Source organism: Alloalcanivorax venustensis, from assembly GCF_047495515.1.
GTDB classification, from domain to species: Bacteria; Pseudomonadota; Gammaproteobacteria; order Pseudomonadales; family Alcanivoracaceae; genus Alloalcanivorax; species Alloalcanivorax venustensis.
Map to the genome: position 1 here is coordinate 1399698 of NZ_CP179934.1, position 109465 is coordinate 1509162.

114 protein-coding genes, 1 tRNA gene, 1 pseudogene and 1 riboswitch (2 of these 117 only partly in view) are annotated in these 109465 nt (G+C 63.8%); of the genes and pseudogenes, 72 read left to right on the top strand and 44 right to left on the bottom strand.

Annotation, left to right across the window (positions count from 1 at the left end):
- Positions 1-926 carry the 5' portion of a cytochrome c oxidase subunit II gene (gene coxB, locus ACMG4O_RS06690; RefSeq protein WP_414434698.1) on the bottom strand. 283 nt of this gene lie to the left of the window's left edge, so only the first 926 of its 1209 coding nucleotides appear in the window; it begins with the start codon at positions 924-926; the stop codon falls past the left edge of the window.
- 419 nt (positions 927-1345) lie between these two features.
- Between coxB and ACMG4O_RS06695 the strand changes: the two genes are divergently transcribed.
- Positions 1346-1672 carry a DUF1820 family protein gene (locus ACMG4O_RS06695; RefSeq protein WP_142950036.1) on the top strand — a complete coding sequence of 109 codons (327 nt, stop codon included), beginning with the start codon at positions 1346-1348 and terminating at the stop codon, positions 1670-1672.
- 481 nt (positions 1673-2153) lie between these two features.
- On the opposite strand, the gene ACMG4O_RS06700 is transcribed toward ACMG4O_RS06695, so the two are convergent.
- Complete coding sequence (locus tag ACMG4O_RS06700; RefSeq protein ID WP_414434699.1) at positions 2154-2348, bottom strand: hypothetical protein; 195 nt, start codon at positions 2346-2348, stop codon at positions 2154-2156.
- Positions 2349-2445: 97 nt separating this feature from the next.
- Positions 2446-2886, bottom strand: a complete 441-nt coding sequence (locus ACMG4O_RS06705; protein ID WP_194856245.1) for a hypothetical protein — start codon at positions 2884-2886, stop codon at positions 2446-2448.
- A gap of 166 nt (positions 2887-3052) precedes the next feature.
- Here ACMG4O_RS06705 and ACMG4O_RS06710 point away from each other — a divergent pair, with 166 nt between their 5' ends.
- Positions 3053-3775: a dienelactone hydrolase family protein gene (locus ACMG4O_RS06710; protein ID WP_142950033.1), complete on the top strand. Its 723-nt coding sequence runs from the start codon at positions 3053-3055 to the stop codon at positions 3773-3775.
- A gap of 11 nt (positions 3776-3786) precedes the next feature.
- Here ACMG4O_RS06710 and ACMG4O_RS06715 read toward each other — a convergent pair whose 3' ends face one another.
- From ACMG4O_RS06715 to ACMG4O_RS06730, 4 genes are all read right to left on the bottom strand, one after another.
- Positions 3787-4839 (bottom strand): NAD(P)-dependent alcohol dehydrogenase, encoded by a 1053-nt coding sequence (locus tag ACMG4O_RS06715; RefSeq protein WP_414434700.1) that lies wholly within the window; start codon positions 4837-4839, stop codon positions 3787-3789.
- A 210-nt stretch (positions 4840-5049) separates the two neighbouring features.
- Positions 5050-5709 (bottom strand): alpha/beta hydrolase, encoded by a 660-nt coding sequence (locus ACMG4O_RS06720; RefSeq protein ID WP_370184698.1) that lies wholly within the window; start codon positions 5707-5709, stop codon positions 5050-5052.
- Between the two features lies 1 nt (position 5710).
- Positions 5711-8587, bottom strand: a complete 2877-nt coding sequence (rapA, locus tag ACMG4O_RS06725; protein ID WP_414434701.1) for an RNA polymerase-associated protein RapA — start codon at positions 8585-8587, stop codon at positions 5711-5713.
- Between the two features lie 34 nt (positions 8588-8621).
- Positions 8622-9431: a helix-turn-helix domain-containing protein gene (locus ACMG4O_RS06730; RefSeq protein WP_414434702.1), complete on the bottom strand. Its 810-nt coding sequence runs from the start codon at positions 9429-9431 to the stop codon at positions 8622-8624.
- 87 nt (positions 9432-9518) lie between these two features.
- Here ACMG4O_RS06730 and ACMG4O_RS06735 point away from each other — a divergent pair, with 87 nt between their 5' ends.
- The 6 genes from ACMG4O_RS06735 (at position 9519) to ACMG4O_RS06760 (ending at position 12903) form a co-directional block, all read left to right on the top strand.
- Complete coding sequence (locus tag ACMG4O_RS06735; RefSeq protein ID WP_414434703.1) at positions 9519-9929, top strand: hypothetical protein; 411 nt, start codon at positions 9519-9521, stop codon at positions 9927-9929.
- 333 nt (positions 9930-10262) lie between these two features.
- Positions 10263-10442, top strand: a complete 180-nt coding sequence (locus ACMG4O_RS06740) for a hypothetical protein (protein WP_142950111.1) — start codon at positions 10263-10265, stop codon at positions 10440-10442.
- Between the two features lie 13 nt (positions 10443-10455).
- Positions 10456-10644, top strand: a complete 189-nt coding sequence (locus ACMG4O_RS06745) for a DUF1272 domain-containing protein (RefSeq protein WP_142950112.1) — start codon at positions 10456-10458, stop codon at positions 10642-10644.
- Positions 10641-11513, top strand: coding sequence for an alpha/beta fold hydrolase (locus ACMG4O_RS06750; RefSeq protein WP_414434704.1), 873 nt, complete (start codon positions 10641-10643; stop codon positions 11511-11513). Before ACMG4O_RS06745 ends, ACMG4O_RS06750 begins: the two co-directional genes overlap by 4 nt.
- Before the next feature lie 95 nt (positions 11514-11608).
- Positions 11609-12409: a glutamate racemase gene (murI, locus tag ACMG4O_RS06755; RefSeq protein WP_414434705.1), complete on the top strand. Its 801-nt coding sequence runs from the start codon at positions 11609-11611 to the stop codon at positions 12407-12409.
- 95 nt (positions 12410-12504) lie between these two features.
- On the top strand, positions 12505-12903 hold the full coding sequence (locus ACMG4O_RS06760; protein WP_370183933.1) for a VOC family protein: 399 nt from the start codon (positions 12505-12507) through the stop codon (positions 12901-12903).
- 15 nt (positions 12904-12918) lie between these two features.
- Here the strand turns inward: ACMG4O_RS06760 and ACMG4O_RS06765 are convergent, their stop codons facing one another.
- The 10 genes from ACMG4O_RS06765 to ACMG4O_RS06810 all read right to left on the bottom strand — a co-directional run bounded on the left by ACMG4O_RS06765 (position 12919) and on the right by ACMG4O_RS06810 (position 22957).
- Positions 12919-13896 (bottom strand): alpha/beta hydrolase, encoded by a 978-nt coding sequence (locus ACMG4O_RS06765; RefSeq protein WP_414434706.1) that lies wholly within the window; start codon positions 13894-13896, stop codon positions 12919-12921.
- 73 nt (positions 13897-13969) lie between these two features.
- A complete protein-coding gene (gene uca / locus ACMG4O_RS06770; RefSeq protein WP_335629673.1) occupies positions 13970-17560 on the bottom strand; it encodes an urea carboxylase in 3591 nt (1196 codons plus the stop codon).
- Positions 17561-17649: 89 nt separating this feature from the next.
- Positions 17650-18285, bottom strand: a complete 636-nt coding sequence (locus ACMG4O_RS06775; RefSeq protein ID WP_414434707.1) for an urea amidolyase associated protein UAAP2 — start codon at positions 18283-18285, stop codon at positions 17650-17652.
- 17 nt (positions 18286-18302) lie between these two features.
- A complete protein-coding gene (locus ACMG4O_RS06780; RefSeq protein WP_414434708.1) occupies positions 18303-19022 on the bottom strand; it encodes an urea amidolyase associated protein UAAP1 in 720 nt (239 codons plus the stop codon).
- A gap of 36 nt (positions 19023-19058) precedes the next feature.
- A complete protein-coding gene (locus ACMG4O_RS06785; RefSeq protein WP_142950119.1) occupies positions 19059-19844 on the bottom strand; it encodes an ABC transporter ATP-binding protein in 786 nt (261 codons plus the stop codon).
- Between the two features lie 10 nt (positions 19845-19854).
- On the bottom strand, positions 19855-20670 hold the full coding sequence (locus tag ACMG4O_RS06790; RefSeq protein ID WP_142950120.1) for an ABC transporter permease: 816 nt from the start codon (positions 20668-20670) through the stop codon (positions 19855-19857).
- A 54-nt stretch (positions 20671-20724) separates the two neighbouring features.
- Positions 20725-20835: riboswitch (guanidine-I (ykkC/yxkD leader) on the bottom strand.
- 198 nt (positions 20836-21033) lie between these two features.
- Entirely contained in the window at positions 21034-21807 is a 774-nt protein-coding gene (locus tag ACMG4O_RS06795) for a dienelactone hydrolase family protein (protein WP_142950121.1), read from the bottom strand.
- Between the two features lie 29 nt (positions 21808-21836).
- Positions 21837-22172: a hypothetical protein gene (locus tag ACMG4O_RS06800; protein WP_228548068.1), complete on the bottom strand. Its 336-nt coding sequence runs from the start codon at positions 22170-22172 to the stop codon at positions 21837-21839.
- Between the two features lie 59 nt (positions 22173-22231).
- Positions 22232-22444 carry a hypothetical protein gene (locus ACMG4O_RS06805; RefSeq protein ID WP_142950122.1) on the bottom strand — a complete coding sequence of 71 codons (213 nt, stop codon included), beginning with the start codon at positions 22442-22444 and terminating at the stop codon, positions 22232-22234.
- Between the two features lie 111 nt (positions 22445-22555).
- The gene (locus ACMG4O_RS06810; protein WP_067607508.1) at positions 22556-22957 is read right to left on the bottom strand and encodes a hypothetical protein; all 402 of its coding nucleotides are present in this window, start codon (positions 22955-22957) and stop codon (positions 22556-22558) included.
- Between the two features lie 87 nt (positions 22958-23044).
- Here ACMG4O_RS06810 and ACMG4O_RS06815 point away from each other — a divergent pair, with 87 nt between their 5' ends.
- From ACMG4O_RS06815 to ACMG4O_RS06830, 4 genes are read left to right on the top strand one after another with little or no spacing between them, the layout of a single operon-like run.
- Positions 23045-23392: a GIY-YIG nuclease family protein gene (locus ACMG4O_RS06815; RefSeq protein WP_255442690.1), complete on the top strand. Its 348-nt coding sequence runs from the start codon at positions 23045-23047 to the stop codon at positions 23390-23392.
- On the top strand, positions 23389-23979 hold the full coding sequence (locus tag ACMG4O_RS06820; RefSeq protein WP_414434709.1) for a LemA family protein: 591 nt from the start codon (positions 23389-23391) through the stop codon (positions 23977-23979). Before ACMG4O_RS06815 ends, ACMG4O_RS06820 begins: the two co-directional genes overlap by 4 nt.
- Positions 23976-24758, top strand: a complete 783-nt coding sequence (locus ACMG4O_RS06825) for a TPM domain-containing protein (RefSeq protein WP_185956973.1) — start codon at positions 23976-23978, stop codon at positions 24756-24758. Before ACMG4O_RS06820 ends, ACMG4O_RS06825 begins: the two co-directional genes overlap by 4 nt.
- The gene (locus ACMG4O_RS06830; protein ID WP_370183959.1) at positions 24758-25369 is read left to right on the top strand and encodes a TPM domain-containing protein; all 612 of its coding nucleotides are present in this window, start codon (positions 24758-24760) and stop codon (positions 25367-25369) included. Before ACMG4O_RS06825 ends, ACMG4O_RS06830 begins: the two co-directional genes overlap by 1 nt.
- A 524-nt stretch (positions 25370-25893) precedes the next feature.
- Here ACMG4O_RS06830 and ACMG4O_RS06835 read toward each other — a convergent pair.
- Positions 25894-25970 (bottom strand) — tRNA-Met (locus tag ACMG4O_RS06835).
- A gap of 253 nt (positions 25971-26223) precedes the next feature.
- Between ACMG4O_RS06835 and iscR the strand changes: the two genes are divergently transcribed.
- From iscR to ACMG4O_RS06850, 3 genes are all read left to right on the top strand, one after another.
- Positions 26224-26700, top strand: coding sequence for a Fe-S cluster assembly transcriptional regulator IscR (gene iscR, locus ACMG4O_RS06840; RefSeq protein ID WP_142948484.1), 477 nt, complete (start codon positions 26224-26226; stop codon positions 26698-26700).
- Between the two features lie 28 nt (positions 26701-26728).
- Positions 26729-27889 carry an IscS subfamily cysteine desulfurase gene (locus ACMG4O_RS06845; protein ID WP_142948485.1) on the top strand — a complete coding sequence of 387 codons (1161 nt, stop codon included), beginning with the start codon at positions 26729-26731 and terminating at the stop codon, positions 27887-27889.
- A 131-nt stretch (positions 27890-28020) separates the two neighbouring features.
- Positions 28021-28587, top strand: coding sequence for a heme NO-binding domain-containing protein (locus ACMG4O_RS06850; protein WP_414434710.1), 567 nt, complete (start codon positions 28021-28023; stop codon positions 28585-28587).
- On the opposite strand, the gene ACMG4O_RS06855 is transcribed toward ACMG4O_RS06850, so the two are convergent.
- From ACMG4O_RS06855 to sufB, 7 genes are all read right to left on the bottom strand, one after another.
- Positions 28588-29040, bottom strand: a complete 453-nt coding sequence (locus tag ACMG4O_RS06855; RefSeq protein ID WP_414434711.1) for a SufE family protein — start codon at positions 29038-29040, stop codon at positions 28588-28590. It abuts the gene before it with no gap.
- Positions 29040-29594, bottom strand: coding sequence for a putative Fe-S cluster assembly protein SufT (sufT, locus tag ACMG4O_RS06860; protein WP_142948487.1), 555 nt, complete (start codon positions 29592-29594; stop codon positions 29040-29042). Before sufT ends, ACMG4O_RS06855 begins: the two co-directional genes overlap by 1 nt.
- Position 29595: 1 nt before the next feature.
- Positions 29596-29964, bottom strand: a complete 369-nt coding sequence (locus ACMG4O_RS06865; protein WP_142948488.1) for a HesB/IscA family protein — start codon at positions 29962-29964, stop codon at positions 29596-29598.
- Between the two features lie 34 nt (positions 29965-29998).
- Positions 29999-31213: an aminotransferase class V-fold PLP-dependent enzyme gene (locus ACMG4O_RS06870; RefSeq protein ID WP_323745373.1), complete on the bottom strand. Its 1215-nt coding sequence runs from the start codon at positions 31211-31213 to the stop codon at positions 29999-30001.
- Positions 31210-32475: a Fe-S cluster assembly protein SufD gene (gene sufD / locus ACMG4O_RS06875; protein ID WP_414434712.1), complete on the bottom strand. Its 1266-nt coding sequence runs from the start codon at positions 32473-32475 to the stop codon at positions 31210-31212. The genes ACMG4O_RS06870 and sufD overlap by 4 nt, the downstream gene beginning before the upstream one ends.
- A complete protein-coding gene (gene sufC, locus ACMG4O_RS06880) occupies positions 32472-33242 on the bottom strand; it encodes a Fe-S cluster assembly ATPase SufC (RefSeq protein ID WP_370183970.1) in 771 nt (256 codons plus the stop codon). Before sufC ends, sufD begins: the two co-directional genes overlap by 4 nt.
- Positions 33243-33410: 168 nt before the next feature.
- On the bottom strand, positions 33411-34853 hold the full coding sequence (gene sufB, locus ACMG4O_RS06885; protein ID WP_335629685.1) for a Fe-S cluster assembly protein SufB: 1443 nt from the start codon (positions 34851-34853) through the stop codon (positions 33411-33413).
- 179 nt (positions 34854-35032) lie between these two features.
- Here sufB and ndk point away from each other — a divergent pair, with 179 nt between their 5' ends.
- The 12 genes from ndk to ACMG4O_RS06945 all read left to right on the top strand — a co-directional run bounded on the left by ndk (position 35033) and on the right by ACMG4O_RS06945 (position 49301).
- On the top strand, positions 35033-35464 hold the full coding sequence (gene ndk / locus ACMG4O_RS06890; RefSeq protein WP_142948493.1) for a nucleoside-diphosphate kinase: 432 nt from the start codon (positions 35033-35035) through the stop codon (positions 35462-35464).
- Between the two features lie 20 nt (positions 35465-35484).
- Entirely contained in the window at positions 35485-36630 is a 1146-nt protein-coding gene (rlmN, locus tag ACMG4O_RS06895) for a 23S rRNA (adenine(2503)-C(2))-methyltransferase RlmN (protein ID WP_142948494.1), read from the top strand.
- A gap of 5 nt (positions 36631-36635) precedes the next feature.
- On the top strand, positions 36636-37412 hold the full coding sequence (pilW, locus tag ACMG4O_RS06900) for a type IV pilus biogenesis/stability protein PilW (protein ID WP_142948495.1): 777 nt from the start codon (positions 36636-36638) through the stop codon (positions 37410-37412).
- Entirely contained in the window at positions 37409-38350 is a 942-nt protein-coding gene (locus ACMG4O_RS06905; protein WP_335629686.1) for a RodZ domain-containing protein, read from the top strand. The genes pilW and ACMG4O_RS06905 overlap by 4 nt, the downstream gene beginning before the upstream one ends.
- A 17-nt stretch (positions 38351-38367) precedes the next feature.
- Positions 38368-39486, top strand: coding sequence for a flavodoxin-dependent (E)-4-hydroxy-3-methylbut-2-enyl-diphosphate synthase (ispG, locus tag ACMG4O_RS06910; protein ID WP_142948497.1), 1119 nt, complete (start codon positions 38368-38370; stop codon positions 39484-39486).
- A gap of 31 nt (positions 39487-39517) precedes the next feature.
- Complete coding sequence (hisS, locus tag ACMG4O_RS06915) at positions 39518-40798, top strand: histidine--tRNA ligase (protein WP_414434713.1); 1281 nt, start codon at positions 39518-39520, stop codon at positions 40796-40798.
- Positions 40799-40810: 12 nt separating this feature from the next.
- The gene (locus tag ACMG4O_RS06920) at positions 40811-41446 is read left to right on the top strand and encodes a YfgM family protein (protein WP_370183982.1); all 636 of its coding nucleotides are present in this window, start codon (positions 40811-40813) and stop codon (positions 41444-41446) included.
- Between the two features lie 8 nt (positions 41447-41454).
- Positions 41455-42603 (top strand): outer membrane protein assembly factor BamB, encoded by a 1149-nt coding sequence (gene bamB / locus ACMG4O_RS06925; protein ID WP_414434714.1) that lies wholly within the window; start codon positions 41455-41457, stop codon positions 42601-42603.
- Between the two features lie 123 nt (positions 42604-42726).
- Positions 42727-44136 (top strand): ribosome biogenesis GTPase Der, encoded by a 1410-nt coding sequence (gene der, locus ACMG4O_RS06930; protein ID WP_370203890.1) that lies wholly within the window; start codon positions 42727-42729, stop codon positions 44134-44136.
- A 189-nt stretch (positions 44137-44325) separates the two neighbouring features.
- Positions 44326-46458, top strand: a complete 2133-nt coding sequence (locus ACMG4O_RS06935; protein WP_414434715.1) for a TonB-dependent receptor plug domain-containing protein — start codon at positions 44326-44328, stop codon at positions 46456-46458.
- 78 nt (positions 46459-46536) lie between these two features.
- On the top strand, positions 46537-47427 hold the full coding sequence (locus ACMG4O_RS06940; protein WP_414434716.1) for a hypothetical protein: 891 nt from the start codon (positions 46537-46539) through the stop codon (positions 47425-47427).
- Entirely contained in the window at positions 47424-49301 is a 1878-nt protein-coding gene (locus tag ACMG4O_RS06945) for an ATP-binding protein (RefSeq protein ID WP_414434717.1), read from the top strand. Before ACMG4O_RS06940 ends, ACMG4O_RS06945 begins: the two co-directional genes overlap by 4 nt.
- 209 nt (positions 49302-49510) lie before the next feature.
- Here the strand turns inward: ACMG4O_RS06945 and xseA are convergent, their stop codons facing one another.
- A complete protein-coding gene (gene xseA, locus ACMG4O_RS06950) occupies positions 49511-50854 on the bottom strand; it encodes an exodeoxyribonuclease VII large subunit (protein ID WP_414434718.1) in 1344 nt (447 codons plus the stop codon).
- Positions 50855-51145: 291 nt separating this feature from the next.
- On the opposite strand from xseA, the gene guaB reads away from it, so the two are divergent.
- From guaB to ACMG4O_RS06965, 3 genes are all read left to right on the top strand, one after another.
- Complete coding sequence (guaB, locus tag ACMG4O_RS06955; RefSeq protein ID WP_414434719.1) at positions 51146-52615, top strand: IMP dehydrogenase; 1470 nt, start codon at positions 51146-51148, stop codon at positions 52613-52615.
- Between the two features lie 237 nt (positions 52616-52852).
- Positions 52853-54424 carry a glutamine-hydrolyzing GMP synthase gene (gene guaA, locus ACMG4O_RS06960; protein WP_414434720.1) on the top strand — a complete coding sequence of 524 codons (1572 nt, stop codon included), beginning with the start codon at positions 52853-52855 and terminating at the stop codon, positions 54422-54424.
- Positions 54425-54475: 51 nt separating this feature from the next.
- On the top strand, positions 54476-55702 hold the full coding sequence (locus ACMG4O_RS06965) for a DNA cytosine methyltransferase (protein WP_414434721.1): 1227 nt from the start codon (positions 54476-54478) through the stop codon (positions 55700-55702).
- 19 nt (positions 55703-55721) lie between these two features.
- On the opposite strand, the gene ACMG4O_RS06970 is transcribed toward ACMG4O_RS06965, so the two are convergent.
- Together ACMG4O_RS06970 and ACMG4O_RS06975 are read right to left on the bottom strand one after the other, a co-directional pair.
- Positions 55722-56501 carry a hypothetical protein gene (locus ACMG4O_RS06970; protein ID WP_414434722.1) on the bottom strand — a complete coding sequence of 260 codons (780 nt, stop codon included), beginning with the start codon at positions 56499-56501 and terminating at the stop codon, positions 55722-55724.
- Complete coding sequence (locus tag ACMG4O_RS06975) at positions 56498-56734, bottom strand: helix-turn-helix domain-containing protein (protein ID WP_414434723.1); 237 nt, start codon at positions 56732-56734, stop codon at positions 56498-56500. Before ACMG4O_RS06975 ends, ACMG4O_RS06970 begins: the two co-directional genes overlap by 4 nt.
- 83 nt (positions 56735-56817) lie before the next feature.
- On the opposite strand from ACMG4O_RS06975, the gene ACMG4O_RS06980 reads away from it, so the two are divergent.
- From ACMG4O_RS06980 to ACMG4O_RS07010, 7 genes are all read left to right on the top strand, one after another.
- Entirely contained in the window at positions 56818-57222 is a 405-nt protein-coding gene (locus tag ACMG4O_RS06980) for a very short patch repair endonuclease (RefSeq protein ID WP_414434724.1), read from the top strand.
- A 344-nt stretch (positions 57223-57566) separates the two neighbouring features.
- Positions 57567-57905 (top strand): hypothetical protein, encoded by a 339-nt coding sequence (locus ACMG4O_RS06985; RefSeq protein WP_414434725.1) that lies wholly within the window; start codon positions 57567-57569, stop codon positions 57903-57905.
- 187 nt (positions 57906-58092) lie between these two features.
- Positions 58093-58935: a TIR domain-containing protein gene (locus tag ACMG4O_RS06990; protein ID WP_414434726.1), complete on the top strand. Its 843-nt coding sequence runs from the start codon at positions 58093-58095 to the stop codon at positions 58933-58935.
- Between the two features lie 99 nt (positions 58936-59034).
- Complete coding sequence (locus tag ACMG4O_RS06995) at positions 59035-59955, top strand: phage exclusion protein Lit family protein (protein ID WP_414434727.1); 921 nt, start codon at positions 59035-59037, stop codon at positions 59953-59955.
- Positions 59956-60213: 258 nt separating this feature from the next.
- Positions 60214-60615, top strand: a complete 402-nt coding sequence (locus ACMG4O_RS07000) for a hypothetical protein (RefSeq protein ID WP_414434728.1) — start codon at positions 60214-60216, stop codon at positions 60613-60615.
- Positions 60616-60752: 137 nt separating this feature from the next.
- Complete coding sequence (locus tag ACMG4O_RS07005; RefSeq protein ID WP_414434858.1) at positions 60753-61487, top strand: TauD/TfdA family dioxygenase; 735 nt, start codon at positions 60753-60755, stop codon at positions 61485-61487.
- Positions 61488-61509: 22 nt separating this feature from the next.
- On the top strand, positions 61510-62424 hold the full coding sequence (locus tag ACMG4O_RS07010) for a hypothetical protein (protein WP_414434729.1): 915 nt from the start codon (positions 61510-61512) through the stop codon (positions 62422-62424).
- Positions 62425-62578: 154 nt separating this feature from the next.
- Here the strand turns inward: ACMG4O_RS07010 and ACMG4O_RS07015 are convergent, their stop codons facing one another.
- A complete protein-coding gene (locus ACMG4O_RS07015; protein WP_414434730.1) occupies positions 62579-62722 on the bottom strand; it encodes a hypothetical protein in 144 nt (47 codons plus the stop codon).
- A gap of 110 nt (positions 62723-62832) precedes the next feature.
- On the opposite strand from ACMG4O_RS07015, the gene ACMG4O_RS07020 reads away from it, so the two are divergent.
- From ACMG4O_RS07020 to ACMG4O_RS07075, 12 genes and pseudogenes are all read left to right on the top strand, one after another.
- A complete protein-coding gene (locus tag ACMG4O_RS07020) occupies positions 62833-63063 on the top strand; it encodes a helix-turn-helix domain-containing protein (protein WP_414434731.1) in 231 nt (76 codons plus the stop codon).
- Between the two features lie 64 nt (positions 63064-63127).
- Positions 63128-64264, top strand: a complete 1137-nt coding sequence (lldD, locus tag ACMG4O_RS07025) for an FMN-dependent L-lactate dehydrogenase LldD (RefSeq protein ID WP_414434732.1) — start codon at positions 63128-63130, stop codon at positions 64262-64264.
- A 66-nt stretch (positions 64265-64330) separates the two neighbouring features.
- The gene (locus tag ACMG4O_RS07030) at positions 64331-64624 is read left to right on the top strand and encodes a BrnT family toxin (protein WP_067608366.1); all 294 of its coding nucleotides are present in this window, start codon (positions 64331-64333) and stop codon (positions 64622-64624) included.
- Positions 64617-64826 (top strand): BrnA antitoxin family protein, encoded by a 210-nt coding sequence (locus ACMG4O_RS07035; protein WP_067608363.1) that lies wholly within the window; start codon positions 64617-64619, stop codon positions 64824-64826. The genes ACMG4O_RS07030 and ACMG4O_RS07035 overlap by 8 nt, the downstream gene beginning before the upstream one ends.
- Positions 64827-64856: 30 nt before the next feature.
- Complete coding sequence (locus ACMG4O_RS07040) at positions 64857-65525, top strand: hypothetical protein (RefSeq protein WP_414434733.1); 669 nt, start codon at positions 64857-64859, stop codon at positions 65523-65525.
- Between the two features lie 40 nt (positions 65526-65565).
- Positions 65566-66453, top strand: coding sequence for a hypothetical protein (locus ACMG4O_RS07045; protein ID WP_414434734.1), 888 nt, complete (start codon positions 65566-65568; stop codon positions 66451-66453).
- Positions 66428-66907: pseudogene (locus ACMG4O_RS07050) on the top strand (alpha-hydroxy-acid oxidizing protein); the annotation flags it as partial. The gene ACMG4O_RS07045 and the pseudogene ACMG4O_RS07050, both read left to right, overlap by 26 nt.
- 38 nt (positions 66908-66945) lie before the next feature.
- Complete coding sequence (locus ACMG4O_RS07055; protein WP_414434735.1) at positions 66946-67260, top strand: HigA family addiction module antitoxin; 315 nt, start codon at positions 66946-66948, stop codon at positions 67258-67260.
- A gap of 51 nt (positions 67261-67311) precedes the next feature.
- Entirely contained in the window at positions 67312-67683 is a 372-nt protein-coding gene (locus tag ACMG4O_RS07060; RefSeq protein WP_414434736.1) for a nucleotide pyrophosphohydrolase, read from the top strand.
- Positions 67680-70067: a DNA/RNA helicase domain-containing protein gene (locus tag ACMG4O_RS07065; RefSeq protein ID WP_414434737.1), complete on the top strand. Its 2388-nt coding sequence runs from the start codon at positions 67680-67682 to the stop codon at positions 70065-70067. The genes ACMG4O_RS07060 and ACMG4O_RS07065 overlap by 4 nt, the downstream gene beginning before the upstream one ends.
- Positions 70068-70108: 41 nt before the next feature.
- Positions 70109-70516, top strand: a complete 408-nt coding sequence (locus ACMG4O_RS07070; protein ID WP_414434738.1) for a hypothetical protein — start codon at positions 70109-70111, stop codon at positions 70514-70516.
- A 276-nt stretch (positions 70517-70792) separates the two neighbouring features.
- Positions 70793-71143: a hypothetical protein gene (locus ACMG4O_RS07075; protein ID WP_414434739.1), complete on the top strand. Its 351-nt coding sequence runs from the start codon at positions 70793-70795 to the stop codon at positions 71141-71143.
- Between the two features lie 245 nt (positions 71144-71388).
- On the opposite strand, the gene ACMG4O_RS07080 is transcribed toward ACMG4O_RS07075, so the two are convergent.
- Positions 71389-72195 carry an SDR family NAD(P)-dependent oxidoreductase gene (locus ACMG4O_RS07080; RefSeq protein ID WP_414434740.1) on the bottom strand — a complete coding sequence of 269 codons (807 nt, stop codon included), beginning with the start codon at positions 72193-72195 and terminating at the stop codon, positions 71389-71391.
- 131 nt (positions 72196-72326) lie between these two features.
- The gene (locus ACMG4O_RS07085; RefSeq protein WP_414434741.1) at positions 72327-73124 is read right to left on the bottom strand and encodes a VOC family protein; all 798 of its coding nucleotides are present in this window, start codon (positions 73122-73124) and stop codon (positions 72327-72329) included.
- Positions 73125-73262: 138 nt separating this feature from the next.
- On the opposite strand from ACMG4O_RS07085, the gene ACMG4O_RS07090 reads away from it, so the two are divergent.
- The gene (locus ACMG4O_RS07090; protein ID WP_142948527.1) at positions 73263-73601 is read left to right on the top strand and encodes a helix-turn-helix domain-containing protein; all 339 of its coding nucleotides are present in this window, start codon (positions 73263-73265) and stop codon (positions 73599-73601) included.
- Positions 73591-74841, top strand: coding sequence for a type II toxin-antitoxin system HipA family toxin (locus tag ACMG4O_RS07095; RefSeq protein ID WP_414434742.1), 1251 nt, complete (start codon positions 73591-73593; stop codon positions 74839-74841). Before ACMG4O_RS07090 ends, ACMG4O_RS07095 begins: the two co-directional genes overlap by 11 nt.
- On the opposite strand, the gene ACMG4O_RS07100 is transcribed toward ACMG4O_RS07095, so the two are convergent.
- Positions 74810-76018: an MFS transporter gene (locus ACMG4O_RS07100; protein ID WP_414434743.1), complete on the bottom strand. Its 1209-nt coding sequence runs from the start codon at positions 76016-76018 to the stop codon at positions 74810-74812. The genes ACMG4O_RS07095 and ACMG4O_RS07100 overlap by 32 nt on opposite strands.
- Before the next feature lie 98 nt (positions 76019-76116).
- Between ACMG4O_RS07100 and ACMG4O_RS07105 the strand changes: the two genes are divergently transcribed.
- The 5 genes from ACMG4O_RS07105 to ACMG4O_RS07125 all read left to right on the top strand — a co-directional run bounded on the left by ACMG4O_RS07105 (position 76117) and on the right by ACMG4O_RS07125 (position 79256).
- On the top strand, positions 76117-77025 hold the full coding sequence (locus ACMG4O_RS07105; RefSeq protein ID WP_414434744.1) for a LysR family transcriptional regulator: 909 nt from the start codon (positions 76117-76119) through the stop codon (positions 77023-77025).
- A 49-nt stretch (positions 77026-77074) separates the two neighbouring features.
- Complete coding sequence (locus tag ACMG4O_RS07110; RefSeq protein WP_194855783.1) at positions 77075-77467, top strand: VOC family protein; 393 nt, start codon at positions 77075-77077, stop codon at positions 77465-77467.
- Between the two features lie 78 nt (positions 77468-77545).
- On the top strand, positions 77546-78202 hold the full coding sequence (locus ACMG4O_RS07115) for a hypothetical protein (RefSeq protein ID WP_414434745.1): 657 nt from the start codon (positions 77546-77548) through the stop codon (positions 78200-78202).
- 5 nt (positions 78203-78207) lie between these two features.
- Positions 78208-78720: a DUF421 domain-containing protein gene (locus ACMG4O_RS07120; protein ID WP_414434746.1), complete on the top strand. Its 513-nt coding sequence runs from the start codon at positions 78208-78210 to the stop codon at positions 78718-78720.
- Between the two features lie 122 nt (positions 78721-78842).
- Positions 78843-79256: a virulence RhuM family protein gene (locus tag ACMG4O_RS07125; protein ID WP_414434747.1), complete on the top strand. Its 414-nt coding sequence runs from the start codon at positions 78843-78845 to the stop codon at positions 79254-79256.
- An 18-nt stretch (positions 79257-79274) separates the two neighbouring features.
- Here the strand turns inward: ACMG4O_RS07125 and ACMG4O_RS07130 are convergent, their stop codons facing one another.
- Complete coding sequence (locus tag ACMG4O_RS07130; protein ID WP_414434748.1) at positions 79275-80516, bottom strand: NAD(P)/FAD-dependent oxidoreductase; 1242 nt, start codon at positions 80514-80516, stop codon at positions 79275-79277.
- 136 nt (positions 80517-80652) lie between these two features.
- Between ACMG4O_RS07130 and ACMG4O_RS07135 the strand changes: the two genes are divergently transcribed.
- The 4 genes from ACMG4O_RS07135 to ACMG4O_RS07150 all read left to right on the top strand — a co-directional run bounded on the left by ACMG4O_RS07135 (position 80653) and on the right by ACMG4O_RS07150 (position 82730).
- Complete coding sequence (locus tag ACMG4O_RS07135) at positions 80653-80880, top strand: DUF1413 domain-containing protein (protein ID WP_335629711.1); 228 nt, start codon at positions 80653-80655, stop codon at positions 80878-80880.
- A 90-nt stretch (positions 80881-80970) separates the two neighbouring features.
- Positions 80971-81525, top strand: coding sequence for a YdeI/OmpD-associated family protein (locus ACMG4O_RS07140; RefSeq protein ID WP_414434749.1), 555 nt, complete (start codon positions 80971-80973; stop codon positions 81523-81525).
- Between the two features lie 77 nt (positions 81526-81602).
- A complete protein-coding gene (locus ACMG4O_RS07145; RefSeq protein WP_414434750.1) occupies positions 81603-82178 on the top strand; it encodes an NnrU family protein in 576 nt (191 codons plus the stop codon).
- An 81-nt stretch (positions 82179-82259) separates the two neighbouring features.
- Positions 82260-82730, top strand: a complete 471-nt coding sequence (locus ACMG4O_RS07150) for a hypothetical protein (protein ID WP_414434751.1) — start codon at positions 82260-82262, stop codon at positions 82728-82730.
- A gap of 17 nt (positions 82731-82747) precedes the next feature.
- Here the strand turns inward: ACMG4O_RS07150 and ACMG4O_RS07155 are convergent, their stop codons facing one another.
- Together ACMG4O_RS07155 and ACMG4O_RS07160 are read right to left on the bottom strand one after the other, a co-directional pair.
- On the bottom strand, positions 82748-83380 hold the full coding sequence (locus tag ACMG4O_RS07155; protein ID WP_142948537.1) for a PQQ-binding-like beta-propeller repeat protein: 633 nt from the start codon (positions 83378-83380) through the stop codon (positions 82748-82750).
- Between the two features lie 31 nt (positions 83381-83411).
- Positions 83412-84629, bottom strand: a complete 1218-nt coding sequence (locus ACMG4O_RS07160) for a helix-turn-helix domain-containing protein (RefSeq protein ID WP_414434752.1) — start codon at positions 84627-84629, stop codon at positions 83412-83414.
- 84 nt (positions 84630-84713) lie between these two features.
- Between ACMG4O_RS07160 and ACMG4O_RS07165 the strand changes: the two genes are divergently transcribed.
- The 3 genes from ACMG4O_RS07165 (at position 84714) to ACMG4O_RS07175 (ending at position 87768) form a co-directional block, all read left to right on the top strand.
- Positions 84714-85064, top strand: coding sequence for a VOC family protein (locus ACMG4O_RS07165; RefSeq protein ID WP_194855770.1), 351 nt, complete (start codon positions 84714-84716; stop codon positions 85062-85064).
- Between the two features lie 111 nt (positions 85065-85175).
- Positions 85176-86234, top strand: coding sequence for an NAD-dependent epimerase/dehydratase family protein (locus tag ACMG4O_RS07170; protein WP_335629718.1), 1059 nt, complete (start codon positions 85176-85178; stop codon positions 86232-86234).
- A gap of 106 nt (positions 86235-86340) precedes the next feature.
- Positions 86341-87768 (top strand): diguanylate cyclase, encoded by a 1428-nt coding sequence (locus ACMG4O_RS07175; protein WP_335629719.1) that lies wholly within the window; start codon positions 86341-86343, stop codon positions 87766-87768.
- A gap of 63 nt (positions 87769-87831) precedes the next feature.
- Here ACMG4O_RS07175 and ACMG4O_RS07180 read toward each other — a convergent pair whose 3' ends face one another.
- A complete protein-coding gene (locus tag ACMG4O_RS07180; protein ID WP_414434753.1) occupies positions 87832-89871 on the bottom strand; it encodes a carboxylesterase family protein in 2040 nt (679 codons plus the stop codon).
- 40 nt (positions 89872-89911) lie between these two features.
- The gene (locus ACMG4O_RS07185; RefSeq protein WP_414434754.1) at positions 89912-91912 is read right to left on the bottom strand and encodes a carboxylesterase/lipase family protein; all 2001 of its coding nucleotides are present in this window, start codon (positions 91910-91912) and stop codon (positions 89912-89914) included.
- A 211-nt stretch (positions 91913-92123) separates the two neighbouring features.
- Between ACMG4O_RS07185 and ACMG4O_RS07190 the strand changes: the two genes are divergently transcribed.
- The gene (locus tag ACMG4O_RS07190; protein ID WP_414434755.1) at positions 92124-92942 is read left to right on the top strand and encodes a helix-turn-helix domain-containing protein; all 819 of its coding nucleotides are present in this window, start codon (positions 92124-92126) and stop codon (positions 92940-92942) included.
- 37 nt (positions 92943-92979) lie between these two features.
- Here the strand turns inward: ACMG4O_RS07190 and ACMG4O_RS07195 are convergent, their stop codons facing one another.
- A complete protein-coding gene (locus ACMG4O_RS07195) occupies positions 92980-94395 on the bottom strand; it encodes a carotenoid oxygenase family protein (RefSeq protein WP_414434756.1) in 1416 nt (471 codons plus the stop codon).
- Between the two features lie 166 nt (positions 94396-94561).
- Here ACMG4O_RS07195 and bla point away from each other — a divergent pair, with 166 nt between their 5' ends.
- Together bla and ACMG4O_RS07205 are read left to right on the top strand one after the other, a co-directional pair.
- Positions 94562-95320, top strand: a complete 759-nt coding sequence (bla, locus tag ACMG4O_RS07200) for a subclass B1 metallo-beta-lactamase (protein ID WP_414434757.1) — start codon at positions 94562-94564, stop codon at positions 95318-95320.
- A 14-nt stretch (positions 95321-95334) separates the two neighbouring features.
- Positions 95335-96126, top strand: coding sequence for a DNA polymerase beta superfamily protein (locus tag ACMG4O_RS07205; RefSeq protein ID WP_414434758.1), 792 nt, complete (start codon positions 95335-95337; stop codon positions 96124-96126).
- A gap of 23 nt (positions 96127-96149) precedes the next feature.
- Here ACMG4O_RS07205 and ACMG4O_RS07210 read toward each other — a convergent pair whose 3' ends face one another.
- Both ACMG4O_RS07210 and ACMG4O_RS07215 read right to left on the bottom strand, forming a co-directional pair.
- Positions 96150-97865, bottom strand: a complete 1716-nt coding sequence (locus ACMG4O_RS07210) for an alpha/beta fold hydrolase (RefSeq protein ID WP_370202249.1) — start codon at positions 97863-97865, stop codon at positions 96150-96152.
- Positions 97866-98021: 156 nt separating this feature from the next.
- A complete protein-coding gene (locus ACMG4O_RS07215) occupies positions 98022-100022 on the bottom strand; it encodes a hypothetical protein (RefSeq protein WP_142948547.1) in 2001 nt (666 codons plus the stop codon).
- Positions 100023-100189: 167 nt separating this feature from the next.
- Between ACMG4O_RS07215 and ACMG4O_RS07220 the strand changes: the two genes are divergently transcribed.
- A complete protein-coding gene (locus tag ACMG4O_RS07220) occupies positions 100190-101365 on the top strand; it encodes a zinc-binding dehydrogenase (RefSeq protein ID WP_142948548.1) in 1176 nt (391 codons plus the stop codon).
- Positions 101365-102405 carry a proline racemase family protein gene (locus tag ACMG4O_RS07225; protein ID WP_142948549.1) on the top strand — a complete coding sequence of 347 codons (1041 nt, stop codon included), beginning with the start codon at positions 101365-101367 and terminating at the stop codon, positions 102403-102405. Before ACMG4O_RS07220 ends, ACMG4O_RS07225 begins: the two co-directional genes overlap by 1 nt.
- An 11-nt stretch (positions 102406-102416) precedes the next feature.
- Here the strand turns inward: ACMG4O_RS07225 and ACMG4O_RS07230 are convergent, their stop codons facing one another.
- Both ACMG4O_RS07230 and ACMG4O_RS07235 read right to left on the bottom strand, forming a co-directional pair.
- Complete coding sequence (locus ACMG4O_RS07230; RefSeq protein WP_142948550.1) at positions 102417-103265, bottom strand: PA4780 family RIO1-like protein kinase; 849 nt, start codon at positions 103263-103265, stop codon at positions 102417-102419.
- A 55-nt stretch (positions 103266-103320) separates the two neighbouring features.
- Positions 103321-104475, bottom strand: a complete 1155-nt coding sequence (locus ACMG4O_RS07235) for an aromatic ring-hydroxylating oxygenase subunit alpha (protein ID WP_414434759.1) — start codon at positions 104473-104475, stop codon at positions 103321-103323.
- Positions 104476-104639: 164 nt separating this feature from the next.
- Here ACMG4O_RS07235 and ACMG4O_RS07240 point away from each other — a divergent pair, with 164 nt between their 5' ends.
- From ACMG4O_RS07240 to ACMG4O_RS07250, 3 genes are all read left to right on the top strand, one after another.
- Positions 104640-105254, top strand: coding sequence for a DUF2238 domain-containing protein (locus ACMG4O_RS07240; RefSeq protein WP_414434760.1), 615 nt, complete (start codon positions 104640-104642; stop codon positions 105252-105254).
- Between the two features lie 97 nt (positions 105255-105351).
- Positions 105352-105729 carry a thioredoxin family protein gene (locus tag ACMG4O_RS07245; protein ID WP_142948552.1) on the top strand — a complete coding sequence of 126 codons (378 nt, stop codon included), beginning with the start codon at positions 105352-105354 and terminating at the stop codon, positions 105727-105729.
- Between the two features lie 110 nt (positions 105730-105839).
- Positions 105840-106799: a DegV family protein gene (locus ACMG4O_RS07250; RefSeq protein ID WP_194855755.1), complete on the top strand. Its 960-nt coding sequence runs from the start codon at positions 105840-105842 to the stop codon at positions 106797-106799.
- Between the two features lie 10 nt (positions 106800-106809).
- Here the strand turns inward: ACMG4O_RS07250 and ACMG4O_RS07255 are convergent, their stop codons facing one another.
- Both ACMG4O_RS07255 and ACMG4O_RS07260 read right to left on the bottom strand, forming a co-directional pair.
- Positions 106810-108387: an MFS transporter gene (locus ACMG4O_RS07255; protein ID WP_414434761.1), complete on the bottom strand. Its 1578-nt coding sequence runs from the start codon at positions 108385-108387 to the stop codon at positions 106810-106812.
- Positions 108388-108399: 12 nt separating this feature from the next.
- Complete coding sequence (locus ACMG4O_RS07260) at positions 108400-108768, bottom strand: YciI family protein (RefSeq protein WP_414434762.1); 369 nt, start codon at positions 108766-108768, stop codon at positions 108400-108402.
- A 41-nt stretch (positions 108769-108809) separates the two neighbouring features.
- Here ACMG4O_RS07260 and ACMG4O_RS07265 point away from each other — a divergent pair, with 41 nt between their 5' ends.
- Positions 108810-109465: the 5' portion of an aldo/keto reductase gene (locus ACMG4O_RS07265; protein ID WP_414434763.1), read on the top strand. Its footprint extends 307 nt past the window's final position; 656 of the gene's 963 nt are visible here — the first part of the coding sequence; it begins with the start codon at positions 108810-108812; its stop codon lies off the right edge, out of view.

Consider the following 109465-nt stretch of genomic DNA (forward strand, 5'->3'; position numbering starts at 1 on the left):
ATGGCCTCGTCGAGGTCGGCGAACGGGGTCAGGTCCGGTGCCGCGGCGGCTTCTTCCTTCTTCTCAGCCAGCCAGGTCTTGAACTCTTCCTGGCTTACCACCTCGGCCTCGATGGGCATGAAGGCGTGGTTCTTGCCGCACAGCTCGGCGCACTGACCATAGTAAGTGCCTTCCTTGCCCTCGGGTACCATGGTCCAGGTCTCGTTGACGAAGCCCGGGATGGCGTCTTTCTTGCCGCCGAAGTCGGGGACCCAGAACGAGTGGATCACGTCCGCGGCGGTGATCAGGAAGCGCACCTTCTGGCCTGACGGGAGCACCAGCGGCTTGTCCGCTTCCAGGTTGTAGTTCTTGTCTTTCTCCGGGAACTCGCTGCCCACGGCGTCCTGCGCGGTGCCGTAGGGGAACAGACCGCCGGCCAGGACCGGGTTGTTGATCTGTTCGGCGGGCGTGGCCAGGTTGGACATATAGGACACGCCGATGTTGTTGTCGTCCTCGTAGGTGAGGTACTCGTATTCCCACTTCCAGCGGTGGCCGGTGACCTTCACCGTGAGCTCCGCTTTCGAGGAGTCATCCAGCTCGATCAGCACCCGGGTGGCGGGCACCGCCATCGCGATCAGGATCACGAAGGGCACCACCGTCCACAGCACTTCCAGGAGCACGTTCTCGTGGAAGGTGGAAGGGGTGGGGTTCTTGGACCGGCGGTGGCGGATCATGGAAACCAGGATGAGCCCGAATACCAGCAGACCAATAATGGTCACAATCCACAAAATAGTGGTATGAAGGTCGTAGACTTCCTGGCTGACGCCGGTGACACCGGGTCGCAGGTTTTCGTTGGAACGTTCAGTCCAATCGCTGGCCACGGCCATTCCGCTGATCATCAGCGAAGTGAGGCCGACCGCCGCGCGGTGGAACAGAGTTGACTGCATGCGTTAGCTCCCTGTTTTCCCCAGCGTGAACCCCCCGGAAGAAGGGGCCGCGCCTATTCTTGCCGTCACCGGCACCTGGAAAGCGAGTTTCAGGAATAGGGCTAGGTAACCCTGGTGATGCCGTGGTGCCCCGCCGGGTCCCTCCCGAGACGAGCGGGCGGCCAAGGGGGTGGCCTTGAGCCCGCCTAGCTTTTCAGGGAAATACGCGCCAAAACAATCACTTACAGTAAGTAAGGGAAAGGAAGGCGTGTCTCCGGACTGCGGCAAAATGCCCCACGACATTGTGGGCGGTAACTCTAGTCATTCAAGGGGGCAAAGTCCAGCCGGAAAGCCGCCTGGAACGGGCCTTTCGGGAGATACCGCCGAGCCGAATTGTGCTAGACTGCGCGCCCTTTCAGCTCTTGGTTATATCCTCGGTCATGTCGAAAAGCCGTCAAATCTACAGGGTTATTTTCCTCAATCAGGGCCAGATCTACGAAATCTACGTGGGTGAGATCTTCCAAAGCGATCTGTATGGCTTCCTGGAGGTGGAGGAATTTTTGTTCGGCGAGCGGGCCCAGGTGGTGGTGGATCCTTCCGAGGAGAAGCTCAAGAACCAGTTCGCCGGCGTGCACCGCTCGTTCATCCCGGTCAATGCCATCATCCGGATTGATGAGGTGGAGAAAGAGGGTGTAGGTAAAATTACTGAGGCGGGCAGCAATGTGACCGCGTTTCCGCTGCCTTTCGGCCCCGGTGGCAAGAAATAGCCAAGACTCTTCCGGCGACGTCCGGCCAGGTCTCTGGAATCCCGCCGGCCAGCTTTGCCGGCCTTTCGCGGGCAGGCCCGCTCGCACGGGCAAAAAGAAGGGCGTCCGCTTGCCGCTGAACGCCCTGAGGGTTGCCTGATTGTACTGGGAGACTTCAGAGGTTTAGTGTTCCGCCGCGCGGGAAAGTTCCCCGCGCTGTTCCAAATTCGAGGGGCGATCAGCGTCCTTGCGCTATTGAGCCGTCATCCTTAGGCATTCTCGCCCGGGCGAAGCGCATCCTGCTTCCCTGGCCGCTCCTGGTCGGCCCTTCGCCCTTGACGAAGTGCATCCTTGCTCCCTGGCCCTCCTGTTGGGCCCTTCGTCCGCTACCGACGAGTGCATCGCCGATAACGTGAAGTATGAGTGGTGACGGCCGCCGGCGTTCACCCCTCTGGAGTACGGCTGTGAACCAGCGCACGCGGGTTTTTCGTATTTAACACAATCAGCGCGAATCCCCGGGTTCCGGGCGGGTGGGGAGCAGCACGCTGCTGTTTTCCGCGACGCTGTCGCCTCTGTCGTCGTGGCGGTTTTCCTTCTGGCTTTCGGGCAACCAGGGCGCGGTGTTGCCGGCCCCGTGGGCGGGCAGCCACAGGGCGGTGGTGATGGCGAGCAGGCCTTTAATAGCAAGCTTGGTCATGGTGTCGGCTCCCTGAATCCGGCGTGACGGGGCGGTGCTTCCCCATTTTGAGAACCGAATGCTGGCAGGGTTCCGCGAAACATCCATGAAAGCCGGCTCAGTTATTGAGCTGGAACACGTCCATGATGGTCTGGGTGGCGTCCAGGATGCGCACCACCTCGTTGTCGATCACCACATCGGAATAGCCGCCCGGCGTGCGCAGCACCGAATCCGGCAGCGGGTAGCCCTGGTAGTAAAGGTCGTCCGGCAGGCGCCGCCCCTCGTTGAGCTTTTTCTGCCAGCCCGGCGGCAGGGACTGTCCGCGCGCCACTTTCTTCTGCAGCCCCGGTGGCAGGTCGCCGGCGCGGTAGCGGTTGCCGAATTCCCGCAGTGCCCGCCGTTCTTCGTCGTTGAACTGCCGGTATTGCCGGTGCTGTTCGCCGCCGGCGGCGTTCTGGGAGGCTTTCGCGCCGCCGGCCCAGGGCGGCGGCGCCGCGATGGTGGACAGCGGGGTGAGTGCCAGGGCACCGATCATCAGCGCTAACGGGCGATAGTTCATAAAAGTCCCTCTTTACTGGTGTGATCCTCAGTAGACCACGGTTGGCGGCGCGGATTCCGTGATGTTATCGCGTTCGTCGCTTGCCATCTGTAACCGGACCTATACGGTAAAGGGCGCTGTTTTGATGCGTTTTCGGGACCGTAACGGAGAGTATGGGAGAGCAACCATGAGCGAAGTGATCAATACAACGGTGGACTACCAGGTGGACGGCAAGGCCTTTCAGGGCCATCTGCTGTACCGGCGCGGCGCCACGCCCGGCCGGGGTCTGCTGATGGCGCCCAATTTCTTCGGCGTCACCGAGCGGGCGCTGGACCAGGCCGAGCAGTTGCTCGACGACGACAGCGTGATTTTTGTATTCGACCCGTTCGGCGTGGAAGGCCGGCCCCAGACACCGGAGCAGGCCATGGCCGCCATGGGCGCTCTCCGGGAAGACAACGATGCCCTGCGCGCCCGGCTCGCCGAAGCGCTGGCGGTGCTGACCCGGGAAGCCGGTGCCCTGGGCGTGCCCGCCGACCGTCTCGCCGCCTTCGGCTTCTGCTTCGGCGGTGCCTGCGTGCTGGAGCTGGCCCGCGCCGGCGCGGACCTGCGCGCCTTCGTCAGCTTCCACGGCCTGCTCGACACCCCGAGACCCGCCGCCGGCCCGATCAAGGGCGCGGTGCTGGTGCTCAACGGCGCCGACGACCCCATGGTCAGCGACGAATCCCTGGTGGCGTTCAAGAAGGAAATGGATGCGGTGAACGCGGATTGGCAGCTCACCCACTTCGGCGGGGCGGTGCACTCCTTTACCGCGCCCAACGCGGACATGCCCGGGCGGGCGATGTACGACGCCAAGGTTGCCCGCCGCGCGTTCGCGGCCATGGACGACCTGTTCGACGAGGTGTTCGGCTAGCCCTCGGGTTTCTAGGTGCTGAGGGTCGCCATGTCGATCACGAAGCGGTACTTCACGTCGCCGTCTTTCATGCGCTGGTAGGCCTCGTTGATGTTGTGGATGTCGAGCATCTCCACATCGCAGCTGATGTCGTGCTCGGCGCAGAAATCCAGCACTTCCTGGGTTTCCGGCATACCGCCGATCAGCGAGCCGGCCAGGATGCGCCGCTTGCCGATCAGGGCACCGGCGTGCACCGGCGGCTCCACCGTGTCCAGCAGCCCCACCAGGATGTGCTTGCCGTCGTAGGCGAGCGCGTTCAGGTAGGGGTTGAGGTCGTGGCGCACCGGCACGGTGTCGAGGATGAAATCCAGCTTGCCGGTCATTGCCGCCATCTGCTCCGCGTCGGTGGACACCACCACGTGGTCGGCGCCCTGTTTCTTCGCCTCGCCCACCTTGCTTTCCGAGCGGGTGAACAGGGTCACCTCGGCGCCCAGGGCCTTGGCGAATTTAACGCCCATGTGGCCGAGGCCGCCCATGCCCACCACGCCCACTTTATCGCCGGCTTTGACGCCGTAGTGGCGCAGCGGTGAGTAGGTGGTGATGCCGGCGCACAGAATCGGCGCGGCGGCGGCCGGGTCCAGTTTTTCCGGCACCCGCACCACGAAACGCTCGCTCACCACCACCGATTCGGAGTAGCCGCCGAAAGTGACGCTCTTGTCGTGGCGGTCGCGGCCGTTATAGGTGCCGGTCATGCCTTCCACGCAGTACTGTTCCAGACCGTCTTCGCAGGCCTCGCAATGGCGGCAGGAGTCCACCATGCAGCCGACACCCACCACGTCGCCGACCTTGAAGCCGCTGACGTCGTCGCCCACGGCGGTGACGCGGCCGATGATTTCATGGCCGGGCACCACCGGGTAAAGGGTGCGGCCCCAGTCGTTTTCGGCGAAATGAATGTCGGTGTGGCAGACGCCGCAGTAATCGATCTTGATCGCCACGTCATCCGGGCGCGGTGCGCGCCGCTGGATGGACATGGGGTGGACGCCGGAATCGGCGCTTTGCGCGCCGTAGGCTTTAATCTCGCTCATGGTTCTGTCCCTCATTACTTTCTATGAAGCCCGGTTTGTGGGAGCGGGCCTCGCCCGCGAAAGGGAGCGACGCTCCTGGCAGGATACCAGAAACCTTTCTAATACCAGCCCCGAAAAGCTCTCTGGAATCCTGCCGGCCGGCTTTGCCGGCCTTTCGCTTGCAGGGCAAGCTCCCACAAAGCGGGCTTCGTAGAAGGAGACTCGGGTGTTTCAGGCCAGCGTTTGCTTCAGAAAAGCGGCGATGTCCTGAATTTCCTCCAGGCACACCGCGTGCTCCATGGGGTAGGTCTTGTAGGCCGGCTGATAGCCCTTGCCTTCCAGGGCCTGGGCCGCCTGGCTGCCGCCGGCTTCGGGCACCATCGGGTCGAACTGGCCGTGGGCGATGAACACCGGCAGCCCCTGGTTGGCCTCGCTCAGGGCGACGCTGTCCTGGGTGGCGAAATAGGTGGACAGCGCCATCAGGCCGGCCAGCTTTTTCGGGTGGCGCAGGGCCACTTCGTAGGCCACCGCGCCGCCCTGGGAAAAGCCGGCGATGACGATGCGCTCGCTGGGTACACCGCGCTCAATTTCCCGTTCGATCAGGGCGTCGATCTGGTCGGCGGAGCGGCGGATGCCGTCCACGTCGGTGGGGCCTTCACCGCCCAGGCCGACGATGTCGTACCAGGCCGGCATCACCATGCCGCCGTTGATGGTCACCGGAATCTGCGGCGCGTGCGGAAACACGAAGCGCGTCGGCAGGTCCGCCGGCAGGCCCAGCTCCGGCACCACCGGCTCGAAGTCGTGGCCGCTGGCGCCCAGGCCGTGCAGCCAGATCACGCTGGCGACGGCGGGCTGTTGCGGTTCGATTTCCACACAGGGCAAATAACTCATTCTAGTCTCCGGCTACGATCACCCGCACCGCCTCCAGGCGGTAGCGGGCGTCCTGCAAGTGGGTTTCCAGGGCGGCGGTCTGCCGCTCCAGGAAGTCGATCTCTTCGTCGCGCACCAGCGGGTTCTTTTCCCGCAGCGCTTTCAGGCGGCGCAGTTCCAGGTCCTGCTGTTCGCGCATGGCGGCCAGGGCGGTCTGGATGATCTCGTCCGCTTCGCCGCGCGCCTTGTTCTCGTCGTCCTTGAGCAGCTGTTCCAGCAGGGCTTTCTGGCTGGCGACGATCTTGCGCGCCAGCGGCTTTTCCAGCTTGTGGCACTGCTTGCACAGCGCCTCGTGGCTGATCGCCGCGGACAGATCCCGGCCGCGGCCGTCCACCAGCCGGCGGATGGTAGTCACCGGCAGAAAGCGGTCCGCCTGCAGGTGTTTGGGCGCCACGGTTTCCACCGTGTAGGCCAGCTCCAGCAGCAGGGTGCCGGCTTTCACCTTGGGGTTCTTGAGCAGGCTCACCGACGCCTTGCCCCGGTGGGAGCCGAGAATCATATCCAGGGCGCCGGTCACCAGCGGGTGTTCCCAGGTGAGGAACTGCATGTCGTCGCGGGCCAGGGCGGTGGCGCGGTCGTCGGTGACGGTGACGCCGTCATCGGGCAGTTCCGGGAACGGCTCGCGCATGTGATTGCCCGGCTTGAGAATCCACGCCTGCTCGGAGTGCTCTTCCTGATCCACGCCGTAGTGGTCGAACAGGCGACCCAGGAACGGCCAGGGGCTGTGGGCGTCCGCCTCGCGCAGTTTGTCCTTGAGGGTTTCCGCCCGTTCGGCCTCGAACGACGCCAGCTCCAGCAGGCGGTCGCGGCCGCTCTCCAGCAGCTCGCGCAGGCGCGCCGCCTCGGTACGGGTGGCCTCGATCAGGCGCTGCCGGGTGTCGGCGTCGCCGGGCAGGGCCAGCGCCGCCTCCAGGGTGTCCTGGGTGCGCAGGCGGATTTCGTGGCCCGCCGGGTTGGTCTGCTCGAAGGCGTTCATGCCCTGGTGGTACCAGTGGAACAGCACCTCCTGGCCATGGTTCTCGAAGTAGGGCACGTGGATGCGGATTTCTTCGCTCTGGCCGATGCGATCCAGGCGGCCGATGCGCTGCTCGAGCAGATCCGGGTTCAGCGGCAGGTCCAGCAGCACCAGGTGGTGGGCGAACTGGAAGTTACGGCCCTCGGAGCCGATCTCGGAGCAGATCAGCGCCTGGGCGCCGTCCTCGCTGTCGGCGAAGTAGGCCGCCGCCCGGTCCCGCTCGATCAGATCCATGCCTTCGTGGAACACCGCCACGCTCATGCCCAGCTTGTAGCCGCAGTAGGCGTGCAGGTCGATGGCGGTGTCGCGGCGCGCGCAGATCACCAGCACTTTCTCGCCGCGCTGCGCCTTGAGGAATTTTTCCAGCCAGTTGACGCGCGGGTCCTCGGCGCACCAGCGGTCGTCCGGGAAGCCCGCCTCCGGGTACAGGCGCAGCTCCGCTTCGTCGTCGTCCACTTCGTAGTTGCCGGGCAAGGGCAGGGGATAGCCCTCGACCTTGCGCGCCGGGAAGCCGGCGATGTTGTGGCGGGTATTGCGGAACAGAACCCGGCCCGGGCCGAAGCGGTCCAGCAGCTCCGCCAGCACGGTGTCGCGGTGGTCTTCGTCCACGGTCTCGCCGGGCAGCAGGGCGGCGGCCCGGTCTTTCAGCGCCGCCGGCCAGGTGTCCCGGTCATGCAGTTCGCCGGCCAGTTCCGCCACTTCCCGGTACTGGCCCTGTTCCTCGACGAAGGCGTCCAGGCTCGGGTAACGGTCCGGGTCCAGCAGCCGCAGGCGCGCGAAGTGGCTCTCCACGCCCAGCTGTTCCGGCGTGGCGGTGAGCAGCAACAGGCCGGGGCTGGTGCGCGCCAGCCGCTCGACGCGCTGATAGGCCTCTGACGGCGCGTCCTCGGACCACTCCAGGTGGTGGGCTTCATCCACCACCACCAGGTCCCACTCGGCGGCGGCCAGGGTGTCGATGTCGCAGCCTTCCAGGAAGGCGGTGCTGCAAAGAATCAACTGCTCGGACAGGAAGGGGTTGTCCACCACTTCCGGCGCGTCCGCCTCGCCCAGCTCCTCGGCGATCAGGTCGGCGAGCATGTCCTTGACGCTCTCCGCGCTGGGTTTGCCCAGGGCTTCCAGGCGCTCCTCGTCGAAGATCGAGAAACGCAGGTTGAAGCGCCGCGCCATCTCCACGAACCACTGGTGCACCAGGGCGTCCGGCACCACGATCAGCACCCGGCCGGCGCGGCCGGTCTGCAGCTGTTGATGGAGAATCAGACCCGCTTCGATGGTCTTGCCCAGGCCCACTTCGTCGGCCAGCAACACCCTTGGCGCGTAGCGCCGCGCCACCTGGTCGGCGATGTACAGCTGGTGGCCGATCAGGTCGATGCGCGGGCCGCGCAGGCCCTCGATCTCGGAGCCTTCGCGCTGGGCGCGGGCGCGCAGCGCCGACAGCCGCAGCTCGAACCAGCGGTTCGACGACAATTGATTGGTGAGCAAACGGTCCATGGCGCCGCTGAGGCGCAACTGATGGCCCAGCAGGGATTCCGGCACCGGCTGCACATTGTCCGGCTCGCCGGCGGGGTGGGCGTGGTACACCATCAGCCCGTTGTGATCCTCGGCGCTTTGCACCACCAGCTCCAGGCCGTCGCCGGTGGTCAGGGTGTCGCCCTCGTCGAAGGTGATGCGTGACAGGGGCGCGTTGTTCTTGGCGTAGGTCCGCTCTTCTTCCACGGCCGGATAGAGCACCGTGACCAGACGGTAATCCACCTCCTTGATCAGGCCGAGGCCCAGTTCGGTCTCGGATTCACTGAGCCAGCGCTGGCCGGGGGTAAAGTCGGTCATAGATATCCTGTGGCCGGTGGATTCGGGAGCGGAATTATACGGATTCGGGGCCTTCAGTGCGATCAAAGCCGCCCGCTTCCTCGAAGAACGCCCGGGTGGCGTCGTCGGCGGGGAAGTAATGTTCGATGCGCAGCTCCTCCACCACCACGTCCACCGCGGTGCCGAAACAGGCCAGGGTGGAAAAGGTGCGCAGGCGCCGCCCGGCGATATCCAGCTCCAGGGTGAGCATCGGCTCCACGCTGGCCGGCGTGTGTTCCAGCAGGGCGTCCACGTCCGCCAGCTCGCTCAGCCGTTGATAGAGCGCGCGCAACACCGTATCCGGGCGGGTATCCAGATCCCGCCGCAGACGCCGCAACAGGAAGCCGGCCACCGTCTCCCAGTTGGCGATGAACGGGCGGAACCCCTCCGGATGGAACACCAGCTCGACCATGTTACCGGTCTGCGGCAGCGGGCCGCCCTCGGCCACCACCGCCTGGATCAGCGCCTGCTGCGCCGGGTTGGCGAGTAGCAGATTCCAGTGCGCGTCCAGCACCGCCGCCGGATAGGGCGAATGGTTTTCCAGCATCACCTCCAGGGCCCGGCGCACCGGCGCCATGGCCGGATCGTCCAGCCGCGTTTCCGAGAAGCGCGGCGGATGGCCGGCGGCCACCAGCAAGTGATTGGTGTCGCGGCAACTGAGATCGAGCGCCTCCGCCAGCCGCTGCAACAAACCGGCGCTGGGCTGCGCCCGGCCGGTCTCCACGAAACTCAGATGGCGGCTCGACACCTCCGCCCGCACCGCCAGATCCAGCTGGCTCAAACGCCGGTTGCGGCGCCACTCCGATAACAAATGTCCCGCCTGCACTGTCGCCTCCCATTACCTCACGGGTAATTGTTTCGCTTCCCCGCAACGGGGATTCTGACTCTATCAGAAACCTGAAGGAGAAAGACCATGCCCTGGAAATCACTCAAACACGCTCTGCTCTTCAACGCCGTCGGCACCGCCCTGCTGGGCCTGCTGATGATCGTCGACGCCGGTATCATCGCCGGCCTGCTCGGCGCCCACGCCGGCGCCATCCCGCCGCTGATCTGCACCGTGGCCGGCGTCGTCTGCCTGCTGTTCGCCGCCGACCTGGCCTTCGTCGGCACCCGCAAGCCGATCCCCCAAGGACTGGCCAAGCTGCTCACCCTGGCCGACGCCGCCTTCGTGGTCGCCATCCCCGTGGCGATGATCGCGGCTGCGCCGCTGCTCTCCACCCTCGGCCAGTTCCTGCTCGCCGACCTGGCCCTGCTCACCGCCTTCCTGGTCTGGTGCCAGTGGCGCGGCCTGCGCCAGCCCCAACCCGCCCCGGCCAGCTTCTGACCTTGGCGCCGGTTTGTGGGAGCGGGCCCACCCGATCCCGGCGCTCCTTGGGAGATTCGCCGCCAGGGTTTCGTAGAAAGGTCCGGGCGGCGTTTCTGACCCGTGGCGGTTCCGTTTCCAAGTGAGCGGGGGAATGGTGGTGCCTGGAGGGAGCTGTTTGGCCAGGGATGGCCAAACTAACAGCGGCCAGGGATGGCTTGAGCGGTCCCGGAAGGCACCACCATTGCACCGCGTCTCCGATACGGAGCACCACAGCCCGCACAACCGAATTGACACCACCCGGAAAAAATTCGAGTAACCTGTACCGGTCCACAGAAACACAAGGGTATTACCATGGGCGACGTGGTCCCCTTCCAGAAACCGGCCAAAAAGAAACCCAAAAAGGGCCTGTGCCAGCACGGCTTCCACAAATGGAAAGTGGTCAAGAACACCCGGTTCGACAGCCAGCAGGGCAAACTGGTCACCCGTTACCAGTGCGAGCGCTGTGGCAAACAGAAAGTCGAAGCGCGCTAGGAGATACACCGACATGTTGGAAATGAAAACCGAGTGCGAACACTGCCACGACGCGCTGATCGAGCAGGGCGAAGTCTATATCTGTTCCTACGAATGCACCTTCTGCGTGGACTGCTGCACCGCCCTGGGCGGGCTGTGTCCGAACTGCGGCGGTGAGCTGGTGCGCCGGCCGCGCCGTCCGCAAGGGGCGGAAACCGCGTGAGCGCGGCCGCCGCCGGCGCCGGCCATCAGGTCGATACCGCCAGCGGTTACCGGGTGCCGGTGACCTGGTACGCGGGCGCGCCGGACACACCGACGGTGGTGCTGCTGCCGGCGCTGGGCGTGGCGGCGCGCTTTTACGACAAGCTCGCCGCCACCCTGGCCGGGAGCGGGCTCAATGTGGCGGTGATGGAGCAGCGCGGCCAGGGCGACAGCGCGTTGCGGCCCGGCCGTGGTCAGAACTGGGGCTTCGCCGAGGTGCTCGACAACGACCTGCCGGCGCTGCTGGATTGGGCCGAAGCGCGGCGGCCCGGCGCGCCGCTCCACCTGATGGGCCACAGCCTGGGCGGCCATTTCGCCGCCATCACCGCCGGGCGCTTTGCCGAACGCATCCACGGTTTAATTCTGGTGGCCACCGGCAGCCCCTGGTGGAAAGCGTTCGAAGGCGCGCGCACCCGGCCCGACGCCAAAAGCGTGCGCCGGCTGATCCGGCTGATTCCCGCCGCCGGCCTGCTGCTCGGTTACTTCCCCGGCGAGCGCATCGGCTTCGGCGGCAACGAGGCGCGCGGCGTCATGAACGACTGGCGCACCCTGGCGCAGCACAACCGCTACCAGGCCCGGGGTCTGGACGAAGACCTGGACGCCGCCGTCGCCGCCTATACCGGGCCGGTGCTGGCGGTGCGGCTGGCGGACGACGCCCTGGCCCCGGAAGCGTCAGTGAAAGCGGTGACGGACAAATTCCGCAACGCCCCGCTCCGCCAGCAGGTGATTACCGCCGACCAGCTCGGCGACCGCGCCGATCATTTCCGCTGGGCCCGTCAGGCCCGGCTGGTGGCCGATCTGGTCACGCCCTTTGTTGCCGGCCCGCGATAGCGGTAATCTTGCCCCTTCGCCCGGCAACCACCCGACCGTAACCGTATGGCCCGCCATTCCGCCGTCACCACAACCGTCCCGCCCGGAGCCCGCCCGTGAGCGGCCCCATTCTGATCTTCGATTCCGGGGTCGGCGGCCTGTCCGTGGTCAAGGCGCTGCGCGAGCAAATGCCCGGCGCGCCACTCGCCTACGTGTGCGACAACGCGGCGCTGCCCTACGGCACCAAGGCGGACGCGTGGCTGGTGCGGCGCATCGTCCAGGTGTGCCGGGCGGCGGTGGCCGCCAGCGGCGCCCGGGTGCTGGTGGTGGCCTGCAACACCGCCAGCACCTTGGCGCTGGACGCGCTGCGCGACGCCCTGGCCATCCCGGTGGTGGGCACGGTGCCCGCCATCAAGCCCGCCGCCGCGCTCAGCCGCAGCGGCGTGATCGGCCTGCTGGCCACCTCCGCCACCGTCACTCGCCCCTACACCGACAAGCTGATCCACGACTTCGCCGGCCACTGCACCGTGGTGCGGGTGGCCGCCGACGGTTTGGTGGAGCAGGCCGAGCGGTTGCTTGCCGCTGAGCCGGTGGACGACGCCGTCATCGACGCCGGGCTGGCGCCGCTGTGGCGCGCGCCGACCCTGGACACCGTGGTGCTCGGCTGCACCCACTTCCCGCTGCTGCGCGACCGGCTCGACGCCCGCGCCCCGCGCCCGCTGCAATGGGTGGACTCCGGCAGCGCCATCGCCCGCCGCGTGGCGCAGGTGGCCGGCGCGCCGCTGGAAAGCCAGCCTGAACATCTCGCACCGGCCTGGGCCACCGACCCGCGCCCCGAGGGGCTGACCCACGGTTTCCGCGCCTTCGGTTTTGCCCCGCCGGTCGCTCTGTCGGTACCGCTGCCCCAGCCGGTCTGATCGCTTCCCGGTTGCTCCATCTTGTGCGCAAGGGTGCTTTTAAATACTGTCCAAAAGAACAGTTTTCAGAGTGGAGAGGTATCGTGAAACCAAGAATGAGTTTATTGACGCTCGGTGTGCGGGATCTGGCGCGTTCGGTGCGGTTCTACGAGCAGGGTTTGGGGTTGCCGCGCATGCCGTCGCCGCCGGAAGTGGCGTTCTTTACGCTGAACGGCACCTGGCTGGGCCTCTACGGCCGTCAGGCGATGGCCGAGGAAGCCGGCGTGGCCGATGACGGCGGCGGCTTCGCCGGCTTCACCATCGCCCACAACGTGCATTCGGAGCAGGAGGTGGATCAGGTGCTGGCGCAGGCCGAGGCGGCCGGCGCCACCCTGGTGAAACCCGGGCACAGAGCCCATTGGGGCGGCTACCTGGGCTACTTTTCCGATCCGGACGGCTTCCTCTGGGAGGTGGCCCATAACCCGGAGTTCTGGGTCGGTCCGGAAGACAACTAATCCGCTACCTCAATATCAGTCACGCCGCACGGGGCCGGTCAGCCATTGCTGGATCGCGCCGCGCGTGTCGGCGCTTGTGATGAGGCCCAGGTGGCCGACCCCTTCCAGCACCTTTACTTCGGCGTGGTCGGTGTGCTCGCGGAACAGGGGCGCGTAGGCGTCGCTGTTGAAGCTGCTGTCGGCGCTGCCGGCCAGCACCAGGGTGGGCGCGTTCAGCGCGGCGATGTCGGTGCCGTAGTCGTCGCGCGGGTGCATCGACGTCTGCATACGGTAGCTGTAGGCCAGGGTCTCGGTGCCGTCGCGCACGGCTTCCGGCATGTTGAATTCGATCACGGTGAGGTCGTTCAGGCCGGTGATGCCGACGCCGTTGAGCAGGCCCAGCAGGATCAGCCGGAGTAATTTCGGGTCGGCCCAGTCCGAATTGCTTTCCGCGCTGGTGGGGGCACTGTGATGGATGTAGGGCGCCAGCAGGATGTAGCCGTCCACCGGCACCTGCGGGTCGCCGCCGGCGTGGCGTATCGCCAGGCCGCCGCCGCTGGAATGGCCGGCCAGCAACAACGCCGCCTCGGGGTGCGCCCGGCGCACCAAGCCCAGGAAGTCGTCCAGGTCGTCCTCAAGCTGGCCGATGTAGTCCACGTCGCCGCGCCGCACCGGGTCCGGGCCGTGGCCGCGCAGGTCCGGTGTGTAAACGCGCACGTCGTCGCTTTCCGCCAGGCCGGAGGCCAGCGGTTGCAGGTAGCCGCTGTGGTAGCCGGAGCCGTGCAGCAGCACGATCACCCGCGCCGCGTCGCCGGTGCCGGCATATTCCCGGTAGTGCAAGGGCGTGCCGTCGCGGGCCTGGTACTTGTGCAGCGCCGGCGGCGGTGCGCCGCCGGTGACCTGATCGAAATCCATGCCGCCGTCCTGCTGACTCCAGAGCGGCGTGGCGAGCAAGAGGAGCAGGGCGCCGACCAGTGCCGGCGCCCATGGAGGGGTGCGGCCGGTGCGCCACATAAGAGCCTCGTCGTCGTGCGCCTGATGCCCGCACTGTGCGTTGTCATCGCGGTGGTCGCAAGGCCCGGGCCGTTCAACCCAGGATCATCACCGCCTGGCCGGCATTGATCTGCTGGCCCTCCTGGCGGGCGATGTGCACCACCTTGCCGGCTTCCGGCGCGGCCACTTCGATTTCCATCTTCATGGACTCCAGCACCGCCACCACCTGGCCTTCTTCCACGCGGTCGCCTTCGGCCACGGTGAGCTTCCAGATGTTGCCGGCAGTGGGGGATTCCACCGGAGTGCCTTCCGGCAGGCTGTCCGCTTCCTCGGCGTTCAGGTCCTGCTGGGATTCGAAGTTGATCTGGCCGCTTTCCACCCAGCGTTGCAGTTCTTCGTCGAAGGCTTGGTTGCGGGCGTCGGTGAAGGCGCGGATGTCGGCGTCGTTGTCTTCCAGGAAGCGCTGGTACTCGCCCAGGTTGAAGGTGGTCTCCTCGACCTGGAACGGATAACGGCCCTTGGGGAAGTCGCGGCGGATCCGTTGCAGCTCCTCGGCACTCACTTCATAGAAGCGGATCTGGTCGAAGAAGCGCAGCAGCCAGGGCTGGGTGAACGCCTCGGTGCGGTGGAAGCGGTTCCACATCTGCATGGTGCGGCCCACGAACTGGTAGCCGCCGGGGCCTTCCATGCCGTAGACGCACAGATAGGAGCCGCCGATGCCCACCGAGTTTTCCGCGGTCCAGGTGCGGGCCGGGTTGTACTTGGTGGTCACCAGCCGGTGGCGCGGGTCGTAGGGGGTGGCCACCGGCGCGCCCAGGTAGACGTCGCCCAGGCCCATCACCACATAGCTGGCCTCGAACAGGATCTTCTTCACCTCGTCGATGCTGTCCAGGCCGTTGATGCGACGGATGAACTCGATGTTGCTGGGGCACCAGGGGGCGTCCTTGCGCACCGACTGCATGTATTTCTCGATCGCCAGGCGGCAGGCTTCGTCGTCCCAGCTCAGCGGCAGGTGGACGATGCGCGAGGGCACTTCCAGGTCGTCCTGCTTGTCCAGGGTCAGCTCGGCCCGTTTGAGCATTTCGAGCAGATCCCGGCGCGGCAGCACGGACGGCTCGAAGTGCACCTGCAGGGAGCGGATGCCCGGAGTCAGCTCGAGAATGCCGTCGGGTTTTTCCTCTTCCAGCCACAGCATCAGCGCGTGGGCGCGGAACCGCAGCCGCAGGTCCAGCTCCAGCGGGCCGTATTCCACCAGCAGGTAGCGGTCGCCGGCGGCGCGGTAGACCACCTCCGGGCCGTCTTCCTTTTCTTCCAGCCGGTCCAGGATCGGCGTGGTGACCGGCGCCGCCGCCGGGGAAAGCGTCGGCGCGCTCAGGCCGGCCAGGCAGGCGTCCTGTTCCGCCGCCAGGCGGTCGGCGTCCTCCAGGCTCAGCGGCACGAAGCGCAGGCGGTCGCCGGCCTTGAGCTGGCCCAGTTTCCAGCGGTCCGCCGAGATCACCGTGGCGGGGCACACGAAGCCGCCCAGCGACGGCCCGTCCGGCCCCAGGATCACCGGCATGTCGCCGGTGAAGTCCACCGTGCCCACGGCGTAGGCGTTGTCGTGAATGTTGGACGGGTGCATGCCCGCTTCGCCGCCGTCGCTGCGCGCCCACTCCGGCTTCGGGCCCACCAGGCGGATGCCGGTGCGGCTGGAGTTGTAGTGCACCTGCCAGTCGGCGCTGAAGAAGGTGGCCATGTCGTCGTCGGTGAAAAAGTCCGGCGCGCCGTGGGGGCCGTAAATCACGCGCAGCTCCCAGGTGTCGCCCAGCGCCGGTTTCAGGCTGTCCGGCACCGCCACCGGGGCCGTGTCCGCCGCCGGGGGGCCGAAGTGCAGCACGTCGCCGGTGCGGATGGCGCGCCCGCCGTGGCCGCCGAACTGCCCCAGGGTGAAGGTGCTGCGCGAGCCCAGGTAGGGCTGGCACTGCAGGCCGCCGGCGAGGGTCAGGTAGGCGCGGGCGCCGTCGCCGCGCACCTTGCCCAGCTTGAGGGTCTGGCCGGCGGCGACGGAAACCGCCTGGTAGTTGGGCACCGGCTCGCCGTCCAGGGTGGCGCCCATGTCGGCGCCGGTAAGGGCGATGCGGGTGCCGTGGTTAAAGCGCAGGGTGGGCCCGTTGAGGGTGAACTCCAGGCCGGCGGCGTCCTCGTCGTTGCCCAGCAGGCGGTTGCCGAGGCGGAAGCTGAGCGCGTCGAAGGGGCCGGACGGCGGCACGCCGATCGGCCAGTAGCCGCGCCGGCCCGGGTAGTCCTGCACCGTGGTCAGGGTGCCGCCGGCGAGCACGTCCAGGGTGGTGGGGTGGTAGTCGAAATCGTTCAGGTAGCGGGTGGTCATCTCGCCGTTCTGGAACGCCCGGTCGGCGAGGATCGCCAGCACATAGTCGCGGTTGGTTTCGATGCCCTCCACGCAGGTGTGTTCCAGGGTGCGTTGCAGGGCGGCCAGCGCCGCGTCGCGGTCGTCTTCAAAAACGATCAGCTTGGCCAGCATTGGGTCGTACAGCGGCGAGACCGTGAGGCCCGGTTCGATCCAGTGGTCGATGCGCAGCTTCTCGCCGTCGGCCTCGGGGAACTCGGCGGTGGTGAGCAGGCCGGCGCTGGGCTGGAAGTCCTTGTTGGGGTCTTCCGCGTACAGGCGCGCCTGCAGTGCGTGGCCGCGCGGCGTGAGACCTTCGCCCAGGCCCGCCAGCGGCGGCAGCTCGCCGGCGGCCAGCTGCACCATCCAGCGCACCAGGTCGATGCCGAACACCTGCTCGGTGACGCCGTGCTCCACCTGCAGGCGGGTGTTCACCTCCAGAAAGTAGAAGCGGTTGCTGTCCTGGTCGAGGATGAATTCCACCGTGCCGGCGTTGCGGTAATCCACCGCCGCCACCAGGCGGCGGGCGGTGTCGTGCAAGGTGGCGCGCACCTCGTCGGGCAGGTTGGGCGCCGGGGTTTCTTCCAGCACTTTCTGGTGGCGGCGCTGGGCGGAGCAGTCCCGCTCGCCCAGGGCCAGTGCGCCGCCGGCGCCATCGCCGAACACCTGCACTTCGATGTGGCGGGCGCGCTCAATGTATTTTTCCAGGAACACGCCGTCGTTGGAGAAGTTGTTGGCGCTCAGCCGGCGCACGCTGTCCCAGGCTTTTTCCAGGCCGGCGTCGTCGTGGCAGATCTGCATGCCGATGCCGCCGCCGCCGGCGGTGCTTTTGAGCATCACCGGGTAGCCGATCTCCGCGGCGGCTTTCAGCGCCGCCGCCGGGTCATCCAGCAGGCCGGTGCCGGGCAGCAGCGGCACGTCGTTGTCCTCGGCCAGGGCGCGGGCGGTGTGTTTCAGGCCGAAGTCGCGCATCTGTTGCGCGGTGGGCCCGATGAAAGCGATGCCGTTGTTTTCGCACCGCTCGACGAATTCGGGGTTTTCACTGAGAAAGCCGTAGCCGGGGTGCACCGCGTCGATGCCGTGCTCGGCCATCAGCGCGAACAGCTTGTCCTGGTTCAGGTAGGTCTGCGCGGCGTTGCCGTCGCCCAGGTAAAGCGCCTGGTCCGCCAGGGCCACGTGTCGGGATTCGGTGTCCGCGTCGGCGTAGATCGCCACGCTGGTGACGTCCAGATCCTTGAGGGTACGGATGATGCGGGTGGCGATGGCGCCGCGGTTGGCGATCAAAACCTTGTTGAACATGACGTCGGCTCTCTTGCGAGGGCGGGCCGTCCCGCCGTTGTGTTTCCTTGCGCCGGGGTCGTCCCCGGGGGCGTCTTCGGTGAACGCCGTTACCAGATCAGCACTTCAATGGGCGTCGGGTTGTAGCCGTTGCACGGGTTGTTGAGCTGCGGGCAGTTGGAAATCAGCACGGTGGTGTTCATCAGTGCTTTCAGTTCCACGTACTTGCCCGGCGCGGAGATGCCGTCCTCGAAGGTGAGCCCGCCGTCGGCGGTCACCGGCACATTCATAAAGAAATTGATGTTGTGGGTGATGTCCCGTTTGCCGAGGCCGAACTCTTCGTGCTCGTTGACCGCCAACATCCAGCTGTCGCGGCAGGCGTGCATGCAGCGCTTTTCCAGGTCGTAGCGCACGGTGTTGCTCTCGGTGGCGCAGGCGCCGCCCAGGGTGTCGTGCCGGCCGCAGGTGTCGGCGGTGATTTCCAGCATCGGGTTGTTGCGGTTGGAGCGCAGCATCGTGCCGGCGGTGAGGTAGACGTTGCCCTGTTCGCGGATGGTGTCCATGGCGCTGTAACGCTCGGCGCTGTCGTCGGCGTTGAAGAACAGGGTGTCGGCGGCCTGGTTGCCTTCCAGATCCAGGATTCGGACCGTCTCGCCTTTTTTCACCACTTTCAGAAAGTAGTCGCCGGCGGGGACGGTCTCCCGGAAGGTGGCGTCTTCGGGTTTCAGAATGCTTTCTTTGATCATCTTGTCCTCCTTACGGCTCAGGCTTCGTCCAGGTAGTACAGCCGGTTGTTTTCGAAGGCGCGGCCGTTCTCCGGGCGGAAGTTCAGGCAGTAGTCGTCCGCCGTCACCGGGTCGGCCTTGAGCATTTCCACGTGCACCGGCTTCTTCGGGTATTCCGTGGCCGGGTTGAGCGGGTGCGGGCAGGTATGCATCACCACCAGGGTTTCCATCTCGAAACGCAGCGTGACCCGGGCGCCGGGCTTCGCCGCGGACGGGTCGAAGAACATCTTGCCGTCGTCGTCGGTGGCCACCTTGCTGAACAGATTGAGGTTGGCGGCCAGGTCCCGTTCGGTGAGGCCGTACTTGGCCAGCTCGGTGAGGAAGCTGGTGTGGCCGCTCAGGTACCAGTCGTTGTGGTGGTCCTGGTAGCGGTGCTCGCCGTACTTCTCCTTCATCTGTTCCGGATGCAGGTTGCCGCACACGGTGTCGTGCCAGCCGAAGCTGTCCTCGACGATGGAGGCGAACACCCGGCCCATGTCCGAGTACAGGCAGTTGCCGCGGGTGAGCTTGAAGGTGTGCTGGCCCTTGAGGCTGTCCGGGGCGTTGTAGCGCTCCAGCTTTTCCTCCGGGTTGTAGAACAGCATGCCCACGTTGGCGCCGCCTTCCACGTCGGTGAGACGCAGGGCGGTGCCGCGCCGCATCCGGAAGGACCAGTGCGCGCCGCCGGGCAGGGTGTATTGGTAGAGCGGGGTTTGCATGGGGTTGCTCCTCGTTCTCTGGTTACGGGGTCGGTATCAGGCGCCCAGCACCCGGGCGGTGGAATCCACGCTCTGGGTGATCGACTGCAGGGTGCCTTTGTCGCTGTTGCCCACCGGCAGGTCGTAGGTGATACGCGCGCCGTAGCTGCCGGGGGTCTGCGGGTCCAGCCGTTCCTTGTCGAACACCCACATGCGGGTGCCGAGGAAAAAGCCCTCCGCCAGGTCGTGGGTGATCATGAACACGGTCAGGTCCTGTTTGCGCCACAGGTCCAGCACCAGCTCGTGCATGTCCCGGCGGATGCCCGGGTCCAGGGCGCCGAAGGGTTCGTCCAGCAGCAGAATGCGCGGCTTCTTGATCAGCGCCTGGGCCAGCGCCAGGCGTTGCTGCATGCCGCCGGACAGCTCGTGGGGGTATTTGCCCAGGGCGTGGTCCAGCCCCACGGAGGCGAGCATTTCCTCGGCCTGCTCGCGCAGGGCGCGGCGTTTGCCGCCGAACACGCGGCCCAGCCAGCGGCTGCTTTCCAGTTCGCCGGCCAACATCACGTTTTCCACCGCTGTCAGGTGGGGCAGCACGGAATAGCGCTGGAACACGATGCCCCGGGTCTCGTCCGGCTCGTCGGGGATCGGTTTGCCGTCCAGCAGCAGTTGGCCCCGGGTCGGGCTTTCGGTGCCCAGCATCATTTTCAGGAAGGTGGTCTTGCCGCAGCCGGAGGCGCCCACCACGGTGACGAACTCGCCTTCTTCCACCTTGGCGTTCAGGCGCTCCAGGACCACGTCCTGGCCGTACTCCTTCCAAAGATTCTTGATCTCGATGGCAGCCATATCGGTCTCCTTATTGCGCGCCGTGGAACCAGGGGTAGCGCCACTGGGAGTAACGCTTGAGGGCGAAGTCGAGGGCGAACGCCAGGAAAGTGATCCAGGCCACGTAGGGCAGAATCACGTCCATGGCCAGGTAGCGGCGCACCAGAAAGATGCGGTAGCCCAGGCCTTCGGTGGCGGCGATGGCTTCCGCGGCGATCAGGAACAGCCAGGCGGAGCCCAGTGACAGACGCACGGAACTGAGCAGGCGCGGCATGATCTGCGGCCACACCAGCCGGGTGATGATCTGCCAGGTGTTGGCGCCCAGGGTCTGCATCTTGATGATCTGTTCGGTGGGGATTTCCTCCGCCCGCTGCTGCAGATCGCGGATCAGAAAGGGGGTGATGCCGATGATGATCAACATCACCTTGGCCAGCTCGCCGAGCCCGAAAATGATGAACAGGATCGGCAGAATCGCCAGCGGCGGCACCAGCGACATACCGGTGACCAGCGGCGAGATGCCGGCCCGGAACAGCGGCAGCGAGCCGGTGGCGATGCCCACCACCAGGCCGATCAGAGCACTGATCGCCACGCCGATGCCGAGCCGCTGCAGGCTGGCCAGGGTGTCCACCAGCAGGGTGTACTCGCCGCTGCGTTTGCTGGGCTCGAAGGCCATGCGCTCGATGGCGTCGGAGAAGCTGCTCAGGGAAGGCAGCAGTTTGTCGTTGGGGTTCGCGTCCAGTCGTGCGTCGGAGGCGACCAGGTACAACACCGCCAGGATCACGAAGGGCAGCAGCCCGAGGGCCCAGCGGCCCACCGGTCCGGCCTGGCGGTTGATCAGTTTCTTCATGGCGACCTCCTTGGTTACAGGCGATGAGGAATCCAATGACAGGGCGTCACCATGTCCTCCCGGGCTTTTGTCCCGCCGTGTAACCTCCCCGGCGCGCCGGGCGAAGGTCGACCGCTCTCGGACCAGGCATCGGCGTTGCCGACCGGAACCCTAGCGATCCATTGATAGCAAATTGTCGAGTCGTGATGGCAAAACCGGCCATTCGATTCCTGACATCGATACAGCAAAACCGATGCCAGGGTGGCCAAGGTGTTGTTTTGTAAGGGCTGGCGCCCGCAGGCGGGGCGTGACGGGGTCGTTTTGGGGCAGTGGTGTGCGCTTTATTGGTGCCCGGCGCCCCAGGGTGGGGCGCCGGGGTGGGAATCAGGGCTGCTCGATGAAGTCCATCAGGGCTTCCCAGCTCACCAGATCGGCCTCTTTGTCGTAGGCCAGCGGCAGCTCGAACCGTTTGCCGGTTTCGTCCGCCTTGGGGTTGGTGAAACCGTGCTGCACGCCCGGGAAGCTGAGCAGCTGGAACTGGGCGCCGGCCTGGGTGAGCTCTTCCACCAGGGCGCTCACCTGGTCCGCCGGCACCATCGGGTCGGCCTGGCCGGTGGCCACCAGCACGCGGGCGTCGATGTCGCCTTCGCCGGCGCGCTGGTTGGTGCCCAGGGTGCCGTGGAAGCTGGCCACGCCGGCCAGGTCGTTGCCCTTGCGCGCCTGCTCCAGCACCACGCCGCCGCCGAAGCAGTAACCCACCGCGAAGATGCGCTCGTCGTCCACGTACTGCTGATCACGCAGTATGGTTTTGGCGGCGTTGAAGCGCGCGGTCAGTTTTTCCGGTTCCGACAACGCCTGCTCCATGAACGCCTTGGCGTCCTTGGGGTGGCTGGCCACTTGGCCGTCGCCGTACATGTCCACCGCCAGGGCCACATAGCCCTCCTCGGCGAGCAGGCGGGCGCGGTTGCGGGCGTAGTCGTTAAGGCCCCACCATTCGTGCACCACGATCACGCCGGCGGTGGTGCGGTCCAGGTCCTCGTCCATGAACAGCACGCCCTTGCCCAGACCACCGGGCAGTTTCACGGTCTTTTCCGCCACGTCCGCGATGGCGATACCGCTCAGCATCAGCAGGCCCAGCACAATACTCAGTCGTTTCATGGTCGCATCCTTCTTGGTTGGTGGTGATCTCACTCGTCCCACACCCAGCGCAACGGTTCGCCGAAATCGTCATAGATCAGTTTGCGCCGTGGCCGGCGCTTGTGCGTGGGGCGGGTGGTTTTGCGTTTGCGCGCGTCAATCGCCGCCGCCACCGCTGAAATGTCCGTGCGGGTGGCGCGTGGCGCCTGGGAAAACGGAAAAGCACGCTTTCCCTGGGGCTGCGCCGGGTCATTGCCGGAAACGCCGTGCGGCACTTCCTTAATGCGTCCGCCGTGGGAGAGGAAACGCTCCATATCCCGTTGCAGGCGCCGGCGCTGCTGTTCCTTACTATTGCGGACTTTCATCGGGTCGGGGGGATCGGGCAAGTAGCCTTCCACCATAGCAGTGCAAGGCAGGGGCGAGAAGACGCCGGGCCCCGATGGGCCTAAAAGGTATAGACAGTGGCGCCGGCGACATCGGGAAGGGGCAGGCCCTGGTTGGCGCGGATGCCGGTGGGAACATTCCGGCCGGAGGGCCAACTGTCCTGGGACTCGGTTTCTTCATCGGCGGCGTCCAGGGAGGGCAGCCGCGGCGGCTCGCCGGCGCTTGCCATGCCCGCCACCAGCATAAGCAGCCCCAGCACTGAATATCGGATCATAACCACCTCCCCCTTGATGTGTGCGGGAATAGTGGTCGGCGCCGGGTCAAGGCGGCGCGAAGGCGGCCGCCGCCGGCGTTTTCAGCGGGGTCGCCTCGCGCCCGGGGAGGCTTACAGGCCCTTGCCGAGGGTCTCCGAAGGTGCGGGCGTGTCGCCGGCGCGCAGCGGGTTGCAGTTCTTGATCACCACCTTGCCTTCCAGCACGTTACCCCGTGAATATTCCTGGAAGATGCAGCGGTTGGTCTCCGGGTCGTAGTTTTCGATCCACAGGTTGTCGCCTTTCCAGGTGGCCGCCACGTGCTGGTGCCCTTCTTCCACGGTCACGTTCATGGTGCCGCCAAGGCGCTTGACGAAAATCTGTTCCAGCCAAAAATAGTAGAGCAGGGTGCTGAGCAGCCAGATCACCACGGCGGTGATGAGCGCCGGTTTCCACTTGCCCATGCGGACGCCGATGCCGAACAGGGCCAGGAAGATAGCGGCCGCCACCAGCAGCCAATAAAGGTAGGTGATCATGCGAAGCTCCTTGTTTCAGGCTATTGTTGTTTCAATGCGAAGATATCCATTGATGATAGCAACTCCCGGGAAAACAGGTGTAAAACCGTGAAACAGAGCACGGCGCCGGCGGCCGGCGACTGGTGGGTGTACATGCTGCGCTGCGCCGACGGCTCCCTGTACACCGGCGTCACCACCGACGTGCTGCGCCGCTGGCAGGAACACAACGACGGCCCGCGCGGCGCCCGCTACACCCGCGCCCGGCGGCCGGTGGCCCTGGTGATGTGCGTGGCGGTGCCCGGGCGGGCCGCCGCCGGCCGCCTGGAGGTGCGCCTCAAGGCCCTGTCCCGCCCGCGCAAGGAAAAACTGATTCAGGCGGTCACCGGGGTTTCGGTTGCTAATCCACCGGGGAATTGCTTGACTGCGTCCACTTCTGAATTGGAGAACCCGGAATGAACTTTTGGCGTGCTTTCATGCTGATGTGGCTGGCGGTATCGCTGGCCGGCTGCGGCATCAACAATATTCCCACCTACGACGAGCAGGTGAAGGCCGCCTGGTCCCAGGTGCAGAACCAGTACCAGCGCCGCGCCGACCTGGTGCCCAATCTGGTCAACACCGTGCAGGGCTTCGCCGACCAGGAGCGCGAAGTGCTGGTGGAGGTCACCGAGGCCCGCTCCAAGGTGGGCTCGATTAAAATGGACGAGAGCATTCTCGACGACCCGCAGAAATTCCAGCAGTTCGAGCAGGCGCAGAGCCAGCTCGGCTCCGCGCTGCAGCGGTTGATGGTGGTGGTGGAGCGTTACCCGGACCTGAAATCCAACCAGAACTTCCTGACCCTGCAGGCTCAGCTGGAAGGCACCGAGAACCGCATCGCGGTGGCGCGCCGGGATTACATCCAGGCGGTGCAGCAGTACAACACCGAGATCCGCACCTTCCCGGGCCGCCTCTGGCACAGCGTGCTGTACAGCGAACTGGAACAGCGCGAAAACTTCGAAGCCACCACGGAGAACGCCGACCAGGCGCCCTCCGTTAACTTCGAATGAGTACCGCGCTGACCCCCAACCGTCTCGGCGCCGCGCTGCGGCTCGGCGCCCTGCTGATGCTGGCGGCGCTGGCGCTGCCGGTGTCCGCCGCCCCGGACTTCCCGGAACTCACCGGCCGCGTGGTCGACAACGCCGAGCTGCTGTCGCCGGCCCAGGAACAGGCGCTCACCGAGCGGCTGGCCGCCGAAGAGCAACAAAGCTCCAACCAGATCGTGGTGGTCACCCTGGCGGACCTGCAGGGCTATGACATCGCCGATTACGGCGTGCGGCTGGGCCGCGAGTGGGGCATCGGCCAGGAGGGCACCGACAACGGCGCCCTGCTGATCGTCGCGCCCAACGAGCGCAAGGTGCGTATCGAAGTGGGCTACGGCCTGGAAGGGGCGCTCACCGACGCCACCTCTTCCAGCATCATCCGCAACGACATCCAGCCCGCCTTCCGGCAAGGGGATTTCGCCGGCGGCATCAACGCGGCCCTCACCTCGATCTTCGCCGCCATCCAGGGCGAGTATCAGGCCCCGGCCGGTGGCGGCGACGCCGACCGGAAAGAAGCCTCCAGCCTGCAGGCGCTGCTCTACCTGATCGGCCTGGTGGTGTTCACCTTCTTTCTGTCGTTCGGTGGCCTGGGCCGTAAAGGCGGCCGCCGCGGCGGCGCCGGCCTGATGTTCCTGCCCATGGGCATGGGCGGCTTCGGCGGCGGAGGCGGCGGTGGTTTCGGTGGCGGCGGCTTCGGCGGCGGCGGTGGCGGTTTCGGAGGCGGTGGCGCCTCGGGAGGTTGGTAATGTTATTGAATGAAGAGAACCAGAAACGGGTCGCCCGGGCGATTGCCGCCATTGAAAGAGACACCGACGCCGAGGTGGTCACCGTGCTGGCCCGCCAGGCTGACGACTACCGCTACATCCCTATGATGTGGGCGGCGCTGCTGTCGCTGCTGGTGCCCCTGGCGCTGGCGTTCATGCCGGTGGGCCTGGACGCCCTGGAAACCCTGCTCGCCCAGTGGACCGTGCTGGTGGTGCTGGCGGTGCTGTTCCGCTGGCCACCGCTGATGATGAAGCTGGTGCCCAAGCGCGTGAAGCACTGGCGCGCCGCCAACCTGGCCCGGCGCACCTTCCTCGACCAGGGCCTGCACCACACCCGTGGCGGCCACGGCGTGCTGATCTTCGTCAGCGAAGCGGAGCACTACGTGGAGATTCTCGTCGACCGAGGCGTGGCCCAGCATGTGCCGGACGAAACCTGGAAGAAGATCGTCGACACCTTCACCGCCCACGTCCAGCAGGGCGAGGTGCTCAACGGCTTCCTGGAGTGCATCGCCTCCTGCGGCGACCAGCTGATCATCAAGGTGCCGGCCACCGAAAAGAAAAACGAGCTGCCCAATCACCTGGTTATCCTTTAACCGGCTGCCCCTAACCGGGCATCCTGGTGCGGGTGGGCCTTGTGGGAGCGGGCCCCGCCCGCGAAAGGGAGCGAAGCTCCCGGCAGGATCCCAGAGATGTCTGACAGCAGCACCATCAGCCTCTGGGATCCAGCCGGCCGGCAAGCCGGCATTTCGCTTGCAAGGCAAGCTCCTACAATCCGAGCTTCGTAGAAAGGTCCGGGCGCTCTCTCTGAAAGGGTGGAGCTGACCCGTGGCGGTTCCGCTGCCAAGTGAGCGGGGCAATGGTGGTGCCTGGAGGGAGCTGTTTGGCCAGGGAGGGCCAAACTAACAGCGGCCATGGATGGCTTGAGCGGTCCCGGAAGGCACCACCATTGCACCGCGTCTCCGATACGGAGCGCCGGACACTGGAAAAAGAGGCCTCTGGTATCCTGCCGGGTGGCTCAAAGCCACCCTTTCGCGGGCTGGGCCCGCTCCCACAAGATCTGATCCCAGAAGAGGGGCGCACAAAAAAGGCCGCCCGTTTGGGCGGCCTTCTTCGTAGATGGTAGCAAGGGGCGGACTTGAACCGCCGACCCCAGCATTATGAGTGCTGTGCTCTAACCAGCTGAGCTACCTTGCCATCAAACTCTGGAACCCAGGGTTCCTTCAAGGCCGCGAATTGTCCGCGAGCGCCCCGGCGCTGTCAAGAATGCAGAGCCCGTTTCCCCGGCGCGGCCGGTCCGGCCGACGAATTATTGTGCAGCCGGGACTTCGTGCGCCGGGCCGGGCGGCATTTACATGAGAATAATTATCAATTATTGTGAGATAATACTTGACCGATTTAGTCGGTTTTTACTACGCTAACCGAATATTCACGTACCAAAGGTGTGGGTATGCGTCTGACCACCAAAGGCCGCTACGCGGTCACCGCCATGCTGGACCTGGCTCTGCACGCGGATGCCGGCCCGGTATCCCTGGCGGACATTTCCGAGCGCCAGGGCATTTCCATTTCGTATCTGGAGCAGCTGTTCGCCAAGCTGCGCCGGCGCCAGCTGGTAACCAGCGTGCGCGGTCCCGGCGGCGGCTACCGTCTCAGCCGGCCGGGCGGCCAGATTGACGTGGCGGCGGTGATCGAGGCGGTGGACGAATCCGTGGACGCCACCCGCTGCGGCGGCCAGGGCGATTGCCAGGAAGGGCACACTTGCCTGACCCACCATCTGTGGTGCGATCTGTCCGATCAGATCCAGGACTTCCTGTCCGGCATCAGCCTGGGCGAGCTGGTCGCCCGCCATGAGGTGAAAGCGGTGGCCCAGCGTCAGGACGCGCACCAGAGCGCGTACCAGAACCGGGTACCGATCAGCACGCTTTAACCTACCTTTCGAGAAGCAGTCACCGACCATGTCGCAAGCGGTTTATCTGGATTACGCCGCCACCACCCCGGTGGACCCCCGGGTGGTGGAGGTGATGATGCGCCACCTGGGCCCGGAGGGCACCTTCGCCAATCCGGCATCACGCAGCCATCTGTACGGCTGGCTGGCGGAAGAGGCGGTGGAAAACGCCCGCCGCCAGGTGGCCGACGCGCTCAACGCGGACCCCCGTGAAATCGTCTGGACCAGCGGCGCCACCGAGGCCGACAACCTGGCCATCAAGGGCGTGGTGGAGCAGCGCGGCGGCGGCCATGTGATCACCGCCGCCAGCGAACACAAGGCGGTGCTCGATCCCTGCGGCTGGCTGGAGCGTTCCGGCGTGCCGGTGACCTACCTGGCGCCGGGGGCGGACGGTCGCATCGACCCCCGGGCGGTGGCGGACGCCCTGCGCGAGGACACCGTGCTGGTGTCGATCATGCACGCCAACAACGAAACCGGGGTGATCAACGATATCGACGCCATCGGCGCGATTTGCCGCGAGGCCGGCGTGCTGTTCCACAGCGACGCCGCCCAGACCGCCGGCAAGCTGCCCCTGGATGTGCGCGCCACGCCGGTGGATATGCTGTCGCTGAGCGCGCACAAGTTCTACGGCCCCAAGGGCATGGGCGCGCTGTACGTGCGCCGGCATCCGGACGTGCGCCTGAGCGCGCAGATCCACGGCGGCGGCCACGAGCGCAACATGCGCTCCGGCACCCTGGCCACCCATCAGATCGTCGGCATGGGCGAAGCCCTGGCGCTGGCCGTGGCCGAGCGCGACGCCGAGCAGGCGCGCCTGGCGGGGCTGCGTGACCGGCTCTGGGACCGGATCGCGACGCTGCCCGGCGTGCATCTCAACGGGCGCGACGCGCCGCGCCTGGCCGGCCATCTGAACGTGGCGTTCGAGGGCGTGGACGGCGAGATGCTGCTCACCGCGCTCACCGAGGTGGCCGTCTCCACCGGTTCCGCCTGCACCTCCGCCTCCCTGGAGCCGTCCTATGTGCTCAAGGCCATGGGGCTGGCCGACGACCTGGCCCATGGCGCGATCCGGCTGTCCCTGGGCCGGTTCACCGGCGAGGACGAGGTGGACCGGGCCGGGCAGAATGTGACGGAGGCCGTCACCCGGCTCCGTGACGCGGCCCGCAGCCGCGCCTGACAACGCCCGCCTGTCGGGGCGCCGGGGCGCTCCGTCCCACCCGGGGGCTGGCCCGCCCCTTGCTTTGTCTACGTGAAGACTCTCTGTAAAGACTCTCTGTAAAAAAAGCGAAAAAGGTACAGGAGCAACGCATGCATGGGGTGATTCTTTATCACCTGCGGCAATTCGCCGTGGAACGGTTCGGTCCGGATTGCTGGGACAACGCCCAGGCCGCCGCCGGACTGGAAGACCAGGTCTACGTGCCGGTGCGGCTCTATCCGGACGGTGACATGGACGCCCTGGTGGCGGCCCTGGAGGACGAGACCGCGCTGCACCGCAACGACCTGCTCGAAGCGTTCGGCAAATGGGTGATCCCGCCGCTGATCAATATGTACCGGGCGCTGATCCCGCGCCACTGGAACGCCCGGGATTTCCTGCTCAACGTGGAAGAACAGGTGCATCAGAAGGTGGTGCGCCTGAAAGACCCGGAAGCCCGGCCGCCGCGCATCGAGGTGCGGGAGCTGGCCCCCGGCGTGCTGGAAATCGGCTACCGGTCACACCGGGACATGAGCGCGCTGGCGCTCGGCGCGGTGCACGGCGTGGCCGGTTATTTCGGGGAAACCGCGGAGCTGATGGAAGACGCCTCCGGGGAAGGGCAGCGCCGTTTCGTGGTGCGTCTGGTGCCGGCGCAGCGCAAGGCGTCGCTGTCGGCGGTCTAGTCAGGCCGCCAGGGAGGCGGCCTCCTGCTTGATGCGTCCGACCATGGCCAGCAGGCCGTTGCCGCGGGTGGGGCTCAGGTGGCGCAGCAGGTCGAGTTGCTGGAAGAAGTCGTCCATGTCGTAGGCGGCCACTTCCGACGGGGTCTTGCGGTTGAGCGCCGCCAGGATGATCGCCGCCAGGCCGCGCACGATCACCGCGTCGGATTCCACCGCCAGGTACAGCCTGTCCTGGTCTTCGTCGTAGTCGGTGAGCAGCCACACCTGGCTCTGGCAGCCGCGCACGAAGCGCTCCTCGGTGCGCAGGTCCTCGGGCATCGCCGGCAACTGCTTGCCCAGGTCGATGATATAGCGGTAGCGCTCTTCCCAATCGTCCAGAAATTCCAGGTCCTCGTGGATCGCCTCGGCGGTCACGTCTTCACCCAGTTTGATCTGGCGGATATCGAATTCACTCATTAAAACAATCCCAATTCGAGTTGGGCTTCCTCGGTCATCATGTCGCGGCTCCAGGGCGGGTCGAACAGCAGCGCCACTTCCACCTCATCCACGTTGGGCACCTTGGCGAGCCGGTCTTCCACGTCGCCGACCAGCACCGGGCCCATGCCGCAGTTGGGCGCGGTCAGGGTCATGCGCACCTGCACCACGTTTTTGTCCTCGCGGCGGATCACGTCGCAGCCGTATACCAGACCGAGGTCGAGAATATTCACCGGGATTTCCGGGTCGAAAATGGTGCCCAGCGCGGTGTTCAGGTCCGCCTCGCGCACGCTGCCGTCCGCCTCCGGCGGATCGAAGTCCAGCTCCAGCGGCGCCTGGCCGATGGCGTCCGCGTCGGTGCCGTCGATGCGCGCCATATTGCCGTTCAGGGTCACCGTGTAGGTGCCGCCGAGCGCCTGGCGCAGGTTCACGAAGCTGTTCTTGTGGATGGTGATGCGCGTGCCGTCCGGCACCAGGCGCGCCGGCACGTCGCGGCTCACCACCACGGTGCGCTGTTCAGTGGATGCGTTGGCCAAATCAGACCTCGTCCATGTCTTCGACGGTGAAGCTCTCGCCGCAGCCGCATTCGCCGGTGGCGTTCGGGTTGCGGAACTTGAACAGGCTGTTGACGCCTTCCTTCACGTAGTCGATTTCCAGGCCGTTGAGCATTGCCAGCCATTTCTCCGGCACGTACAGCGGCACGCCTTCCACGTCGAAGTGCTTGTCGCCGGCCACCGGCTGGTCGACGAATTCCAGCTCATACATGTAGCCGGAGCAGCCGGATTCATCCAGGTCGAGACGAATGCCGCCGGCCGCCGCGCGCTCGAGTTCGCGCTGCGCCTGCTTGCGGGCGGCCTCGGTCATCTTGATCTCGACCTGGCCGGGTACGAATGTCTGTACCGTCATAGTGATCGCCTCCGGAGAGTTCTGAATAACGCCCCTATAAAAAGGAGCGGACCTTGTGCAGTGCCTGGAACAGCTGGTCCACCTCTTCCAGGGTATTATAAATCGAGAACGACGCCCGCGTGGTGCCAGGGATGCCGAGCCGGTCCATCAGCGGCATGCAGCAGTGATGGCCGGTACGCACCGCCACGCCCTGCTGGTCCAGCAGGGTGCCGACGTCCGCCGGGTGGGCGCCGTCCAGCAAGAAGGAAAGTACACCCACCTTGGTGGCGGCGTCGCCGATGATTTTCAAGCCGTCGAAGGCCCGCGCCTGCTCGCTGGCGGAGGCCAGCAGCGCGTCCTCGTGGGTGGCCAGGGCGGTACGGTCCTGCTGCTGCAGCCAGCGGGTGGCGGCGCCCAGGCCGATCACGCCGGCGATATTGGGCGTGCCCGGCTCGAATTTGTAGGGCAGCTGGTTCCAGGTGCTCTTTTCGAAGCTCACCGTCTCGATCATCTCGCCGCCGGTCTGATAGGGCGGCATCGCGTCGAGCAGCTCGCGGCGGCCGAACAGCACGCCCACGCCGGTGGGGCCGAACATCTTGTGGCCGGAAAACGCGTAGAAATCGCAGCCGATCTGCTGCACGTCCACCGGGTAATGGCCCACCGCCTGGGCGCCGTCCACCAGGGTCCAGGCGCCGGCTTCGCGGGCCGCCTTGACCAGTTCCGCCACCGGGGTCACCGAGCCCAGGCTGTTGGACACCTGGGACAGCGCCACGATGCGGGTGCGCTCGCTGAGCAGCTGGTGGAAGGCGTCGGTGTCGACGCTGCCGTCCTCGCGCAGCGGCGTCACCTGAAGCGTGGCGCCGGTGCGCTCGCACACCTGCTGCCAGGGCACGATATTGGCGTGGTGCTCCAGCGCCGTGATCAGAATCTCGTCGCCGGCCTGCAGCCGTTCGCGGCCCAGGCACTGCGCCACCAGGTTGATGCCTTCGGTGGTGCCCTTGGTGAGGATCACTTCCTCGCGGGCGGCGTTGATGAACGCCGCCAGGTCCGCGCGGGCCGCCTCGAAGCCGGCGGTGGCGTGGTCGCTGAGATAGTGCGCCGCCCGGTGCACGTTGCTGTTCACGGTGCGGTAGTACTCACTCACCGCGTCGATCACCACCTGCGGTTTCTGGGTGGTGGCGGCGTTATCCAGATAAACCAGCGGCTTGCCGTTGACCTCCTGGTGGAGCACCGGGAACTGCGCGCGCAGGGCGTTCACGTCCAGGCTCATGCGGCCTCCTCGTCGGCGCCCCGGCTCTGGCCCAGCTCGCCGGCCAGCCAGGGCTGGGCCCAGTCGGCCACGGTCTGGTCGGGCAGGCCCATCACCAGCTCGTTGACGAAGCCCAGGCTGAGCATGCGCTTGGCTTCCGCCAGCGGCACGCCGCGCGCCTGCAGGTAGAACTGCTGGCCGGCGTCCAGCTGGCCGACGGTGGCGCCGTGGGCGCACTTCACGTCGTCGTTGTAGATTTCCAGCTCCGGCTTGGTGTAGATCTCGGCGCCCGGGTTGAGCAACAGGTTCTTGTTGCTCAGCTCCGCCAGGGTGCCGCTGGCACCGGGGTGGATATGGATGCGGCCGTTGAGGATCGCCTTGCCTTTCTCGCCGGCCAGACCCCGGTACACCTGGTTGGAGGTGCAGTCCGGCACCCGGTGCTCGACACACAGCTGGTTGTCGATGTGGGTGCGGTCGCGGGCCACGAAAATGCCGTTCATGTTCAGTTCGGCGCCGCTCTTGTCGATAAAGGCGCGCACGTCGTTGCGGCGCAGCCGGTTGCCGGCCATCAGCTGGTAGCTGTCGATGCGGCTGACGCCGCTCTGGCGCAGCAGCAGGGTGCCGATGTGCAGGCTGTCGCGGGCTTCGCTCTGCAGCCGGTAATGGCTGAGATGGGCGTTGTCGCGGGTTTCGATGGCGGTCACCGCGTTGGTGAGCACCGGGCCCCGGCCCAGGTACTGCTCGATCAGCGTCATGCGGCTGCCGGTGCCGAGCACCACTTCCAGGCGCGTGTTGCAGTGCGCCGGCTGGTCGCCGTCGGCGTAATGGATCACCTGCACGGTGCCGGCCACGTCGGTGTTGGCGGCCACTTCCAGGGTCACGGCGTCGTCCAGCGCGGCGCCGTTGTAGAGCGCGAACGGCGTGGTCAGGCCCTCCAGCCGGGACGCTTCCCGCTTCAGGGTGACGCCGTCGGGCAGGGCGCTGGTGCTTTCGTCCAGGCGGCCGTTGACCAGCACCAGGCGGTAGTCACCCAGCTTGGGCAAATCCGCCGGGGTGGCGGCGGCCGCGGCGCGCCGGTTCAGGTGGCCGTCGGCGAGCGGCTGCAGCGAGGTGTATTTCCACTGCTCGGTCTTGCGGCCGGGGAACACCGCCGCCTTCAGCGCCGCCAGGCTGCTGTCGCGCAATGCCGTCAACGCCGGGTTCTCCGCGTTGCTCTCCGTGGCGTCCTGGACATTCGCCAGCGCCTGGCGTTTGAGGTCCTCCGGGGAAAGCAATGCACTCATGCGCTTTGGTCCTTACCGTCGTTCCGGTCGCCGGTGAGCCAGCCGTAGCCGTGTTCTTCCAGCTCGTGGGCCAGCTCCTTGCCGCCGGACTTGATGATCCGGCCGTTGGAGAGCACGTGCACGAAGTCCGGCACGATGTAGTCCAGCAGGCGCTGGTAGTGGGTCACCAGCACGATGCCGCGCTCCGGGCTGCGCAGGGAGTTGACCCCCCGGGCCACGGTTTGCAGGGCGTCGATATCCAGGCCGGAGTCGGTCTCGTCGAGCAGCGCCAGCTTCGGCTCCATCAGCAGCATCTGCATGATTTCGTTGCGCTTTTTCTCGCCGCCGGAAAAGCCTTCGTTGACGCCGCGCTTAAGGAATTGCGGGTCCAGGTCCACCTGCTTGCAGGTTTCGCGGGCCTTGCGCAGCAGGGTCACCGAATCCCACTCTTCCTTGCCCTGGGCCTTGCGGGTGGCTTCCAGCGCCGCCTTGAGGAATTCCATGTTGGACACACCGGGGATCTCCACCGGGTACTGGAACGCCAGGAACAGACCCAGCTGGGCGCGCTCCTCGGGCTCCAGATCGGCCAGGCTCTTGCCCTCGAACAGGGCGTCGCCGCCGGTGATCTCGTAGTTGTCCTTGCCGGCCAGCACATTGGCCAGCGTCGATTTGCCGGAGCCGTTGGGGCCCATGATGGCGTGCACCTCACCGGCGTTCACGGTCAGGTTCAGGCCCTTGAGAATGGGTTCGCCGGCTACGGCGGCGTGCAGATCACGAATTTCCAGCATGTGTAAAACGCCTTTCGATTGACTTGATCCGTGGCGCCCGATGGGCGGCTCACGATAAAACGCTTTCCTCGCCATCCCTGGCGCGACGCCGGTGCCTTTGAGGCCGCCCGGCCCGGCCTTCCCTGGCCGGTCGTAAATCGCGCTGCGAAGCAGTGCTTCGGTCGCGATTTACCCAACCGCTCCTTCCAGGCTAACTTCCAGCAACTTCCCGGCTTCCACCGCGAACTCCATGGGCAGCTCCTTGAACACTTCCTTGCAGAAGCCGTTCACGATCATGGAAATTGCTTTTTCCGGGTCGATGCCGCGCTGCCGGCACAAGAACAGCTGGTCGTCACTCACTTTGGAGGTGGTGGCCTCGTGCTCGATGGTGGCGCTGGGGTGCTTGGACTCGATGTACGGAAAGGTGTGCGCGCCGCATTTGTCGCCCAGCAGCAGCGAATCGCACTGGGTGAAGTTGCGGGCGTTTTCCGCACGCGGGCCCATACGCACCAGGCCCCGGTAGGCGTTGGAGCTTTTGCCCGCCGAAATGCCCTTGGAGACGATGGTGCTGCGGGTGTTCTTGCCCAGGTGGATCATCTTGGTGCCGGTGTCCGCCTGCTGGGCGTGGCGGGTCAGCGCCACCGAGTAGAACTCACCCACGGAGTTGTCGCCGCGCAGCACCACGGACGGGTACTTCCAGGTGATCGCCGAGCCGGTTTCCACCTGGGTCCAGCTGATCTTGGCGTTGTCGTGGGCGACGCCGCGCTTGGTCACGAAGTTGTAGATGCCGCCCTTGCCGTCCTTGTCGCCGGGGTACCAGTTCTGCACCGTGGAATACTTGATCTCGGCGCCGGGCAGGGCCACCAGCTCCACCACCGCCGCGTGCAGCTGGTTTTCATCGCGCTGCGGCGCGGTGCAGCCTTCCAGGTAGCTCACGTAGCTGCCTTCGTCGGCGACGATCAGGGTGCGCTCGAACTGGCCGGTGTTGGCCTCGTTGATGCGGAAATAGGTGGACAGCTCCATCGGGCAGCGTACGCCCTTGGGGATGTAAACAAAGGAGCCGTCGGTGAATACCGCCGAGTTGAGGCCAGCGAAGAAGTTGTCGCCCTTGGGCACCACGGAGCCCAGGTACTTCTTGATCAGTTCCGGGTGCTCGTGGACCGCCTCGGAGATCGAGCAGAAAATCACGCCCGCCTCCGCCAGCTTGGCCTTGAAGGTGGTGCCCACGGAGACCGAGTCGAACACCGCGTCCACGGCCACGCCTGCGAGCATTTCCTGCTCGTGCAGCGGGATACCCAGCTTCTTGTAGGTGTCCAGCAGTTCCGGGTCCACCTCGTCCAGGCTCTGCGGCCGGTCCTCCATGCTCTTGGGCGCGGAGTAATAGGAGATGGAATTCAGGTCCACCGGCGGGTAGGTGACGTGGGCCCAGTTGGGCTCGGCCATCTCCAGCCAGTTGCGGTAGGCGTCCAGACGCCACTCCAACAGCCATTCCGGTTCGCCCTTCTTGGCGGAAATGACGCGGATCACGTCCTCGTTCAGGCCCGGAGGCAAGGTGTCGGACTCCACCAGGGTGGTGAAACCCGCCTCGTACTCGGAGCTGATCACTTTGTCGAGTTCGGCTTGCGTGCTCATAATTAGCGGAATACCAGAGTAAATTACTCAGGTATTATACGGTATATGACGGCGAGGGGGAATCCGGGGTGTGAAAGCGCGGCCCATGGCCCCGATAGGGCCGGCAACGGTATCATATTTCGCCCTTCGTGCGTATAATCCGCCGGTTTCAGGAACCCCCAACTGGAGTGATCAGACAGATGGCTGTTGAGCGTACCCTCTCTATTATCAAGCCTGATGCCGTGGGCAAGAACGCGATCGGCGAGATCGTTGGCCGTTTCGAAAAGGCCGGCCTGAACGTGGTGGCCATGAAGATGCTGCACCTGAGCAAAGAGCAGGCCGAAGGCTTCTACGCCGAGCACAAAGAGCGTCCCTTCTTCGGCGACCTGGTCGGTTTCATGACCAGCGGCCCCGTGGTAGTACAGGTGCTGGAAGGCGAGGACGCGGTCAAGAAAAACCGTGATCTGATGGGTGCCACCAACCCGAAAGACGCCGAAGCCGGCACCATCCGTGCCGATTTCGCGGAAACCATCGACGAAAACGCTGTCCATGGTTCTGATTCCACCGAATCCGCCGCCCGTGAAGTGGACTACTTCTTCGCCGACGAGGAAGTCTGCCCGCGCACCCGCTAAGGGCTGCAAGGAGCGAAGCAATGAGTGCCCCCGACAAGGTAAATCTGCTCGGTCTCACCTACCCCGAGATGGAAGCCTTCTTCCTGGACATGGGCGAGAAGAAATTCCGCGCCCAGCAGGTGATGAAGTGGATCCACCACCACCAGGTGGATTCGTTCGAGCAGATGACCGACGTGGGCAAGGCCCTGCGTGAAAAACTCGTCCGTGTGGCGGAAATTCGCGGCCCGGAGGTGCTCCACGAGGGCATCTCCCGGGACGGCACCCGTAAATGGGTGTTCGAGGCCGACAACGGCGGCGCCGTGGAGACCGTCTTTATTCCCGACGGTCGCCGCGGCACCCTGTGTGTCTCTTCCCAGGTGGGTTGCGCCGTGGACTGCAGTTTCTGCTCCACCGGCAAGCAAGGCTTCCAGCGCGACCTCACCAGCTCGGAAATCATCGGCCAGGTGTGGCAGGCGAGCCGTTCGTTCGGCCCGCGCAAGAACCTGGGCGAGCACCCGATCACCAATGTGGTGATGATGGGCATGGGCGAGCCGCTGCTGAACTATAAGCCGGTGCTGGCCGCCATGCGCCTGATGCGTGACGACCTGGGCTACGGCATCAGCAAGCGCCGCATCACGCTGTCCACCTCCGGGGTGATTCCCAAGATTGATCAACTCAGCGCCGACCTGGACGTGTCCCTGGCGGTGAGTCTGCACGCCCCCAACGACGAGCTGCGCAACGAACTGGTGCCGCTCAACCGCAAATATCCGCTCAAGGAGCTGATGGCGGCGTGCAAGCGTTACAGCGACAACATCACCCATCGCCACAACACCATCACCATGGAATACGTGATGCTGCGCGATGTGAACGACAAACCGGAGCACGCCCGCCAGCTGGTCAAGCTGCTGCGCGGCATTCCGGTGAAGGTGAACCTGATTCCCTTCAACCCGTTTCCCCACGCGGGCTATGAACGCTCGCGCAAAAGCGACATTCTGGCATTCCACAAATTCCTGAATGACAATGGCGTCATGACCACCGTGCGCACCACCCGCGGCGACGATATCGACGCCGCCTGCGGCCAGTTGGTGGGCGAAGTGAAAGACCGTACCCGTCGCAGCGAACGATGGAAGGAATCCATTTTCCATCGCTCGGAACAGCCCGACAGCAAAACAGCATCCGTGCAATGAACCCAATGCTTCGACAGCTCGTTCTGATTCTGGTGGCCACCGTCGCGGTGGCCGGCTGCACCACCACGACCACCGGCGGCGGGCCCGCCGCCGACCCCAAGGAAGCGGTGCGCACCCGGGTCGCCGCCGGTTTGCAGTATCTGCAGATGGGCGACCCGTCCGAAGCCCGCCGCCATTTCTCCCGCGCGCTCTCCATCGACGACGACAGCGCCGCCGCCCACAACGCCATGGCGCTGCTGTACAACTACGAGCGCGACGCGGAGAAAGAGGAATACCACTACCGCAAGGCGCTGTCCGCCGACCGCAACTACGCCCCGGCACTGAACAATTACGGCACCTTGCTGTACACCCAGCGGCGCTACGAAGAGGCCCTGGAGAAATTCAAGCGCGCCGCCAACGACCCCAACTATGAAGGCCGCGCCAGCGCCTTCAGCAACATGGGGCAAAGCTACGCGGCGCTGGACCGGCCCGGCGACGCCAAGGACGCGTTCATCCGTGCCCTGCGCCTCAACGGCCGCTCCACCCACGCCACCCTGCAACTGGCCAAGCTCTATCATGAGGAAGGCCGCCATCAGATGGGCTGGGATTACTACAAACAGTACGAGCGCCGCATCGGCCGGCAGAGCGCCGAAGGGCTGTGGACCGGCATTCAACTGGCCGCCGCCCTCGGCTTACAGGATCAGCAGTCCAGCTATGAGCTGGCCTTGCAGAATCTCTATCCCGGTACCCGGGAGCACAAGCTCTGGCAGGAATGGCGGAGCGCGCAGGAGGGACGTCAATGAGCGCCAACGAGACCGTATTACCCGGCGAGAGACTGCGCCGGGCCCGGGAAGAGAAGGGTCTCAGCCAGGAGGAAGCCTGCAAGCATCTGCGGCTGTCCACTTCCTACATGCGGGCCCTGGAACAAGACGATTACGAGCGCCTGCCCGAAGCCCCTTTCATCAAGGGCTATCTGCGTAACTACGCCCGGTTTCTGGGCCTGCCGGCGGAAGAGCTGGCTCGGCAATTCCAGCAGCGCGTGGACGAAATGCGCCAGGATGAGCGCGAGCGCGAGCAGGCCGCCCTGGACGAAGCCCCCAGCAACCGCGAATGGCGCCTGCCGGCCCTGGCGGTGCTGGTGGCGGTGCTGCTGGTGGCCGTGGGCTGGTGGCTGTGGCCCCGCGGCGACATGAGCGCGCCGGAACCGTCCGTGGACGACGGCGGCCGTGGCGGCGAGGAAACCTTCGACAGCCCGGCGCCGCCGCAGGCCCCGGAGCCGGCCATGCCGGAAACCATCGAACCCACCGACCCGGTGGACGACAGCCTGCAGCCGCTGCCGGAAAGCGACGGCGACAGCGACCAGGGCGGCGAGCCGCCCTCCGAACAGTCCAACGACGGCTCCTCCGGCGGTGAACCCGCGTCCCGCCCGGAGCTGGCGGAACAGACACCGCAAAGCCAGGCCTCGCAGACCGAGCTGGCCGCCGCCCCCGGCGAAGACGGCATCGACAGCCTGGCCCTGGAATTTTCCCGCGTTTGCTGGATCAAAGTGGTGGACGCCACCGGCGCCACGCTCACCCAGGGCCAGCAAAACGCCGGCGGCAGCGTCAATCTGGACGGCGAGGCGCCGTTCCGCGTTACCCTGGGCGACGCGGCGGCAGTGAGCGCGGTACGCATCAACGGCTCCGCGGTCAGCCTGCCCAGCCAACGCTCCGGTGACGTGGTCCGCGTCACGCTGCCCTAGTCGTTTCAGGAGTTAGCATGGAACCGGAAGTCACCATCAAGCGCCGTAAATCCCGTCAGATTCACGTCGGCTCCGTGCCGGTGGGCGGCGATGCGCCGATCTCCGTGCAGAGCATGACCAACACCGACACCTGCGATGTGGACGCCACCGTCGCCCAGATCCGGGCTCTGGAAGGCGTGGGCGCGGACATCGTGCGCGTTTCGGTGCCCACCATGGATGCCGCCGAGGCCTTCGGCAAAATCCGCAAGCAGGTGAGCCTGCCGCTGGTGGCGGACATCCACTACGACTACAAGATTGCCCTGAAAGTGGCCGACGAAGGCGCCGACTGCCTGCGCATCAACCCGGGCAACATCGGCCGCGAGGACCGGGTGCGCGCGGTGATCGAATCCGCCCGCGACCACGGCGTGCCGATCCGCATCGGCGTCAACGCCGGCTCGCTGGAAAAAGAGCTGCAGCGCAAGTACGGCGAACCGACCAGCGACGCGCTGGTGGAATCCGCCCTGCGCCACGCCGAGATCCTCGACCGCTACGACTTCCAGGACTTCAAGGTCAGCGTCAAAGCCTCCAACGTCTTCATGACCCTGCAGGCCTACCGCAAGCTGGCCAGCCAGATCGAGCAGCCGCTGCACCTGGGCGTCACCGAGGCCGGCACCTTCCGCTCCGGCACGGTGAAGTCCTCGGTGGCCCTGGGCGGGCTGCTGATGGAAGGCATCGGCGACACCATTCGCGTCTCCCTGGCCGCCGATCCGGTGGAAGAGATTCGCGTCGGCTTCGACATTCTGAAAAGCCTGAACCTGCGCAAGAAGGGCGTGAACATCATCGCCTGCCCGAGCTGTTCACGGCAGAACTTCGACGTGATCAAGACCGTCAACGAGCTGGAAGCGCGCCTGGAAGACATCAACGAATCCGTGGACCTGGCGGTGATCGGCTGCCTGGTCAACGGCCCCGGCGAAGCCCGCGAAGTCGATGTCGGCCTCACCGGCGGCACGCCCAATAACCTGTCCTACGCGGACGGCCAAAAGAGCCACCACATCAAGTCCGAGAACCTGGTCGACGAGCTGGAGCGCATGGTGCGCGCCAAGGTGGCCCGCCAGCGCGAGGACGAAGAGAAAGGCGTGATCCTGCGAAGCGAATAACGCCCCGCAAGACGTTAAATAAGGAGAACCGGTGAGCAACAAGATCACGTCGATTCGTGGCATGAACGACGTTCTGCCCGAGCAGACGCCCCTGTGGCAGTGGCTGGAGCAGCGCGCCCGGGCGGTGCTGGCGGCCTACGGCTACCAGGAGATTCGTCTTCCCATCGTCGAGCGCACTGAATTGTTCGCGCGCGGCATCGGCGAAGTGACCGACATCGTCGAAAAAGAGATGTACACCTTCGCCGACCGCAACGACGACAGCCTGACGCTGCGCCCGGAAGGCACCGCCGGCTGCGTGCGCGCCGCCGAGCAGCACGGGCTGCTCTATAACCAGACCCAGCGGCTCTGGTACACCGGCCCGATGTTCCGCTACGAGCGCCCCCAGGCCGGCCGCAGCCGCCAGTTCCACCAGATCGGCGTGGAAACCTTCGGCATCGCCACCCCGGACATCGACGCGGAAGTGATCCTGCTCACCGCCCGGCTGTGGAAAGAGCTGGGCCTGAGCGACCAGGTCACCCTGGAGCTCAATACCCTCGGCGACAACGACGACCGGGCCCGCTACCGCGAGGCGCTGGTGGCGTTCCTGCGCGAGCACCGCGAGCGGCTCGACGAGGATTCGCAAAACCGCCTGGAGCGCAACCCGCTGCGCGTGCTCGACAGCAAGGACCCGGGCACCCGCGAGGTGCTGGAAAACGCGCCGCGCCTGGCCGACCATCTGGGCGACGAGGCGCGCGCCCACTTCGACGGGCTGCGCGCGCTGCTCGATGCCGCCGGCGTGCCCTATGTGATCAACCCCAACCTGGTGCGCGGGCTGGATTACTACGGCCGAACCGTGTTTGAGTGGACCACCACCGCGCTCGGCGCCCAGGGCACGGTCTGCGCCGGCGGCCGCTACGACGGCCTGGTGCAGCAACTGGGCGGCAAGCCGACCCCGGCGGTGGGCTTCGGCATGGGTCTGGAGCGGCTGGTGTTGCTACTCGAGCAAAAGCGTCCGGAACTGCCGGCGCCGGTGGCGATCTATATTACCGCCATGGGCGACGTGCAGACCCAGGCGCTGGTGCTGGCCGAGAAACTGCGCGACGCCCTGCCCGGTGTTGGCATTCAGTGCCATTGCGGCGGCGGCGGCTTCAAAAGCCAGATGAAGAAAGCCGACCGCAGCGGCGCCCGCTTCGCCCTGATCCTGGGGGAAGACGAAGTGGCCGCCAAACAGGTGGCGGTGAAACCGCTGCGTGATCAAAGCGAACAACAGCAACTGTCCGAGGACGAGGTCGCCCAATGGCTGGCCGCGCGCCTCGCGCCAAAAAGCGAATAAGGAGACATTGGGGTGGCAGATTACATCCGGGACGAAGAAGAACAGGCGGAACGCCTCAAGGAATGGTGGCAGAAGAACGGCACCGCCACGATTGTGGTGATCGTGCTGGCGATCGGTTCCATGATCGGCTGGCGCCAGTGGCAGGAGCACAGCAGCGGTCAGGCCGCAGAAGCGTCCAAGGTGTACGAATCCCTGGTCGCCGGCCTGGGCCAGGGCGGTGACGCCGAGCAGGTGCGCAGCGCCGCCGACACCCTGCTGGAAGACTTCGAGTCCACCGCCTACGCGGATTACGCCCGCCTGGCGCTGGCCAAGCTGGCCGCCGACGAGGGCAACCTCAACGGCGCCGCCGAGCAGCTCAAAGCGGTGGCCGAAGACGCCGCCAGCAAAGAACTGGAATATACCGCCCGGGTACGCCTGGCGCGGGTGCAGATCGAACAGGGGGATCTGGACGCCGCGGAACAGCAGATTTCGCGCACCTTCCCGGAAGCCTGGGAAGCCCAGGCGCTGGAGTTGAAAGGGGACATCGCCGGCGCCCGGGAAAAATGGGACGCGGCCCGCGACGCCTACACCGGCGCGCTGGAGGCACTGGATAACGGCGCCGCCAAGGACCGCGTGCAAATGAAACTCGACGACATGAAGTCCCTATAGTGAACCCTATGTTGAAAGCCTTCACGGCCCCGTTTTTGCTCGGTCTGGTGGCGCTGGCCGGTTGCAGCAGCAACCCCAACGCCATCGAACCCAACCCACTGCCGGAGTTCGAGTCCCGCTACGACGTCGACCGCCTGTGGCGCTCCGGCGCCGGTGACGGCGTCGACGAAACCGCCATGACGCTGACCCCGGCGGTGACCAACCAGCAGGTGTTCGCCGCCGACATCCAGGGCCGCGTCTACGCCTTCGACCGGGAAAACGGCAAACGCCAGTGGCGCAGCAAAACCGAGGACCGCATCTCCGGCGGCCTCTACGCCGGCTACGGCCAGGTGCTCTACGGCACCCGCGAAGGCGACGTGGTGGCCCTGGACGGCGACGACGGCGAGCCGCTGTGGCGCACCGAAGTGAGCAGTGAAGTGCTGGCCGCGCCCACCAGCAACGGCAGCCTGGTGGTGGCTCAGACCATCGACGGCCACGTGCTGGGCCTGGACGGCAGCAGCGGCGAGCAAATCTGGGACTACGAAACCACGGTGCCCAACCTGACCCTGCTCGGCGGCGCCCAGCCGGTGATCGTCAACGGCCGGGTCTACGCCGGCTTCGCCAGCGGCAAGGTGGCCGCCATCGAAGCGGACACCGGCGCCCCGCTGTGGGAGCGCCGCGTGGCGGAGCCCTCCGGCCGCTCCGAGCTGGACCGCCTGGTGGACGTGAACGCCAACATGCTGGTGGAAAACGGCGGCGTCTTCACCGCCACCTTCCAGGGCCAGCTGTCGGTGCTCGACTGGGAGAACGGCCGCCCCTACTGGAGCAAGGACCTGTCCAGCCACCAGACCATCAGCTCCTACCTGGGCACCCTGTTCGTGGCCGACGACGAAGGCCTGGTGCGCGCCGCCGAGCAGCGCAGCGGCAGCTTCCTGTGGCAGCAGGACAAGCTCTACGGCCGCCGCCTCACCGGTACCGCCGTCCAGGACGGCCTGGTGGTGGTTGGCGACTTCGAAGGCTACCTGCACTGGATGGACGCCGACACCGGCAAGCTGGTGGCCCGCTACCGCCACGACCGCGACGGCTTCTCGTCCACGCCGGTGGTGGTCGACGACGTGCTCTACGCGCTCAGCGCCGACGGCAAGCTCGCCGCCTACCGCATCGAGGCGGACGACTAGGCGCAAGCCCCGAGCTACAAGCCCCGCGCATCGCCGGGCTTGTAGCTTGCCATTTGTAGCTAGAAACCCCGCACGCCTGTATCCTGCCCCCTAAATCACCACAGCCACTCCGACCGAGCCCCAATGAAACCCGTGATCGCCCTGGTGGGCCGCCCCAATGTGGGCAAATCCACGCTGTTCAACCGCCTTACCCGCACCCGTGACGCCATCGTGGCGGACTTCCCCGGCCTCACCCGGGACCGCCAGTACGGCGACGGCCGCCTGGGCGACCGCCCCTACACGGTGGTCGACACCGGCGGCATCGGCGAAAGCGAAGAGGGCATCGACCGGCCGATGACCGACCAGGCCCTGCAGGCGGTGGGCGAAGCGGACGTGGTGCTGTTCCTGGTGGACGGCCGCGCCGGCCTCACCGCCGCCGACGAGCAGGTGGCCTCGGAGCTGCGCAAGCTGCCCAAGCCGGTCTACCTGGCGGTCAACAAAACCGACGGCCTGGACCCGGACACCGCCCTCGCGGACTTCTACGGCCTGGGCCTCACCGAGCTGTTCCCGATCGCCGCCGCCCACGGGCGTGGCGTGCGCGGCATGATCACCGAGGTGCTCAAAGAGTTTCCCGAAGCGGACGAGGACGACGGCGAGCCCGCCGATCCGGACACCGTGCGCGTGGCGGTGCTGGGGCGCCCCAATGTGGGCAAATCCACCCTGATCAACCGCATCCTCGGCGAGGAGCGGGTGGTGGTGTTCGACCAGGCCGGTACCACCCGCGACACCATCGAGGTGCCGTTCGTGCGCCAGGACCGCAACGGCGACGGCGAGCGCAACTACGTGCTGATCGACACCGCCGGCATCCGCCGCCGCGGCAAGGTCCACGAGACCATCGAAAAATTCTCCGTGATCAAGGCGCTGCAGGCGGTGGACGCCGCCCAGGTGGTGATGGTGGTGATCGATGCCCGCGACGGCATCACCGACCAGGACCTGCACCTGCTCGGCTATGTGCTGGAAACCGGCCGCGCCCTGGTGATCGCGGTGAACAAATGGGACGGCCTGGAGGCCGACCACCGCCAGTGGGTCAAGCGCGAGCTGGAACGGCGCTTGCATTTCGCCCCCTGGGTGAAGGTGCACTTTATTTCCGCGCTGCACGGCACCGGCGTCGGCGACCTGTTCGGCTTTATCGAGCGCGCCTGGGATTCCGCCTTCATCAAGCTGGGCAGCAACGCGCTCACCCGCATGCTGCAGGACATCACCCACTCGCACCCGCCGCCGCGCGCCGGGCGCTTCCGGGCCAAGCTGCGCTACGCGCATCTGGGCGGCTCCAACCCGCCCACGGTGGTGATCCACGGCAACCGTACCGAGTCGTTACCGAACAGCTACCAGCGCTACCTGGAGAACCGCTTCCGGGAGCTGCTAAAGATTGAAGGCTCGCCGATCCGGCTGGAGCTGAAGTCCGGCGACAACCCCTACGAGGGCCGCAAGACCCAGCTCACCGAACGGCAAATCAAACGCAAACGCCGCATGATGAAGCACGTTAAGAAATAAACCGCGGGGTCGCGGGGTTTGTAGGAGCGGGCCCAGCCCGCGAAAGGCAAGCAAAGCTTGCCGGCAGGATCCCAGAGACCTGATTTAATCTCACTGAATCAGGCCTCTGGGATCCTGCCGGGTGGCCGGCGCCACCCTTTCGCGGGCAAGGCCCGCTCCCACAAGAACGACATCATTTGGGGGATGGAAGTGCGGGGGCACAAGACCTTACTACTGGCGTTTCTGCCATGGCTGGCGCTGTCCGCCCGGGCGGACGCGCCATTCGACTCCGATAGCGAGGTGCCGAGGGTACTCACCCCGGCGCGCCTGGATCAGCCCATTTCCGAAGTGCCCGCCAGCGTCACCGTCATCGACCGGGAACTGATCCGCGCCAGCGGCGCCCGGGAGCTGCACGAGGTGTTGCGTCTGGTGCCGGGCATGGCGGTGGCCAAGGCCGACGGCAACGTGCCCACCGTTTCCTACCACGGCACCCAGGCCCGCGACACCCGCCGCATGCTGGTGCTGATCGACGGGCGCAGCGTTTACCAGCCCGGCTTCGCCCGGGTCAGCTGGAACGATCTGGCGGTCAGCCTGGAAGACGTGGAACGCATCGAAGTCACCCGTGGCCCGGCCTCCGCCGCCTACGGCGCCAACGCTTTCACCGGGGTGATCAACATCATCACCCGCGACCCCCGCGACAGTGTCGGCCAGCGGGTCAGCGTGCGTGCCGGCAACAACGGCATCCGCGACGCGCGCCTGGGCGCCAGCCACCAGTTCGAAAACGGCGCCTTCCGCGTCAGCGTCAGCAGCCAGCGCGACGACGGCTACGACGCCGGCATCACACCGCTGGAAAACGGCGACGCCAAGCGCGTCGACAAGCTCAACAGCCGCACCGTGTTCGAGCTGTCCCCCCGCGACACCCTCACCGTGCACGCCGGCGGCAGCCGCTCGCGGCTGGACCGGCCGCCGGAATCCGGCCTTCAGGAACTGGCCGACTACTACGACGACACCCACCAGGTGGGCGAGCGCGCCTTCTTCGGCCTCGACTGGCAGCGCCAGTTTTCCCCGCGCCACCAGCTCAAGGTGAGCGCCTACGGCCAGTACACCAACGAAGACAACAACCTGGACCTGTGCTTCCGCGACCCGCTCACCGGCGCCCAGGGGCCCGGCGGCGGGCTGTTTTTCTCCCAGGAGTTGCGCGACCTGTACCTGGCCAACAACAGCGACATCGGCCAGACCCTGGCCGCCGCCGGCGCCGACCCGGGCATCCAGAACCGCTACGCCACCCTGCAGGCCAGCGGCGCCCAGGCGTTCTGCGGGCGCGCCTGGCTGGACACCCAGGAAACCCGCTACGACCTGGAAATCCAGGACACCCTGCAGGTCACCGACTGGGCGCGGCTGGTGGCCGGCGCCAACCTGCGCCACGACCGGGGCGAATCCCAGGCGTTTCTGTCCGGCACCGGCGAGAACGTCAGCCGGCGCCTGTTCGCCAACCTGGCGGTGAAGCCGGTGGCGCCGGTGACCATCAGCCTGGGCGGCTTCTGGGAGTACGACGACATCAATGGCGAGCACTTCAGCCCGCGCGCCGGCATCAACTGGCAGGTGGTGCGCGGCCACACCCTGCGCGCCTCCTACGCCCGCGCGCTGCGCACCCCGGACATCTACGAAGACCAGGCGCGCATCAACCTGCCGATCACCGACCTGAACGCGCCCTTCGCCGGCAACGAGCAAGCGCTGCTGGGCTGGAACCCGGCCTCCTTCTTCGTCACCCAGCAGAGCCCCGGCATGCTCAAGCCGGAGCGCATCCGCTCCCGCGAGCTGGGCTACTACGGGCGCTTCTTCGCCGGTGCCCTGGGCGGCTTCGAGCTGGACATCCGCTACTTCCGCGAAGAGCTCTGGGATCTGGTCAGCGGCGCCCTCAACCCGTTCGATTTCGACCCGGCCAACGACGGCGAGGTGAAGCACCGCGGCACCGAGGCGCAGCTGAGCTGGCGGCCCAACGGCCAGCACCTGCTGCGCGTCACCGGCGCCCACGTACACACCGACACCGACAACGGCACCGAGCAGCGCTTCGCCGCCCGCGACAGCGCCAGCGCCCTGTGGCACTGGCGCCTCGGTGGCGGCTGGTCCTGGTCCACCGCCTACTACCTGGCCCGCGATTACAACGACTACCCCTTCGAGCGGCTGGATGCGCAGCTCGGTTTCCGGCACCGTCTGCATCAGACAGAAGTGGAATGGCGTTTCGTGGTCCAACACCCGCTCAATAAAGAACCGGTGGTTTTTGTCGAAAACCAGTACCAGGACGACCAGCGCTATTGGATCGGCGCCACGGTCACTTTCTAGGGATCAGAAGCGGGGGATCGCAGCCCATGCGGCACGATAACAGCAACACAGACGGCGCCCGGAGGCGCGGCGGCTAGGATGCGTCACGCCTGGGGGATAGGTTTACTGCTGTTGAGCCTGGTGGCCGGAACCGCCGCCGCGGGCGCCCCTGCGTTCGGCGCCTACGCGACGGACCGCGGCGAGCAGGGCGCCCCCGTGCGACTGGCGGTGCGCGCGCCTTCCCCGGAAGCCGCCGCCGCCTTCGCCGGCGCCCTGCGCGCCCTGGCCGGCGATACCCTGAGTCTGGTGGAAGAGGACGCCGATCTGGTGCTGGCCCTGGGCGAGCAGGCGTTCCGCGACGCCCTGGCCGCCGACGGGCCGCCCGTGCTGGGCCTGGCGGTGCCACGCCGGGCCGCCGACCAATTGATCACCGACCACTGCCGCTGCAGCGCCATCTGGCAGGGCGTGCCGCTGGACACCCAGCTGGCCTTGTTGCGCGCGCTGCTGCCGGAGGCGCGCCGCATCGGCATCCTGCGCGCCCCGCACAGCGTCTGGCGCACCCTGCCGCCGGCGCCGCCGGGCCTGAGCCTGGAGGCGGTCACGGTCCCCGAGCCGGACCAGCTCGGCGTGTTGCTGCGCCGCCACCTGCCGGAATGGGATGCGCTGCTGCTGCCCGAGGACGGCGCCCTGTTCGACGGCGGCGCCGCCCGGCTGGTGCTGCTCACCAGCTACCGCCAGCGGGTGCCGGTGGTGGGGCCGGACGGCGCCTACGTGCGCGCCGGCAGCGTCGCCAGCGCCCGCGTGCGGCTCACGGATCTGGCCGCCGCCGCGCGGGACGCCGTGGATGTCCACCAGCGGCTCGGCCACTGGCCCGCGCCGGGCTTCGCCGGTCATTATTCCCTGGCCGTGAACGAGCACGTGGCCGGCGCCTACGACCTGGGCCCGGTGGATCGGGCGCCCCTGGAACGGATTTTGGAGGCTACGCCATGACACGTCGCGGCGGCATTCGCCGGCAACTGCAATGGCTGGGGGTGATCCCGGCGCTGATCATGCTGATCCTGGTGTTGGTATCGCTCACCTGGCAGCGTTTTCAGGACGCCGACAACGAAGTGCGCCAGCTGGGCGGCTTCCTCGCCCAGCAACTGGCCGGCAGCGCCGAATACGGCGTGCTCAGCGGTAATCTGTCCGACCTGCGCCGCCAGGCCAACATGGTGCTGGCGCGGCCGGATGTGCAGTACGTGCAGTTCCGCGACCAGGACGGCGAGCCGCTGCTGCGCGCCGGCCTGGAGGCCGACCGGGTGGTGGGCGAGGACGTGCTGGAATTCCACGCCGGCATCTACCGCCAGCCGGTGGCCCTGGACCCGGCCTTCGGCGAAGGCCGCTCGGCGCGGCCGGACCGCATCGGCGAGGTGGTGCTGGGCGTGTCCCGGGGGCGCATCCTCGCCCGCCAGAAGGAGATCATCGGCACCAGCCTGCTGCCGGCGTTGCTGGCCATGGTGGTGGGGCTGTTCAGCGCCGGTTACCTGGCGCGGCAGATCGCCGACCCGATCAGCTACCTGTCCGGGCTGGTGCGGGTGATCCGCGGCGGCGACTACCACGTGCGCGGGGTGCGCCCGCTCAGCGGCGAGCTGGGCCACCTGCAGATCGACATCAACGAACTGGCCGCCAGCCTGGATCAGGCCCGCCGCGATCAGCAGGTCGCCATGACCGAACTGCGCGAGGCGCACCACCGCGCCGAACACGCCAGCCAGGCCAAGAGCGACTTCCTGGCGATGATGAGCCACGAGCTGCGCACCCCCATGAACGGCGTGCTCGGCATGCTGCAGCTGCTGGAAACCACCCACCAGGACGACGAGCAGCGCGAATACACCGACGCCGCCCTGGAATCCACCGGCCACCTGCTGGCGGTGATCAACGACATTCTCGACTTTTCGCGCATCGAAGCCGGGCGCATGGAGATCGACCAGAGCTACTTCGCCCCGGAACCGCTGCTGCAGAACTGCGTGGGCACCTTCCGCTACCTGGCCCGGGAAAAGGGCCTGTACCTGGAAATGGAGGGCGCGGAGGCGCTGGCCGGCCTGGAGATCCGCTCCGACGCCACCCGGCTGCGCCAGATCCTCAGCAACCTGATCTCCAACGCGGTGAAATTCACCGAGGCCGGCGGCATCCGCGTGCGGGTGGACGTGCGCCACGACGAGCGCCACATGCTCAACCTCACCATCGACGTGCGCGACACCGGCATCGGCATCGCCGAGCACAAGCTCGACCGGCTGTTCCAGGCGTTCTCGCAGCTGGATTCGTCCAGCGCCCGGCGCTTCGGCGGCACCGGCCTGGGGCTGGTGATCGCCCGGCGCCTGGCGCAGATTCTCGGCGGCGACCTGACCGTCACCAGCGACCCGGAGCAGGGCAGCTGCTTCTCCCTGGCGCTGCGCGTACGCAGCCGCGCCGTGGAGCAGCCGGCGGTGGCGGAGCCGAAAAAGGAGGTCACCCAACTGAGCGGCCGGGTGCTGCTGGTGGAGGACAACGACGTCAACCGGCTGGTGGCCTGCCGCATGCTCGAGCACCTGGGGCTGGAAGTGGCCACCGCCGGCGACGGCGCCACCGCCCTGGCGATGTGCGCCGAGCAGCACTTCGACTGCCTGCTGATGGACGTGCAGATGCCGGTGATGGACGGCCTGGAAGCCACCCGCGCCCTGCGCCGCCGCGAGCGGGAAGCCGGCCGCGACCCGGTGCCGATCATCGCGCTTACCGCCAACGCCATGTTTGAAGAACGCCAACGCTGCCTCGCCGCCGGCATGGACGCCCACCTCGCCAAACCCTTCCGCCGCCGCCGCCTCGCCCGCCTCCTCAGCCGCTATTTGTAAACCAAGCCGGGGCTGGGGAGGGCCTTATGGGGGCGGGCTGTGGGAGCGGGCCTCGCCCGCGAAAGGGTGGCTTTTAGCCACCCGGCGGGATGCCAGAGACGCTGTTGGTGCTGCCGTTAGAACGGTCTCTGGAATCCTGCCGGCCGGCTTTGCCGGCCTTTCGCGGGCAGGGCCCGCTCGCACAAGGATCGCTCCCCAAAGGCCGGTTTTTATTCCTCTGGCTTAACCCGAGTCACAGTCGCCTCAAACGACCCCTTGGCGAGCCGGGTTTCCACGGTCTGCCCCTCTTTCAGCGCGTCCACCGACCGCAGCGGCTGCCCCTCAACCAGCGTCAACGAATAGCCCCGATCCAGGGTCGCCAACGGGCTGGCGGTGTGCAGCCGCCGGGCCGCGCCGTCCAGGCGCTGCGCCAGATGCCGCTGCTGATGCCGCAACGGCACCGGCAGCCGCCGCTGCAGCTCGTGCAACCGCTGCGCCTGACGCGCCACCTGCGACGCCGGCGACTGCTGGCGCAAACGCACGTCCAGTGGCTGCCAGCGCCCGCGCAGCAGCGCCAGGTTGTGTTTGAGGGTGCGCGCCATGCGCGCCTGCAGCTCGTCCACCTGCTGGCGGGTCTGCTCCAGCTGCCGGTTGGGGTGGCGGGCGTGCAGCCGCCGGGCCAGGCCCTCCAGCCGCTGGCGCTGGCCGCGCAGGTTCTGGACCATCAAATGCCGCTGGCGGCGGCCCAGCACCCCCAGGCGGGCGAGCAGGGCGTCGCCGTCCGGGCTGATCAGCTCCGCCGCCGCCGAGGGCGTGGGCGCGCGCACGTCGGCGGCGAAATCGCACAGCGACACGTCCACCTCGTGGCCCACCGCGCTGACCACCGGAATCGGACTGTCCGCCACCGCGCGCACCAGCGCCTCGTCGTTGAACGCCCACAAATCTTCCAGGCTGCCGCCGCCGCGCCCCAGCACCAGCACGTCGCACTCGTTGCGCTGGATCGCCAGGGCCAGCGCCCGGCGGATCTGCGCCGGCGCTTCGGCGCCCTGCACCGGGGTGGGGTAGATCAGCACCGGAATCGACGGCGCCCGGCGCTTGAGCACCTGCAGCACATCGCGGATCGCCGCGCCGCTGGGGCTGGTGATCACCCCGATGCGCCTGGGCCACGCCGGTAGTGGGCGCTTACGTTCCTGGGCGAACAGCCCCTCGGATTCCAGCTTCGCCTTGAGCGCCTCGAACTGGGCGCGCAACGCGCCTTCACCCGCTTCCTCCATGTGCTCGACGATGATCTGGAAACCGCCCCGCGGCACGAACACTGTCACCCGGGCGCGCACCAGAATCTGCTGGCCGTCGCGGGGCTGGAAGCGCAGCAGGCTGTTACGGTTCCGAAACATGGCCGCGTTAACCTGGGCGCGGTCGTCCTTGAGGCTGAAATAGATATGCCCGGAGCGCGGCCGCGCCAGGTTGGAGATCTCGCCCTGCAGCCAGATCAGCGGGAAGCTGCCCTCCAGCAGGCCCTGGGCCTCCAGGTTCAGGCGGCTGACGGAATACGGTTCGGTGCGCGAAGAAGTCATGCCGCGCAATTTACGGCGCCAGGGCGCCAGCAGCAAGCGCCTCTGGAATCCTGCCGGCCGGCTTTGCCGGCCTTTCGCGGGCGGGGCCCGCTCCCACAGGGAGGTTTTAGCCGGTGACCCGATTGCTGCTGAGGGCGGTATTGTTCTATAATGTTCGGCTTAATTTAACGGAGCCCCTGGTTCGCCCTTGCGCCGGCTCCTACCTGCCCGACCCGGCTTCCCGGCCGGCGACAGCCCGGCGCCCCGGGGTCCAGACTCCCCTCAGTTTCTCTGTGTGCCAAGGGGTGCAACATGCTCAGAATCGCCCAAGAAGCACTGACGTTCGACGACGTTCTGCTCCTGCCCGCCCACTCCGATGTGCTGCCCAATGAGGTATCGCTGAAGACGCGCCTGACGCGCAACATCGAGCTGAACGTCCCGCTGCTGTCCTCCGCCATGGACACCGTCACCGAACACCGTCTGGCGATCACCATGGCCCAGGAAGGCGGCATAGGCATCCTGCACAAAAGCATGCCGGTGGACGATCAGGCCCGCCAGGTGCGCGCCGTCAAGAAATACGAGTCCGGCGTGGTCAAGGACCCGATCACCATCAGCCCCAACGCCACCGTGCGCGAGCTGATCAACCTCACCGACGCCCACAACATCTCCGGCGTGCCGGTGGTGGAAGGCCAGCAGGTGGTGGGCATCGTCACCAGCCGTGACACCCGCTTCATTACCGACTACGACCAGTCCGTGGCCGACATCATGACCGGCCGCGACCGCCTGGTAACGGTGCAAGAGGGCGCCAGCGCCGACGAAGTGCAGACCCTGCTGCACAAGCACCGCATCGAAAAGATCCTGGTGGTCAACGACGCCGGCGAGCTGCGCGGCATGATCACCGTCAAGGACATCGAAAAAGCCACCCGCTACCCCAACGCCTGTAAAGACAGCCAGGGCCGCCTGCGCGTCGGCGCGGCCGTGGGCACCGGCGGCGGCACCGAAGAGCGCGTCGCCGCGCTGGTGGAAGCGGGCGTGGACGTGATCGTGGTGGACACCGCCCACGGCCACAGCCAGGGCGTGCTCAACCGCGTCGCCTGGATCAAGAAGCACTTCCCGGACGTGGACGTGATCGGCGGCAACATCGCCACCGCCGAAGCCGCCATCGCGCTGATGGAAGCCGGCGCCGACGGCGTCAAAGTGGGCATCGGCCCGGGCTCCATCTGCACCACCCGCATCGTCGCCGGCATCGGCGTGCCGCAGATCACCGCCGTCTCCGAAGTGGCCGCCGCCCTCAAGGGCACCGACGTGCCGCTGATCTCCGACGGTGGCATCCGCTTCTCCGGCGACATCGCCAAGGCCGTCGCCGCCGGCGCCCACGCCATTATGATCGGCTCGCTGCTGGCCGGCACCGAAGAAGCCCCCGGCGAAGTGGAACTGTTCCAGGGCGGCTACTACAAAGCCTACCGCGGCATGGGCTCGCTGGGCGCCATGTCCGGCAAAACCGGCTCGTCCGACCGCTACTTCCAGGACGCCGCCGCCGGCATCGAAAAACTGGTGCCCGAAGGCATCGAAGGCCGGGTGCCCTACAAAGGCCCGATGAGCGCCATCGTCCACCAACTGATGGGCGGCCTGCGCGCCTCCATGGGCTACACCGGCTGCGCCAACATCGAAGAAATGCGCACCAAGCCCTACTTCGTGAAAGTCACCAACGCCGGCATGAAAGAAAGCCATGTGCACGACGTGACCATCACCAAGGAAGCGCCGAACTATCCCGTCGGGTAAGGCCTGGGTGGTGAGGCGGCTCCCTGGTGGGAGCGGGCCTCGCCCGCGAAAGGGCGGCGAAGCCGCCCGGCAGATATGCGAATCATCTTGGCCGGCTTGACGCCGGCCAAACTATTTTGCAGATCGCATGTGACAGCAATGCCGCTTCCTAGGTGCAATCACAGTCACTAAAAGCGGCTCAACTAAACAATGACCTTTTAAGCGCCGGGCGCCGCCTGGTGTGAAGCGGACAAAGCCATGCAAGACATCCACGCCCAACGCATCCTGATCCTCGACTTCGGCTCCCAGTACACCCAGCTGATCGCCCGCCGCGTGCGCGAAATCGGCGTCTACTGCGAAATCCGCGCCTTCGACGCCACCGCCGAAGACATCGCCGAGTTCGACCCCAAGGGCATCATCCTCTCCGGCGGCCCGGAATCCGTCACCGCCGCCGAGACCCCGCGGGCCCCGCAGGCGGCGTTCGAGCAGGGCGTGCCGGTGCTGGGCATCTGCTACGGCATGCAAACCATGGCCGAGCAACTGGGCGGCTCCGTGATCAGCAGCGACAAGCACGAATTCGGCTACGCCCGCGTCACCAAGGGTGAAGGCAACCGCCTGCTCGACGGCATCGTCGACCACGAAGAGGGCGGCCAGGAATTCCTCGACGTTTGGATGAGCCACGGCGACCGCGTCGGCAGCATCCCCGAAGGCTTCGTCGTTTCCGCCACCACCGACAGCTGCCCCATCGCCGCCATGGCCAACGACGAAAAGCGCTTCTACGGCATCCAGTTCCACCCGGAAGTCACCCACACCCTGCAAGGCGGGCGCATCCTTGAACGCTTCATCCGCGAGCTGTGCGACTGCGACGCCCTCTGGACCCCGGCCAAGATCATCGACGACGCCGTCGCCGCCATCAAAGAGCAAGTGGGCGACGACGAAGTCATCCTCGGCCTCTCCGGCGGCGTCGACTCCTCCGTGGTCGCCGCCCTGCTGCACAAAGCCATCGGCGACCAGCTCACCTGCGTGTTCGTCGACAACGGCCTGCTGCGCCACGGCGAAGGCGACCAGGTGATGGAAATGTTCGCCGACCACATGGGCGTGCGCGTCATCCGCGTCGACGCCGAAGACCACTTCCTCTCCCGCCTGGCCGGCGAAGCCGACCCGGAGAAGAAGCGCAAAATCATCGGTAACACCTTCATCGACATCTTCGACGCCGAAGCCGCCAAACTCAAAAACGCCCACTGGCTCGCCCAAGGCACCATCTACCCGGACGTGATCGAATCCGCCGCCTCCAAAACCGGCGGCGCCCACGTGATCAAATCCCACCACAACGTCGGCGGCCTCCCCGAGCACATGAAACTCAAGCTCGTCGAGCCCCTGCGTGAACTGTTCAAGGATGAAGTCCGCAAAATCGGCCTCGAGCTCGGCCTGCCCTACGACATGGTCTACCGCCACCCCTTCCCCGGCCCCGGCCTGGGCGTGCGCATCCTCGGCGAAGTAAAGAAAGAATACGCCGACACCCTGCGCCTGGCGGACCACATCTTCATCCAGGAACTGCACGCCGCCGGCCTCTACCACAAAACCAGCCAGGCCTTCGCCGTCTTCCTGCCGGTCAAATCCGTCGGCGTCGTCGGCGACGCCCGCCGCTACGAATACGTGGTGGCCCTGCGCGCCGTGGAGACCATCGACTTCATGACCGCCCGCTGGGCGCATTTGCCGTATGACTTCCTGGAGAAGGTCTCCAGCCGGATCATTAACGAGATTCCGGGGATCAGCCGGGTGACGTATGACATCTCGTCGAAGCCGCCGGCTACGATTGAGTGGGAGTAAGTAAGAGCTTCTGAGAGATCGGTACTTTAGGTTTGATTTTAGCTCAAAATAATGGTACTTATAAGTACCATTAAAGAAAAGGTCTATACAGTGAAAGAGCAATTTACAGTTCTTGACCTATTCTCGGGGGCGGGGGGAATGAGTTATGGATTTCATGCTTCCCCCAAATTCCGAGTAATTGGCGCGGCTGATGCCCAAAACGGTAAACCGAGTAGCGGTAAAGGTCGCTTGGAATGTAATAAAACCTATAAAGCCAATATTGGTATTGAGCCTTTAGAAGCAGATCTTTCGGAGGTGTCTCCTTATGAGATTGAAAATTATCTAATCGATACATCGGGTGTTGCCAACGTCGATGTTTTGATCTCTTGCGCTCCGTGTACAGGGTTTTCTCGTACCGTTAGAAAAAACTTGGTCGAGGATGACGCTCGCAACTCATTAGTTTCAAGAAGCGCAGACTTTGTTGCTCATTTTAGACCAAAGATATTTGTTATGGAAAACGTCGGCGAATTGCTTCGCGGAAAGTTTTCTCATCACTTTGAGTCTCTTACAAAAAAGCTGGAGAAATTAGGGTATTCCGTTTCTGCAGAAGTCCATACGTTGAGTGACTTTGGACTTCCTCAGACCCGGATTAGATCTCTCGTCATTGCGTGTAGGAACGAATTCACTTTAAGGACAATGTCTAACCTCTGGGCAGGTCGCGCCATAGCTAAAGACGCAATTACAGTTCGGCGTGCGATTGCTCACCTTCCGAGATTGGCTGCAGGAGCAATAGATCCCAGCGATCCTTGCCATATATCCCCAAATTTCTCTGAAAAGGGATTGGAGCGGCTATCCATGATTCCGCCAGACGGAGGATCATGGTTCGATCTTTTGGAGGTTTCAGGTGGGCTTGGTTATTTAATTCCTTCTATGCTCAAGTATGTGGAACAAGGCCGTGTGGGACCTCATCCTGACGTTTACGGGCGTCTTGCATGGGACCGGCCGGCTGTGACTATAAAAAGAGAATGTTCTCACACAGGAAATGGGCGTTACGCACACCCGGAACAGAACCGTCTGTGCACGGTGAGGGAACTTGGGATTCTGCAAGGCTTTCCAAATGACTACAGGTTTGAGGCTAGCTCTTTATCTAATATGTATAGACACGTCGGCGATGCTGTTCCACCATTAGTATCATTCCAGATTGCGGCCGTCGCCAAGTGGATACTTACCGGTAGGAAGCCTAGTCTTAAAGAGATTATTTTGCCGAAAACCCACCTATCCGTAGCCGATATTTCCTAGCAAGAAGGATTTAGCTTGCTTAAAGTTCGGACTGAGTTAGGTCTTTTAAAGGGATAATCCACTCTCCATGGAAAACGCAGCAGTCTTCAAGTAGATGCTCAATCGTTACTTTTTCCACGCTGCCGTCAATCCTTATTCTAAAAAGCTTCTTGTTGTTCTCATATACATCAGCTCGACTGCTTCCGTTTTTCGTGATTGGTGTAAAGTCGTCAGATGACAATTTTTCGACCAAAAGGAGTACCTTTTTAGGGACTTCTAAGAGCCGATATTGGTAACTATTTTCATGGTACTTTATAGCGCGTAAAACAATTATGCGTTCATACTTCTCTAAGTGAGGTACAACTCTCTTATGAAGACCTTCGACTATATCAACGGTTGAAGAGCACTCTCTGATCCAGCGGGCCTCCATAAGCTTCGATATTTTGATTCTGTTAGCCAATATGGATCTGGATGCTTCTGTCTTTAAAGAAAAGGGGATACCGTTAACAATGACGTCAGCGCCGGCATGAACTGAATTCTCTTGGATGTCGGCTACTTTCAAGTCTTTTCTAGATGATAACGCAAAAGTGTATTCAAACGTCTTTTTCTTTAGTGCATCGTTGTTGAGCGAGTGGTAGAGCTTCAAACGTGTTTCGAACTCACTGCAGAAGCGTTCAGAGCAAATGTCCGAATGAGGGCTAATCTTCGAGTAGACATTTTGTGCTAAAGATTGTGCGATCTCCTTTACTAAATGAGCTTGTTCACGATTAAGGCCGGTAAAGGCTTCTTTTAAAATATCGTATAGCTTTTCTTCGTTCATGAAGACCCTAAAAGATTTTCTGCCCTATTTAGTATCGCTGACATCTCTATAGACAACCCTTTTCCGATCCGCTCAAGGTTGTCTATTGCCAAGTTGCGTTCACCTCTTTCTATGCCGCCTATGTAGGTGCGATGCAGCCCCGTAAGCTCCGATAGGGCCTCTTGGCTCAAGCCGCGCTCCTTTCGAAGAGCTCTTATAGTTTGCCCGAGGGCTACTCGGAATTGTGTTTTCATTTTGCTATTATCATAAATTGATACTTATAGGACGACATACTATAAGTATCAATTTGGACCCATCCCCGAGGACAGAAGACTGTATGGTTGATGTGTTGAGTGCCAATCAAAGACGTAGATGTATGTCTCGCGTTGCGAGTTCCAACACTAATATTGAGCTTCAGGCTAGAAGAATGCTTCACCGAGATGGGTTTCGTTTTCGGGTTAACCGTCGAGACCTTCCAGGAAAGCCTGATATCGTTCTGCCCAAGTACAAGCATGTCGTTTTTGTTCATGGTTGCTTTTGGCATGGACATGACTGCAAAAGCGGTAAATTACCGACAACCAACACGGAGTTTTGGGAAGCAAAGATTTTGTCTAATAAAAAAAGGGACCATAGGGTGATAGGGGAGCTAGAGGCGGCGGGGTGGACGGTTAGCATCGTATGGGGTTGTGGCGTTGCGGAGGGTATATCTTCTGTAGAAGCGTTTCTGCGAGAAAAGTTATAAAAAGATGTAAGCTTTGAGGCTACTCAATAGTAGCAGCTCTATGCGATCTCTTTCGTTAAAGTAAGTCGCCTGCTCGCTCACCAGCCGGGTGACATTCAGATCGGAAAAGTCGTCTTCCCGATTGAGACCGCCAAACCGGGTATTCTCCTGGTCGGTTTGCTCGCCTCAGTAGGCAGGCCGGCGTCGCGGCAGAACTGCGGCAGTTGCCCTCGCCGATGGTCTCCCTCAATAGGCTGAAAAGCCGCGTGACCGGTGCGCTCGGTTTGTCTCGAGGGGGGGGGCGGAAACCACCGCCTCAATGTCTTGTAGCTCCTTTCCAGGTATGGGCTTAGCCATGATCGCATATGTTGCGCATTGGGGTTTATGCGCAATTTAAGCACGCCTATGCGCAGCTATCAATGTTATGCGCAGTTAATGTTGCGCATAGGCGATTGGCGAAAGGCCGCGAGTCCGCCGCAAGTGACGACGAACTCAAAGGCTTCTTGATGGCAACCACCACCGTTGGGATGAAGACTAAAGGCATATCTATGCAGTCCGGCATGCTGACCGTCGGCGCCCGCATCAACTCCTGGTGTGCGATGCGCTTGCGCCAATGGACCGCCCTCGTCCTCTGTGAACGCTTCACCCAGAGTTGCCGCCTCAAAGGCAGCCGGCAGGCAAGCGTCGGTAGCCTTTTGGAATGAGAGCCGGTCACGGTATCAGAAGGAGGCCTGCCCGTTTGAGTTTGTAAGTGGCTGACTTTTCTGGTTTTATTTTTGCACTAGGGCAATTCAAGGAAAGTGATATGATGCAGGCGCGTTCATTGGATATTTGCGCCTCGTCCTAATACCTGTTAGCGGTCAGCCTGAGCCTAGTTTTTAAGGAAGTCACATGAGAAAGCCGAGAATATTTATAGCCTCAGCGTTAGAAAGCCTCGATGTGGCTGATGCGTTCAACGTCAACCTTGATCATCAGGCTGAGGTCACCGTCTGGAAGCATGGGTTTAATCTCTCTCAAAATACGATTGATTCTCTGGTAAAAATGGCGGAGTCAGTGGATTTCGCCATTTTTATTTTTACTCCAGATGACATTGTAGAAATCCGAGACCAACAAAAACACATTGTCAGAGATAACGTAGTTTTTGAGCTTGGTCTGTTTGTAGGGACTTTAGGTAAAGAACGATGCTTTATCGTTAAGCCGCGAGACACTGACCTACATTTTCCGACAGATCTATTGGGCCTTACGCCCGCAGATTACAATGGCGGGAGATCAGACGGAAACTTAGAGGCAGCTGTAAATCACCCATGTGTACTGATTAAGAAGGAAGTAGCAAATTTAGGCTTGCTTTCGCAGGATCTAAATGTTCAGACAAAGCCTCGCCGAAAAGCGGGATACAATTACAAACTTGGTGACGTTGAACATCGTTTACTTGCGAAGGTGCTTGAAAGCTACGCAAGTTCTCCAGATGGTGTATCTGTATGGAGCGCGTTCAATGATCTAAAGAGAGTTGAGCAAGGAATACTGAGCTTGGCGGCGATTAAACTAGAGCGGGTGGGGTTCTTAGATAAGAGTATTGCTATAGACCACGAGTATAATGACTCTGAGTATTACGCATTTTCAATAACGGCTGACGGGATAGATTACCTGTTGGAGAATGAAGATTTGCTTCACAAAGCAAACGAGAAAATGGATGCAAAGGTTTCAGATGCGTTCGACGAAGATATTCCGTTCTAAGCTATACGCTAACAAGTGGCAGCAGCCGGAACGTTTTTCCGCTCCTGCGTCGCTCGAAAACGCCCGCTATGCCAAGCGTTATATGCCATAGGAGGAGTGGTGGAAACGACAAACATTGTTCGTAAACTATTTGACGGTGTTGTTCCTGAGAGAGCGTCAGAAATTGATTCTATCACGAATAAATATAGCCCCCAGTTTCGACTGGTCGGCGACCGAGAAGGGTTCAATTTAGATAATGGATTCTCCGCGATTCAGTACACCGGCAGATCAACACGTCAAATGTGGCTCTTTGGGTATGCGGGAAGGCAAGCGTTGCACTGTTATTCTTCGTTAATAGTTTCGCTGAAATCACGCGGCGACACTCTCGACATTAATGAAATCAATAAGATTCCAGATCAGGCGGCTGAAGACGATGCTTTCAAGACGATACTTGATTCCGTGAAGGAGCTAAACGCCGCATTTCACGAAGATGACTTTGAATGGCCTGTGGATGTACCGGAGCCCGAGAAAGGGAGGCCATCAGATGTGGAGCGCGCTGCAGTATATGATCTAACCTGCATGGCGACAGCATATGTGTTTTTGCATGAATTGAAACACGTTGTTTTTTATGTGGATGGAAATGCGCCCGGAGATTCGAAAGTCGAAGAATATCAATGCGATCAGTTTGCCAAGGAGATGATGATATCTAAAGTTGATCGGTACGCCGCCACCAGTGGGTATCCTGAGGAGAAGGTTAGGATGAAGCGTATGATGGGGATTGCTCTAGCATCCGCCTTTATCCTTTTCACAACAGGGAAAGGGCAGTTCGCTGGTTCAGATAGTCATCCACCTATTCACGGGCGTTGGTCGGCGACTGTGAAAGATGTCAATTTACCGGATGATGACTGGTTATGGTTATATTTTTCTTCACTCTCTCTTGCGTTGCTAAAATATTACTCAATAGCCGTCGAGCCGAAGGTCGTGAAGAACTTCAAGTCGCTATGCTTAGACCTAATTTCAGATCTTGAAAATGGCATATAATAAAGCAGCCAAACTCGCTCCCTTCGATCGCCGGACGCTCGCTGCTCGCGCCGTTTATGTCGCGCGTTAAATGTCAAGGTGACGAAACATGGACTTTCTGACAGTTGCGGCATTCGGAACTCTGGCTATCGCAGTGGAGGTTGTTGCGTGGTATTGGCTGAAAGAGCGTCTGTCTCGCTCGATAAAACACGAATACGACGTTGATATGGAAAAGCTCAGACATGATCTAGAGCTTGAACTCGACAAAAAGAAAAGGCTATGCGAGGGAAAGCTATCCAGTATAAAAAATATTTTCAGTACATTGATGAGAGCTCAGAGGCCGCGCGCAATGAGATATTCTTCGACCTTGGCGAAAAGAAGCTTGATATTATAATAAATCCGAGCGAGGAAAATACAATCGCGTACGTTCAATCAACTCTGATAAGCCAGAAGGATATTGGTGATCGATTTCTCAAATTTAAAACCGAGATTGATGGCTTGCGACTCGAAGCTGGTGACAATCTTTTGAGACTGCTCGATAGCTACACAGAAGCGTTGGAACAAGTGCAGAACGAGACCATTACGTTTATGGGATCCTTGAATCAGAACCCCGAACGGTTCGTGCGTGCAAATTCAGCTATCTCGAAGGAGATTACTGGGTTTATGCAGGCCTTGAGTTAGGCGTGGGTGATAAAGCTAAAGGGATCAAGGACGCGATTTTCTGGGAGATTCGAAGGGAGCTCGAGATTATTTAACCAGTGGCTGTTGGCGGACCTACGCTGCGCTCCGGCGCGCCGCGGAGCCAAGGGGTGGGCGATATGGATGTGATGGCTCTTACTGACATGATAAGTCTTCAAGAAAACTTGAGTGCGTTTGGTTATGTTTTGCTTAAGGGCTGGGAGCCAGAGCTCACAACGGAAGAAACCGCCGGCGCTCTCGGCATCTCCATCGACATCGCCACACGGTTGCCGAAGAGTGGTATTCCGAATGTTCAAACACTTACTCCCAAGAGTACGGATCTTGCACCTAAGAATCAGTATAGCGGCACATTTGGGCTTGGAGAGTTTCCTTTTCACTCAGACCTGGCGCACTGGTCGGTTCCGCCCCGTTATTTCATGCTTCGCTGCATCCAAGGATCGCCTACGGTGGCCACTCAACTCCTGCATATCGATAAAATAACCGAGGCGATTGATGTCAGCTTGCTGAGGAAGGCCGTGCTCCTTCCAAGAGCGCGTATGCCAAATGCACATTATTGTCTGTTGCCTCTCTCATTTCAGAGAGGTGAAGTCGCCGGGATCAGGTGGGATCCGCTATTTTTGAGGCCGTACAACGACGCGGCGGTGGCAGTTGGGCTCGCGCTAGATAACCAGCGTTGGGGAGAATTGCTGCGGTCCGTTGTTCTGGAAGAACCAGGTGATACATTAATTGTCGACAATTGGCGCATTCTGCATGGTCGGTCTGCTATCGATGCAAAGTCAACCGAACGGAAGTTAGAGCGCATCTATTTAGACGAGATTAAGGGGTATGATGATGAGTGCTACGGTCGCGAGTAATACATGGTCAGAGGACGCGTTGTTGGCGAAAGCGCAAGTCTACATGGGACAGATGGAAAATACTGTTGCGGATGACTGGCAGTTCGGCCTCTGGTCAGCGCTTTGTTTGGAGCTGCTTTCAAGGGCAGCGCTATCCCACATTTCGCCTGTGCTTCTCGCTGACCCTAAAAATTGGCGTAACCTGATGCATGCCCTTGGTAGCGCACCAACTGCGAAAAAATTCTCGCCCACATCCATACCAACTAAAGAGGTCCTTGCTCGGTTATCAGAGCTGTTGCCTGAATTTACTGATGAGCTTGCTGGGTTCTGCAATCAGCATGTCGAGCGAAGGAATGCTGAATTACATTCAGGCGAGGCTGTGTTCGCGGATATCGGTACTGCAGAGTGGCTGCCTAGATTCTATAAATCGGCAAAAACGCTGCTCGAATCAATGGGAAAAGACCTAGCTGATTTTACTTCAGATTCAAATAACGCAAACGAAATGATCGACTCTCTAGAGGACGCAGCAGCTAAGTCTGTTCAACAGGACATTAGCGCCCATTCAAAGGTTTGGTCTAACAAGGAGGATAAGGATAAGGAAACGGCGAGCACCCAAGCCGCTACTTGGGCAAGCCGACACAAAGGTCATCGCGTGGAGTGCCCCTCCTGCGGATCCCAAGCCCTACTTTACGGTACCGCGAGCGGGCCGGTGTCGACAAACGTTGGAGATGATGAGGTGGTGCAGAGGCAGACGATGCTGCCTTCTTCTTTCGAGTGTGTTGCCTGCGGTCTAAAGATAACAGGTTACTCAAAGTTGTCCGCATGCGGCTTGGGCAATGCTTTTTCAGAAAAAACGATTTATACCGCGGCCGAATTCTTCGACCTTTATACGGAAGACGATTTGGATGAAGCTAGGGCAGAGATGCCCGAATATGAGCCTGACTTCAACGAATACTAGGATGGTGTTCGTCCGCGTGAAGGTAAAAAAATGGCGGCGGCCTACAAGTCAGTCAATCGGACACTCCGCCACGACGTGGCTTCGCGCCCGTTACTTCAGCGTTACAAAGTGGGCAGGCTGGTCATGCCCCTTAGCCAGTTTGTCGTTTGAAGCTTTAACGATTCAGCAAAGCAGATTTGATTGCCTCCGCGCCTTTCCGATAACAGACCACTGCAAGCAGTTCGGAATCCACCCAAACGGCCCAGTAGCGGCTTCCACGATAGTGCCCAATCTCAATGTGCGGCTTGCGCTTTTTCATGATTCCCTCCATGAGCTTCAACGATACGTAAAGTCATCATAGAGCATGATCGCCGGGTGTGCTACTTATAGTGTGTAGATTTATAGTCATCCATAAGAAAAATTTGAAATATGACTACTCACATTAATGACGCACAGAAACAGCTGGGTTCCGTGATCCGCGAGCGTAGACGCGCTGCCGGTATTTCCCAGGAGGCCTTCGCCACTGAGGTCGGCATTCATCGCACCTACATTGGCGCGGTGGAGCGAGGTGAACGCAACGTTTCCCTGGCGAACATTCTGCGTATCGCCAGGGCGTTGAACGTCTCTGCTGCGCAATTGTTTGATGAGGCCGGCCTTTAGTTCGTACACAATTCGAATACTTCCTCTCCAGGCTCCCCGGTTCGCCACCCACCAGGAGACAACCATGATCATCTCCTCCACCCACGATTACCGCCTCGCCGCCAAGCGCCGCTTGCCGCCGTTCCTGTTCCACTACATCGACGGGGGCGCGTACGACGAGCACACCCTGGCGCGCAATGTGGCGGATCTGCGTGCTCTGGCGTTGCGGCAGCGGGTGTTGAAGGAGGTGGGGGAGGTGGATCTGTCGGCGCGGCTGTTCGGGGAGGCGGTGAGCCTGCCGGTGGCGTTGGCGCCGGTGGGGCTCACCGGGATGTACGCTCGGCGGGGCGAGGTGCAGGCGGCGCGGGCGGCGGCGTCGCGGGGCGTGCCGTTTACGTTGTCGTCGGTGTCGGTGTGCCCCATCGAGGAGGTGCAGCCGGCTCTGACGCGGCCGATGTGGTTTCAGTTGTATGTGCTGCGCGACCGCGGTTTCATGAAGAACGCGCTGGAGCGGGCCTGGGCGGCGGGGGTGCGGACCCTGGTGTTCACGGTGGATATGCCGGTGCCGGGGGCGCGCTATCGCGATCGGCATTCGGGGATGTCCGGGCCCTTCGCGGCCTGGCGGCGGATGCTGCAGGCGGTGACGCACCCGCGCTGGGCGTGGGACGTGGGCCTGCGCGGGCGGCCGCATGATCTGGGCAATGTGTCGGCCTATCTGGGCCATCGCATCCACCTGGAGGATTACATCGGCTGGCTGGGCGAGAACTTCGATCCGGCCATCGGCTGGCGGGATCTGGAATGGATTCGGGAGTTCTGGAAGGGCTCGATGGTGCTCAAGGGCATTCTCGACCCGGAGGACGCCCGCGAGGCGGCGCGCTTCGGCGCGGACGGCATCGTGGTCTCCAACCACGGCGGGCGCCAGCTCGACGGCGTGCTGTCCTCCGCCCGGGCCCTGCCGGCCATCGCCGACGCCGTGCAGGGCGACCTGACGATCCTGGCGGATTCCGGCGTCCGCTCCGGCCTGGACGTGGTGCGCCTGCTCGCCCTGGGCGCGGACGGCGTGCTGCTGGGCCGCCCCTTCGTCTACGCCCTCGCCGCCGCCGGCGAGCAGGGCGTGGCCCACCTGCTGGATCTGATCGCCAGCGAGATGAAGGTGGCGATGACGCTCACCGGGGCGCGGGCGGTTGGGGAGATTTCTAGGGAGAGCCTGGTGCGGGCCTGACGCCGGTAGCGAGCGGGTTTGGCACGCCTGCTTGACACAAACTAGAGAATAACTACATTGTAATGCATGAGCCATCTGGAATTTGAATGGGACCCGCGAAAGGAAGCGTCCAATCAGCGCAAGCACGGCGTCTCGTTTCAGGAAGCCAAAACGGCATTCACCGACGAGTTCGCCCGCGTGATTGGGGACCCGGACCATTCTAATGAGGAGGACCGGTTCATCCTTCTCGGCACGAGCATCCATTCGCGCCTGTTGGTGGTCTGCCATTGCGTCCGAGAGGCGGACACCATCCGCATCATCTCTGCCCGTAAGGCGAACAGGCGCGAGCGAACCACCTATGAGGAATACCGCCATGCGTGACGACTACGATTTTTCCAAGTCCACCAAGAATCCCTACGCCAAGAAGCTCAAGAAGCAGGTCACGATCCGCTTGGACGAAGACACTATCGACTACTTCAAGGATCTGGCGGAGAAGAAGGATCTGCCGTATCAGAGCCTGATCAACCTTTATCTGCGGGACTGCGCTCAGTCCCATAAGGATCTTAAGATCGAGTGGCAATAGGCCCAGCAGCGCGAGAGGTTGCTTAATAGAATGGATTCACAGCATGTTGCGGACGAGACGGTAAACGCGTTAATTGAGCTCGGGCGACAGCTTCGAGACCAGGTAAACTTGTTTAGGATACAGGTGCAGTTAAAAAGCTCCGACCTCGACGATCGCCTCGACTCTGCTCTTTTTGCGATGTCTCACTTGTTTTACTCAGGCGCTGTCGCTGAAAACCAGATCGAAAATGCCATAAGTTATCAAAAGCTACCGAAAGCCATCACCAAGCGTGACGCCTTTACCTACTATGATGAGATAGCAACGCTTCGCGCGTGGGAGGGTGCCTCGTTTGATTATACGCGAAATATAATTGGCTCCCTCGCTTTTCTTGTGGCTGCTCTTTTTTTCTTTGAGAGTTTTACTAAGCTTGTGATTAAGCGGCTTGGGAAAGAGCCTCCATACAATGCAGGTAAGCTGGTTGCCTGGCTTGACGATAACACAACTATTTCCTCTGAAAGCCTTGGTGCGATTCGCTTTCTTAATCATTATCGGAATGCATGGCATGCGCTTGGTGTGTATGAAGGAAAGAGCCCGGTGAGGTGGGGCACGCTCACGCTCACCCCCGGTGCGCATATTCCGACGCCCACCCGAATTCAAAGCATGGATCTGTTGGGGGAGCTTGTCGCGGTGGTGCTGGCGGTAAACCGCCTTAGACCCTGAGGGCATGTTTTGCCGGAATGAGGTTTATCGGGATGCTGGCTTGGCTGACTTGGACCATATGATAGATGATCTAGAGAACCTATTCCGCAATGCTTTCTCCCGGTATCTCGAGCGTCGCCGTGGCGCGCGCTTCCAGCCGTCTTATGCATACCTTTCTTATGACTTCTCTGCTATCGGTGGTGTTAAGTGGCACATGTGGGGCGGTGCTATGGTTCAGGACGAGGTGCGTGAATTAACTAATATTCTAAACCATTGGCATGAAGCTTTACATAAATGGCAGGCCTGGAACGACGTTATAGAGCACTATGGCGAAAGTGCCAAATGGGAACTGCGGGAAGAATTCCTTCTGGCACTCGCTCATCAATGTATGCTTAGGCCTAGCTCGGTCCGCGATACGATGGGTGCTGTCGCGACAAATGCCATGCACCAAGTTAGGTTAGCATCAGAATCTGGTTATAAAGACTATCTGGAAGGGGAGCCAAAAAGGTTTGATAAGCGCGTGAGGTACTTGTCTCGCCATAAGAAAGAGAGGCGCTTAGAGAAGCTAGTGTCCCAATGGCCGGAAGGCGAAGGGTTTATGACTTCATTGCGAGAGATTGATAGTCCGGAGTATCGGACTAACACATCTGATTATCGCAACCGAAACAGTCATTTTATCGGTCCTCGGTTGGCGATTGGTGTTACGCATAAGGTGGTTCGTTCAGTTGTTCAATCCACTGAACTAGTGAAGCAGGATGGCGGAACTTATATATCTACACCGATGCCTGGGGAGTGGACGGTGGCATACGGGTTTGGCGGCACCCCTGCGCTTGATATGGAGGAGGCGCGCATTATGAATCTGCAGCAATATCTGAATGCGAGGTCGTGTTATAAAAAATACTGGCGGTTGTTAGAAGCAGGTATGGCTTCGATGGCTTGCTCAGAATGAAGCTGTTTGGCGGGATCTGGAATGAATTCGTGAGTCCTGGAAAGGCTGGATGGTGCTCAAGGGCATTCTCGACCCGGAGGACGCCCGCGAGGCGGTGCGGTTCGGCGCGGACGGCATCGTCGTCTCCAGCCACGGCGGGCGCCAGCTCGATGGCGTGCTCTCCTCGGCCCGGGCCCTGCCGGCCATCGCCGACGCCGTGCGGGGCGACCTGACGATCCTGGCGGATTCCGGCGTCCGCTCCGGCCTGGACGTGGTGCGCATGCTCGCCCTGGGCGCCGATGGCGTGCTGCTCGGCCGCCCCTTCGTCTACGCCCTCGCCGCCGCCGGCGAGCAGGGCGTGGCCCACCTGCTGGACCTGATCGCCAGCGAGATGAAGGTGGCGATGACGTTGACCGGGGCACGGGCGATTGGGGCGATTTCGAGGGAGAGTTTGGTCACGGCGCATTCCCGTTAACCCGGTTGCTCGATTACCATTAAAGAGAGGTGGTTAACATGACGATTTCCAATACCGCCGGCATCCAGCGTAAGCCAACGCATCCCGGCGAAATGCTGAGAGAGGACTTCGTTCCGGACTATGGGCTGACGGTGGCGCAGCTTGCTGAGCGTTTGGGTGTTTCGCGGCAGTCGGTGAATGAACTGTTGCGCGAGCGCCGCGCTGTCAGCCCGGAGATGGCGCTGCGGCTCGGTCGTTTGTTCGGCAATTCACCGGAGTTCTGGCTTAACGCGCAGCGCGCGGTGGATTTATGGGCCGCGTCGCAATCCGCTAAGGATGAGGTGTCGCGGATTACGCCGTTGGACGCCGCTTAGCGCTTGAGCCAGCGGGCGCTGAGCCAACTTTTAACGTTACGGGGAACCACCATGTCCGACTTCCAGCGCCTCAGCGACAAAGCGCGCGCCTTCGCCGAGGCACGCGACTGGGACAAGTTCCATTCGCCCAAGAACCTGACCATGGCGCTGGGTGGCGAGGTGTCCGAGTTGTTGGACCTGTTCCAGTGGCTGACGGAGGCGCAGTCCTACGAGCTGACGCCGGAGCAGCATCGCGCGGCCGCCCATGAGATCGCCGATGTGCAGATTTACCTGTTGCGACTGGCGGACAAGCTGGGCGTGGATATCCCGAAAGCCGTGGAAGAGAAGATGGCCATTAACGAAGCCCGTTATCCCGCCGACCAGGCGCGCGGTTCGGCGCGTAAGTACACGGCCTACCAGAACAAGGACGACAACGGTTCATGATTGTTTATACCGCTAAGAAGAAGACGTTCATTGAAGACGTCCGCCTGAATCGCATTCATGAAAAGATTCTGCTCGAATTCCGGCGTCGGCTGTCACGCTCGGTGGCGGCCAAGGAGGTGGATTCCTGGCGCCACTCGCTTCAGTTCATGTCCAACCTGATGCTGGACCAGGCGATTCCGGATGACGCCGGCGTTTCCCTGGAATACCACATCCCGCTGACCAGTAAGCGCATCGACTTCATTCTCAGCGGCGCCAACGCGCAGCGCGAAGAAACCGCCGTGATCGTCGAGCTCAAGCAGTGGCAGCAGGCCGAGCCGTTGCAGAAGGACGGTATTATTCGCACGACGCTGGGCGGCGGCTGGCGCGAGACCAGCCACCCGTCTTATCAGGCGTGGACCTACGCGAGCCTGATCGAAGACTACAACGAAACCGTTCGCGCCGAGTCCATTCGCCTGGTGCCCTGTGCCTACCTGCACAATATGGACGACGGCAGTGCGGTGAACGATCCGGTGTACGCGCCCCACACGAGCCGGGCGCCAGTGTTTATTTCCCGGGACGCCGAACGTCTGGCCGATTTTCTGAAGCAGCATGTGCGCTATGGCGATGAGCGCGATCTCCTTTACCGGATTGAGAATGGCCGCATTCGCCCGTCGCGCAGCCTGGCGGATGCGGTGCTAACCATGCTTCAGGGAAACGACGCCTTCGTTATGATCGACGATCAGAAGGTGGCGTTCGAGACCGCCCTGGAGCTGGCTCACCGAGCGCAACAGGGTAAGCGGCAGGTGCTGATCGTTGAGGGAGGCCCGGGTACCGGGAAGTCCGTGCTGGCCATCAACCTGCTGGCACGCCTTACCGACCGCGATATGGCCACCCAATACGTCTCTCGGAACGCGGCGCCCCGGGCGGTGTACGAGGCCCAGCTCACCGGCTCGTTCAAGAAGAGCCGCATCAGCAATATGTTCCGTGGCTCCGGGTCGTTTATGGACGCCGCGCCGGACAGCTTCGGGGCGTTGCTGGTGGATGAGGCGCACCGCCTGAATGAGAAAAGCGGCCTGTACGGCAACCAGGGCGAGCATCAGATCAAGGAAATCATGCAGGCGGCGCGGCTGTCGGTGTTCTTCGTGGACGAGGCGCAGCGCGTCACCCTGAAAGACGTGGGCTCGCGGGCGGAGATTCGGCGCTGGGCGGAACGACTGGGCGCCGAGGTTACGGAGCTGGGCCTCGCCTCGCAGTTCCGCTGCGGCGGCTCGGACGGCTATCTGGCGTTCGTCGACCAGTTGCTGCAAATCCGCGATACCGCCAACGATGACCTCGAGTCCGTGGACTACGACATCCAGGTGGTGGACTCGCCGCAGGCGCTGCGCCAGGCGATCGTGTCGCGCAACGCCAACAACCGCGCACGGATGGTGGCCGGCTATTGCTGGGACTGGAAGAGCAAGAAAGACGCCAGCGCCATGGATATCGAACTGCCGGAGCACGATTTCGCCGCGCAGTGGAACCTGACCCGGGACGGCAGCCTGTGGGCCCTGGCGGAGCACTCGGTGGAGCAGATCGGCTGTATCCACACCATCCAGGGCCTCGAACTGGATTATGTGGGCGTGATCATCGGCCCGGACCTGATCGTGCGCGACGGCGAGATCCAGACCGATGGTCGCAAGCGATCATCCATGGACCGTTCGGTGCGGGGCATCCGGAAGCTCTATAAAGAGGACCCGGAGACGGCGAAGCGCGAAGCCGACGAGATCATCAAGAACACCTACCGCACGCTGATGACCCGGGGCATGAAAGGCTGCTTTGTGTTCTGTACCGACCCGGAGACCAACGCCTGGTTCCGGGAGCAGATACAGACGCCTTCCGCTAACCCGGTGATGCGGGCGGCGGACTACGAGGCCCTGCCGTACCCGCTGCTGGATCCGGAGGAGGTGGTGCCGTTCGAAAACGCCCTGCCGGTGTATGACCTGGCCGTGGCCGCCGGCGAATTCAGCGACCCGCAGGCGGTGGAAGACTGTGACTGGATGCAGCTGCCGGACTGGCTGAAGGCGGAGCCGGGCCATTTCGTCACCCGCGTGGTGGGCGAATCCATGAATCAGCGCATTCCCAGCGGCACCTGGTGCGTGTTCCGCGCCAACCCCGCCGGCACCCGTGAAGGCAAAATCGTGCTGGTGTCCCACCGCGACATTCAGGACGCCGACACCGGCGGGCGCTACACCGTGAAGCGCTACCACAGCGAGAAGTCAGAGGACGACGAGGGCCAGTGGTACCACACCCGCATCGTGCTGAAGCCGGAGAGCCGCCTGTTCGGCTACCGGAATATCGAGCTGACGGAAGACGTGGCGGAAGAACTGCGTATTGTTGGCGAGCTGGTCACGACTTTGGGTCAGTAGCTGTGTAACTGCCGTTTTACTGTCAGGCTTAGAGGGTTAATATGCAAATTGTTTGCCCGTATTGTTCGTCTAATAACAAAATTGAATATGCGGAAAATATCGCCTGTGAAGAGTGTAAAAAAACGCTTGCTGGTCATACGTATAAGCGATTTAAGAAGCCGTTCATTTCAGCAGCCACCGTACTGTTAATTGGAGGGTATGGCGCATATAAGATGGAAACTGGACTCATTGGAGAAGACAGATACCCTGTTGGCGTCGAATATGAATTAATTGATGGTTGTACCAATTCGTCTGGCAGCGTTATGAGCACTTATATGAGAACTAATAAAACGGAACTATGTATTTGTGCCCTCAAAGAGACGATGAGCGAGATGTCTTTCCAGGACATGAAGGAAAGCGAGTCAGGGTTCCTGGCTCGCTTTCGCAACAATATTACTAGTTGTAGTTAACTATGCCCGCTTGGGTGGGTTGTTCCCGCGACCTTTACCAGAGGGGCTTCTGCTCTTGCTGGGCCCGTTCGGTGGTGTTTTTTTGGCTGCGGCAGATTGCGCTCGCGCGGCGAACGATCCCCTTGGCACCGCACCACCATTCGTTTTGGCAGTAGCAGACTGAACGCGAGATGCAGCGGCTTTGTTCATCGGCTTTGTCATGATTTTCTCCTAAATGAATCGTTTACGATTGTCCCCGCTGGGACATTAGTGATGTTAGAGAGGTGAAAAAGACATATGGGGACAAAAAACGAGACAATAGAGCTGCAAGAGGAAATTAAGCAGGTGATTAGGGAGTTGGGATGGTCGCAGAATCTACTTGCTAGAAAAATTTATACCGAGATTCACGACGTAGACAACGACAGGGAAATAGAGTCTTTTCAAGAGCGTCTAAAGAAGGAGCTGCAAAGACCTACGACAAAGCCGGATAAGCTAAAAAGGTATATCTCAATAATATATCGCCATCCAGAAGCTGAACATCTTGATAAAACTCTGAATAAATACGTCCCATTGGGGCATCTCAGCGAGTGCCTCAGTAAGGGAATGAAGGCAATTTCAAAAAATGCAGATAAAGCTGCAAAAAAATAGGTCAAGGGGCGCCTCACCTGCTCGACTTGATGGTCAGGCGTGTGGGCGCGAAGCTGCCGACAGAGGAACGCTTCGAGTTCTTCGGCAAGGCGTCCTTTAATCTGGCATTGCCGGGCTTCACTTCAGAGACGCCGGAACGCCAGTGGTTCGGTCATGGGGCTGCAATTTGCTCGTGATTTGCGAAAGCACTAGTTGTCGTAGCCGGGCTACGATATAAATAAAGAAACTAAACGCGCACGACACTTCTAGCGGCTCGCATCCGGCCGCGCCTCCACGCTTACCATCATGCTGCGCTCCAGCAGCCAGCCGCGCAGACGTCGGGGCAGCAGGTTGGTGTAGACGGCCACCTTGTTGAGCAGGCCGGGCACGTACACCACCTTGCCGGCGTACATGGCGTCCACGCAGAGCCTGGCCACCTCAGGGGCGGTCATGATGCCGGTTTGTTTCTTCACGGTCTGGCCGGCCTGGTCCAGGAAGGGCGTCAGCACGCCGCCGGGGCAGGCCGCGGTGACGCTGATGGGGCTGTCGCGCAGCTCGTAATCCAGGATTTCGGTGAAGAACCGGACGTAGCCCTTGGTGCCGGAGTAGGTGGCGTATTGGGGCGTGGGCAGGATGCCGGCCAGGGAGGCCACGTTCATCAGATAACTGCGTTGCCCGTGGGCGCGGGCGCGGTTGATAAAGCCGTGGCTGAGGGTGGTGAGCGCGGTGACGTTGAGGTCGATATCCCGCTGCAGGCCGGCCAGATCCTGGTCGGCGAACGGCGCCCAGAAGCCGGTGCCGGCGTTGTTGACCAGCACAGTCAGGTGTTCGTTGTGCTTGGCGAGGGTGGCATCCACGTCGTCGAACAGCGCCCCCAGACTCTGCCGGTCGGCCAGATCGCAAGCCAGGGCGGTGGTGGTGATGCCGTGGCCGGCGGCCAGTTCATCGGCGAGTTGGTCCAGCAGCTCTTTGCGGCGGGCGACCAGGATCAGGTTCAGGCCGCGCGCGGCCAGTTGCCGGGCGATGTCCAGGCCAATGCCACTGGAGGCGCCGGTGATCAGTGCGGTGCTCATGCTGTTTCCTCGCGTTGGGTTGGGCGGCAAACCGAGGATCCCACTATGCCGTGCCCCGCGCGTGAAAGGCATTGGCCTGAAAGTACAGCCCGGAAGACACCAGTGCGCACTGGCCGGCATGCCAGGGGTGATCACGACCGCCGGGCGCCCACCAGTGCGAACCTGGCTCCCTGGGGATCGACGCCTTTGAGGGCGAAGTCGCCGCCGGGAATTTCATCCGGACCGTGAAGGATTTGCCCGCCGTGTTCGGTGATGGCCTTAAGCGCGGCGTCGATGTCGGCGACTCGGAAATAGTAGTGCCACATCGGCACCGGCATGTCGTCGGGCTTGGGCATGATGGCGCCGATCACGCCGTTATGGCGGATAAATTCGTAGGCGCCCATCGGGCCCATGTCCATCTCCCCGTCCTTGGTCCAGCCGAACGCCTCGAAGTAGAAGGCTTTCGCGATGCCGGGGTCGGTGGTGCCCAGTTCGTTCCAGGCGCAGTGGCCCACGCGTGGGCGGTCGGAGGCGAACGCCAGGCTTGTGTGGTCGCTGTGGCCGCGCATCATATAGAAGGGCGTGCCCTGCGGGTCGGTCACCATGGCGAGCCGGCCCACGTCGGGGATGTCCCTGGCGGGCATTTGCACGCTGCCGCCCAGGGCGGTGACCCTGGCAACGGTTTGATCGACATCGTCGACGCCGATATAGCCCAGCCATATTGGCCGGGCGCCACATTGTTTCATCTCTTCGCTAAGCGGCATCACGCCGCCTATGGGGCGCCACTCGCCGGTGTCCTCGTCGGGGGCGTGGAGAATCCGGTAATCCACGCCGGGCTGGCCGCTGTCGGTGACCCGCCAGCCGAGAATGGCGCTGTAGAAGTGCTGGGCGGCGTCCGCGTTGTCGGTGGCCAGTTCGTACCAGATAAATTCGCCGTGTTGGTTGGGCATGGTTCGCTTCCTATCGGTTGTGTGCCCGATAGTCGATCCGACCGGTCAGGCATCGACAGCCTGAAGCTCCGTTCTTGCTTACGCTAGGAATGGTCTATAAAGTAATCACTGACTTTATTTATGACTTATTAATGGATCATGGCCAAGCCCGATAATCGCCCATATTCACGCTACAGTCGCGATGCCGCCCAGCTTCTGGGCCGGCTGATTCGTCGTGCTCGCATCGAGCAGGGTCTCACCGCCGAGGCCCTGGCCGAGCGCGCCGGGATCTCGCGCGGGCTGGTGCAGCGCATTGAGCGAGGGGAAATGGGGTGCGCCATCGGTGCCGTGTTCGAGGCGGCGGCGATTGTCGGGGTGCCGTTGTTCGAGGCCTCGCCAGCGGAGTTGGCGTCCCGGGTGGCGGAGACGGAGTACACCCTGCGGCTGCTGCCCCGGTCGGTGCGGACGTCCGACAAGGATGTGAAGGATGACTTCTAACGATCACGAAGCCTACGTTTGGGTGTGGCTGCCCGGCCGGAGCGAGCCGGTGGTGGCGGGGCGCCTGTATCAGGAAGGGGCTCGGCTGGCATTTAATTACGGCCGCAGCTATCTGGACCGTGATGACGCTATCCCGTTGTACCTGCCTGAGCTGCCTTTGCGGCGCGGTGCCATCGCCCCGTTGCCGGGGCTGTCGATGTCGGGCTGTTTGCGTGACGGCGCGCCGGATGCCTGGGGCCGCCGGGTGGTTTTGAATCGGCTGTTGGGCCGTCCGGGACGTGATACGGACCCCGGGCAGCTCGGCGAGCTCACCTATCTGCTTAATTCCGGTTCGGACCGCCCGGGGGCGCTGGATTTTCAGCGCTCGGCTTCGGAGTATGTGCCGCGTCAGTCCGGTGGGGCGTCTCTGGAACAACTCCTCGAAGCGGCGGCTTTTGTGGAGGCGGGCAAGTCCTTGCCGCCGGCGCTGGATCAGGCGTTGTTCCACGGCAGTTCCCTGGGCGGTGCCCGGCCCAAGGCCGAGATTGAAAGCGGGGACCTCAAGTACATTGCCAAGTTCTCATCCAGCACCGACACCTACGATGTGGTGAAGGTGGAGTATGTGGCGATGCGCTTGGCGGCGGAGCTCGGGCTACAAGTTGCTCCTGTGCAACTGAAGCGTGTCGCCGGCAAGAACGTGTTATTGGTTGAACGCTTCGACCGTAGCAGGGTTGGCAACGGCTGGGCCCGCAAGGCGATGGTGTCGGCCCTCACCTTGTTCGAGCTTGATGAGATAATGGCGCGCTACGCCAGCTACGAAACCCTGACCGAGATTATCCGCCATCGGTTTACCGAGCCTACGGCCACCCTGCGTGAGTTGTTCCGGCGACTGGTGTTCAACGTGCTTTGCGGCAACACCGATGACCACGCGCGTAATCACGCCGCTTTCTGGAGCGGCGATTCGCTCACGCTGACGCCGGCCTATGACATCTGCCCTCAGGCACGGACCGGCAACGAGGCCTCCCAGGCGATGCTGATCGACGGAGACCGGCGCCTCAGCAACCTCAATATCTGCCGTGGGGCGGCGAAACATTTTCTACTGTCCGAAGATGGCGCCAACCAGATCATTGGCGAGCAGATCGCCGGTATCCGCGAAAAGCTCCCGGCTGTAATGGAAGAAGCGACGCTCAGCGAGGTGGATCGCCGGCTCTTGAGTCAGCGAATGTTTCTCAACCCGGCGGTGTTTGAGAGCGTGGACTGAAGCGGGTAATCCACACCCCATAGCCCACCGCCAACACACCCAGCCCGCCCCCCAGCAGGCACACACCCAGCCAGCCGGCTTGCTGGTAGGCGGCGGCGGAGCCCAGCGAACCCAGGGCGCCGCCGACGAAGTACAGGAACATGTAGCCGGAATTCAGGCGGTTCCGGGCGGCCTCGTCCAGGTTGAAGATCATGTTCATGTTGGTGATGTGCACCGCCTGCAGCGCCAGGTCCAGCAGCACGATGCCGGCGACCAGGGCGATCAGGGAATACGCGCCCAGCCCCAGCAGCCCCCAGGACACCAGCAGCGCCACCACGCCGAGCACCGTGAGCCGGGCGCCGTGGCCCCGGTCGGTGAGTACGCCGGCGTGGCGGGCGGAGAGCGCGCCCATGGCGCCGGCCAGGCCGAACAGGCCGATGGTGGCGTCGGAATAGGACCAGGGCTCGCTGGACAGCAAAAAGGCCAGCGAGGTCCACAGCACGCTGAACATGGCGAAGATCAGGCAGCCCAGCAGGGAGCGTTGCCGGTGCAGCGGGTAGCGGGCGAACTGGGCGAACACCGAACCGATCAGCTGCCCGTAGTGCATGCGGGTGGTCTGGGCGTAGCGGGGCAGGGCGCGCCACAGGGCCAGGGTGTTGAGCAGCATGAGCGCCGCCGCCACCCAGTAGACAGTGTGCCAGTCGCCCAGGCTGGAGAGCGCGCCGGCCACGGTGCGGGCCAGCAGGATGCCCAGCAGCAGGCCGCTCATCACCGTGCCCACCACCTTGCCGCGCTGCGCCACCGGCGACAGGGTGGCGGCGAACGGCACCAGCACCTGGGCTACCACGGAAAACGCCCCGGTGATGGCCGTGCCGACCAGCAGGGCGGCCAGGGACCCGGCGGTGGCGCTCACCAGCAGGCCGGCGGTGGCGAACAGCATCATGGTGACGATCAGCCGCCGGCGCTCCACCAGGTCGCCGAGCGGCACCAGCAGGATCAGGCCCAGCGCATAGCTGGCCTGGGCCACGGTGACGATGATGCCGGCCCGGGCGTAGGACAGGCCGAGCTGATCCGAGATGGTGTGCAGCAGCGGCTGGGCGTAGTAGTTGCTGGCCACCACCAGGCCGGTGGTGGTGGCCATCAGCAGGATCAGCCAGGTGCTCAGGGCGGATTCGGTGGTGCGCTCGGCGTGCGTCATGGTGCCTCCTTCCGGTGAGGCGGGCAGTGTCGGCGACTCGGTGCCATCGGGCAAATGTATTATTATGATGCCAACTATCGTTTTTCGAGATGCATGCCATGAAGCTGAAGCAGGTGGAGTATGTGCTGGCGGTGGCCGAGGCGGGCAGCTTCACCGGTGCCGCCCGACAGTGCCATACGGTCCAGTCCGCGCTCAGCCATCAGGTCGCTCAACTGGAAAGCGAGCTGGGCGTGACGCTGTTTGAGCGCAACTCCCGCTCGGTGCGCCTGACCGAGGCGGGCAGGGTGTTCGTTCAGCAGGGGCGCCAGGCGCTGGAAGCCGTGCAGCGCATCACCGATGAGGTGGTGGCGTCCACCGGCGAGGTGCGCGGGCGCCTTTCCATGGGCACCATCTCCACGCTCACCAGTCCGGACCCGATCGAGCTGCTGGCGCGCTTTCACCGCCGCTTCCCGCACGTGCGTGTGGAGCTGGTCATGGAGGGCAGTGAAAAGATGCTGGCCAAACTGGAAGAGCGCCGCCTGGATGTGGCGTTTATCGGAGTTTGGCCGGGCGAGACGGTGCCCAGTAGCCTTTGTAGCCGGTCGCTGTGTAACGAAGAGCTGGTGGCGCTGATGTCGCCGTCCCATCCGCTGACCGCCCACGACACGGTGACCCTGGGCCAGCTGGCGTCCTGCCCGGTGGTGGATTTCCCCGTGGGCAGCAGTGCGCATCGCCAGTCCGCGGAGGCCTTCGCCGCCCAGGGGCTGGAATATAACGTCCAGTTCGAGGTGAGCACCGTGCAGCATCTGGTGGCGATCGTGCGCCAGGGGCTGGCGGTGGGGTTGATTCCGCAAAGCCTGTCGCACCAATTGACGGACGTCAGCACCCGGCGGGTGGACAATGCGCCGCAGCGCTCGGTGCGCGTGGTGTGGCCAAAGACCGCCTCACCCGCCACCCGGGCCCTGCTGGCGTTGCTGGCGGTGGAGGACGAAGGCGCGTACAACGGGCCTGCGCCATCCAGCCAATAAAACAATGAAGCCGGCACAACGCCGGCGGCAAAAAAGGGAGAGAAATCACGTGTTCAACCATATCATGATCGGTTCCAACGATATCGAACGTTCCAAGCGGTTCTACGACGCGGTACTCGGCGTGCTCGGCGCCGGCGAGCCGATCCGTAACGAGACCGCTTCCGGCATCGTGCGGCTGTTCTACCGCCACGACGGCAACACCCTGGCGATCACCCAGCCGCTCAACGGCCAGCCGGCCACCGGCGCCAACGGCGGCACCATCGGCTTCAAGTGCGACTCCCCGGAACAGGTGAAAGAGCTGCACGACGTGGCGGTGGCCCACGGCGGCACCTCCGTGGAAGATCCGCCGGGCCTGCGCGAAAGCGCCATGGGCGCCATGCATCTGAGCTACGTGCTCGACCCGGACGGCAATAAGCTCTGCGGGCTCTACCGCGTAAAGTAAAACCTTATCGGCATGGAATTGGCCGCCGGAACGGGCCGGTTTGATTGACCGGCCCGTTCCACATCACAGGGAGGCAAGATGTGGGAATTCAGTAAGATTCTGGCTCAGGGGCTGGAAAAGGGCGATGTCCTGCTGGTCATCGCGGCGACCCTTGTCCTCGTGGTCATGAATGTCCACAAACTCTCCTCCTTTCTTCTGGAGCGTAAGCGGCACCGGCTAAAGAGCGTGGAGGCCGCTCTACAATCCGAGCATGTGCAAGGCTTGGAAAGGGAGTGTTTGAAAGAGCGGGCCGCCACGGAGCATTTCTATGCGGCCACGGGCATCATGATGGAGACCGCGCCGCGTCAGAGGCTGCTCAGAATCTACGAGCGCAGCGGCGGGCGCGTGCAGTTTGTTCACTTTAAGCGTGCCGCCTCATACTTTCACTATGAGGATGGCAGTTTTGAGGTGCGGCTTGGCCGTTTTGAGCGTTGGCTCATGCGGTTGGGTCTGAGTGTTGGTATCCCCTTGTTCGCCTTCTCCCTCGCACTGCTTTTCATGACCCTCTTTTGGGTGTTCCTACTGGGTAGTGAGCCATGGGTACCTTGGAGTACCTGGTTGTTATTCAGCGTCGTGGGTTGGGCCATGGTTATATCAAGTCGGTCAGCCTATTCGGCGCACTGCATCCTCAAGGAGATGAAGCGCCAATCCGAGATGGGCAAGCCTGATGAGGGCGTAGAAGTTACAGGGAGTTAGCGGGTATGGAAGCGATCTTTTTCAACGGCTGGTCGGTGCTGGGCCGCACACTGCTGATTGGCGTGCTGGCCTATGTGTCGCTGGTGTTCATGTTGCGGGTGTCCGGCAAGCGGACGCTGGCGAAGATGAACGCCTTTGATCTGGTGGTCACGGTGGCGATCGGTTCGACCCTGGCCACCATCGTGCTGAGCAAGAGCGTGGCGCTGGCGGAGGGTCTCCTGGCGTTGGCGCTGTTGATCGGCATGCAGTTCGCCATTTCCTGGTCGAGCACGCGCATGCCGTGGCTGCGCCGGGTCGTCACCGGCGAACCGCGCCTGCTGTTGCGCGACGGCGCCATGCTCGACGACGCGCTGCGCGACGCCCGGGTGACCCGGGAAGAAGTACACGCGGCGGTGCGCTCCTCGGGTATCGGCGCCCTCGGCGACGTCGCCGCCGTGGTGCTGGAAACCGACGGCTCCTTCAGCGTGATTGCCGGCCAACCCGGCGCCGCCCTGTCCAGCCTGGACGGCGTCAAATAGCGCCCCAGTCCTGTCCTACATCCATCAGAGCATTCAGCTCACACGATCTTCCGTTCTCGCTGACTGTCCCACCGGGGGTACAGAGCGAGCATGCCGGCTCATTCCCTGTGAACGGAGCCGGCATGAGCGAGATCGTGATTTTCGAGGAAGACGCCCAGAAGGTTGAAGTACGGCTGGAGGGCGAAACCGTCTGGCTGACATTGTCGCAGCTTGCCGAGTTGTTTGGTCGGGACAAGTCCGTCATATCCAGGCATCTACGCAATATTTTCAGAGACTTCGAGCTGGAGCGGGAATCAGTTGTTGCAAAAAATGCAACAACTGCGGCTGACGGCAAAATCTATCAGGTAGAGCATTTCAATCTGGATGCGATCATTTCGGTCGGCTACCGGGTGAACTCCCACCGTGCCACTCGCTTCCGCCAATGGGCCATCACGGTCCTGCGCCACCACCTGACCCGCGGCTACAGCCTCAATGAGCACCGTCTGGCCCGGCAGGGCCTGTCCGAGTTGGAGCAGGCTATCGAAGTGCTGGGGTAGGAGGGGGTCGGGCAGCCGCTAAAACCGGTCCGCCCGATAGGGCGCCATATCCACCTCGGTCGGCTCCCCATCCATCATCTGTCCGAGCAGCTGGCCGGTAATCGGCCCCATGGTGAAGCCCTGGTGGCCGTGCCCGAAGGCCAGCCACAGCCCGGGCAGACCGGGGGCCGGGCCGATCACGGGTTTCATGTCCGGGGTGCAGGGGCGGGCGCCCATCCAGGGTTGCGGGTCGAGCCGGTCGCCCAGAGGGAAGAGCGTGCGGGCGACGGCTTCGGCGGCGGCCAGTTGCCGGTAGTGGGGCCGGGCGTCGTGGCGGGCCAGCTCGGCGCCGGTGGTGAGGCGGATGCCGGCGCGCATGGGGGCGAGCAGGTAGCCGGTTTCGGAGTCCATCAGCCAGTGGCGCAGGCGGGCGTTGTCGCGGGCGCCGTAGTGCATGTGGTAGCCGCGTTTCACGAACAGCGGCACATGCAGGCGCTGTTGGTCGAGCCATTGCGTGGACCAGGGGCCGAGGGCCAGCACCACCTGCTCGGCGAAGAACGTGTCCCCGCCGGCCACGGCCTGCCAGCCGTTGCCGTGGCGCGACAGCGTTTCCAGTGGCGCCTGGACGAAGCGTCCGCCCTGTTGCTGGAAGTGGTCGGCGTAGGCGGCCACCAGGGCGCCGGGGTCGGTGGCGGTCCAGGGCTGGGTCCAGTGGATGGCGCCGGCGAGGCGGGGCGCCAGGTCCGGCTCCCGTTGGGCAAGCGTGTCGCTATCCAGAATGTCGTGGGTGACGCCGTACTCGTCGGCGTCCTGTTCCGCCTGCCGGCATTCCGCGTCGAAGGCGTCGGCGGTGCGGAACACTTCCAGGTAGCCTTCCTGACGAATCAAGTCGTCGGCGCCGGCGGCGTCGATTATCGCCGCGTGGGCATCCCGCGCCCGGGTGATCAGCGCCGCGTATTCCGGGACGATGCGCGCGTAGCGATCCGGCGCCGAATTGCGCCAGTACTGAAACAGGGGCAGCGCGGCTTGCGCCATGCCGGAGGGTCGATAGCGGATATCCACCCGCCGGTTGGGTAGCACCCGGGTCAGCGTGGTCAGATCGCGCGGGAAGCGGTAGGGCCGCACGGCCTCGCGCTGGATGATGCCGGCGTTGCCGAACGAGGTCTCGCGCCCCGGCGCGTTGCGGTCCACCAGGGTAACCCGGTGGCCGCGTTGCAGCAGGTGCCAGGCGGTGGAGACGCCGACCATGCCGGCGCCCAGAACCAGAATATCGCGGGCCATGTTCGCTCCTGTTATGAGTCACCAGGAAAGCATAGAAAGCCGGCCCGGCACTAGCGTCTTGGTGCGCTTGCCCACCGGTCCGCGCCGGCGTTTCAATGACCCTCATCACCGGCCACGATCGCAAAGGAGTGTTTTCATGGACACGGCGTTACAGAAGCGGCTGGAACGGACGCTACGCGAACAGGCGCCCGGCCTGTTCCATTTCCCGGAGATCTACGGCCGGGGTTGGGGTGAGCTGTACATCGGTGATCGCGTTAAGCTCGGCAACGACTTTCTGAGGCTGGTCCGGCAGGGCCGCTTCCAGGGCATCGAGGACACCGGAGAAAAGAAAGACGGCGGTCGGGTTTACCGCAAGCTGAGGTAAGGTCGGGACAGTGACGGTGCCGGTAGAACAGTGACCGTGCTTCTGGCACGCTTCGAAGCACCCCTCCAAATCGAAAGGCTGTAATGGACGATGGCGAATAAAGAAACCCGCTCCACGTTCAGCGCCAAATTGCTTCGCCCGAAAAAGCCGGGTGACGGCGAAGACTGGGCCTTCGTGGTGCTGCCCAAGGAGGCCAGTGCCAAGCTGCCCCGGCGTGGCCGCACTTCCGTGGACGGCACCCTCAACGGCCAGCCCTTTAATGCTCTGTTGCTGGAGCCGGACGGCCGGAAGAGCCATTGGTTGCGCATCGACAAGGCCTTGATGGCCGCGTCCCACACCGCGCCGGGCGACGTTGCCGAGTTCGGGATCGCGCCCGTGGTGCGGGAGCCGGAACCAGAGGTGCCTGAAGATCTGCGGCAAGCGTTGCAGGCGTCGCCCGACGCCCTTGCCACCTGGGAAGCCACCACCACCCTGGCGCGGGTGGACTGGGTTCACTGGGTGGTCACCGCCAAGCAGGCAAAGACCCGCGCCAAGCGGATCAACGACGCCTTGGACAAGCTGGCGTCCGGCGAAAAGCGGGTCTGCTGCTTCGATCCGTCCGGGTTCTACAGCAAGGCCCTGAGCGCGCCCGAGGCCGAGGCGTAACCGCCGCGGGTCATGTTCCCGCCATCCGGATTGCGGCACTATAGGGCCACCCCTTTCGCGCACGGAGACACACAACAATGATAATGCTGATTCTCGGTTTGCTGATTTTCCTGGGTATTCACTGCGTGGGCTTCGCCCCGGAATGGCGGCAGCGCCGCGTGGACAGTATGGGCCTGCTGCCCTGGAAAGGGCTCTACAGCCTGATCGCCCTGGCCGGTTTCGTGCTGATTATTCTCGGCTTCCAGCGGGCCCGGCTGGCCCCGATGGTGTTGTACACGTCGCCGGCGTGGCTGGGCCACCTGAATGCGTTGTTCACCCTGGTGGCGTTCGTTTTGCTGGCCGCCGCCTATGTGCCCGGCAACCGTCTCCGTGCCCGCATCGGTCACCCCATGGTGGTGGCCACCAAGGTGTGGGCGTTCGGCCATTTGCTCTCCATCGGCTTGCTGCACGACGTGGTGTTGTTCGGCGCTTTCCTGGTGTGGGCGATCGTGGCGTTCGCCCGGCTGCGTCGGCGTGACCGTGCCCAGGGCGTAACCTACGCGCCCGGTACCCTCAAGGGCGACATTATCACCGTGGTGGTGGGCGTGGTGGCCTGGGCGCTGTTCGCGTTCTGGTTGCATGGCGCCCTGATCGGCGTGCGGCCGTTCGGCTGAAAGCCCTGTTCGACCAGATGGCGCCGGGCTACGACGATCTGCTGCGCGTCCGTTAAGGCAAAGACTTCAAGGAAGAAATATATGGGCCAATGGAAATATCTGGCGCTGGCCGCGCTATTTTCGGGCTGCACCTCGCAACCGGCGAAGATCGAGTCGTTCCAATGCGCCGAAGGCGTTTCTCCGAAGGAGTGTCGCATTGAGTGCCTCCGGCACTTCACCACGGAAGATCCGGATTTTCAGCGCTACGACGCCAATGGCTGGCTGGTGGCGGTGAAGATGACCGAGGAAGATCGCTGGCTGTGGGCTTTCACACCGGCGTCGCATCCGGCGCACCCCGCCGTGATTCGCCGCTCCCTGTTCTGGCTTCCAACCGCGTCCCGGATCGAGACCGTCGTGCTCTGCGGGTTTGAAGATGAGGCGCGATGCCAGGCGTTTCTCGATGAGGTGTCCCGGAATAATGACGCCATTCGCGAGATGGGGTACCCGGAAGAGCCGGCCTATTACATGTATGAAGTTATTCAGACGCTGCGTGAGGTGGAGTGGGGGGCTTAGCGCCCCCCGGTCGGCTATTACTCGGGCCGGCTGACCGCGCGGACCTTGCCACTGGGCCCGCCGCCGCAGTAGAAGCTGCCGTTGCCGTCGTAGGTCAGCCCGGACACATGAACGCCTTCGGGCAGGTCGATGCGCTCGAGCACGTCACCGGTCCGCGAATCAATGTGCCGCAGGTCGGCGTCGTCGCCTTCCCAGGTGCCGTGCCAGAGTTCGTCGTTGATCCAGGTGACGCCGGTGACGAAGCGGTCGGATTCCAGAGTGCGCAGTACCGCCCCGGTTTGCGGATCCACTTGATGGATCTTTCGTTTCCGATACTGGCCGACCCAAAGGGAACCTTCCGCCCAGGCCATGCCGGAATCCTCGCCGTCGCCGGGGGCGGGCACGGTGGCGATAATCTCACCGGTGTTCGGGTCGATCTTTTGAATCCGCTTTTCGGCGATCTGGTAGAGGTGGGTGCCGTCGAAGGCGGTGCCGGCGTCCGCCGCCACGTCCAGTGTTTTTTGTATTTCACCGCTGGCCGGGTCCAGGGCCTGGAGTTTGTCGCCGGTGGCCAGCCACACGTAACGGCCGTCGTAGTCCACGCCGCCGACGGTTGATGCGCCGGGGAAGGGGCCGTACTCGCGAATGATTCGTGCTTGTGATTGTTTCATGGTGATGCCCTCCTTGTAGGTTCTGGCCATCCTAGCCGCCGGGCAGTGGCGCGGTGAGTAACAAGGTTGTCGTGAATCCGAGCACCGGCGAAGCCACCCAGCGGCGCGCTCGGCCTTGCCCGATGGCTTCCACTTTGCCGGCGTTCGCCAGAGCGTCCAGCGCCCGTTGCACGGTGCGCTGGCTGGTGCCCAGCGCCAGTGCCAGGGCGGAGCTGGACCAGGCTTCGCCGTCGGAAAGAAACGCCAGTATCGGCGCGTGCTTGTCTTCCACCGGTCGGGCCAGCACCGCCACGTCGCCGGTCAGCGGCTTCAGCTTGAAGCCGTGGCGGGTGGCGTGCAGCCGCGCGAGGGGCCGTAGTGCTTTGCGCAGCCGGCCGATTTCCACGCGCAGCCGGGCGCGATGGGATTCTTCCACCTGGCGCAGGCGGAAGGCGCGCTCGATCAAGGTGTCGCGGCGGGCGTCGCCGGGCCAGGCTTCGGCCAGCGTGCGCGCCAGGGTGAACAGCACCGGCCGTGTCGCCAGTTCGATCACGGCGCTGGCCTGGTGCACGCTGTAGCGGCAGGCGTCCACCACGAGGGTGGGGGAGGCGAACAGCGCTTCCACTTCATCAAGCCGCACCGGTCGATCTTCGTCGTGCGTTACCAGTCGGGCGGCCGGCGCCTGCAGCACCCGGGCGGCCTTGTCCACTTCGTTGATCAGGGCGGCGATGCCTGAGCGTCGCGCCACTTGACCGGCGTGGCCCAGGGCGGTGCGTGCGGTGGCGGTATCGAGTCGGCGCAGGGCGATACCGGCGACGGCCAGCTGGTGGGTGGCCTGCAAGGCCGGGGGCAGGACGTCGGTATTGAGGGCTTTGAGCTGTTGCTCGGCGTCGTCGAGCCGGCCGATCAGCAACAGACGGTGAATCGCCAGGTAGCGAGCGTGGGCGGCGTTCACGGTATCGCCGTGGCGCTGCAGGGTCTCCCGCGCCGCGTCCAGCGCCTTGGAGGAGGCGTGCAGGTCGCGGGCGGCCAGCGCCACCTCCGCCTCGGCCACCACGCAGCGGGCGCGCGCCACCGTTTCCTTTGTGGTGAAGGCCCGCGCCGCGCGCCGCAACAGCGCCCGGGCGCGGGCCAGGTCGCCGAGCTGCGCCATGGCGATGCCGCGCAACGCCAGCGCCGGCGCGTCGTCGCGCAGCGAGACATGGTTCAGCGCCCGCAACGGGTCGCCGCCGGCCAGGGCCCGCGCCGCCGCTGAAATCAGCGAATCCATAGGGGTGCCACCATCTGTCTCCGCCTGTTATAACCGCCCTGAGTCTAGCAGTGTTGAACGAACGCGTGACGCGCGAGGTAGACCATGAAAGTGAAACGTATCATGGCCAACACGGCCACTTCCGATTTGGACAAGGCCGACCGCTTTTACGGCGACATTCTTGGCCTGGAACGGCTAATGGACCACGGCTGGTTCCGCACCTATGGCTCCCATGAAACCATGATGGTGCAGGTCAGCTTCGGGTCCGAGGGCGGTTCGGGCACCCCGGTCCCCGACCTTTCCATCGAGGTGGACGATCTGGAAGGCGCCCTGTCCCGGTTCCAGCAGGCCGGGGTGCCGATTGAGTACGGCCCGGTCAGCGAGCCCTGGGGGGTGCGGCGCTTCTATGTGCGTGATCCGTTCGGCAAGCTGCTCAATATCCTGCAGCACGAGTGAACCCTGTGGCGTGCCGGGTAACCTAATGTCCACCTTGTTTGGCACGAAAGGCCCGTTACAGGTCCGCCCGCCGGCGCCATGATGGTGGCCGACTTGGTAAAGGGGCTGACTATGCAAATCGATACGAGCACGCCGGTGATGGTCACCGGCGCCACCGGCTACGTGGCCGGCCGTCTGGTGGAGCGTTTGCTGGAAGAGGGCGTCACCGTGCACGCAGCGGTGCGCAACCCGGATGACAGCCACAAGCTTCAGTATCTGAACGCCATCGCTGAAAAGACGCCGGGCAGTATCCGCTACTTCAAGGCGGACCTGCTCTCCCCCGGCTCCTACGCGGAGGCCATGGCCGGCTGTTCGGTGGTGTTTCACACCGCGTCGCCGTTCACCACCACGGTGAAGGACCCGCAGAAAGAGCTGGTGGAACCGGCGCAGCTGGGCACCCGCAATGTGCTGGAGACCGTCAACGACACCCCGTCCGTGAGGCGGGTGGTGCTGACCAGCAGCTGCGCGGCGATCTACGGCGACAACGCGGACCTGAAGCACACCACCAACGGCGTGTTCACCGAAGCGGACTGGAACACCAGTTCGTCCCTGAGCCATCAGCCCTACGCCTACTCCAAGACCGTGGCGGAAAAAGAAGGCTGGAAAATCGCCGACGCCCAGGACCGCTGGGATCTGGTCACCATCAATCCGTCCCTGGTGGTGGGGCCGGGTATTAACCCGAACGCCACCTCGGAAAGTTTCGATATTCTGCGTCAGTTCGGCGATGGCACCGCGAAGCCCGGCGTGCCCGATGTGGGCATCGGCGTGGTGGACGTGCGTGAGGTGGCCGAAGCGCATCTGCGCGCCGCCTGGCTGCCTGAAGCCAATGGCCGCTATATCCTCTCCGGCCATGACACCGACTTCCCGGAGATGGCCGCCGTGCTGCGCCGCCGCTTCGGCAAAAAATACCCGATCCCCAAGCGCACCCTGCCCAAGGCCGCCGTGTGGCTGGTCGGGCCCGTGGTGAACAAAACCCTCACCCGCAAGTTCGTCAGCCGTAACGTCAATCTCCCGTGGCGAGCCGACAACAGCCGTAGCCGCGAGCAGCTCGGCATCCAGTACCGCCCGTTGGACCAGTCCCTGAACGAATTCTTCCAGCAGCTGGTCGACAGCGGCCAGTTGAAGAAGTAACAGCGCCGGCCCGTCCGGGCGATGGGGGGGCTGGCCCACGGGGTGGCGTTGTACGGTGATTACTCTACACTTCTAGCTGTCTTTGACGCCGACGATGAGATAGGCCATGCCCCCCACTGATCCTTATTCCCACGATCAGGCGCACCACGCCGAAACCGCGAACCGCGATGATTTAACGGAGTGGTCGTTGTTCTCGCTGGCGACCCTGTTCGACTCGCTCCCTGAGGCCGTGGTAGTGGCGGACCGTGAGCGCCGGGTGCGGTATGTCAATACGGCGGCGGTGACGCTCTTCGGGTACAGTCTGCAAGACTTGCAGGGCCGGAAGACCGAAATTCTGTATGCGGACCCGACCGACTTCCTGAACCTGGGCAAGGAGCGTTATAACCCACAGGCGGACCCGGTCTTTTCAGCGTACAGGGTATTATATCGCTCTTCCGACGGCGCCACGTTTCTGGGGCAAACGTCCGCCGGGGGGCTGCCCAGCGCCTCGGGTGAAATCCAGGGATACCTGGCGTTGGTTCGGCCCGCGCGTTCCGCGGAGCAATCCGTTGATACCTTGCAACGGTTGCATTCCATCACCGCCGATACCGAACGGGATCATGGCGCCAGGCTAGCCGCTATCCTTGAGCTGGGAGCGCGGCACTTTGGCTTGGAACTGGCGATTCTGTCCAGCATCCAGGATGACGTGTACCGGGTCGAGCATTGCCACGACCCGGCCGGCGGTGTGTCGCCGGGCAACACCTTTGATCTTGGCGGTACCTATTGCGTGCACGCCCTGGAGGCGGGCGGCCCGGTGGGCTTTCATCACGCCGGGGAGAGTGAGATCCGCACCCATCCGTGCTACCGCGATTTCGGCCTGGAGGCCTATATCGGCAGCCCAATCCAGGTGAACGGCAAGCTGTACGGCACGGTGAATTTTTCCTCGGTGCGGGCCTGTGAGCCCTTTTCCCGTGACGATCTGGTGTTCATGCAGCTGCTGGCGGACACGGTGGGCTACGAGATTCACCAAAATGCCATGCGCGATCAGCTCAGCCTGCTGGCGCGTACCGACGAGCTGACCGGGCTGGCCAATCGGCGTGCCACCATGGAGTCGCTACGCTGGCAAATGGCGTATTCGTTACGTTCGGGCGTGCCGTTGGCTGTCTTGTCGCTGGATCTGGATTATTTCAAGAGTATCAATGACACCTGGGGGCATGCCGGTGGGGATCAGGTGCTGTTGGGGTTCGCCAGGCTGCTCCGCGCGGTGACCCGTGAAGTAGATCTGTGCGGCCGCCTCGGCGGCGAGGAATTCATCGTGGTGCTACCGGATACCGACGCTGGCGGGGGCACGGTAGTCGGCGATCGCCTGCGCCGCCGACTGGCCGAGACGCCCATGTCGGTTTTGGGTAGCGAATCGGTCACCGTCACGGTAAGCGCCGGCCTGACCGAGCTGCAGCCGGGGGATACTCTGGAATCGATGCTCAACCGTGTGGATCGCGCTTTATATCAGGCCAAGCAAAGTGGCCGTGATCGTTTGTGTGTCTCGGAGGCGTAACGGGGTAGACCGGCTCTTGGCGCTAGCCAGGAGCCGGCTGTTTGTTGTGATCCAGGCGGATGCCTAATCCAACCCCATGGCCGCGTCGACGCCGGTTTCCACTGAGGCTTCCGTATCCTGTCGGATCTCCAGGTAGGTGTCGTTGGCCTCGGTATAAGCCGGCCATTGTAGGCTCGGTGGGCTGGGGTTGGCGGTCTTCGCGAAGTTGGTCCACATCGTCATCATCAGTTCGCTGACGGTGGCGTCGTCGGCGCCGTACTGCATGGACAGGAAAATATCCTGGGGGTCGCCATCGCTGCCGGTCACGCCGTTGCCGTTCAGGTCGCCGATTACCGGCTGGTTGCCTTCCGGGGTCAGCACCAGGCCGAGCAGGAAGTTCTGCACCAGCCCGGTGGGATGATTGAACAGGTAGGGCAGTTCGCAGCCGTGGCAGCTCTGCAGGCCGAGGGCTTCCCAGCCTTCCGGTACCCGGGTGGACTTATAAACGTACTGGTCGGGCTGGTAATCCTGGGAACGCTGTTCCAGCCACACCGGCAGGGCGCCGCGCAGGCTGGTGTAGTCGCCGGCGGTGACCCCCGCCATCAGCGGCACGTCGCTGGGCATGCCGTCGAGCACGTTCTGGTAGTAGGTTTTCGGCTGGTAGTAATAGTCCGCGTTGGGCCGGTAGGTCTGGCGCGGAATGTTATTCTCCGCGTCGGCGTCGGTGAAGGCGGTCCAGGGCAGTTGCCGGGCCTCCTCCAGGGAGTCCACGCCGACCCGGTCGAACAGGGCGCTGCCGATGGCTTCCGATTCCGCCAGGGAGTCCGCCGGCACGCTGTCGGTGTCCATGGGCGCGAAGCCGCTCATGACGATGGCCTTGTGGAACAGGCCGGTGGCCTGCGGCGAGTTCATCAGCGAGTAGGTTTTGCCGCCGCCGCCGGACTGGCCGAAGATCGTCACGTTGTCGGCGTTGCCGCCGAAGGCGGCGATGTTGTCCCGCACCCATTCCAGGGCCATCACCAGGTCCATCTGCCCGTAGTTGCCGGAGCCGCCGTAGCCGCTTTCCTCGCTGAGTTCGGGGTGGGCGATGTAGCCGAACGGGCCCAGCCGGTGGTTGACGGTCACCAGCACCACGCCCTTTTGGGTGAGGCTGTCCGGGTTGTTGTATTGCTCGGAATTGGCGGACAGGATCGCGAACGAGCCGCCGTGGAACCAGACCATCACCGGCAGGTTGTCGGCGTTCTTGGGTGTGGTGACATTGAGGTACAGTGAGTCCTCGCTCATGCCGCCTTCGTTGATGCTCTCCAGCGCCCGGTCCTGGGCGGATTGGTCCGCCCACTCCACCGCGTCGCGCACGCCGCTCCAGGGCTCAGGCGCCACCGGCGGGCGCCAGCGCAGCTCGCCCAGTGGCGGTTTGGCGTAGGGAATGCCCAGGAATTGCCAGGTGCTGTCGTTGGCTTCGAAGCCGCGCAGCTCGCCGCCGGTGGTGCTGACCACCGCGCGTGCGCCGGTGGACCGGCCGAAGTGCGCCAGCGCGTCGGCCGCCTCACGGACCCGGCGCGCGCGCGGGTCGGTGTCGGTGAACAACGCGTTGTCCTCCAGCGCCGTCATCAGCGGCGCCAGACTGGTGCGGAAGCTGTCCGTGGGCTGGTCGAAATCAATGCCCGCCGCGTTCTCCGAGACCAGGGCGCGAATGGCCTCGCTGATCTGGATGCCGTTGTTGAGATCGCCGTCCTGATCCAGCGTTTGCAGCAGAACTAGCTTGTTGCTGACGCTGTCGTCCTCGGGGCTGTCGGCGCCCTCGGTGATCGTCAACGGGGTCAGTTGCCGGGCGCCTTTGGCGCTGCCCAGCGGCAGGTCGCCGATGGAGAAGGTGAGGGGCTCGCCGTCCCGGTAGCGGAATTCGCCGGCGTCGTTGGTGACGCCGCTGGCGCTGTCCGTGCCGGCGTAGTCGAGCCCGGCCACCGGGCTGTCCACGAAGGTGCCGGTGCGGGTGGCCGGGCCGGATGAACCGCCGTGGTCATTGTCGCTGTCGCCGCCGCAGGCGGCCAGCGCCAGCAGCAGAGGCGTTATGGCGGCGGCCAGCCAGGCTGGCCGGGCGCCGTGTCGGTTTGGGTGTGTCATGGTGCTCTCCCTTTGTTGTTCTCAGTGTTTGTTGTTGGTGTCAGTCGTTCAGGACGTCGCCCAGGCCTGTTTTCACCTCGGCGGTGTCGCTGATTTCCACATAGCTTTCGGTGGCCGCGTCGTAGAGCGGGTAATCGATCTCGCCGTCGATGCTCGGGTTGCTGGTCTTGGCGAAATTGGTCCAGATGGTGAGCATGCGGTCGATCACCTGCTCGTCGGTGGCATCGAAACCGGCGGAGGCGAAAATATCCACCGGGTCGCCCTGGGAGCCGGTCACGCCGTTGCCGTTCAAGTCGCCGATTTCGAGGGAGTCCCCGGTGGCCGGGTCGATCACCAGGCCGAGCAGGTGATGGGTGATCACGCTTTCCGGCATGTTGAATACGTAGGCCAGCTCGGCGGCGTGGTAGGCCTCCACGCCCTGAGCCTTCCAGCCGGCGGGCTGGTGGGTGAAATAGGTGGCGTAGTGGTTGGCCGAGCACAGCGGCGCCATCCAGGGGAAGACGTTGATCGCGGTCTGCGTGGGGTCCGGGGTGTCGTTGGCGTTAATGCTGAACATGAACGGCACGTCGTTCTGGTTGCCGGATTCGAAAGCGACCCGCTCCGTGTAGGGCAGGTAGTGATTGTCCACGTTGGTGTAGGGCACCAGGGTCGCGGCGGCGGCCACCACTTCCTGCCAGCTTTTCTCGCGCATTTCCGTGACCGAGGCGGCCCCGAGATTGGTCTGCAGATCGCTGCCGATGGCCTCGGCGTCGGCCAGGCCGCGGGTATCCGGAATCAGTGTGCCGCTCTGACTGATGGCGCGGTGGAACAGCCCCGCCGCTTGCGGCGACGCCATCAGCGACAACACCTTGCGGCCGCCGCCGGATTCACCGAAAACGGTGACGTTGTCCGGGTTGCCGCCGAACGCGGCGATGTTGTCCCGCACCCACTCCAGCGCGGCGATCAGGTCCATCTGGCCGTAGTTGCCGGAGCCGTTGTAGCCGCTTTCCGCGCTGAGGTCGGGATGGGCGATGTAGCCGAACGGCCCCAGGCGGTGGTTCACCGACACCTGCACCACGCCCTTACTGGCCACCGCTTTCGGGTTGTTGAAGGGTTTGGTGTTGCTGGTCAGCGCGGTGAAGCCGCCGCCGTGGAACCACACCATCACCGGCAGGCCGTCGGCGTTCTTGGGGGCGGTCACGTTCAGGTACAGCGAGTCCTCGCTCATACCGCCTTCGCCAAACCGTTCCAGGGCCGCGTTCTGGGCCGCCTGGTCGCTCCAGGCGGTGGCGTCGCGAACGTCGTCCCAGGGGACGACCGGTTGCGGCGCCCGCCACCTCAGATCGCCGAGCGGTGGCCGGGCGTAGGGAATGCCGAGGAACTGCCAGGTGTTGGCGTCCGCCTGGAAGCCGCTCAGCCGTCCGTCCGTGGTCTCCACGATCCGTCGCGGGCTGCTGGCACGAGCGAATTGCTCCCGCGCGTCGCTGGCGGCGACGAGACGGCGGGGGCGCGGGTCCGTGTCCGAGAACGCGCCGGCGTTGTCCAGTGCGGTGATCCGCTCTTGAAGCGCGCTGTTGAACGCGGCGGCGGGCTGCTCGACGTCGAGCTCGCCGGCGTGGGTGGAAACCGCATCGCGGATCTGTTGCGTAATTTGAATGCCGTTGTTCAGGTCGCCGTCCGCGTCCAGCGTTTGCAAGAGCACTAGCTTGTTGGTCACGGCGGGGTCGCTGGCGGCGGCGCCATCACCACTGACCTCCAGCACATTGAGGCGTTGCGCGCCCGGTGCCGCGCCCAGGGCCAGCTCGCCAAGGGCAAAGGTCACCGTCTGGCCGCCGGTGTAGCGGAAGCGGCCGTGTTCATCGGTACTGCCCATGGCCGAGTCACCGCTTCGGTAATCCAGACCGGAGACCGCGGTGCTGCCGAAGGTGCCGGTACGCCACACCTGACCGGTGTCGGAGTCCGACGACGACGAGCCGCCGCATCCGGCTAGCGATAGGCACAGTAACGCCACGGAGGCGGTCAACCGGACGCGCGGGGCGTGAGCGCTGTCACGTTTTTTCATATAGGGTTCTCCCGAGGTGTTTTTATTCTGAAACTCACGTTTTCAGGGTGTTATAGAGTCGGGACTGAAGGATTGAATGTTTTTGCCGCGTCACCGCAAAAACGTACAAGCCGGGTTATCGAAGCGATGGGCTATGATCGTGGTGGGTAACAAGGGGAGCTGTGTCTAGGCGCTATGTAGTGAGCGCGCCGCCGAGGGCAGGAGAGATCCCATGGGTTTAAAGTACCGAGAACAAGAAAACGCATTACCGGACAACGCGGCGCACCGCCCGCTGGACAATGTCTACATCGTGGGCTGCTCCGGGTTTATTTATACCGCCGCTTCGATCGTCAGCGAAGAAACCCGACCGCCTTCCGCCGCGCTGATTGTTTCCGCCGGGGCGGCGCCGTTTCGCATCACGGTGAAAGGCAAGGCGCTGTCGACCCGGGCGGCGGTGATACCGCCTTTCCTGGCGCGTGGCCTGGGCGCCCACGAGGTGCCGCTGGTGTGTTTCCACATCACGCCGGGGTCGCCGCGTTACGCCGGCTTCAGGGCGTTGGCGCCGGGCGGCGTGGCATTGCTTGAGCGCGACTGTTTCCAGGAACTCGACGCTTCGCTGGAGGCGCTCTACCAGGGGCGCCTGGAGCCGGCTCTGGCGCCGGCGATCTACGAACAGGCCCTGAGTGTGCCGTTCCGGCACCTGACGCCCCAGGCTCGGCTGGACCCCCGCGAGCCGCTGATACGGGAACTGCTGGAGCGCCGCCGGGACCTGACGCTGACCGAGCTGGCCCGGGAGCTGGGCACGTCGTACTTCTGGGCGTCCCGCCTGATGAGCGATGTGTTCGGTATGTCGTTGCGTGACTATAAATCCTGGCAGAAGCTGCAGCGCGTTTTCCATCTGCTGCATTCCAATCGCAGTATCACCGAGATTGCCCACGCGGCCGGCTTCACCGATTCCGCGCATTTGTCGCGTACCTACCAACGCTGGTTTGGCCAGCCACCGTCCTATAGCCGTAATCGGAATAACGTGCGGGTTATGTGTTGCGAGTGACCTTCACCGGGACCGGCGTGCGCGGCGCGGCCGCGCTTTAACCCGAGCTGATCCAGCCGCAATGAAAACCGTGTGGAATATGATGCGGCAGGGGCACCGCCGCCACCTCTTCCAGGGTCTCGCTACGGGCGTCCAGCAGCACGATCTCGCTGCAATGCGTATTGGCGTCGTAGACGGCGGTGCATAAATAGCCGTCCCCTTCTTGTTCACCTTCCGGCACGAATACCGCTTCGGAGACGAAGCGTCCCGGCCCCATCCTATGCAGGGCGGTGTGGCCGCTCTCGGTGTCCAGTCTTTGCACGGCGTTGAAGAAGCCGCCCTGGTCGGCAAGCGCGGTATTAAAGAGAAAGCGGCTGGGCTCGCCCTGATAGCGGTTATCGAAAGTGGGGAACTCGCAGCCGGCCTGGTGCGGCAATGGCAGGTAGGTATGTTTGCCGGTGCGCAGATTCAGCCGTAGCTGTCCGGGTTCGCCGGCATCGCTTTGATAGTGGCGGGTGAAATCCCGCAGGGCCTGGTTGATGGTGAAATCGGGAAAGCGCACCAGCTCCACGATCAATTCGTCACCGGTCTCACGGGCGTTGCCGAAGTGAAACACCACGAACGGGTCAAGTTCGAAGGTGTGGGTGCGCTCCAGGGAATCCAGGTCGATCACATGGGCGCGCATGCCCCAGGCCGGATCATGGCTCATGCACTGGTCGACGGTGCGCAGGCCGAGCATCATTTTGCTGATGCCTGTCATGGCCACCGGCTGCTCCAGGAACAACCAGTGACGTTTCGACATGGCGGAGCCGTGCAGAAACGTCAAGCGCGGCAGCGGGAAACGCCCGCGCCGTTCCATGCGCCCGCTGGGGCCGATCTGGTAGAGATTCACCTGCGGGCCGTGCCGCCCCAGGCTGACGCCATGGTTGTAGTAGCGCCCGGTGTCCGGGTGATGGTGGCCGTGGGCGCTGAAGGGCTCGAAGGGTTTCAGGCCGCCGGCGAAGCTGGCTTCGCCCAGGGTCCTGAGAGTTTGCGGGTCCAGGCCCCAGGGGCGGCCGCCCTCCCATTGCGCCAGCAGCCGGTCGCCGTGCTGAACGATACTGGTGTTGGCGGCGTTGGCCGGTGGCCGGCCGATGTTGGCGAGGATGCCGCCCGGGGCGTTGTGGCCGAAACTGCGTTTTTTAATGTGGCCGGCGGCGGTTTCGGCCCGGTATTTGGGTGTGCGCACGAAACGGTTGCGGTAGCGGGCGCCCTCTTCGCCGAAGGTGAGCGCATGCACCATGCCGTCGCCGTCGAACCAATGGCCGAAGGTCCGCCCGGCCAACTCGTTGCGGCCGGGGCCGATGCGCAAGAAGGTGCCGCGCACGGCGTCCGGTATCTTACCGCGTATTTCACCGTTGGTGATGCGCAGGCTGACTTCCCGCTCCAAGTTCTCGAAGCCCCGGCGGTGGTCGGGGACAGGATGATTGTCCATAAAACGTGCCCTCCTGACGCAAAGGTATACAGCTTGTTTATGAGAGAGGCAAGAGAGGGGTTCCGGTTCCCGCCGCGCGGCCCCCAGGATTGCCGAGCCGTTCATAGCGCGGACGCTGCTGGCGGTTTAATCTCGGTGTCTTCGCCAGTCGAGCCGGATTCCTTGCATGAAACACCACGCCTTTTACGCAACCTGGTTGTTACTCCTCGGTCTGCTGACGGTCGGATGCCAAAGCCATCATCGCCATTCCCTGCCCGGCAACCCGGGTCTTCAGGTCGAGCAACTTGAACCCGGCGTCTGGATGCACACCTCCTATAACACCTTCAATGGCGTGGTTTACCCTTCCAACGGGCTGATCGTCCGGGAAGACGATCATCTGGTGCTGCTGGATTCCGCCTGGGGCGCCGAGGCCACCGAAGCGTTACTGGTGTGGATCGACAAGGAGATCGGTCTGCCGGTGGACCGGGCGCTGTCCACGCATTTTCACAGCGACCGCACCGGCGGCGCGGCGGTGTTGGAAGCGGCGGGCATCCCGGTCTGGTCGCACCCGATGACGCAGCGCCTGAGCGCGGAAGCGGGCAACCCGGTGCCGGCCAATGCCTTGAGCGGTCTGGACACCGCGGGCAACACCACCGCTTTCGGTTCCGTGGAGGTGCTCTACCCCGGCGGCGGCCATGCCCGCGATAACATCATGGTTTGGCTGCCCGAGCGGAAGATGCTCTATGGTGGCTGCGCGGTACGCGAGCTGGTCACCGACAACCTGGGGAATACCGCCGACGCCGACCTGGCCCATTGGCCGCAAGCGATTCGTCATGCCCAGGCGGCGTATCCGCAAGCCGAGACCGTGATTCCCGGCCACGGCGAGCCTGGTGGCCCGGAGCTGCTTGAGCACATGCACACGTTGTTTGAGGACAGCGGTACCTGAACAGGGACGGCTTTATGATCAGCGAGGACGTTCGGCGGGATATCCAGGGCCGCCTGCGGGCCATCGAAGAAGAGCACGACGTGCGCGTGCTGTTCGCGGTGGAGTCCGGCAGCCGGGCCTGGGGCTTTCCTTCACCGAACAGTGATTACGATGTGCGTTTTATTTACGCCCATCCCCGCGAGTGGTACCTGTCGCTGGATCTGGAAGAGCGCCGTGATGTCATCGAATGCGAGATCGTCGACGACATCGATCTCAGCGGCTGGGATATTCGCAAGGCCCTGAAATTATTCTGGCAGTCCAACCCGTCGTTCGTGGAGTGGCTGCATTCCCCTATTGTCTATCGCGACGAGGCCGGTTTTGCCGACCGTGCGAGGGCGCTGCTACCTGACATCTACGACGTGAACAAAGGTGTGCATCATTATTGGAGCATGGCGGACAAGAACTACCGCGGCTATCTGAAAGCGAAGTTGGTGCCGCTGAAGAAATACTTTTATGTCCTGCGCCCCCTGTTGGCGATCCGCTGGCTGGAACGTTATCGCTCGCCCGCGCCGGTTGAATTGGAGCGCTTGCGACCGTTGGTGGCCGACGATGAAACGGTGGATAAAGAAATTACCCGCCTGTTGGCGAAAAAACAGCGCAGCGAGGAAAAGGAATTTGTTCCGGTGATGGCGGAGCTGAACGATTTTATTGAAAAAGAACTGTCCCGGCTGTCGCGCTACCCGGGTAACGCCGCGCCGGGCGGTGGCGACTTGAGCCGTCTGAATGCGTTGTTTCGCGATTGCCTGGACAGCGTTTCCGACGCCTGATCACGAGAGAGGCGCCGGCCGAGTCAGCGCGTCCCGGCCGAGGCCGCAACGCGCCGGGGCCCGGGTGCCGGTTCGGATGGCAACTCCAGCAACTCGGTGAGAAATTCCCGCCAGACTTTATAAATCATAAAACGCCCGAGACCGGGGAAACTGCGGAAGCGCGCGTTGGGCAAATCCCCTGCCAGCCCGCGGGCGCTGCCTATGGAGATGATGCGGTCGTCCTCACCGTGCCAGTGCAGGATCGGTACTTTGATTTGCTTCAGGTCCACCAGCCAGGGGTGCTGCATGCGTATGTATTCGTCGATCAGGATGCGCGCGCCCTGGAAGTGGCTGGCGTGCATGCGCTCGATCAGTCGCGCCAGCAGGTCCGGATCGTTGAGCACCGCTTGATCCTCCGGGCACAGCGACTTGGCCAGGCGGGCCAGGTATTTTTCCGGGGAACGCCGCACGCCACGCAACGCTAGACGGCCCACCAGCACGAACAGTCGCGGATCCTTGCGGAAGATGCGCAGAAACATGGCGTGGATGCGGTCGAGCTTGTCCAGTTCGAAGTGCTCAATCGGCACGGTGCTGGCTAGCAGGCCCAGCCGGTCGAACAGATCGGGATGCAGCGCCGCCGCGCACAGCGCATAGGGGCCGCCGCCACAGTACGCCGCCATCGGCGGTCGCTGCAGGCCCAGATGGTGGCACAGGGCGCGGATGTCCGGGCCAAAGTCGCGGAATTCCATGTCCGCTCGGGCAGTGGACAGTCCGTAGCCGGGGCGTACGATCAGAATCATGCGCAGGCCGTTCGCCCGGTACCACTCATCGAAGAGGCGGTGGTCGGGCAGGGCGCTGCCCAGGTTGTCGAGGGTCAGCACCGCTCGTCCCGACGGATCACCGTATTCGAACCAGCTCAACACGCGGCCATCGGGCAGGGTCAGGGTGTGTTCCGGCGTTTGGCTCAGGGCCGGGGGCTGGGCCGCCTGGACCAAGGCATGCCCCATCGCTTGACTGACTAACTGCACCTGACTGTTGGCTTCCAGCTTCGCCATGGTCGACTTAAGCTGACTGCGCGCGGTGTGCACGCTGATCGAGAGCAGCGCCGCGCTTTGACTGAGGTTGCCGATCTTGCAGAGCAGATGCAGCAGGCGGGATTCTGCGTGCGTGATCGGAAATATGGCCTTCAGGGATTCCGGGGATGGCGTCACCACACTGTGGCCGGCCAGCACCCAGACAATGGTTCGGACCCGCGCGATGGTGCCTGGTGCATCGGATTTTTTGACTGGCAGACAGAGCAAGGTCACCGCGTCACGTTGGGAGGTGAGTAGCTGAGTGTGGCGGCCGGCGGCAAGACTGTGAACCCGTTTCAAGCCCTCCTTTAAGGTCCGGTCGGCGAAACGCAGCGTGCCGTCCGGGAGCAACTCGATGGGCGCCTGGGTGAGTGCCTGCCGCGCCGCCGGATTGCATTCCAGGGCGCGCATCCGCTCGTCGAGCATCAGCATGGGCCAGGGCATCTGGTTATACATGCTGTTGAGAATCTGGGTGCGGTCCTCAAGAGCGTGCATATAGGCGCTGCTGCGTACCGCCCGTTCCAGGTGCCCGATCAACTGTTCCACTTCCATGGGTGCGTCGTTGGCGTCGCCGGACGGGCTGTCCTCGGTCCAGCCGGTGATGGTATCGAGCAGGTCCATCCAGTCGCCGGGGGACAAGGCGGTTTCGTAGATCCGACCGATCAGGTCGTTATTCTCATCCTGCAAGGCGTCGGCCCCGGGTTCGGCAAGGTGGTTGTCCGGATCATAGGAAGCGCGCGTCGGGAGCGCAACGAAAAAGACCCCGGGGGCCGGGGTCAAAGGGTGCGGCGAGGCCGAAGCCCGCCGCAGGGGCACGCCTTGCGGCGTTCGGGGGTGAAGCGGTTACTCGGTGACGTCGATCAGTACCACCAGGCCCAGCTCGTTGGGGTCGCCGCCCTGCGGCACCCAGCGGGTGGTGAATACGCCCAGGCTGGCGTCCTGGTTGAAAAAGCCCTCCATGATATTGCTGCCGTCCTGACCGGCGAGGGTCAGGGTGGTGGCGCCGTTGGCGGCGATGCTGGCGGTCAGCGGCTCGTCGACGGTGTCCTGCTCGACGACGAGGTCGCCGCCCAGGCCGGTTTTCTCGACCAGCGTAAAGCTGCCGTTGAGCGTTCCGGCGGTGTTGCTGGTCAGATTGACGTAGCTGTTGAACTGGCTGTTGATCATTTCAATATCGCTGGAGCCATTACCCACGCCATCCAGGGCCACGGACAACAGCATCAGGCGGTACCGCTTGCCACTGACGTCCGGCGCGCTATCGGGCAGTTTGACCATCAGGGTTTTGTTGAACTGGGCCCAGATGTTCTCGTTGTTTTCGGTTTCCGCGAAGGCGATGAAATCGAAGGTGTCGTTGATAAAGCCATCAGTGGGCACGGGCTGGCCGTCTTCGGTGCCGGCGGAAATGATGTCGCCGTCGGCTGAGACGTTGATGGCGTCGCCGGTACTGCCGGTTTCGGAAAGGGTCTGATAGGTGCTGCCGTTGCTTTCCAGCCCTACCCGGTGGCCGGTGGCGTCGCCGTAATCGAAGGTGCCGTCGCCATTGAAGGTGACCACGTTGACCTCGGTCTGCAGTTCGATCACACCGGTTTGCGCGTAGGTTTCCAGGAACACGCGGCCGAAGGCGCCGCTGAGATCCGAATCGCTCATCCCGGACGGTGAGCGGGCGAACACTTCCAGGGCGCGGAATACTTCATCACCCTGGCGATCGTCCGGATTTAGAGCGTCCGGTTCGTCGTCGCCGTTAGTGTCGGTGGTGCCGTAGCGAACCGCCGCTTCCTGAGAAAGAAGGAAGAACAGACCTGTATTCTGAACCTGTTGCAGGTTGTAGATCACTGACGGATAGCGGAACGCGTTGTCGCCGTTGATCTCTTCCTCGAACGCGCCTTCGATGGACAGTATGCCGGAGTCGGTCAGTGTGCCGGAGAGGTTCTCGGATTCGGTGTCGATGTCCGTTTCATAGTAGATCGATCCGGTCGCCACGCTCATGCCGGAGAAATTCGAGTAGGCGCTTTCTTCGCCTTCCAGGGTGATCGCCACGGTATTGCCGCCGCCGTCGGCAAAGTCGAACTGGCCGCGCCACATATCGTTGGCGAAGGTGCCGAAGTTGTCGTTGTCGCTGTCATGCAGGCCGAGGCTGAACGCCGCGCTTCGGTAGTCGCCGGTAACGCTATCCGCGTCGCCGGGTTGCGCCTTGATCACCGCCACCTGTTGTTCCACGAACTCGCCGACTTCCTGGTCCAGTTTGGCGAGCATGTCACTGAGATCGTTGCCGGCGGTGAGGTCAAAGGTGTCCACCTTGCCGCTCAGGGTGACTACGTCCGTGGCCACCAACTGGTCCAGGTCAGTGCCTTCCTCGATGAACTTACGCAGCACGAATTCCGATACCGGGTTGATGTTCACCGCCTGATCGACCACCTGGGCCCGCATTTCAGTGCCGGTGCCGGTAATCCGTACGATTAAATTGCCCGCCAGGTTCACGCCGTCGGGGAGTGTCAGACGGTAGTCGCCGGTGATCGAGGTGACGGTTTCCGCCAGCACCTCGCCCACCGGGTTGCCGGCGTTATCCACCCGCAGTAGCTCGACGGTCGCCCCGCCGACCGGATCCAACCCGGTGATGGCCGCGTGCGCCGGCGGAATCAGCACGTTCAACGCCAATTCGAACAGGCTTGGGGCCTCGTGAAACGCCACGGCGCCGGCCGGTGCCGTGGCGGTGCCGCTGATGGTGCGTGAGGTGGCGCCACCGCCGCCGGCATCGTCGCTGGATGAGGAGGAGCTGCCCCCACACCCCGCCAGAATCGTGACCGACGCCACGCATGCAATGAGGAATAACGCTGCTTTCTTCATGGTTGCCCTTCCGATGTCCAATCAGGTTGGATCGAGCCTAGGGCGTTTGTTAAATGGGCACATACCCCATATGGGGTAAACCGTAATCGATTGTTGGTGGGGCCCTTTAAATCCCACTTTCCATCGCCACGCAGGGGTGATAGGTAAACAACACAAGGAGACAAGCCATGGACGACGATCATCATTCGCAGGCTGTCCCTGGCACCATGTCGGCCATGGTGCTCACCGGCCACGGTGGCGTGGATAAGCTGGTTCACCGCGACGATGTGCCGGTGCCTCGACCCGCGCCGGGCCAAGTGCTGGTGCGCGTCACCGCCACCGCCAAGAACAACACCGACCGTAAGGCCCGTGAAGGCCTGTATCCCACCAAGGACAAGGACGAGGTGGCGTCCTTTCAGATGGGTGGTTCGGCCACGCTCACCTTCCCCCGTATTCAGGGCGCCGACGTGGCCGGGCGGGTTGCCGCGGTCGGTGAAGGCGTGGATCCGGCACGCCTCGGCGAGCGCGGCCTGCTGGATTTCAATCTTTATCCGGACGACCGCCGCGACATCAACCTGACGCCGGACTACTACGGCCACGGCGCCGACGGCGGCTTCGCCGAGTACGTGGCGGTGCCCTCGGACCAGTTCCACACCGTGGACAAGGCGGACCTGGCCGACGCGGAACTGGCGGCCATGGGCATGTGCTCCTACCAGACCGCCCTGCACATGCTCACCTCCGCCAATGTCGTCGCCGGGGAGCGGGTGCTGGTGACCGGCGCCAGCGGCGGTGTCGGCACGGCGCTGATCCAGCTGTGCCGGGTCCTGGGCGCGATTCCCTATGCGTTGAGCACGCCGGACAAGGCGGGCGCCCTGCGTGAGCTGGGCGCCGAAGCGGTGCTCGACCGTTCCGACATGGACGGCTTCACCGACCGGGTCCGCGAGCTGACCGGCGGCGCGCCTCTGGACGCGGTGATGGATCTGGTCGGCGGCGACATGACCGACCGCTTTATCGACGCCATGATCTTCGACATGAAAGCGCGCAACAGCTACCCGCGTCTGAGCATCGCCGGCGCCAGCGGCGGCAACCTGAGTGAGATCATGTGGACGCGCATCTACCTCTATCAGGTGCAGGTGTTCGGCGTCTCCCACGGCACCCGGGAAGAGGCGGAACAGCTGATCGGCTGGATCCGTTCCGGCGAGCTCAAACCGGTGCTGCACGCGGCTTTCAAACTGTCCGACCTGCACCGCGCGGAGGACTACTTCGTCAGCCGCGGCAACAACTTCCTCGGCAAGATCGTCATCGTCCCCGACCGCCAGTGGGCGGACTTCGGCGAACCCTTCGCGTTAAAGGAGACAACCTGATGCGCCAGGAGTTAAGCCTGAACCTCATGGACACCCACGCCGGCGGCGATGTCAGTCGCATTGTTCTCGGCGGTATTGATCCGCTGCCCGGTAAAACCGTGCGCCAGCAAATGGAGTACCTGCGCGACGACGCCGACGGCCTGCGCCGGCTTTTACTGGAGGAGCCCTACGGCATTCCGGAAATGTCGGTGGATCTGATCGTGCCGCCGTCCCACCCGGACGCCAGCGTCGGCTACATCATCATGGAAGTGATGGGCTATGCGATTTACTCCGGCTCCAACACCATCTGCACCGCCACGGCGGTGCTGGAAAGCGGGCTGGTGCCCAAGGAAGAGGGCCGGCAAAGCTTTATGATGGAATCGCCGGCGGGGCTGGTGCACATCGAGGCCCAGGTCCACGACGGCGTGGTGGAATCGATCACCTGCGGCGGCCTGCCCAGCTACATCGACACCCACCGCGCCACCATCCATGTGCCGTCGCTGGGCAACGTCACCTACAGCGTGGCTTACAGCGGCGGGTTCTACGCTCTGGTGGACGCCACCGAGCTGGGCTTTCATCTGACCCTGGATGAGGAGGCGGATCTGGCGCGCTGCGCCCGCGCCATCGTCGAGGCGATTCAGGCGGAGCGCGGCTTTTCCCACTACACCCTGGGCGACGTGGGGCCGCTGCCGTTCCTGCACTTCATGGGCCCGGTGGAGCAGGTGGGGGATCACTTCTACCGCTCCCGCTCCGCCACCTATGTGCACCCCGGCGTGATCTGCCGCAGCACCACCGGCACCGGCACCTCCGCGCGGTTGGCGCTGATGCACCATGAAGGCAGGATCAAACCCGGCGACCGTCTGGAGACCGTCTCCCTGCGCGGCTCCGGCTTTATCGGCGAGTTCATCGACACCCGCCGGGAGGAAGACCACGAGGTGGTGGAAAACACCATCACCGGCAAAAGCTACGTGCTGGCGCACTCCAGAACCGTGGTCAATTGCGAGGACCCGATGGTCGACTGCGGTGGACTGCACCACATCCTCAGCGACGGCCACGACTGACGGCTCTCGCTCTAATCGGAATCGTTGAGGCGCTCCTGTCGCTCCTGTTCTTCCTCAAAGGCGGCTTTGATTTCGGCCAGGACGTCCTCGACGTTGGCGGCTTCGCCGGAGTCCTCGAATACGCCCGTGAGTGACACCTCCGGGTGCAGTTCGCCGGCCTCGTAGAGCGCCCAGATCTCCTCGCCGTAGCGGCTGCCGACCAGGGCCGGGGCGTACTGGCCGTAGTAGCGCGTCATGTTGTTGACGTCGCGCAGCAGGAAGGCTTCGGCGTGGTTGTTGGCGGCGGCGTCCACCGCCTGGGGCAGGTCGATCACCACCGGCCCGTAGGCGTCCACCAGCACGTTGAATTCGGACAGGTCGCCGTGGACCAGCCCGGCGCACAGCATCAGCACCACGTAGTGCATCATCAGGGCGTGGTCTTCCAGCGCCTGTTCCTCGGTGAGCACCACGTCGCACAGGCGCGGCGCCACGTCGCCGGCGTCGTCGGTGATCAGCTCCATCAGCAGTACGCCTTCCAGCATGTCGTAGGGCCGGGGCACGCGCACGCCGGCGTCCGCCAGGCGGCGCAGGGCGTCCACTTCGGCGGTCTGCCAGACCTTTTCCTGCTGATCGCGGCCGAACTTGGAGCCCTTTTCCATGGCCCGGGCACGGCGCGTGCTGCGCACCTTGCGGCCCTCCTGGTAGTGCACCGCCTGCTTGAAGCCGCGCTTGGCGGCCTCCTTGTACACCTTGGCGCACTGCACCCGGTCGCCGCAGCGGACCACATAGATGTCCGCCTCTTTGCCGCTCATCAGCCGGCTGATCACTTCGTCCACCAGGCCGTCATCGACCAGGGGTTGTATCCGTTTCGGGGTTTTCATGCCGCCCTTATACGCTATTCGCCGATGGCGGGCATCCCCTGGTGGAGGGGGTGGTTCACGGCGCTCGGCCGGCGGCGTTGAGTTCCGCCTCCAATTGCCGGTGAAAACGCGGCGCGCTGTACTCAAACGTGCCGAAAGTGAGTACCTGATTGGCGCCGGACGGCAGTCCCTTCTGGATCGATTCCGACAGGTTGTAGTCCTCGGCCAGGGTGCGCCGGTACAGGTCCACGTTGGCTTGCCAGTAACGCTCCGCTTTGTCGCTGTCCGGGGCGGCGGGCAGCAGGGTGATCTCGTGGACACGGGTACGGTTCGGCCCGAGCGGCTCCAGGGTGCTGAACTGGGCGTGGTCGGGCTGCACCAGCACGGTGGTGTTGGGAAAAAAGAAGTACAGAATGTTGCCGTGCCGGCGCGGTTCAAAGCCTTCGGCGTCCGGCGGGTTGGCCGGGTCCAGGTTGGATTTGACCAAATACAGCCGGCGATTGAGTCCCGCTTCGTCGATGATCTGGAGGTTGTCGGTGAACAGGTGCGCGATGGTATTCCGGTGCGCCACCTTGAAGTGGTAGGCCTCTAGGGAACCGTCCACCAGCAGTTTCCAGTTGGCGGCCACCTCATAGTGGCGCGGCGCGTAGGCCACGGGCGCGGACAGATCCAGGGCTTCCAGCTCGCCCATCAATGGATCGAGATGGCTGTCGATATCGCTGTTCGCGAGATCCGGGTCGGCGACTACCCAGACCAGGCCGCCGCGCTCCCGAACGGCCAGGCGCCGCAGCCCGGATTCCGCCTTGTTCAGGCAGGGAAAGCCGAACGCCTGGGGCAGCCCCTTCAGGCTTCCGTCCAGGGCGTAGGTCCAGGCGTGGTAAGGGCAAACAAAGGTCCGGGCGCTGTGGCCGGCGCCTTCGTCCAGCAGGCGGGCGCCCCGGTGGCGACATACGTTGAGGAAGGCCCGCAAGGCGCCGTCCTCCTGACGCACCAGCAGCAAAGGCACGCCCAGCCGGTCGCGGGCCAGCCAGGCGCCAGCGGCGGGCAGTTCGCTGCTGGCGGCCACCGCCTGGGGGCGGCGCCGCATCAGGGCCCGCTCCCGGTCGGCACGGCCGCGGTCCAGATAGCGGTCCACCGGCACCTCGCCGGGGGCGGCCCGGCCTTCCGGCCGCGTCCCGTTGAGCGCCTCCAGGGTGCGCCGGTGAAGGTCTGCACGGACCTCTGGTTTCATGTTGGGGCTCCGGTGTCATCTTGTTGTTCTGATCGGACCAAAATGCGCGTGGCGCCGACAGTCTGTCAATGCGCCCTTGCCGGCTCGGCGCGCTTGCAATGGTGAGGCCTCCTGTGACGTTATAGACGGCTTCGGCGTTGTGTCGTGGCGAAAGAGGAAAAGGGATGTCCAACCGGCGTTGTTTCGGTGTGCTGATGGCGCTGTTCGTGGTGTTGTTTGCGGTGCTGGCGGTGGCGCCCCGCGAGCCGGCGACCTGGGCGATGGAAAACGCCGTGGCGGTGCTGTTCGTCATCGGCCTGTGGGCGACGCGCCGCTGGTTCCGGTTCTCGCGCAGCGCCTACCTGATGATGTTCTCGTTTCTGGCGCTGCATGAGATCGGCGCCCACTACACCTATTCCCATGTGCCCTACGACCAGACCCTGCATACGCTCTTCGGTTTCAGTCCGGACGCGGTGATGGGATGGCGGCGTAACCAGTACGACCGCTTTCTACATCTGCTTTACGGCGTGCTGTTGGTGTTGCCGCTGAGTGAGCTGTGCCGGGAATGGGGCGGGCTGCGGCGGCCTGGCGCGGCGTTGTTCGCTTTCAGCCTGATACTGGCGTCGTCGCTGCTCTATGAGCTGATTGAGTGGGGCGCCGCCGTGGCGCTGGGGGACGGCAGCACCGCCTTTCTCGGCACCCAGGGCGACCCCTGGGACGCCCAGAAGGACATGGCACTGGCCACGGTCGGCGCGCTGGCCTCGCTGGTGATCGCGGCACTGGCACGGCGTATCCGGTGAGCTCTAACCGGATTTTGCATTCGCGCCGTATCCGCGCCGCCGGCCGGGTGTCTACACTGGAACTCGTTCATACACGCCCAATGGCAAGGAGAGCACCATGACCTATAGCGCGGAGTACGCTACCGATCACCCCACCCGGGACGAGGTGGAAGCCATCCGCGAGCCCACCGTGGTGGAATTCGGCCAGCCCGGTTGCGGCCACTGCCAGGCCGCCGCGCCGCTGATCAAGGCGGCGTTCGCCGATTTTACCGGGGTGGTGCACCTGAAACTGGAGGACGCCAAGGGCCGGTTGCTCGGGCGCGCGTTCAAGGTAAAACAATGGCCGACACTGATCTTCCTGCAGGAGGGCGAGGAAGTGGCGCGTCTGGTGCGCCCGCAGAGCGAGCAGGCGGTGCGCGAAGCCCTGGAGAAAATCGACACCAAGGCCTACCGGGACGCTGACCAGGCGGGCACGGGCGGCAGCAAGGATCCGTGAAGAACCGGTTTTAATTTGTGGCGCGCAATTACATTAACAATGTGGTTGCGCGCCCTTTGTCATGCTAAGTTTGCCCGAAATAAAAATAAACATAATTAATGGGGTAAACAATGCGCATTGGTATTGTCGTGGATTCCACCTGCGATTTACCGGAATCCTATTTCGAAAAAAATAATATACAGATTCTTCCCATCTCCATTCGCCTGGGCGACGAACTGTTGGTCGACAAGCGCGACGCGCAGGCCACGCGGCGGTTCTACCAGGAGCAGCTGGATTCGGAAGGCATCCACGCGGAATCCATTCCTTATTCCGTGGATCAGATTCAGGCGGTGTTTCTGGAGCAGCTGGTCATCGATTATGACCTGGTGTTCTGCATTACCGTATCCGGTAAGCGCAGCCTGATTTTTGATAACGCCACCAAGGCCTCGTTCTCGATTCTCAAGCAGTACCAGAAAGTGCGCGCCGACGCCGGCGTGCCCGGCCCTTTCTCGATGCGGGTGATCGACAGTAAAACCCTGTTTTCCGGCACCGCGGTATTGGTGTGCGAGGTGGCTAAAATGATCGAGCAGGGCGCCAACCGTAATGCGATCCGCCTGCGTATCGATGAGATGCTGCCGCACATTTGCGGTTATATGGTGCCGGAGAAACTGGCCTATGTGCGCGACCGGGGTTTCAAGAAGGGCGAGCGCAAAAGCTTTTCCGATTCCATGCGCGGCGTGGCGCTCACCGTGGGATCGGCGCTGTCCATGCACCCGGTGATCCGCATCCACGGCGGTGAGGAAAACCCGGCCACGGTGAACCGCAGCTACGAGAAGTCCGTGCGCCGCATGCTGGAGCACGTCGCCAAGCAGATCCGCGCCGGAAAGTTGATGTCCGGCCACGTTTGTCTCAGCTACGCCGGCGACGCCGCCCGCGTGCCGACCATGCCCGGTTATGCCGAGCTGGAGGCCGCCGCCCGCGAGCACGATGTGCAGCTGCTGGTCTCCACCATGAGCCCCACCGGCGCCATCAACGTGGGCGCCGGCTGCCTGTTCGTGGCGTTCGCCAGCCAGGACGATGAGTTCGAGTAAAGGGGCGGCCCTAGGGCTGCTCCTCCACGGTTTCCGGCGCGCTGGCCGGGGCGGCGCCGTTGGCCGGCCGGCCCCGTAGTAGCTGCGCCGTCATCAGGGCGGTGCCGGCGATGATCACCGCGCCGATGGCGGAATTGGTGTGCAGGGCGGCGCTGAAGCCGGCGCGGGCCGCTTCCAGCACCTGGGCGGCCAGCGCCGGTGGCAGTTGCGCGGCGGCGCCGATGGCGCCCCCCAACGTATCGCCGGCGGCCAGGGTCTGGGCGTCGTTGAGCCCCGCCGGCATGGCGTCCAGCATATGCCGCCGGTAGACCGCCGCGCCGACACTGCCGATCACCGCGATGCCCAGGGCCATGCCCAGCTCGGTGGCGGTTTCCGAAGTGGCCGAGGCGGCCCCCGCCTTGGTGGCCGGCGCCGCGCTCACCACCATGTCGGTGCCGAGGATCATCATCGGCATCACGCCCATGCCCATGATCGTCATGCCCACCACCAGCAGCATCAGGTCGTCGATATCGTTGACCCGCATCAGCGCCGCCAGGCCCACGGCGGCCAGTACCAGGCCGCCGCTCACCAGCCGCGAATGCGGTATATAACGGGTGGCCGCCGGAATCAGTAACGACGCCGCCGTCTGCACCACCGCCGGCGGCAGCATGGCCAGCCCCGCCTGCAGCGGCGACAACCCCAGCACCCCCTGCAGGTACTGAAACACCATCAGCCAGGCGCCGGAGAGCGCCAGGATGGTCAGCATCATGGCCGCCACCGAGGTGCTGAAATGGCGGCTGCGGAACAGGCTCAGGTCGAACATCGGCTCGCTGAGACGGCGCTGGCGCCGGGTGAACACCACTGCCAGGGCCAGGCCCAGCAGCATCGACAGGAACGGCGCCGCGTGCACGCCGTTGCGGGCCAGATCCTTGAGCCCGTAGATCACCGCCAGCACCATCGCCACCGACAGCAGGGCGCTGGGCAGATCCTGGCGGCCGGCGTTCTCGTCGCGGAACTCCGGCAACAACCAGGGACCGCATAGCAACAACAGCAGCATCACCGGCACCCCCAGCAGGAACACCGAGCCCCACCAGAAGAATTCCAGCAAAGCGCCGCCCACCAGCGGGCCGATGGCGCTGCCGACGATAAAACCGGTCATCCACACGGTGATCGCCAGGGTGCGCTCGCGCTCCACCTGGAACATATTGCGCAGTAGCGACAGGGTGGACGGCATCAGCGTGGCGCCGGCCACGCCCAGCAGAGCACGCGCCGCGATCAGGGTTTCCGCGCTCTCGGAGAACGCGGCCATCACCGACGCCAGCCCGAAGGCGCTGGCGCCGGCCAGCAGCAGCTTGCGGCGGCCGATGCGGTCGCCCAGCGTGCCCATGGTCACCAGGAAGCCGGCGATCATGAAGCCGTAGATATCCAGAATCCACAGCAACTGATCGCTGGTGGGCCGCAGGTCGGCGCTGAGATGCGGCGCGGCCAGGTGCAGCACCGTCATATCCAGCGCCAGCAGCACCGTGGGCAGCATCAATACCGCCAGGCCCAGCCATTCGCGGCGGGTCGCCGGGGTCGCGGTGATTTCATCGGGTACAGCGGGGGGCATGGTGGGGTCCTTTCAGTAACGTCCTTCTTCGCGCAACTCGGCCTCGATGGGCCGCACTTCGATAGCGCCGATGCGGGCCGACGGCCAGTGGGCGGCGATCTCCAGCGCGTGCTCGTCGTCGCGGGCTTCGATCAGGAAGTAACCGCCGATCTGCTCCTTGGTTTCCGCGAACGGACCGTCGGTCACCGAACCTTTGCCGTCGCGCACGCGGGCGACCCTGGCGCGGGTGGGGCTTTGCAGGGCCTGGGTGTCGAGCAGCTCGCCGCGCTCGCGCAGCGCCGCCACATAATCCAGGGTTTCCTGGCGCAGTGCCAGCCACTCCTCGCGGCTCAGGGACTTGAGGTCCCGTTCCGCTTCATAAGCCAGACAAAGATATTTCATGTTCGCTCCTGTTAACGGAAGTGTGTCGTCTCACAGTCGTCGTGGCGGCCGCCGTTTCGACAATCCGGGTTTCACGTCGTGATTTCCTCAATACCAGCCTCTGGGCCGGCGCCGGCCTGGCCCTGGGCGTGCACCGCGCGGCACTGGCGGCGGACGACAAGGGCGCGCTGCCCGCTGGCGAAAGCCTGCGCACCCGCGCCATCCCGGCCAGCGGCGAACAAATTCCGGTGGTCGGCGCCGGCACCTCCGGCAGCTTCGTGGCCGAGATCGGCTCGGAGAAGTACCAGCGCCTCAAGGAGGTCATGGCGATCTTCTTCAACAGCGGCGCCACCGTGTTCGATACCTCGCCCAACTACGGCGGCGCGGACAAGGTGCTGGGCGCGCTGCTGGAAGAGGGCGGCTGGCGGGACCAATGCTTCCTGGCCACCAAGATCGCCGCCGACAGCCGCGCCGAGGCCGAGCGGCAGTGGGCCGAATCCCTCAAGGCATTGCGCACCGACAAGGTGGAACTGCTGCAGGTGCACAACCTGCGCGACTGGAAAACCCAGCTGCCTTACGCCCGCGAGCTGAAAGAGCAGGGCAAAACCAAGTATGTGGGTGTCACCCACTACCTGGATCGTGGCCTGGACGAAATGGAGCGGATCCTTCGCAGCGAACCGCTCGATTTTATCCAGATCCACTACTCCATCAACGCGCC

What these genes read in the sequence shown, in the direction of transcription:
- ACMG4O_RS07085 (WP_414434741.1), bottom strand. Translation starts at nt 73,124, where the DNA reads ATGCCCAACCAACACGGCGAATTTATCTGGTACGAACTGGCCACCGAC.
- ACMG4O_RS07180 (WP_414434753.1), bottom strand. Translation starts at nt 89,871, where the DNA reads ATGACACACCCAAACCGACACGGCGCCCGGCCAGCCTGGCTGGCCGCC.
- ACMG4O_RS07030 (WP_067608366.1), top strand. Translation starts at nt 64,331, where the DNA reads ATGAGCCATCTGGAATTTGAATGGGACCCGCGAAAGGAAGCGTCCAAT.
- ACMG4O_RS07165 (WP_194855770.1), top strand. Translation starts at nt 84,714, where the DNA reads ATGAAAGTGAAACGTATCATGGCCAACACGGCCACTTCCGATTTGGAC.
- ACMG4O_RS07080 (WP_414434740.1), bottom strand. Translation starts at nt 72,195, where the DNA reads ATGAGCACCGCACTGATCACCGGCGCCTCCAGTGGCATTGGCCTGGAC.
- ACMG4O_RS07005 (WP_414434858.1), top strand. Translation starts at nt 60,753, where the DNA reads ATGGATGTGATGGCTCTTACTGACATGATAAGTCTTCAAGAAAACTTG.
- ACMG4O_RS06830 (WP_370183959.1), top strand. Translation starts at nt 24,758, where the DNA reads ATGTTATTGAATGAAGAGAACCAGAAACGGGTCGCCCGGGCGATTGCC.
- ACMG4O_RS07015 (WP_414434730.1), bottom strand. Translation starts at nt 62,722, where the DNA reads ATGAAAAAGCGCAAGCCGCACATTGAGATTGGGCACTATCGTGGAAGC.
- ACMG4O_RS07170 (WP_335629718.1), top strand. Translation starts at nt 85,176, where the DNA reads ATGCAAATCGATACGAGCACGCCGGTGATGGTCACCGGCGCCACCGGC.
- ACMG4O_RS07065 (WP_414434737.1), top strand. Translation starts at nt 67,680, where the DNA reads ATGATTGTTTATACCGCTAAGAAGAAGACGTTCATTGAAGACGTCCGC.
- ACMG4O_RS06965 (WP_414434721.1), top strand. Translation starts at nt 54,476, where the DNA reads ATGGTACTTATAAGTACCATTAAAGAAAAGGTCTATACAGTGAAAGAG.
- ACMG4O_RS06790 (WP_142950120.1), bottom strand. Translation starts at nt 20,670, where the DNA reads ATGAAGAAACTGATCAACCGCCAGGCCGGACCGGTGGGCCGCTGGGCC.
- ACMG4O_RS07150 (WP_414434751.1), top strand. Translation starts at nt 82,260, where the DNA reads ATGGGCCAATGGAAATATCTGGCGCTGGCCGCGCTATTTTCGGGCTGC.
- xseA (WP_414434718.1), bottom strand. Translation starts at nt 50,854, where the DNA reads ATGACTTCTTCGCGCACCGAACCGTATTCCGTCAGCCGCCTGAACCTG.
- ACMG4O_RS07145 (WP_414434750.1), top strand. Translation starts at nt 81,603, where the DNA reads ATGATAATGCTGATTCTCGGTTTGCTGATTTTCCTGGGTATTCACTGC.
- ACMG4O_RS06710 (WP_142950033.1), top strand. Translation starts at nt 3,053, where the DNA reads ATGAGCGAAGTGATCAATACAACGGTGGACTACCAGGTGGACGGCAAG.
- ACMG4O_RS06855 (WP_414434711.1), bottom strand. Translation starts at nt 29,040, where the DNA reads ATGAGTGAATTCGATATCCGCCAGATCAAACTGGGTGAAGACGTGACC.
- ACMG4O_RS06850 (WP_414434710.1), top strand. Translation starts at nt 28,021, where the DNA reads ATGCATGGGGTGATTCTTTATCACCTGCGGCAATTCGCCGTGGAACGG.
- der (WP_370203890.1), top strand. Translation starts at nt 42,727, where the DNA reads ATGAAACCCGTGATCGCCCTGGTGGGCCGCCCCAATGTGGGCAAATCC.
- sufD (WP_414434712.1), bottom strand. Translation starts at nt 32,475, where the DNA reads ATGAGTGCATTGCTTTCCCCGGAGGACCTCAAACGCCAGGCGCTGGCG.
- ACMG4O_RS07115 (WP_414434745.1), top strand. Translation starts at nt 77,546, where the DNA reads ATGTGGGAATTCAGTAAGATTCTGGCTCAGGGGCTGGAAAAGGGCGAT.
- ACMG4O_RS07060 (WP_414434736.1), top strand. Translation starts at nt 67,312, where the DNA reads ATGTCCGACTTCCAGCGCCTCAGCGACAAAGCGCGCGCCTTCGCCGAG.
- ACMG4O_RS07040 (WP_414434733.1), top strand. Translation starts at nt 64,857, where the DNA reads ATGGATTCACAGCATGTTGCGGACGAGACGGTAAACGCGTTAATTGAG.
- guaA (WP_414434720.1), top strand. Translation starts at nt 52,853, where the DNA reads ATGCAAGACATCCACGCCCAACGCATCCTGATCCTCGACTTCGGCTCC.
- sufB (WP_335629685.1), bottom strand. Translation starts at nt 34,853, where the DNA reads ATGAGCACGCAAGCCGAACTCGACAAAGTGATCAGCTCCGAGTACGAG.
- ACMG4O_RS07130 (WP_414434748.1), bottom strand. Translation starts at nt 80,516, where the DNA reads ATGGCCCGCGATATTCTGGTTCTGGGCGCCGGCATGGTCGGCGTCTCC.
- uca (WP_335629673.1), bottom strand. Translation starts at nt 17,560, where the DNA reads ATGTTCAACAAGGTTTTGATCGCCAACCGCGGCGCCATCGCCACCCGC.
- ACMG4O_RS07055 (WP_414434735.1), top strand. Translation starts at nt 66,946, where the DNA reads ATGACGATTTCCAATACCGCCGGCATCCAGCGTAAGCCAACGCATCCC.
- ACMG4O_RS06865 (WP_142948488.1), bottom strand. Translation starts at nt 29,964, where the DNA reads ATGACGGTACAGACATTCGTACCCGGCCAGGTCGAGATCAAGATGACC.
- ndk (WP_142948493.1), top strand. Translation starts at nt 35,033, where the DNA reads ATGGCTGTTGAGCGTACCCTCTCTATTATCAAGCCTGATGCCGTGGGC.
- ACMG4O_RS06705 (WP_194856245.1), bottom strand. Translation starts at nt 2,886, where the DNA reads ATGAACTATCGCCCGTTAGCGCTGATGATCGGTGCCCTGGCACTCACC.
- ACMG4O_RS07075 (WP_414434739.1), top strand. Translation starts at nt 70,793, where the DNA reads ATGGGGACAAAAAACGAGACAATAGAGCTGCAAGAGGAAATTAAGCAG.
- ACMG4O_RS07185 (WP_414434754.1), bottom strand. Translation starts at nt 91,912, where the DNA reads ATGAAAAAACGTGACAGCGCTCACGCCCCGCGCGTCCGGTTGACCGCC.
- ACMG4O_RS07240 (WP_414434760.1), top strand. Translation starts at nt 104,640, where the DNA reads ATGTCCAACCGGCGTTGTTTCGGTGTGCTGATGGCGCTGTTCGTGGTG.
- ACMG4O_RS07035 (WP_067608363.1), top strand. Translation starts at nt 64,617, where the DNA reads ATGCGTGACGACTACGATTTTTCCAAGTCCACCAAGAATCCCTACGCC.
- ACMG4O_RS07155 (WP_142948537.1), bottom strand. Translation starts at nt 83,380, where the DNA reads ATGAAACAATCACAAGCACGAATCATTCGCGAGTACGGCCCCTTCCCC.
- ACMG4O_RS06810 (WP_067607508.1), bottom strand. Translation starts at nt 22,957, where the DNA reads ATGATCACCTACCTTTATTGGCTGCTGGTGGCGGCCGCTATCTTCCTG.
- ACMG4O_RS07105 (WP_414434744.1), top strand. Translation starts at nt 76,117, where the DNA reads ATGAAGCTGAAGCAGGTGGAGTATGTGCTGGCGGTGGCCGAGGCGGGC.
- pilW (WP_142948495.1), top strand. Translation starts at nt 36,636, where the DNA reads ATGCTTCGACAGCTCGTTCTGATTCTGGTGGCCACCGTCGCGGTGGCC.
- rlmN (WP_142948494.1), top strand. Translation starts at nt 35,485, where the DNA reads ATGAGTGCCCCCGACAAGGTAAATCTGCTCGGTCTCACCTACCCCGAG.
- ACMG4O_RS07230 (WP_142948550.1), bottom strand. Translation starts at nt 103,265, where the DNA reads ATGAAAACCCCGAAACGGATACAACCCCTGGTCGATGACGGCCTGGTG.
- bla (WP_414434757.1), top strand. Translation starts at nt 94,562, where the DNA reads ATGAAACACCACGCCTTTTACGCAACCTGGTTGTTACTCCTCGGTCTG.
- ACMG4O_RS06720 (WP_370184698.1), bottom strand. Translation starts at nt 5,709, where the DNA reads ATGAGTTATTTGCCCTGTGTGGAAATCGAACCGCAACAGCCCGCCGTC.
- ACMG4O_RS07245 (WP_142948552.1), top strand. Translation starts at nt 105,352, where the DNA reads ATGACCTATAGCGCGGAGTACGCTACCGATCACCCCACCCGGGACGAG.
- ACMG4O_RS07070 (WP_414434738.1), top strand. Translation starts at nt 70,109, where the DNA reads ATGCAAATTGTTTGCCCGTATTGTTCGTCTAATAACAAAATTGAATAT.
- ACMG4O_RS06735 (WP_414434703.1), top strand. Translation starts at nt 9,519, where the DNA reads ATGCCCTGGAAATCACTCAAACACGCTCTGCTCTTCAACGCCGTCGGC.
- ACMG4O_RS06715 (WP_414434700.1), bottom strand. Translation starts at nt 4,839, where the DNA reads ATGAGCGAGATTAAAGCCTACGGCGCGCAAAGCGCCGATTCCGGCGTC.
- ACMG4O_RS07205 (WP_414434758.1), top strand. Translation starts at nt 95,335, where the DNA reads ATGATCAGCGAGGACGTTCGGCGGGATATCCAGGGCCGCCTGCGGGCC.
- ACMG4O_RS06985 (WP_414434725.1), top strand. Translation starts at nt 57,567, where the DNA reads ATGTTGCGCATTGGGGTTTATGCGCAATTTAAGCACGCCTATGCGCAG.
- ACMG4O_RS07020 (WP_414434731.1), top strand. Translation starts at nt 62,833, where the DNA reads ATGACTACTCACATTAATGACGCACAGAAACAGCTGGGTTCCGTGATC.
- ACMG4O_RS06700 (WP_414434699.1), bottom strand. Translation starts at nt 2,348, where the DNA reads ATGACCAAGCTTGCTATTAAAGGCCTGCTCGCCATCACCACCGCCCTG.
- ACMG4O_RS06745 (WP_142950112.1), top strand. Translation starts at nt 10,456, where the DNA reads ATGTTGGAAATGAAAACCGAGTGCGAACACTGCCACGACGCGCTGATC.
- ACMG4O_RS07215 (WP_142948547.1), bottom strand. Translation starts at nt 100,022, where the DNA reads ATGAAGAAAGCAGCGTTATTCCTCATTGCATGCGTGGCGTCGGTCACG.
- ispG (WP_142948497.1), top strand. Translation starts at nt 38,368, where the DNA reads ATGGAACCGGAAGTCACCATCAAGCGCCGTAAATCCCGTCAGATTCAC.
- ACMG4O_RS06975 (WP_414434723.1), bottom strand. Translation starts at nt 56,734, where the DNA reads ATGAAAACACAATTCCGAGTAGCCCTCGGGCAAACTATAAGAGCTCTT.
- ACMG4O_RS07190 (WP_414434755.1), top strand. Translation starts at nt 92,124, where the DNA reads ATGGGTTTAAAGTACCGAGAACAAGAAAACGCATTACCGGACAACGCG.
- ACMG4O_RS06990 (WP_414434726.1), top strand. Translation starts at nt 58,093, where the DNA reads ATGAGAAAGCCGAGAATATTTATAGCCTCAGCGTTAGAAAGCCTCGAT.
- ACMG4O_RS06845 (WP_142948485.1), top strand. Translation starts at nt 26,729, where the DNA reads ATGTCGCAAGCGGTTTATCTGGATTACGCCGCCACCACCCCGGTGGAC.
- ACMG4O_RS06740 (WP_142950111.1), top strand. Translation starts at nt 10,263, where the DNA reads ATGGGCGACGTGGTCCCCTTCCAGAAACCGGCCAAAAAGAAACCCAAA.
- lldD (WP_414434732.1), top strand. Translation starts at nt 63,128, where the DNA reads ATGATCATCTCCTCCACCCACGATTACCGCCTCGCCGCCAAGCGCCGC.
- ACMG4O_RS07195 (WP_414434756.1), bottom strand. Translation starts at nt 94,395, where the DNA reads ATGGACAATCATCCTGTCCCCGACCACCGCCGGGGCTTCGAGAACTTG.
- ACMG4O_RS07225 (WP_142948549.1), top strand. Translation starts at nt 101,365, where the DNA reads ATGCGCCAGGAGTTAAGCCTGAACCTCATGGACACCCACGCCGGCGGC.
- iscR (WP_142948484.1), top strand. Translation starts at nt 26,224, where the DNA reads ATGCGTCTGACCACCAAAGGCCGCTACGCGGTCACCGCCATGCTGGAC.
- ACMG4O_RS06795 (WP_142950121.1), bottom strand. Translation starts at nt 21,807, where the DNA reads ATGAAACGACTGAGTATTGTGCTGGGCCTGCTGATGCTGAGCGGTATC.
- ACMG4O_RS06785 (WP_142950119.1), bottom strand. Translation starts at nt 19,844, where the DNA reads ATGGCTGCCATCGAGATCAAGAATCTTTGGAAGGAGTACGGCCAGGAC.
- ACMG4O_RS07235 (WP_414434759.1), bottom strand. Translation starts at nt 104,475, where the DNA reads ATGAAACCAGAGGTCCGTGCAGACCTTCACCGGCGCACCCTGGAGGCG.
- ACMG4O_RS06825 (WP_185956973.1), top strand. Translation starts at nt 23,976, where the DNA reads ATGAGTACCGCGCTGACCCCCAACCGTCTCGGCGCCGCGCTGCGGCTC.
- ACMG4O_RS06820 (WP_414434709.1), top strand. Translation starts at nt 23,389, where the DNA reads ATGAACTTTTGGCGTGCTTTCATGCTGATGTGGCTGGCGGTATCGCTG.
- rapA (WP_414434701.1), bottom strand. Translation starts at nt 8,587, where the DNA reads ATGACCGACTTTACCCCCGGCCAGCGCTGGCTCAGTGAATCCGAGACC.
- guaB (WP_414434719.1), top strand. Translation starts at nt 51,146, where the DNA reads ATGCTCAGAATCGCCCAAGAAGCACTGACGTTCGACGACGTTCTGCTC.
- ACMG4O_RS06775 (WP_414434707.1), bottom strand. Translation starts at nt 18,285, where the DNA reads ATGATCAAAGAAAGCATTCTGAAACCCGAAGACGCCACCTTCCGGGAG.
- ACMG4O_RS07125 (WP_414434747.1), top strand. Translation starts at nt 78,843, where the DNA reads ATGAGCGAGATCGTGATTTTCGAGGAAGACGCCCAGAAGGTTGAAGTA.
- ACMG4O_RS06805 (WP_142950122.1), bottom strand. Translation starts at nt 22,444, where the DNA reads ATGATCCGATATTCAGTGCTGGGGCTGCTTATGCTGGTGGCGGGCATG.
- bamB (WP_414434714.1), top strand. Translation starts at nt 41,455, where the DNA reads ATGTTGAAAGCCTTCACGGCCCCGTTTTTGCTCGGTCTGGTGGCGCTG.
- ACMG4O_RS06870 (WP_323745373.1), bottom strand. Translation starts at nt 31,213, where the DNA reads ATGAGCCTGGACGTGAACGCCCTGCGCGCGCAGTTCCCGGTGCTCCAC.
- ACMG4O_RS06695 (WP_142950036.1), top strand. Translation starts at nt 1,346, where the DNA reads ATGTCGAAAAGCCGTCAAATCTACAGGGTTATTTTCCTCAATCAGGGC.
- ACMG4O_RS07255 (WP_414434761.1), bottom strand. Translation starts at nt 108,387, where the DNA reads ATGCCCCCCGCTGTACCCGATGAAATCACCGCGACCCCGGCGACCCGC.
- ACMG4O_RS07140 (WP_414434749.1), top strand. Translation starts at nt 80,971, where the DNA reads ATGGCGAATAAAGAAACCCGCTCCACGTTCAGCGCCAAATTGCTTCGC.
- ACMG4O_RS07000 (WP_414434728.1), top strand. Translation starts at nt 60,214, where the DNA reads ATGCGAGGGAAAGCTATCCAGTATAAAAAATATTTTCAGTACATTGAT.
- ACMG4O_RS07120 (WP_414434746.1), top strand. Translation starts at nt 78,208, where the DNA reads ATGGAAGCGATCTTTTTCAACGGCTGGTCGGTGCTGGGCCGCACACTG.
- ACMG4O_RS06945 (WP_414434717.1), top strand. Translation starts at nt 47,424, where the DNA reads ATGACACGTCGCGGCGGCATTCGCCGGCAACTGCAATGGCTGGGGGTG.
- sufC (WP_370183970.1), bottom strand. Translation starts at nt 33,242, where the DNA reads ATGCTGGAAATTCGTGATCTGCACGCCGCCGTAGCCGGCGAACCCATT.
- ACMG4O_RS06905 (WP_335629686.1), top strand. Translation starts at nt 37,409, where the DNA reads ATGAGCGCCAACGAGACCGTATTACCCGGCGAGAGACTGCGCCGGGCC.
- ACMG4O_RS06980 (WP_414434724.1), top strand. Translation starts at nt 56,818, where the DNA reads ATGGTTGATGTGTTGAGTGCCAATCAAAGACGTAGATGTATGTCTCGC.
- ACMG4O_RS07250 (WP_194855755.1), top strand. Translation starts at nt 105,840, where the DNA reads ATGCGCATTGGTATTGTCGTGGATTCCACCTGCGATTTACCGGAATCC.
- ACMG4O_RS07095 (WP_414434742.1), top strand. Translation starts at nt 73,591, where the DNA reads ATGACTTCTAACGATCACGAAGCCTACGTTTGGGTGTGGCTGCCCGGC.
- ACMG4O_RS07260 (WP_414434762.1), bottom strand. Translation starts at nt 108,768, where the DNA reads ATGAAATATCTTTGTCTGGCTTATGAAGCGGAACGGGACCTCAAGTCC.
- ACMG4O_RS07160 (WP_414434752.1), bottom strand. Translation starts at nt 84,629, where the DNA reads ATGGATTCGCTGATTTCAGCGGCGGCGCGGGCCCTGGCCGGCGGCGAC.
- ACMG4O_RS06780 (WP_414434708.1), bottom strand. Translation starts at nt 19,022, where the DNA reads ATGCAAACCCCGCTCTACCAATACACCCTGCCCGGCGGCGCGCACTGG.
- ACMG4O_RS06760 (WP_370183933.1), top strand. Translation starts at nt 12,505, where the DNA reads ATGAGTTTATTGACGCTCGGTGTGCGGGATCTGGCGCGTTCGGTGCGG.
- ACMG4O_RS07175 (WP_335629719.1), top strand. Translation starts at nt 86,341, where the DNA reads ATGCCCCCCACTGATCCTTATTCCCACGATCAGGCGCACCACGCCGAA.
- ACMG4O_RS06940 (WP_414434716.1), top strand. Translation starts at nt 46,537, where the DNA reads ATGCGTCACGCCTGGGGGATAGGTTTACTGCTGTTGAGCCTGGTGGCC.
- ACMG4O_RS07220 (WP_142948548.1), top strand. Translation starts at nt 100,190, where the DNA reads ATGGACGACGATCATCATTCGCAGGCTGTCCCTGGCACCATGTCGGCC.
- ACMG4O_RS07090 (WP_142948527.1), top strand. Translation starts at nt 73,263, where the DNA reads ATGGCCAAGCCCGATAATCGCCCATATTCACGCTACAGTCGCGATGCC.
- ACMG4O_RS07135 (WP_335629711.1), top strand. Translation starts at nt 80,653, where the DNA reads ATGGACACGGCGTTACAGAAGCGGCTGGAACGGACGCTACGCGAACAG.
- ACMG4O_RS07100 (WP_414434743.1), bottom strand. Translation starts at nt 76,018, where the DNA reads ATGACGCACGCCGAGCGCACCACCGAATCCGCCCTGAGCACCTGGCTG.
- ACMG4O_RS06765 (WP_414434706.1), bottom strand. Translation starts at nt 13,896, where the DNA reads ATGTGGCGCACCGGCCGCACCCCTCCATGGGCGCCGGCACTGGTCGGC.
- ACMG4O_RS06970 (WP_414434722.1), bottom strand. Translation starts at nt 56,501, where the DNA reads ATGAACGAAGAAAAGCTATACGATATTTTAAAAGAAGCCTTTACCGGC.